Source organism: Paenibacillus sp. S02 (assembly GCF_019454065.1).
Lineage (GTDB): Bacteria > Bacillota > Bacilli > Paenibacillales > Paenibacillaceae > Paenibacillus > Paenibacillus polymyxa_B.
Genome location: NZ_CP073682.1, coordinates 5,272,501 through 5,387,843 on the forward strand (window position 1 = coordinate 5,272,501; position 115,343 = coordinate 5,387,843).

Here is a 115,343-nt window from a genome sequence, read left to right on the forward strand (position 1 = left end):
AAAGTGACCAAGTCCACCTTTTTTCTTTCGGCCCCTTGGAGTAAAACGCATCCAGAGCTTGTGAATCAGATTAAAGAAAGCGGATTTGAGATCGGCAGTCATGGCCATAAACACGAAAATTACAGTAGCTTAAGTGATGAAGATATTCGTAAGCAGATTTCAACTGCTCATACCACATTGACCGAACTGACTGGGCAGTCTCCAAAGTTGATCCGTATGCCTAATGGCGACTTTGATAAAAGGGTTCTTCAGGTTGCCAGCACTTTAGGCTACAAAACCATTCAATGGGACACAGATTCCCTGGACTGGAAAAACCCTGGTACTCAGGTCATAATCGACCGTGTTGTAAATAAAGCGCATCCTGGTGATATCGTCCTTCTGCATGCCAGTGATTCCTGTAAACAAACTCATGAAGCTCTGCCCGTCATTATCGACAAGTTGCGCGCACAAGGCTATGAATTCGTGACTGTATCTGAACTGCTTCAACAGGGTACAGTAAAAGGCAAAGAGGTACGCGATCATGCACTGGGTCTTTAAGGAGTTATTTTACATCGTTCTCAGCTAAAAACCAAAAGCAACTCGACATATTTCTCCCCATTCATCCGCATACTATCCACATTCATGATGAAGGAGGAATACGGCCATGAATTGGACTCGTTTGCGATTTGTTAGCATGGTATGCGTACTGGGCGTTGCACTAAGCGGCTGCGGCTCGGATCAGGGTTCTGCGCCCCCCCAGAACAGTTATAAAGAGATGAAAACGATGGTTGTCGATATCTTGAAAAGCGATGACGGAAAAAAAGCGGTAGAGGAGGCGTTAACCGGGGAAAGCACTTCAAAAGAAGGACAATCCGGTCAAAGCAGTGAGGACGGTGGGTCTGGTGGTGGGTCTGGTGGCAGCATGGGAATGAAAATGCTTATGCCTATGCAATCGGCTGAACAGATGAAAATCGCAGTCAAAGATACTTTGGTATCACCTGAATATAAAAAAGAAATCGAAAAAATTATGACTGATCCGCGTTTTGCCGGAGAATTTGCCAAAGCCATCAACAGCCAAAGCAAACAGCTTCATATGCAACTTATAAAAGACCCTTCTTATCAAAAATCTATTGAAGCGATGCTCAAGTCGCCAGAACTGACCAAGATGTACATGGACTTAACTAAAACCCCTGAATACCGCAAACAATCTATGACAGTCATGCATGATGCCATGCAGAATCCGATTTTTCGGCTTGAGGTCATGAATTTACTCAAAACTGTTGTACAAGAGGAACTCCAACCTAAGGTTGAGAAAAAAAGCGGTGGGCAAGGTGGCTCTGGGGATCAGAAGCAAGATGGTGGTGGTGGTGGTGGTGAAGGAGAACAAGGAGGAAGCCAATAATAAAAAGGCTGGTTCAACAACCAGCCTTTTTTCTTATTCAGAATCCGCATGTAACATCGTAATTTGGGCGGCAATATCATTGTAAATAGCCCCTGTCGCCGACTCGGATTTATATACGGATGGAGAAAAGTCGGCTTCTGAAGGGTGATTATCTGGAATACCCAGCGGAATTTGCGCCAGCAGTTTCGTATGAAGGGTATCTGCCAGCATAGCCCCGCCTCCACGTCCAAAAACATAGTCTTTTTCTCCAGTGGAGGATACATAATAAGACATATTCTCGACAACGCCAATGACCTTATGATCCGTTTGGAGCGCCATAGCCCCTGCACGTGCAGCTACAAAAGCTGCTGTTGCATGTGGGGTAGTGACAATGATTTCTTCACTCTGCGGAATCATTTGATGTACGTCAAGCGCTACATCGCCAGTACCTGGTGGTAGATCGAGTATCATATAATCCAGCTTTCCCCATTCAACATCACTAAAAAACTGTCTGAGCATTCTCCCCAGCATGGGACCTCTCCAAATCACCGGATTGTTCTCTCTGACAAAAAAGCCCATAGACATGATTTTGATACCAAATCGCTCCACCGGCTGAATTATACCATCTTGGACAGAAGGAACATCCTCCGCTCCAATCATATCCGGCACGCTAAATCCGTAAATATCAGCATCAATTAAACCCACACGCTTCCCCTGTCTAGCTAAAGCAGCCGCCAAATTTACAGCTACTGTCGATTTTCCGACACCACCTTTTCCGCTTGCAATGGCAATAAACCGGACGCCAGATGCTGGGTTAAGCAGCTCATGTTCTTCCATACCGACAGCATGTCCTTTGGTCAAAACCGGGTCAGCGGCTTCCTCGGTATTCTCCACAGCTTGAATAGCGGACTTTTCATGCTCAGATGCTTCACGAATACGAATATGGACGTGACTTAATCCCGCCTCTTCTAACGTCTGCCGGATTTCCCGCTCCAGTTCTGCACGCGTCTCTTCCTGGCTATTCAGACTAATAGCGGTCAAGGATACCCTATCCTCTTTAACAACCACATCCCGAATAAAATGAAGATCGACTAGACGGCGTCCCGTTTGAGGCTCCCGTACTTGTTGAAGTAGCTCTATAACTTGCTCTCTTGATTGCATGAATTATCAGCACCTCTGCTTTAATGAATTTACGGAGTGGTAAACACTTACAGTATACCACTATCTGACTTCGGGTGCTGACGAGATCCCTTTTTCCCCGGCACTGTACCGTAAAATCCCCTTATATATGGACGCTGCCACCTGCCTTTGATAGTTCTCGTCACTTAGTCGTCGGGCTTCCTCTGGATGGGACAAAAATCCGACTTCTACAAGGGCTGCTGGCATTTTAAGAGCCTTCAATAAATAAACTGTGTTCATGGTTTTTGCCACTCTGTCCGTATTTTCCAAGTTGCGTTTGATCTCTTCCTGAATTAAGGATGCCAAATTCCCATTATCTGCATGATTAGGTACGTAAAAGGTTTGGGCTCCACTCCAGCGGCTCGACGGGATACTGTTCATATGAATACTTAAAAAGAGGTCCGCTTTCTGCTCCTCAATCATACGCACACGCTGCTTCAAATCCTCCGTTTTTCTTCTGGCATAGTCTTTCGTTTCTTGCTGCGCCAGATCGCGGTCATCCTCACGTGTCATGACAACAACAGCACCTGCTTGCTGCAAATAATCCCGCAGATAAAAAGCGATCGCCAGATTAATATCCTTTTCAATGATACCCTCCTTGCTAACTGCCCCTCCATCAGGCCCTCCGTGTCCAGCATCTATAGCAATTACTTTACCAGTAAGCGGTAAACTCCAATGGATCCAAGCTCTCGAAGCAGGTATCTCATACAATGTCAGTGTAATAAAAAGAACGGCGAGACAACAGCCCAACAGCATTTTTTGCAACGTCCGATAGCGAATCCACAGTGTAACCTCGTGTTTACGATTATTTTTTTGCATAACAAAACGCCTCCGTCCTATACAGATACTAATAATCTATATGGGACGAGGCGTGTAGATAGTACAACTCAGGCATGAACAAATTCTTTCATACCTTCAATCAGCACTTGAGCGACTTCCGGTCGTGTAAATTCAGGTGGCGGGCAAACCCCAGAGCGCAACAATTCCCGTACCTTGGTGCCCGAGAGCGTCAAATGATGCTCCTTGGGATGTGGGCATGTTTTACTTGAGGCCATATTTCCACATCGGGTGCAATAAAAGCTGTGTTCAAAGAACAATGGAGTAATCCCCAGCTCTTCAGCTGTAAAGTGCCTGAAAATTTCCTGTGCTTCGTAGGTACCATAATAGTCTCCTACCCCGGCATGATCCCTTCCAACAATAAAATGGGTGCAGCCATAGTTTTTTCGCACAATAGCATGGAAAATGGCCTCTCTAGGACCCGCGTATCGCATGGCAGCAGGAAATACCCCTAGAAAAGTCCGATCAGCCGGATAATAATTGTCCAGCAGCACCAGATAGCTCTTCATACGCACATCTGCCGGAACGTCATCTGACTTGGTTTCACCAACGAGTGGGTTTAGAAACAAAGCATCCACAATCTCCATCGCGCTTTTTTGGATGTACTCATGTGCCCGGTGTACCGGATTTCGTGTTTGAAAACCGACCACTGTTTTCCAGCCTTTTTCTACAAAATAGTCGCGTGTCTGTGATGGTGTATAGTAAAACTCACTAAATTGTGTGGGCTCCGGCCGATTCAGCACTTGCACAGATCCACCAACATACGTAGCAGGTCGATCTAACAGTTTGTTTACGCCAGGATGAGCCGGGTCATCGGTCTTGAATACTCGTCTGGCTTCCTCAGCCTGATCTACCTGATAAATACTTTCAATATCAAGTACAGCATAGATAGTACCGTCTGTTTCACCCACCAAAGCCACCTGCTGACCTAATTTCAGTTCACTGGCTACACTTTCTACAACTGCAAGAGTAATGGGAATACTCCAGACTGTACCATCGGCAAGACGCATATCTGTTACCACCGACCGATAATCAGATTCATTCATAAACCCCGTCAAAGGAGAGAAAGCTCCCACTCCAATCAAATCCAGATCAGAAATGGTCCATGAGTTTACACGGATAGGAAACAATTCTCCTGCGGCCTGCAAAAGTGCTTTTTGCTCCGGTCCTGTAATGATTTTATCAACAAGTGTTCCGCCATGCGGAAGAATTGCAGTCATAATGCACTTCCCTTCTCTTCATAAATACGACTCATAGTTACCTGAATACCATTTTATTGATGGAGCCCACACTCTGTTTTCTCATTGCCTGACCAGCGGCCTGCACGAGGGTCTTCACCTGGTAGAACTTCACGGGTACATTGCTCACAACCGATACTGGGATAATTGCGGTCATGCAATGGATTATACAGCACTTCATGAGTACGGATATAGTTCCATACATCCACGGATGTCCAGCTTGCCAAGGGATTAAATTTAACGAGTCCAAACTTTTCATCATACTCTACCTTTTTTGAATTCGCACGGGTAGGGGCCTGATCCCGACGAATACCGGTAATCCATGCATCGTATTGTGACAAAATGCGTGTCAGCGGCTCAACTTTGCGTATACCACAACATGTGTTAGGATCTGTTTTCCACAGTTCCTCTCCATGCTCAGCCGCTTGCTCTTCAGGAGTAATTAAGGGAGAGACCCTGACAAAATCCAAATTATATCTGGCTTTCATCTGATCTCGCGTATCATAAGTTTCTTGAAAATGAAAGTCGGTGTCCAAGTAAAAAATGTCGGTGGAAGGGCTAATTTTTTGAAGCATATCTACTAGTACTACATCTTCTGCTCCGAAGCTACAAGCAAAGGTAAGATTGGGAAATGTAAGAACAGCATACTGGATAACTTCCTCTGGGGTAGCCTCTTCCAGTTCAATTGCCTTGACTCTAATCAACGCTTCTTTCTCCAATAAATTCATTATCAATGCGCCTCCATATGAAGATTCATAAATAAGTGTCATTTCAATACCGACTAAACTAATAAGATTAAATACAGTATAAAACTTTCACAATCATTGTCAATCCAAGGCAAAATGGCCTGATGTAAGCATTTATCCACCCAAATTTGCAGGAATGTTGTTCTGTCAGCATTCTTTTATGCTTTCTTACGTATCCAACCAAGTTCATTGGCTTTATATAAAATATTCTTATACCAAACACTTGAAAATGGTCCACAGGCTCTTTGGTTACTAAAAGTAACTATTGTAGCTGAAGGTATGCTTGAATGTAGGCTTTTTACGTCAACATCGGCGGCTTCTTCTCTACTCTGCCGAAGACAAAGAAGTACCACCAGTACGCTTTTAAACAAAGGCCTTTCTTATATTACAACAATATGGAAATAGTTTGGTCCTTGAAGGAATATGCCCTATGGTTTTGACTTTGGAAGAGCAACTCGAACGTGCGGATAAGCATTTTTTTGACAACCTACCATCCTACGCAAAATTACTTAGTTGAATGATTTGTATAGCTAAAATGTATTATTGTACTATACGTCTGCTTGTGGATCTTCTGAGTAAAATGCTTTAGAGGCATCTAGGAGCGGCGTATCCTAATCTTGGCCCAGTGCGCGGCAGCCATCGGTATGCTGAACAGCTTTGGGTTACTTAATCAAGCAAGAACCATCTGTAGAAGAAAGCAAGCATCGTTTCTGAATCTAAGATTATCGAAGGGTGCTAACCGAGGGAATTGAAAATAACTTTAGGTTTCTGAGCTCTTATTTTGCATTCCAAAGATGAAGTCCGTATGTGGACGAGTTCAGATGAAGGCAAAATAGCCTTTAATCGAATTTTTTAGCTAGATGAAATCCACTATACTTTTCTGGAGCTCTGGCGTCAGCGATGCTTTCATTGTGGAAATTATAAAAGAAATGACTGCGCGCTGAACTTTTATTATGCCTCTATTCAATCCTAAAGCGCTTGTAGAGGCAATTCCCGAGGAATTAGTCCACTGGATACAAGCAAGACTCTTATCGCTACTGGAGCCTATTTAAAGCCTGTCATCAAGGGGGGTCAATTTTATGAGGGTAGACACAGTCGGACAATACATGGTGCTCCCGGTTATAGTTTGGAGCGATTGCTGTGTAGACTATTTCCATTACTGGTAACCTGTATATCGCCGTTGCAATTGCAGTAGCCTAGGAAGCAGACATTGCTAGGCTAAGGAGCGTCCTTCTCTCAGTGCACACAAATAAAAAGAGGTATTCCTTGCCGTATCCCTAGCTACGCCCAAAACAGCTGCACAAGAGGCCTAGACAGTACCAGCCAGAACATATCAAGAGACTTTACATAAACAAGTGAAAGCAAAGTATCTCGTGAAACAGCACTTAGCAGAGAATATTAAGATGAGGCTAAATGGAATAGTCGAACATTATATTTTAGTCACAGGTTATAAACATTACAGAATAAACTCCGTTGAAATAGCAAACTGTATTTGTGTATAACAATATCGTCTTCAATTACATCGTGGATAACTTTTCGTGTTCCATGCATTTGCATGCGGTTATTTATGTATTCGCAGAAACATGCTGAAGCCCATGAAATTTTAGAGTAGGTCTACTTATCCACATGTGGATAAGGATCAGGAAATGACTAAATAAAAAAGAACCCTTTCCATAAGGAAAAGGTTCTTCTGTATTCGAAATATTAACGTTTCGAGAACTGTGGTGCACGACGAGCGGCTTTGAGACCGTATTTTTTACGTTCTTTCATACGTGGGTCACGAGTCAAGAAGCCTGCTTTTTTCAAAGCTGGACGGAATTCCGGATCTGCTTTCAACAGAGCACGGGAAATACCGTGGCGAATTGCGCCGGCTTGACCAGAGATACCACCACCATGAGCGATAACGAGTACGTCATAGCTGCCAACTGTTTCTGTCAGGTTCAGTGGTTGTTTTACGATCAGTTTGAGAGTTTCCAAACCGAAATATTCATTAATATCACGCTTATTGATGACAATGCGTCCTTCACCCGGTACGAGACGAACACGAGCTACCGAATGTTTACGACGACCTGTCCCATAGTATTGTACTTGTGCCATGAAACTGTCCTCCCTTTTAATTATCCGCGAAGTTCGTAAACTTCAGGTTTTTGTGCTGCATGTGGATGCTCAGTGCCTCTGTAAGCTTTAAGTCTCAGCTTCATTTTCTCGCCTTGACGAGTTTTAGGAAGCATACCGTGAACAGCCAATTCCAACATACGCTCAGGCTTGTTCTTAACCATTTCTTGTGCAACCGTTACTTTCAGACCACCCGGATGCAGGGAGTGACGGTAGTATTTCTTGTTCTCCATTTTTTTACCGGTCAATACGATTTTTTCCGCATTGATTACAACAACAAAATCACCTGTGTCCACATGTGGTGTAAATTGTGGCTTGTGTTTGCCGCGAATCAACGCAGCCGCTTCGCTTGCCAGACGGCCGAGCGTTTTGCCTTCGGCATCAATGATGTGCCAGTTGCGCTCAACTTCATTTGGCTTCGCCATATACGTAGTACGCATGAAAAGTATCCTCCTTAAGTTCGTTAACAGAAATCATCATTTATCTTCGTTCGTTAAGTTGCTGCATTATTGATGGATTAGATGTTAATTTAAAGTGATTATCTTAATTGGGGCTGTGGGAAAGCCATTAAGAAAACACAACTTTTATATTACAGGATAACCATCAATTCCGCAAGGGTAAAATCAATGTTTTTTGATGTTTTCGTCGTACTCTACATTCCAGAGCGTTAAAGCATGTCCAACGGCCGTAGGTCCGGCCTTTGAACGATTTTTCGCCTCCAAAATGGAAGGAATATCATCCGACGATTTTTTGCCTTCTCCCACTTCCAGTAAAGTACCCATAATAATCCGAACCATGTGCTGCAAAAATCCGCTACCTGTAATATAAGTATGGATAATTCCCTGATCATCCGAGTCCGGACGTGAAAAGGAATGGTCTACTGTCATATAGGCTTCGTAAATAGTGCGAACATGATTCGTCTTTTGGGAACGTCGAGATGCGAACGAAGTATAGTCAAAGGTGCCAACTAAATGAGCCAACCCTTCCTCCATCGCTCTTACATCCAGACTCGTTGGATGATGGGCCTGTGTACGACGGTGAAAGATGTCCGGAAACCGGTTCGCATTAATACTGTACCGATATGTCTTCCGCTTCGCCATGCGGCGTGCATGAAAGGACAGTGGCACCTCTCTCGCATCCGTAACGATGATATCACGAGGCAACCAGGCATTAAGTGCCAGACACCAGCGCTGTAACGGAATCGGCGATTCAGTGTGAAAATTGAATACCTGCCCATATGCATGTACACCTGCATCTGTACGGCCTGAGCCTGTAATTTTAAGACGCTCGCCCGTCAATGAGTAAATAGCATGTTCAAGGCAGTCCTGAATGGTGTTACCGTTAGGTTGCGTCTGAAAGCCGTCATAGTGGGTTCCGTCATAGTTCACCTTCATGCACAAGTTCCGCATGCTTCTCACACCTTTGTAGGGGTAGTCTCTGGCCTTACAAGGAATAACCGAACATAACAAAGGAGAAGCCCCTCAAGGACTCCTCCAAGAGAAAAAAAGGGTTGTTCAGAATCAAGCCGATTCTGTCCACCCTTCCCTCATCTTCGCCTGTTTACGCGCGGTCAACCAATTCCAGATATACCATTGGAGCGGCGTCGCCACGACGAGGTCCCAATTTCAGGATACGAGTGTATCCACCTGGACGCTCAGTGTAACGTGTAGCCAATTCGCTAAACAGCTTTTGGATTGCATCCTGCTCACCATCCAAAGTTTCACGGCGAACGAACGCAGCCACTTGACGACGTGCGTGCAGATCTCCTTTTTTCGCTTTGGTGATCAGTTTTTCAGCAATAGAACGAACTTCTTTCGCTTTAGCCTCAGTAGTTTGGATACGCTCATACAAGAACAGATCGGTTACCAAATCACGAAACAAAGCTTTACGGGCACTGGAGTTACGGCCCAATTTTTGGTATGCCATGTAATTTCCCCTCCTTCACAAAAACGTTGCTGTACTATTCTTCCGTACGAAGTCCTAAACCAAGTTCCTCGAGCTTCTCTTGTACTTCTTCCAAAGATTTGCGACCCAAGTTACGGACCTTCATCATATCTTCTTCAGATTTAGTCGTGAGTTCTTGTACCGTATTGATACCAGCGCGCTTAAGGCAGTTATAGGAACGGACGGAGAGATCCAGCTCTTCGATCGTCATTTCAAGAACTTTTTCTTTCTTGTCTTCTTCTTTTTCAACCATAATTTCAGCATCTTTTGCCTCGTCCGTGAGACCCACGAACAACATCACATGCTCGGTCAAAATTTTGGCTCCAAGGCTCACTGCTTCCTCGGGACGAATACTTCCGTCAGTCCAAACCTCAAGTGTCAGCTTGTCATAATTCGTAACCTGGCCGACACGCGTATTTTCTACGCCGTAGTTCACGCGTGCAATCGGAGTGTAGATGGAGTCGACGGGAATGACGCCGATCGGCTGGTCATCACGTTTGTTCCGATCCTGCTTAACGTAACCGCGACCGCGATTGGCAAAAATACGCATGTGAAGTCTCGAACCCGGCCCGAGCGTAGCAATGTGAAGATCCGGATTAAGAATTTCCACATCACTATCCGCACGGATATCTCCTGCCGTTACAACTCCTTCGCCTTCCGCATCGATTTCGAGTACTTTCTCTTCATCCGAGTGGATTTTAAGCGATAAAGCTTTCAAGTTCAGAATGATCTCCGTTACGTCTTCCTTCACACCGGGAACCGTTGCAAACTCGTGCAGAACCCCATCGATCTGAACCGATGTGACTGCTGCCCCCGGTAACGAGGATAACAGAATACGGCGAAGCGAGTTTCCCAGCGTCGTACCGTATCCGCGTTCCAGCGGTTCTACTACGAATTTTCCATAGGTGCCATCATCATTGACGTCAACCGTCTCAATTTTCGGCTTTTCGATTTCTATCACTGCAATATCCCTCCTTCAAAACGTCGCTCCTATATGAAACATTCACCTTATCCATAGTCTATCATGCAGTATACCTAAACATCCATTCTTGGCAGTTTGTGCCGGATCTATACTACACGCAGAGGAGAAATCTCATTAGACGCGACGACGTTTTGGAGGACGGCATCCGTTATGAGGTACCGGAGTTACGTCTTTGATCAGGTTAACTTCCAAACCAGCAGCTTGCAAAGAGCGGATTGCTGCTTCGCGACCTGCACCAGGTCCTTTAACCATGACTTCGACAGTTTTCATGCCGTGTTCCATAGCAGCTTTAGCAGCAGTTTCTGCGGCCATTTGCGCTGCGAATGGAGTAGATTTACGGGAACCACGGAATCCCATGCCGCCTGAGCTGGCCCAAGAGATTGCGTTACCGTGTGGATCTGTGATCGTAACGATCGTGTTGTTGAACGTGGAACGGATGTGTGCCACGCCAGTCTCGATATTTTTACGGTCACGGCGTTTTGTACGTACAACTTTTTTCGGTTTAGCCATTGAATGTTATCCTCCCTTCTTATTTCTTTTTGTTCGCTACAGTCCGACGAGGACCTTTACGGGTACGAGCATTAGTTTTAGTACGTTGTCCGCGAACAGGCAACCCACGACGGTGACGAACACCACGGTAGCAGCCAATCTCAGTCAGACGTTTAATATTCAAGGAAATTTCACGACGCAGATCGCCTTCTACTTTAACTTCTTTGTCGATCGTTTCACGTAATTTGCTCACTTCATCTTCAGTCAAATCACGAACACGCGTGTTTGCACTGATGCCTGTTTCCTTCAAGATTTTCTGAGAAGTCGTTTTACCGATTCCGAAAATGTAAGTCAAGGCGATCTCAACGCGTTTGTCACGTGGCAAATCCACACCAGCTATACGAGCCATTTTACGCTACACCCCCTTCTATTAACCTTGTTTTTGTTTGTGTTTCGGATTTTCGCAAATAACCATTACGTTCCCTTTGCGGCGAATGACTTTGCATTTTTCGCAAATAGGTTTTACAGAAGGTCTTACCTTCATGTTGATTACCTCCTCCAAGCTTTACCCTGGTAAAACTCGCTTCGTGAACATTCACATCGTTTTGCCGAGCAAAACAAGTTTTTTAAATGACATACGTTTAATAAAAACCTGCATGAATTACTTGCGGTACGTTATACGGCCTTTGGTTAAATCGTAAGGCGATAACTGTACAACCACCTTGTCGCCTGTCAAAATACGGATAAAGTGCATCCGCAGCTTTCCGGAAACATGAGCAAGAATTTGATGACCGTTCTCCAGCTCTACCTTGAACGTAGCGTTCGGCAGTGGCTCGATTACCGTACCTTCAACCTCAATGACATCTTCTTTGGCCAAAGTCAGTCTCCTTTCTCTTCAGCTTGGTATTCGGACGAGTCCAGGAAAGTTTTCACTGCATGGCGCAGCTTTCCATTCGTCACCCGACCGCTTTCGTTTAAACTGTTTACAATCTCGCTACTAATCTTTGTCTGAGGCACCAAATGAAGAACATTTTTCTTCTTCGCTTGATCAAACTTTCGTTTATCCCCATCCGCAATATATACAAACCTGCTATCTGCTACTGAAACGACAACCGCAATCTGTCCGGCACCTCTGCCTTTCAGAATCTTCACCAGCTGACCGATTTGCAGGTTTCCTTGCTGAATCATTCCAATCACCTACGCACTCAGTTTCGTGAAAATGTCCATGCCGCCCGTTTCGCACGTCACCGCTTGCTCGTTATGAGCACATGAGGTTACGTTCATCGTAACGACCGTCCAGTTGTCTTCCAGCGTCCCTACATGGTGAGAACCTATCTGAATCATTGATTCAATAGCCAGCCCAATGCCGGTTTTCAGCCTCGGCCCCTGCTCAGGAATACCACGGTTTGGATTCTCAATATATTGCCGAATGGCATGCGACATTGTAAACTGGCGAGTTTTCGCGATGATATCGCCTTTGTTTAACTTGCGTTTGCCGGGAAATCCGTGCACCAGTTGTTCGTTGACTGAAGCGCAAATGCTAGCAGGAAAACCGTTATAACCTTTAAAAGACGGCACAGCTCCTTGACTGCGAATATACCGATCAGCTAAATGATCAAGTTCACCGGTCGTAATACCGGGCTCGATGTGTCCTGCCAAGAGATGATCCGTTTCCGTATCTATTCTCTTAGCTTTCCTCATAAAGCTTGATTCCGTCCCCGACTTGCAAATGATCATTACAGCTAACCCCGCAACAAGGACACGATATTTTGGGAAACCACATCAATATCCTGTTCTCCGTCAATATGACGCAGAAGATTCTGGTTCTCATAAAACGTGAGGAGTGGTGCTGTTTTATTACTATATTCGTCAAGTCGTGTTCTTACGCTATCTTCATTATCGTCAGGACGCTGATAGAGTTCCCCACCGTCTTTATCGCAAATGCCTTCAACCTTAGGAGGATTAAAGACAATATGATAGCTAGTTCCGCAGCTTTTACAAACCCGCCGTCCAGTGATTCGTGCCAACAAGTTGTCACTATCCACTTTCAGGTTGATGACGTCATCTAGCTTCGTATTCAAACGACCCAAAATTTGATCCAAGGCTTCAGCTTGAGCCAAAGTTCTTGGAAAACCGTCCAGCAAGAACCCTTTCTTGCAATCTGGCTGTTGTAGCCGTTCTTCAACGATACCGATTGTTACGTCATCCGGAACAAGTTCACCCTTGTCGATATATTCTTTAGCTTTAATGCCAATAGGTGTTCCCTGTTTCATCGCTAGGCGAAAAGCATCACCTGTCGAGATATGAGGAATGCCGAATTCCTTCACAATGACATCTGCTTGTGTACCTTTACCAGCCCCCGGAGGGCCCATGATCAAAATATTCACAATCTGTCACTCCTCAAGACGACCCCTACACAAGAAACAGCACAAAAGGTGCCGGTAAGCATGCGAACATCCTAAGCCGGTACCTATTGCCTATTTGTTGATGAAGCCTTTGTAATGGCGTTTGATCAGTTGGCTTTCGATTTGCTTCATTGTATCCAATGCTACACCAATGATGATGAGCAATGAAGTACCGCCAATTTGCACGGAACGAGGCAAGCCCGAAAGCGAACCGAAGAATACCGGCAAAACGGATATGACTGCCAGAAACAAAGCTCCTGTCATTGTCAAACGTGACATTACTCGTGTCAAGTATTTCTCCGTGGCTTTACCCGGGCGAATTCCCGGAATATAACCGCCGTTTTTCTTCATGTTGTCGGCCATTTGCTGCGGATTCATCTGTACAAAGGTATAGAAGAATGTGAAACCGATAATCATTACGACATACAAAACCATGCCCAGCGGCTTGTCATAATACAAGTAAGTGGTAATCCACTTAGCCCAAGCATGATCTGCCCAGAAACTCGCAATAATTGTCGGGAATTGCAGCAATGATACCGCAAAGATTACCGGAATAACGCCTGCCGCATTAATTTTCATCGGAATATGCGTATTCTGGCCACCGTACATTTTGTTGCCAACTACACGTTTCGCGTATTGTACCGGGATTTTCCGAATACCTTGCTGGATGTAGATAACACCAACAATAATCAGAACAATCACCAGGGCAATTATAATTGCCTTCAGAATATTCATAAACAGCTGATCTGCCTGAATAAACTGAGATTCTACAACCGTCCGAATATGTCTTGGAATACCCGCCGCAATCCCTGCGAAGATAACAATAGAGATACCGTTGCCGATTCCCTTTTCGGTAATTTGCTCACCGAGCCACATAAGGAACGTAGTTCCTGCTGTAAGCACAATGGCAATGACCAGATAATCTGCAAAAGTGGCTCCTGGAATCATCGCTGCACCGTACAGTCGATTAAAGCCAATCGACGTTCCGAATGCTTGAATCAGGCCAAGTATTACCGTACCATAACGCGTAATTTGAGCCAACTTCTTTTTACCATGCTCTCCTTGTTTAGCCCATTCCGCAAGTTTCGGAATCACGTCCATTGACAGCAACTGTACAATGATGGACGCTGTAATATATGGCATAATCCCGAGGGCGAAGATCGAAAACTGATACAATGCGCCCCCTGAGAAGGTGTTAAGGAGTCCAAACAACTCGCTTCCTGCCTGATCCTGAGAAGTAAAGACTTGCTTGTTCACGCCGGGAACCGGCACGAAGGAGCCAATACGATATACAAAGAGTATAAACAGGGTGAACAGGATTCGGGTTCTAAGATCCTCAACCCGCCATATATTTTTCAGGGTCTTGAACATTAGATCACCTCGGTTTTACCGCCGGCAGCTTCAATTTTCTCTACCGCAGATTGAGAGAACTTGTTCGCTTTAACTGTCAATTTCACAGTGATTTCACCGTTACCCAGAATTTTAATTCCGGATTTGGCGTTTTTCACAATGCCATTGTTCAGCAAAAACTCAGGGCTTACTTCTGTACCCGCTGCAAAACTGTTCAAATCTTCGATATTCAAAACCGCATACTCTTTACGAGTAGGATTTACGAAACCGCGTTTAGGCAAGCGACGATACAGTGGGTTTTGACCACCCTCGAAGCCCGGACGTACACCACCGCCGGAACGAGCGTTTTGACCTTTATGACCACGACCAGAAGTTTTACCCGTACCGCTACTAGGACCACGACCCAAACGTTTACGTTCTTTGCGGGAGCCTGGAGCTGGGGAAAGCTCATGTAACTTCATCGTTCGTTGCACCTCCTTGATTATTGTTAAAATACGTTATTTCTTAAGCCTCAATTTCTTTAACAGAAACCAAATGGCTAACTTGATTAATCATCCCGCGAATAGCTGCATTGTCGGGTTGAACTACTTTATGGTTGATTTTACGCAAGCCGAGCGTTTTAACAGTCGTTCTCTGATTACCAGGACGGCCGATCAACGAACGAACGAGGGTAATTTCTAATTTCGCCATGATATTCCCTCCTTAGCCCAGCAGCTCTTCGATGGATTTGCCGCGCAATTTTGCAACTTCTTCAGCGCGTTTCAAGCGGGACAAACCTTCCAAAGTCGCATTGACCATATTCATGGAATTCGAAGAACCCAAAGATTTTGTCAAGATATCACCTACACCAGCAAGTTCCAGTACAGCACGAACCGGACCACCAGCGATAACTCCAGTACCTTCCGATGCCGGTTTCAACAGAACCCGGCCAGCACCGAACTTACCTGTAACAAGGTGAGGAATTGTTGTTCCTACGAGTGGAACGTGAACCAGGTTTTTCTTAGCATCTTCAATACCTTTGCGAATTGCATCAGGTACTTCGCCAGCTTTACCGATTCCAGCGCCTACCCAGCCGTTGCCGTCGCCCACTACTACCAGAGCACTGAAGCTGAAACGGCGTCCGCCTTTGACAACTTTAGCTACACGATTAATATTTACTACTCTTTCAGTCAGTTCCAAAGTATTCGGATCTACACGCAAGTCGTTAACCTCCTTTTGAGAAATGTCTTAGAATTCAAGGCCTGCTTCGCGAGCTGCATCAGCCAAAGCTTGAATCCGTCCATGATACAAGTATCCACCACGGTCAAATACGATGTTAGCATGACCTTTTTCTTTCGCACGTTTAGCAACGAGTTCGCCAACTTTACGAGCTGCTTCTACACTACCGCCGTTTTTGATTTCGCTGCTCAGTTCTTTATCCATAGTGGATGCAGATACCAATGTTACACCAGCTACATCATCAATCAGTTGTGCGTAGATATGCTTGGAAGAGCGGAATACGTTCAAACGAGGACGTACAGCCGTACCTTCGATTTTCTTACGTACACGCAGATGTCTTCTGACACGTGCTTTATTTTTATCTTGTTTTGTAATCATCTCAAGTTTTCACTCCCTTCAGTTTGCCTTTTAAAACTTTATACTAAGACGCACTGGGTAAAAAAGAAGTACGAAGTCTTTCCTGCAGAAAGACCGCACAAAGTCGGTAAGAAACTTATTTCTTCTTACCGGCTTTACCTTCTTTACGAATGATGCGCTCGCCTTCGTATTTAATCCCTTTACCTTTGTACGGTTCAGGTTCACGAACGGAACGAATTTTAGCAGCGTAGGCACCTACACGCTCTTTATCAATTCCGCGAACGATAATTTTAGTGTTCGAAGGAACTTCGAATTCGATGCCCGCTTCCGGTGTGATTTCAACCGGGTGAGAGTATCCAACGTTCAGAACGATTTTATCTCCGGATTTGCTTGCACGATATCCGACCCCAACCAGCTCCAGAGATTTTGAAAATCCTTCAGTTACACCACTTACCATGTTGTTGACAACGCTGCGGGTTGTTCCATGCAAAGAGCGGTGAAGTTTGTTGTCCGAAGGACGAACTACATTAATTTCATTGTTTTCCACAGTAACGGACATGTCTTTATGAAGCTCACGAGTCAATGTTCCTTTAGGACCTTTAACTGTGATCGCTGTGTTGTTCAAAGTCACGTCAACACCACTTGGTACTGTGATTGGTTTACGACCAATACGGGACATATCTGTTGCACCTCCTATCTTTTAAACGTTATCTTACCAAACGTAGCAAACAACTTCTCCGCCGGCTTTGGACTGACGTGCTTCTTTGTCGGTCATGATACCTTTGGATGTTGAAATGATTGCGATCCCGAGTCCACCCAGTACGCGTGGAATCTCATTGCTCTTCGTGTAAACGCGAAGACCTGGTTTACTGATTCTTTTCAAACCTGTAATAACACGCTCGTTGTTCGCACCGTATTTCAAGAAAATACGGATGATCCCTTGTTTGCTATCTTCAACAAATTCCGCATCACGAATGAATCCTTCACGTTTCAGGATGTCGGCGATTTGTTTTTTCATTGTAGATGCAGGCATTTCTACTGTTTCGTGACGAACTGTGTTCGCGTTACGAATACGAGTAAGCATATCTGCAATTGGATCAGACATAGTCATTGTGTATAAACCTCCTTCCCAAACAGGACTTTTTACCAGCTTGCTTTTTTCACGCCAGGAATCTGGCCTTTATAAGCTAATTCACGGAAGCAAATTCTGCAGATCTTAAACTTTTGCAGTACCGAATGTGGACGACCACAACGCTCGCAACGAGTGTAAGCACGAACTTTAAACTTTGGTGCGCGTTGTTGTTTGACTTTCATTGAAGTTTTTGCCACTTAGCCTGACACCTCCTAAATAGTTTCGGAGAACAGGGTGTCTTTAAAATCAGACGCCCGAAACGTTATGCCAACATTATTTTGCGAAAGGCATGCCCAGCTGAGTCAGAAGCTCACGGGACTCTTCGTCAGTTTTGGCAGTCGTTACGATAACGATGTCCATACCACGAACTTTATCAACTTGATCATACTCGATTTCCGGGAAGATCAACTGTTCTTTCAGACCAAGCGTGTAGTTACCACGTCCGTCGAAAGCTTTTGTCGATACACCATGGAAATCACGTACGCGAGGAAGAGTAATGTTGAACAATTTGTCCAAGAAATAATACATACGCTCGCCACGAAGTGTTACCTTTACACCGATCGGCATGTTTTCACGCAATTTAAAACCTGCAATAGATTTTTTTGCGCGAGTGATTACTGGTTTTTGACCAGCAATTAGCTGCATGTCGTTGAGAGCTGAATCAAGTACTTTGGAGTTTTGGACTGCGTCGCCAACACCCATGTTGATTACAACTTTCTCGATTTTAGGCACTTGCATCACTGTTGTATAGTTGAACTTCTGCATCAAAGCAGGAGTGATTTCTTTCAAGAAACGTTCTTTCATTCTTGTTGTAGCCATGAATCATATACCTCCTTTCTTCAAAAAATAATTAGTCGATCACTTCTCCAGAACGTTTTGCAATGCGCACTTTTTTTCCGTTGTCCAAAACTTTGTAACCAACACGGGTTACTTTTCCGCTCTTCGGATCAATGTGCATAACGTTGGAAACGTGAATCGGAGCTTCTTTCTCGATGATGCCGCCTTGTGGATTCAGCTGATTAGGCTTTTGGTGTTTTTTAATCATGTTAACACCTTCCACAAGCACACGGTTTTGACGAGGGTAAGCAGCGATAACGCGACCTTTTTTACCTTTATCTTTACCTGTAATCACCAGAACAGTGTCGTCTTTTTTGACGTGCAGCTTGTTGTTATGGGATTCCAGAACTTTTTTCACTTTTGGCATTTCGTACACCTCCTACGGGCACATTTTAAGGTGAGTTTAGATCACTTCCGGAGCCAAGGAAACGATTTTCATGAAGTCCTTGTCACGAAGTTCGCGAGCAACTGGTCCGAAAATACGAGTACCACGTGGGCTCTTGTCTTCTTTAACGACCACTGCTGCGTTCTCGTCAAATCCGATGTAGGAACCGTCTTTACGGCGGATAGAACGTTTAGTACGAACAACAACCGCTCTTACTACATCACCCTTTTTGACAACGCCGCCTGGTGTTGCTTGTTTTACGGAACAAACGATCAGGTCACCAATTTGAGCTGTACGACGTCCCGTACCACCGAGCACACGGATACACATCAGTTCCTTCGCGCCGGAATTGTCAGCTACAGTCAAACGTGTAAATGGTTGAATCATTTATTTATCCTCCTTTCGGAAAAACTACACTACATTAGATTATAACAGCTTTTTCAACGATTTCGACCAGTCTCCAGTTTTTGTCTTTGGACAAAGGGCGAGTTTCCATGATTTTAACAGTATCACCGATTTGTGCAGTGTTGTTTTCATCATGAGCTTTGAATTTCTTAGTTACTTTAATGCGTTTATGGTAGAGATCATGTTTTTTGTAAGTTTCTACAGCAATCACAATCGTTTTATCCATTTTGTCGCTGACTACTTTACCGACTAATACTTTACGGGCATTACGTTCGCTCATTGTTGGCCTCCTTCCTAATTACAGGCGGATTTTCCACCCGGTCTGATATCTTAGCTAATCCCAAGTTCTCTTTCACGGATCACAGTTTTAGCACGAGCAATTTCCTTACGCACAGCGCCGATCCGAGTCGGGTTATCAAGCTGACCGGTAGCGAGTTGAAAACGAAGGTTGAAAAGTTCTTCTTTAAAACCGGAGATCTTTTGTTCGATTTCAGCAGTGGTTAGGTTGCGGAATTCACTAGCCTTCATTTGCTTCACCACCCAATTCTTCACGTTTCACAAACTTAGTTTTGATTGGCAGTTTGTGAGCGGCAAGACGCATTGCTTCACGAGCAATCTCTTCCGGAACACCAGCAAGTTCAAACATAATCTTGCCTGGTTTCACTACTGCAACCCATTTTTCTACGTTACCTTTACCACTACCCATACGAACCTCAAGAGGCTTCTGAGTAATTGGTTTGTCAGGGAAAATTTTAATCCAAACCTTACCACCACGTTTGATGTAACGAGTCATCGCAATACGAGCAGCTTCGATTTGACGGTTAGTAATCCATGCAGGTTCAGTAGCTTGCAAACCGTACTCACCAAAGTTCAGTGTAGTACCGCCTTTTGCACGACCCTTCATATGACCACGTTGTTGTTTACGATGTTTTACGCGTTTTGGTACCAACATGATTAGTTGCCTCCTTCCTGAGGAGCTTGTTTCTTAGCTGGAGGAAGAACCTCTCCACGATAGATCCATACTTTTACGCCAAGACGACCGTAAGTAGTATGAGCTTCCGCTGTACCATAGTCAATGTCGGCACGAAGCGTATGCAGTGGAACAGTTCCTTCGCTGTACCCTTCGGAACGAGCGATTTCGGCACCGCCAAGACGTCCGCCTACTTGAGTTTTAATTCCTTTTGCTCCGGAGCGCATAGTTCTTTGAATCGCTTGTTTCAAAGCACGACGGAAAGAAACACGACGTTCCAATTGTTGTGCAATGCTTTCAGCAACCAGAATTGCGTCCAGTTCAGGATTTTTAATTTCAGAAATATTGATGTGTACCTTTTTACCGCCTGCGATTTTAGTAATTTCATTACGCAGATTTTCAACTTCGGAACCACCCTTGCCGATAACCATACCTGGTTTCGCAGTGTGAATCGTTACGTTGACACGGTTAGCTGCTCTCTCGATTTCAACACGGGATACAGCGGAGTCTTTCAATCTTTTTTTCAGATGTTCACGAATTCTAACGTCTTCCAGCAAAAGATCACCGAAATCTTTGCCTGCATACCATTTGGATTCCCAATCACGGATAATACCGATTCGGAGTCCGACGGGATTTACCTTTTGGCCCACACGTTTTCCCTCCTTATTTTTCAGATACCACCAGAGTAATATGACTGGTGCGTTTGTTGATGCGACTTGCACGACCCATTGCACGCGGGCGGAATCGTTTCATTGTAGGACCTTGGTTTACAAAAACCTGAGATACTACCAATTTATTTACGTCCAAAGAGTAGTTGTGATCTGCATTTGCAATCGCAGAATTCAACAATTTCTCAACGACTGGAGAAGCGGACTTTGGAGTGTGACGAAGAATTGCGATCGCCTCACCAACCTGCTTACCGCGAATCAAATCGATAACAAGTTTCACTTTGCGAGCAGAAATCCGTACGGACTTAGCATGTGCTTTTGCTTCCATTGAGTTTACCTCCTCTCAAACACTACGCTGTGTTGATTATCTTCTTGTTTTCTTATCGTCATCCGTATGGCCTTTGTACGTACGTGTTGGAGCAAATTCGCCCAACTTGTGTCCGACCATATCTTCCGTTACGTATACTGGCACGTGTTTACGACCATCGTATACACCAAACGTATGTCCGATAAATTGCGGGAAAATCGTAGAGCGACGGGACCAAGTTTTGATTACCACTTTTTTGTCCGACTCGTTCAAAACCTCTACTTTTTTCAACAGGTAACCATCAATGAATGGTCCTTTTTTGAGACTGCGACCCATTTATGAATCCTCCCTTCGTTAAAACGTAGTCGTTCCTTAATATGTTAACGTGCGACTTATGCGCACGTTTTATTACTTAGTACGACGACGAACGATGTACTTATCAGATGCTTTACCTTTTTTACGTGTCTTATAACCAAGGGTTGGTTTACCCCATGGAGACATTGGAGATTTACGTCCGATTGGAGCGCGACCTTCACCACCACCGTGTGGGTGATCGTTAGGGTTCATTACAACACCGCGAACTTCAGGACGTTGTCCCAACCAGCGACTACGACCGGCTTTACCGATTTTCACCAGTTCGTGGTCTTCGTTACCTACAGAACCGATTGTAGCGCGGCAAACTTTCAGAATGCGGCGAACTTCACCAGAAGTCAAACGAATTGTAACATACTTTTCTTCTTTACCAAGAAGTTGGGCTTCCGTACCAGCAGCGCGAACGAGTTGGCCACCTTTACCCGGTTTCAATTCGATGTTGTGGATAACCGTACCTACTGGAATGTTTTCCAAAGGCAAGGAGTTACCGATTTTGATATCGGAACCTGCACCGGATACCACTTCGTCTCCTACTTTCAGACCTTTAGGAGCGATGATGTAACGTTTTTCACCATCCACATAGTGGATAAGTGCGATGTTGGACGTACGGTTTGGATCATATTCGATCGTAGCAACGCGGCCCGGTATTCCATCTTTGTTACGTTTGAAGTCAATAATACGGTATTTACGTTTGTGTCCGCCGCCTTGATGACGAACTGTAATTTTACCTTGGTTATTGCGTCCAGCTTGCTTGCTCAGAGGTGCCAGCAACGATTTCTCGGGCTGATTAGTTGTAATCTCCTCGAAAGTAGATACAGACATAGCACGTCTGGCCGGGGACGTTGGTTTATACTTTTTAATTGGCACTGAGTTTCCCTCCTTACTTTACAGTTTCAATTATACCGTTTCAAAAAACTCAAGCGGCTTACTGTCTTTGCTCAGCGTTACGAACGCTTTCTTCCACTCGCTCGTATAGCCGGAATGACGTCCGTAGCGTTTTGGTTTTGCAGGAACACGAAGCGTATTTACGTTACTTACTTTCACGTTAAAAATGGCTTCGATTGCTTTTTTAACTTCGACTTTGTTAGAACGAATGTCAACCTCGAAAACGTATTTCAAGTCATTCATCATACCAGCCGTACGTTCGGTGATAACCGGACGTTTGATAATATCACGAGGATCCTTCATTACGCGAGCACCTCCTCTACCTTCTGAACTGCTTCCTTCGTAATGATCAGTTTGTCGTGTCCGAGCACATCAAGAACATTAATGCCGTCTGCGGCTACAAACTTCACACCAGGAATATTACGAGCGGACAGTGCTACATTATCATCATAGCTAGGAGCTACGATCAATGCTTTACGATCAGCTTTAAGGTTATTCAAAATGGCTGCGAATTCTTTCGTTTTAGGTCCGTTCAGTGTAAGAGCGTCCAATACGATAATTTCATTCTCAATCACTTTGGATGACAACGCCGATTTGATCGCCAGACGACGAACCTTTTTAGGCAATTTGTAAGCATAGCTGCGTGGAGTGGGACCGAATACAGTACCGCCACCAACCCATTGCGGTGCACGGATCGAACCTTGACGAGCGCGGCCAGTACCTTTTTGTTTCCAAGGTTTACGTCCGCCACCACGTACTTCAGAACGTCCTTTTACTTTGTGAGTACCTTGACGCAGGGAAGCCAATTGCATAACAACAGCGTCATGAAGAACGTGCTTATTCGGCTCGATACCGAACACTGCGTCGTTCAATTCAATTTCACCAACTTGGCTGCCGCTAATATTAAATAGTGCTACTTTTGGCATTTCGTGTTCCTCCTTTCTTCAGTTGTTTATTTTTTCACCGTTTCTAATACTTTAACGAAGCTATTTTTAGGTCCTGGAATGGAACCTTTCACGAGCAACACATTACGTTCTGTATCGATCTTAACAACTTCAAGACGTTGGATCGTTACCGTTTCATGCCCCATGTGTCCTGGAAGGTGTTTACCTTTAGGAACGCGGTTAGCTTGAATGGAACCCATAGAACCTGGACCTCTGTGGTAACGCGAGCCGTGTGCCATTGGTCCGCGGCTTTGTCCCCAACGTTTGATAACGCCGGCAAAACCTTTACCTTTAGAAATACCTGTTACGTCAACGAACTCGCCTTCTGTGAAGACATCAGCCTTCAGTTCTTGGCCAACCTCGTAAGCAGCAAGGTCGATGCCACGAAGTTCACGAACGTAGCGCTTAGGTGCAGTATTTGCTTTTTTCGCATGTCCTGCTTCAGGTTTGTTGGATCTTTTTTCTTTCTTATCAGAGAAACCGAGTTGGATAGCTTCGTATCCATCGTTTTCCAGATCTTTCTTTTGCAGAACAACACAAGGACCTGCTTCGATAACCGTAACAGCAAGTACGTTACCTTCAGGGGTAAACACTTGAGTCATTCCGAGTTTTTTTCCTAAGATACCTTTCATGTTGACACCTCATTTCTTTTCCTAATTACATATTACAATTTAATTTCGATATCTACACCGGACGGCAGGTCCAAGCGCATCAAGGCATCCACAGTTTGTGGAGTCGGGTTAACAATGTCGATCAAACGCTTGTGTGTGCGCATTTCGAACTGCTCCCGGGAATCCTTGTACTTGTGTACCGCACGGAGAATAGTAATGATTTGTTTTTCAGTTGGCAGCGGAATTGGCCCAGATACACCTGCGCCCGAACGTTTAGCTGTTTCAACAATTTTCTCAGCGGATTGATCAAGAATTCTATGATCGTAAGCTTTCAAACGAATACGAATTTTTTGCTTTGCCATTTTAGTCCCTCCTTCTATCGCCCAATTTGGTATCGGACATACTCCGTGAAAATTTTCCGACAGCCCTCCCATGGCAAAGGGGCCGGGTGTGTCAGTAACCTCTCACATCATCGCACAGTCACAAACAACATTAGTTATTATATCGAATAGTTCTGCCTATTGCAAGCAAAAACGAAAAAACAATGCATCTTATTTTCAAAAGATACAATTGCGATCGCAGCTCGCGATTTTCTCAAGAGAAAAGCCCCCGCACCAGGGCAGGGGCTCGTTTAGCTTCGTTCCAATACAATGTTACTCGTTCCAGTACACTGTTGCTCTATTTAAAGGCTAAAGCCTTCTTATTTGGAGATTGTTGCTACGGCACCAGCGCCAACTGTACGTCCGCCTTCACGAATAGAGAACTTAGTTCCTTCTTCGATAGCGATCGGGTTGATCAGTTGAACAGTAACCGTGATGTTGTCACCAGGCATTACCATTTCGGAACCTTCTGGCAAAGTAATGATACCAGTTACGTCAGTTGTACGGAAGTAGAACTGTGGACGGTAACCAGTGAAGAAAGGTTTGTGACGTCCACCCTCTTCTTTAGTCAAAACGTAGATTTGAGCAGAGAATTCTGTATGAGGTTTAACAGAACCTGGTTTAGCTAATACTTGGCCACGCTCGATTTGTGCACGATCTACACCACGAAGCAATGCGCCGATGTTATCGCCAGCTTGAGCAGAGTCAAGCAATTTACGGAACATTTCTACGCCTGTTACTACGGATTTACGGGATTCTTCTTGAATACCGATGATTTCGATTTCGTCGCCCACTTTAACTGTACCACGCTCTACACGGCCTGTAGCAACTGTACCACGACCAGTGATGGAGAATACGTCCTCGACAGGCATCAAGAAAGGCTTGTCAGTATCGCGTTCTGGAGTCGGGATGTAAGTGTCGATTGTTTCGAACATTTCAACAATTTTCTTAGCATAGTCGCCCTCTGGGTTTTGCAGAGCTTCACGAGCTGAACCGCGAATAATTGGAGTGTCGTCACCTGGGAAGTCATATTCGCTCAGCAAGTCACGAACTTCCATTTCAACCAATTCCAGCAACTCTTCGTCTTCAACCATGTCGCATTTGTTCAGGAATACAACGATGTAAGGAACACCAACTTGGCGGGACAACAGGATGTGCTCGCGAGTTTGCGGCATTGGGCCGTCAGCTGCGGAAACAACCAGAATCGCTCCGTCCATTTGTGCAGCGCCAGTGATCATGTTTTTAACATAGTCGGCGTGACCTGGGCAGTCAACGTGTGCATAGTGACGGTTAGGTGTTTCATATTCCACGTGTGCAGTGGAGATTGTGATACCGCGTTCGCGCTCTTCTGGAGCTTTATCGATTTGATCGAATGCTACAGCAGCACCACCGTAAGTTTTGGACAATACAGTTGTGATTGCAGCAGTCAAAGTAGTTTTACCATGATCGACGTGACCAATAGTACCGATATTAACGTGCGGTTTGTTACGTTCAAACTTAGCCTTTGCCATTTGAACAATTCCTCCTCAATAACTTGTTTTATTTTAGGCTGCCGGATGCCCTTTTGGTAAAACCTTAAGTATACCGGTCAGCTGATACATTGTATTACTCGCCGCCTTTGGTTTTGGCAACGATCTCTTCAGCAATGCTCTTCGGCACTTCTTCATAATGAGAAAGTTCCATAGAGAACACGCCGCGTCCTTGTGTACCGGAGCGAAGTGTAGTCGAGTATCCGAACATTTCGGACAAAGGCACCTTCGCACGAATGATTTGAGCTCCACTACGGGAATCCATACCTTCAATCCGACCACGACGGGAGTTCAACATACCCATTACGTCACCCATGTATTCCTCAGGAACCGTTACTTCAACTTTCATAATCGGCTCAAGCAATACTGGTTTACATTTGTCTTTCGCTGCTTTCAGCGCCATTGATCCGGCAATTTTAAATGCCATTTCATTGGAATCGACATCATGGTATGATCCGTCCACGATTGTAGCTTTAACGTCCACAAGCGGGAAGCCTGCGATAACGCCGTTTTTCATTTGTTCCTCAATACCAGCAAGAGCAGGTGCGATGTACTCTCTAGGAACAGAGCCGCCGACTACCTTACTTTCGAATTGACTACCAGTACCTGGTTCGAGTGGTTCGAACTCAACCCATACGTGACCATATTGACCACGACCACCGGACTGACGAACGAATTTACCTTCGACACGTGCTGGAGCACGGAACGTTTCACGGTAAGCAACCTGTGGTTTACCCACATTCGTTTCTACCTTGAACTCACGACGCATACGGTCAATGATGATGTCCAAGTGAAGCTCACCCATACCCGCCAAGATGGTTTGACCTGTTTCTTCGTTAGTATGAGCGCGAAGAGTTGGATCCTCTTCAGTCAACTTACCGAGAGCTACAGACATTTTATCTTGGTCAGCTTTGGTTTTAGGCTCAACCGCGATTTCGATAACCGGATCAGGGAAGTTCATGGACTCGAGAATAACAGGACTCTTCTCATCACACAGTGTATCACCTGTACCTGTATCTTTCAAACCTACGGCAGCCGCAATATCACCAGAGTAAACTACAGTGATTTCTTGACGACTGTTCGCATGCATTTGAAGAATACGTCCGATACGTTCGCGTTTACCTTTTGTTGCATTCAATACGTAAGAACCGGATTGAAGAACACCGGAGTATACACGGAAGAATGTCAACTTACCAACGTAAGGGTCCGTCATGATTTTGAAGGCCAAAGCGGAGAATGGCTCTTCATCGGAAGAGTGACGTTCAACTTCCGTACCGTCTTCCAAATGCCCTTGAATACTTGGCACGTCAGTAGGAGCCGGCAAATAGTCGAGAACAGCATCCAACATCAGCTGAACACCTTTATTGCGGTAAGAAGATCCACAGATAACTGGGAAGATTTTAACTTCTACAACACCTTTACGGAGAGCGGCTTTAATTTCGGCAACCGAAATTTCTTCGCCTTCCAGGTATTTCATTGTCAATTCTTCGTCCAGTTCAGCAACCTTCTCGATCAATTCATTACGGAGTTCTTCAACCTGATCTTTGAATTCCGCAGGAATTTCTACTTCTTCGATATCTTGACCAAGATCATCCTTGTACATATGAGCTTTTTGTTCAACGATATCGATAATACCAGTAAAATCATTTTCTGCGCCGATTGGCAATTGAATCGCAACTGCGTTCGCTTGAAGGCGATCACGCATGTCGGAGACAACATTCAGGAAGTCGGCACCAATGATATCCATTTTGTTTACATATGCGATCCGTGGAACGCCGTAGCGATCAGCCTGTCTCCATACGGTTTCGGACTGAGGCTCAACGCCTTCTTTCGCACTGAAAACACCAACTGCTCCGTCCAATACACGAAGGGAACGTTCAACTTCAACAGTGAAGTCAACGTGCCCCGGGGTGTCGATGATATTGACGCGGTGACCTTTCCAGGCAGCGGTCGTCGCAGCGGAAGTAATCGTGATTCCGCGCTCTTGTTCTTGTTCCATCCAGTCCATTGTCGCAGCGCCTTCGTGAACTTCACCGATTTTGTGCGTACGGCCTGTGTAGAACAAGATCCGCTCTGTTGTAGTGGTTTTACCCGCGTCAATATGAGCCATGATCCCGATATTACGTGTATTTTTCAAGGAGAACTCTCTTGCCATGAAATGGGTCTCCCTTCAAAATTGAAGTTATTTTTTTGAGCTGAATCCTACCAACGATAGTGAGCAAACGCTTTGTTCGCTTCAGCCATTTTGTGCGTGTCTTCACGTTTTTTCACGGAAGCGCCTGTGTTGTTGGAAGCATCGATAATCTCAGCCGCCAAACGCTCTTCCATGGTTTTCTCACCGCGGTTGCGGGAGTAGTTTACGAGCCAACGTAATCCCAGGGACGTACGTCTTTCTGGTTTTACCTCGATTGGTACTTGGTAGTTGGCACCGCCGACACGGCGTGCTTTAACTTCCAGGACTGGCATGATATTCTTGATAGCTGCTTCAAAAACTTCCATCGGGTCATTCCCCGTACGTTCTTGGATAAGCTTGAACGCATTGTACAGAATGCTTTGAGCAACGCCTCGTTTTCCGTCGAGCATGATGCGGTTGATCAAGCGGGTAACCAACTTGCTGTTGTATACCGGATCTGGCAACACGTCTCTTTTGGTAACTGGACCTTTGCGTGGCATGGATATCCCCCTTTCTTACATGTTAAACCGACATACGCGGTTTATATCTCATTAGGATTTTTTAGCTTTAGGGCGTTTTGCGCCGTATTTGGAACGAGCTTGCATGCGGTTGTTTACGCCTGCAGTATCCAAAGCACCGCGAACGATATGGTAACGCACACCCGGAAGGTCTTTTACACGACCGCCGCGAATCAGCACTACGCTGTGTTCTTGAAGGTTATGTCCAATACCTGGAATGTAAGCAGTCACCTCTACACGGTTCGTCAAGCGAACACGAGCATATTTACGAAGTGCGGAGTTTGGTTTTTTCGGAGTCATAGTACCTACACGAGTGCACACTCCGCGTTTTTGCGGGGCACTGATGTCGGTAGCTTCACGTTTCAAGGCATTAAAACCTTTTTGCAAAGCCGGTGATTTCGATTTCTCGATTTTGGCTTGACGTCCTTTACGAACCAGTTGGTTAATAGTTGGCATGTTGGTTGCCACCCCCTTCCTCAATTTTTGCTGTTACTTTACAAACCTTATCTAAGCCCACAGACCCAGGCGGTTCATAAAAGAACAAATGAAAAGTCTTTGCCGCCAAGAATAACAATTCCTTAGACAAAAACGTTCCTTACCCTATTGTTTTACGATAGCAGCCATTGCGGCTCCCACTTCAATCCCACATGCAGCCCCGAGATTTTTCATTGTGTCTACGAGAGTCACTTTGACTCCTTGCTTGTTGCACAAAGCAATGATGTTGGAAGTGAGACGCTGATCTGCGTCTTCTGCCACATATACTTCTGAGGCAAAGCCCAATTCTACCATGCGAATGGTTTGTTTGGTACCGATTTTGACATGAGCATCTTGCAGTCCCTGTTCTTTAGACATATCTCATTCCTCCGAAAAGACCAATAGCATATAGGCTGCTCACGCACCTTTGCTATATTAGCATTGACTATAAGTAATGTCAAGACAATTATAAACTATAATTCATTTAAACAGAATAGTACGATTCATTTTTGAAAAAACACCGGAGCACCGTCTGCTGTAGCTTTTATGCAAGCTTATGTCTACGGTGTTCCGGCAATCATACTATTTTTATATTACTCGGCCGAAATTGGTTCGAGCTCCTCAGATGGAGACTGCCCCTCTTCCGGTTGGGCAAATTTCACGCTACGGTAACGGTTCATACCTGTTCCCGCAGGAATCAACTTACCAATAATTACGTTCTCTTTCAGTCCAAGCAACTGATCAACCTTGCCTTTAATAGCTGCATCAGTCAGGACACGAGTAGTTTCCTGGAAGGATGCTGCTGACAAGAAGGAGTCAGTTTCCAGAGATGCCTTGGTAATACCGAGCAGTACCGGCTTGGCTACCGCTGGTTCTTGGCCGCTGAGAATCGCTATCTTGTTTGCATTTTCATACTCATGGACATCAACAAAGGAGCCTGGAAGTAAGATTGTGTCGCCCGCATCAATGATACGGATTTTACGCAACATTTGACGAATCATAACTTCTACGTGCTTGTCGTTGATTTCTACGCCCTGGTTCCGGTATACGCGTTGAACTTCCTGAAGGATATAGTTCTGCACCCCGCGAATACCTTTAATACGCAACATTTCTTTAGGATCAATTGAACCATCCGTCAGTTCGTCCCCAGCTTCAACAGTCATACCTTCGCTTACGCGCAGGCGGGAACCATACGTTACTGAATATGTTTTCGTTTCAGCTTCACCCTGAATGTCGATCTCACGACGGTCTTTACCTTCACGAACTTCTTTAACTGTACCGTCAATTTCACTAATAGTTGCCTGACCTTTAGGATTACGTGCTTCAAAAAGCTCTTGGATACGAGGCAAACCTTGTGTAATATCGTCACCCGCTACGCCGCCTGTGTGGAACGTACGCATAGTAAGCTGTGTTCCTGGCTCACCAATGGATTGTGCAGCGATAATACCAACTGCTTCACCAATCTCAACGTGTTTACCAGTAGCCAGATTGCGACCGTAGCATTTCTTGCAGACGCCATGTTTAGCACGGCAACTTAGTACAGAACGAATCTGAACTTTGTGTACGCCGGCTTTAACAATCGCTTCAGCTTTGTCGGAGTCAATCAGTTCATTACGTCTAGCCAAAATCTCGCCAGTCTCAGGATGACGTACCGTTTCAAAGCAATAGCGACCTTCCAGACGGTCATAGAGATCCTCAATCACTTCTTTACCGTCCTGGATACGACTTACTGTGAAGCCTTTATCCGTTCCGCAGTCTTCTTCGCGCACGATAACATCCTGTGCCACATCTACGAGACGACGAGTCAGGTAACCGGAGTCAGCCGTACGAAGGGCTGTATCCGCCAAACCTTTACGCGCTCCGTGAGTGGAGATGAAGTACTCGAGTACTGTCAGACCTTCACGGAAATTTGACTTGATTGGGAGTTCGATAATACGTCCGGATGGATTGGCCATCAGACCACGCATACCGCCGAGCTGAGTAATCTGTGACTTGTTACCCCGCGCTTTGGAGTCCACCATCATCATGATAGAGTTGTAGCGATCCATGGACTTCATCAATACTTCGGTAATATCATCTTTCGCTTTAGACCAAATGTCGATAATCCGGTCATAGCGTTCTTCATTCGTAATCAGACCACGACGATACTGATTCGTCACAACTTGCGCTTTGTCCTCAGATCCCTTAAGAATCTCTTGTTTTTCCACCGGCACGATTACGTCCGATACAGCAACGGTTACCCCTGCACGAGTGGAATACGTAAAGCCAAGCTGCTTGATTTTATCCAGAATTACAGCTGTTTCTGTTGTATGGTAAGTCTCAAAACAACGGGCAATGATATTACCAAGGTAATCCTTGCCTACCCCGTTAGCTTGCGGAGCGTTTTGAATGGCTTCTGTAAGATTTACACCCTTCTCGTAAACAAAGAACTCCTCCGCAGTACCATAAAGCAGGTTCGCACGGGTCGCATCATTGATGTACGGGAAGCTTGCCGGGAAAATTTCATTAAAGATAATTTTACCAACCGTTGTGATCAACATCGCTTCCTGTTGTTTTTCCGTAAAGCTCGTTTTATTCAAAGCTTTAACCGGAATAGCTACACGAGCATGAAGGCCAGCTGTACCGCGTTGGTAGGCCGATATAGCTTCATTCATGTTGCGAAGGATCATATTGCTTCCTTCTTCTTCTTTGTTATCCATAGTCAGATAGAAAGAACCAAGAACCATATCCTGGGAAGGTGTAACAACTGGCTTGCCGTCTTTCGGATTCAAAATGTTGCCGGATGCTAGCATAAGCAAACGAGCTTCAGCTTGAGCTTCCGCAGACAACGGAACGTGAACAGCCATTTGGTCACCGTCAAAGTCGGCATTATATGCAGTACATACGAGCGGATGCAGACGAATCGCACGACCTTCAACCAAAATTGGTTCGAACGCCTGGATACCGAGTCTATGCAACGTAGGGGCACGGTTCAGAAGAACTGGATGCTCCTTGATTACTTCTTCCAGCACATCCCATACTTCTGCACTCACACGTTCTACTTTACGTTTCGCGCTCTTGATATTGTGCGCCAAACCTTTGTTCACCAGTTCTTTCATAACAAAAGGTTTGAACAGTTCCAGTGCCATTTCTTTTGGCAAACCGCATTGATACATTTTCAAGTACGGACCTACAACGATAACGGAACGACCAGAGTAGTCAACACGTTTTCCGAGCAAGTTCTGACGGAAACGTCCTTGTTTACCTTTCAGCATGTGGCTGAGGGATTTCAGAGGACGGTTACCTGGACCTGTAACAGGACGACCACGACGACCATTATCAATCAAGGCGTCAACAGCTTCCTGCAACATCCGTTTTTCATTTTGTACGATAATATCTGGCGCACCTAAATCTAACAGACGTTTCAGACGGTTATTACGGTTAATAACACGACGATACAAGTCGTTAAGGTCAGAGGTAGCGAAACGACCACCATCCAACTGTACCATTGGACGAAGCTCAGGAGGAATAACAGGAAGTACGTCCATGATCATCCAATCCGGTTGGTTGCCGGAGTTACGGAATGCCTCAATAACTTCAAGGCGTTTGATTGCACGGTTACGACGTTGTCCTTGAGCTGTACGCAGCTCTTCTTTCAAGAATTCCAACTCTTTGTCTATGTCCAAATCTTGAAGAAGCTTTTTAACCGCTTCAGCACCCATACCTGCCTGGAAGCCATAGCCATATTTCTCACGATAGCTACGGTATTCTTTCTCGGACAGGAGTTGCTTTTTCTCCAAAGGCGTATCTCCTGGATCGGTTACAACATAAGATGCGAAGTAAATGATCTCTTCCAGAGATCTTGGAGACATATCAAGAGCAAGACCCATACGACTTGGAATGCCTTTAAAGTACCAAATGTGCGATACAGGAGCAGCCAACTCAATATGGCCCATACGCTCACGGCGAACCTTAGCGCGAGTAACTTCTACTCCACAACGGTCACAGACAACACCTTTATAGCGTACACGTTTGTACTTACCGCAATGACATTCCCAGTCTTTCGTAGGTCCGAAAATTTTCTCGCAAAATAGTCCTTCTTTTTCCGGTTTAAGCGTACGATAGTTAATCGTCTCCGGTTTTTTGACTTCTCCGCGGGACCAAGAACGAATCTTTTCGGGGGAAGCAAGCCCGATTTTCATATATTCGAAATTGTTAACGTCCAACAAGGAGCAACCCTCCTTAACCAAATCCTGAGTTTTTAGGTTTGATACCGCCCAGCAGCACCGGGCGGTATCAAGAAACCTGACCCATCCTAGAATGGATCAAGGTATATAACAAAGCTGATATGAGTCAGTCAGCAGTCAAACTACTCTACGCCAACCTCAGAGCCTTCCAGATTCAAACTCAGCTTATCGCTGGTTGTGTCATCCTCATCATCAAGCTCTCTCATTTCGATCTCTTGTTCGTCTTCAGACAGAATCTTCACGTCCATACCCAAGCTTTGCAGCTCTTTGATCAAGACCTTAAATGATTCTGGAACACCCGGTTCAGGTACATTTTCACCTTTGACAATGGATTCGTAAGTTTTAACACGTCCAACCACATCATCGGATTTCACAGTCAAAATTTCCTGAAGCGTGTACGCCGCGCCGTAGGCTTCCAATGCCCATACTTCCATCTCCCCGAAGCGCTGTCCACCGAATTGAGCTTTACCACCCAATGGTTGTTGCGTAACGAGAGAGTAAGGACCTGTAGAACGAGCATGGATTTTATCATCGACCATGTGCGCCAGTTTGATCATGTGCATGACACCGACAGTAACTTCACGTTCAAAACGATCACCCGTGCGTCCGTCATACAACACAGTCTTACCATTACGCTGCATGCCTGCTTCTTCCATAGTATCGAATACGTCATACTCCTTGGCACCATCGAATACTGGAGTTGCCACATGAATACCAAGACGCATTGCAGCCATACCCAGATGGACTTCAAGCACCTGTCCGATGTTCATCCGTGAAGGTACGCCCAGCGGGTTCAGAACGACCTGTACTGGTGTGCCATCCGGCAGGAACGGCATATCTTCTTCAGGCAAAATACGAGCAACGACACCCTTGTTACCGTGACGTCCAGCCATTTTATCGCCTTCGGAGATTTTACGTTTTTGAGCAATATATACACGAACCAACTGATTTACACCTGGTGGCAATTCATCACCATTTTCACGTGTAAACACCTTTACATCTACAACAATCCCGTCTGTTCCGTGAGGAACTCTCAAAGAAGTATCGCGAACCTCGCGTGCCTTCTCACCAAAGATTGCGTGTAAGAGACGTTCTTCAGCTGTCAATTCAGTCACACCTTTAGGTGTTACTTTACCAACGAGAATGTCACCTGCGCCGATTTCGGCACCAATACGAATGATTCCACGCTCATCCAAGTTGCGAAGCGCTTCTTCACCGACATTTGGAATGTCGCGAGTGATTTCTTCAGGTCCAAGCTTCGTGTCACGAGCCTCGGATTCGTATTCCTCAATATGGATCGAGGTGTATACATCTTCCTTAACCAGTTTCTCGCTCAGTAGGATCGCATCCTCGTAGTTGTAACCTTCCCAAGTCATGAAGGCAACGACAACGTTACGTCCCAACGCCAACTCACCCATCTCTGTAGATGGACCATCCGCAAGAATATCGCCAACTTTGACAATATCTCCTCTGTTCACAATCGGACGTTGGTTGATGCAAGTTCCTTGGTTAGATCGCATAAATTTGTGTAATTTATACTTAACAATGTCGCCCTTCACTTCAGCGCCATCTACAGTTTCAATACGACGCAACCAAATTTCGTTGGCCGAAGAACGTTCGATAACTCCGTTGTATTTGGATACAACGCAAACACCAGAATCTTTCGCAGACTTGTGCTCCATTCCTGTTCCGACCAATGGAGACTTCGGAATCAGAAGTGGGACAGCCTGACGCTGCATGTTGGAACCCATCAATGCGCGGTTAGAGTCATCATTCTCCAGAAACGGAATCAATGCAGTCGCGACCGATACGACCTGTTTAGGCGATACGTCCATGTAATCGACACGGCTACTAGCCATCGGAATAATGTTATCAGACTGTTTGTTATAACGGACAATGACGACCTCATCCTTAAAGGTGTTTTCCTCCGTCAATTCCGCATTCGCCTGAGCTACGATGTAGTTATCTTCTTCATCAGCAGTCAGGTAATCAATCTGCTCTGTAACTTTTCCGGTTTTTGGATCTACCCAACGATAAGGTGCTTCGATAAATCCGTACTCGTTGATGCGTGCAAAAGTGGACAAAGAGTTGATCAAACCAATGTTTGGTCCCTCTGGTGTCTCGATAGGACACATGCGGCCGTAGTGACTCGGATGGACGTCACGTACTTCCATACCCGCGCGTTCGCGCGTCAAACCGCCGGGTCCGAGTGCAGACAGACGACGTTTGTGCGTTAATTCAGCAAGCGGGTTCGTCTGATCCATAAACTGAGACAGCTGCGAGCTACCAAAGAACTCTTTAATCGAAGCAATTACCGGACGTATGTTAATCAACGCTTGTGGCGTAATTACATTAGCATCCTGAATCGACATTCTTTCACGCACCACGCGTTCCATACGGGACAAACCTATACGGAACTGGTTTTGGAGCAACTCACCTACAGAACGCAAACGACGGTTACCCAAATGGTCAATATCGTCCGTACTTCCGATTCCGTGAAGCAAGTTAATAAAATAACTGATGGAGGAAATAATATCGGCAGGCGTAATATTCTTAACCGATTTATCAATATTTCCGTTAGCAATCAGTTTTACTACTTTACCATCCTCAATTGGTGAGAATACATCGATCGTTTGAAGTGGAATATCATTGCTTTCTAGCACACCACTCGCAACATGATACGTACGATGTCCTACTGATTCCTCCAGTTGGGCCAAAATCTCGTCCAACAGGCGGCGATCTACCATTTGTCCGGCTTCAGCGATGATTTCACCAGTTGTTGTATCAATCAAAGTCTCAGCAAGTCGTTGATTGAACAGACGATTTTTGATGTGAAGCTTTTTATTGATTTTGTAACGGCCTACGTTGGCCAGATCATAACGTTTTGGATCAAAGAAGCGCGCAACCAGCAAACTCTTTGCGTTATCCAGTGTAGGCGGCTCACCCGGACGAAGACGCTCATAAATTTCAATCAGCGCTTTCTCGGTGGAATCCGTGTTGTCTTTATCAAGTGTGTTGCGGATATATTCGTCATTGCCGAGCAAATCCAGAATCTCAGCATCAGTGCCAAAGCCTAGCGCACGCAGCAACACCGTAACCGGAATTTTACGGGTACGGTCAATCCGGACATAGATAATATCCTTCGCATCCATCTCCAGTTCGAGCCAAGCCCCCCGGTTAGGAATTACCGTTGCGGTGTATGTTGTTTTCGCATTCTTGTCGACTTTTGTGCTGAAATAGACGCTGGGAGAGCGAACCAACTGGCTGACAATAACCCGTTCCGCACCGTTAATAATAAACGTACCCGTTTCAGTCATCAGCGGGAAGTCTCCCATGAATACTTCCTGCTCTTTCACTTCCCCGGTTTCTTTATTAATAAGCCGGACTTTTACCCGAAGCGGTGCTGCATACGTAACGTCGCGTTCCTTTGCGTCGTCAACGGTATATTTGGGTTCTCCGAGAGAATAGTCGATAAACTCCAGAATCAGATTTCCAGTGAAATCCTGAATTGGCGAAATATCCCGAAACATTTCCCGTAATCCTTCCTCCAAAAACCAATCATAGGATTTTTGTTGGATCTCAATCAGGTTCGGAACCTCGAGTACCTCATTAATACGTGCATAACTGCGCCGAGTGCGTCGACCATATTGAACAAGATGTCCTGCCAACTTAAACTCACCCCTCATGTCTACTCACTTTAAAAATACATTGCGAACCTCTGTTTGTGACCTTATAATAAGACACATACAGAAGATTCAATCTTACAAATACAGAAAAGCCCTTACTCGAATGCATTCGAAAAAAGAGCAACGTATCTGCAGAATCCTCTTACCGGAAGATCTTCATCACTTGTAGATTTGCCCAAAATGGTTGTATTATACGTAATAGAGATAAATACTATACCTACTACGCATAAATCTATTGACATTTCAACAAACTAAAGCCATGGAGGGCATCCTAATACTGACATTTTATAATAATATCACAGACCAGGATTCAAGTCAATGGTCCTATTGCATTTTCTTAAAAACTTTTTTCAGCCTTCAAAATTCGATAACCTTTATCCTTTGTAACTTCCTCTACATGACCGAAAAGGCTCTCTATCTTAGCACTCGCCGAAGGGGCCCCCTGCTTTTTCTGAATGACTACCCACAAAGCTCCACCCTCGTTTAAATGTTCATAAGCAAGCTCAAAAATGGTATGCACTGTTTCTTTTCCTGCACGTATAGGAGGATTCGTCAAGATCACGTCAAAACGTTCATTCTTCACTTCCGCAAACAAATCGCTTTGCTTAATAGTGACATTCTTAACCCCATTACGTTCCGCATTCTCTATCGCTAGTTGAACGGCTCGCTCATTAATATCAACCATTGTGACGTGTCCCTCGGGGACAAGCGCGGCTGCCACCAAACCAATCGGCCCATAACCGCATCCTACATCCAATACCGAGGCTTGTGCAGGAAGCTGCATCGCTTCAATCAGCACACGACTCCCGTAATCAATTCCCTGCTTCGAAAAAACGCCTGAATCGCTGGCTAAACGGTATGACCGCCCCCGAAGCACTGTTTCCAGGCTCCGTCGTTCATGCGCCGTCTCTGGCCGCTTGGAGTAATAATGATCAGCCATTCATGCCCACCTCTTTCGGTTGTACTACCATCATAGCCTTTACAATAACCTTTCAGACATGCTGGTACTACCGTTTTACAGCAACAAACCCCTTGAAGATCACCTCAAGGGGTTTGTTTTAGTTCATTGTCTGCTAGAAAGCAGTCAATTATTTTACTTCTACAGAAGCGCCTGCTTCTTCCAATTTTGCTTTAATGGATTCAGCTTCTTCTTTAGCGATTTTTTCTTTCAGTGGTTTTGGAGCATTGTCAACCAGTTCTTTTGCTTCTTTCAGGCCAAGACCTGTGATTTCGCGAACTGCTTTGATAACGTTGATTTTGGAAGCGCCAGCGCTTGTCAAGATTACGTCGAACTCGGATTGCTCAGCTTCTGCTGCGCCACCTGCTGCGCCACCTGCTACAGCTACTGGAGCTGCTGCAGTTACGCCGAATTCTTCTTCGATTGCTTTCACGAGATCGTTCAGTTCCAATACGGACATACCTTTAATTGCTTCCAAGATTTGCTCTTTACTCATGGTTGAACCTCCATTTAAATTCGTATTTTTTTGTTCTCAACTGCTATACAGCAGGTTTAATCCCTAACTTATGCGCTTTGCTCTTCTTTTTCTGCAACAGCTTTAACTGCAAGCGCGAAGTTGCGCACAGGAGCTTGAAGCACGCTGAGGAGCATGGAAAGGAGACCTTCGCGGGATGGCAGTTCTGCCAGTGCTTTGATTTCCTCAACACCGATAACGCGACCTTCTACAACTGCACCTTTCAGTTCCAGTGCATTGTTCTTCTTAGCGAAATCGTTCAAGATTTTAGCTGCAGACACTGCATCATCTTTGCCGAACGCGATTGCAGTAGGACCTGTCAATACTGCGTCCAGTTCAGTCAATTCTGCTGCCGCAGTTGCACGGCGGAGCAGTGTGTTTTTCAGCACTTGAAATTCGATTCCGGCTTCGCGAAGCTGCTTACGCAGCTCAGTTACTTGGGCAACATTCAGACCGCGATAGTCTGCAACCACAGTTGTTACGCTCTCGCGCAATTTTGCAGCTACAACTTCAACAGCTTCTTGTTTTGCTTGAATCACCTTTGCATTTGCCAAACTGTACACCTCCTGATCAATTTATCCGCTTTGTTCGAAGCACCCGATCTGGTGATCTTACAAAGCTTGCTTTCATAAGCATGAAAAAAGCCTCCGTAGAGTACGAAGGCTTGATAAATCTACATGGACGGGACAAGCCCGTCACATGAAACGTTCTATCATAACACCTCGGTAGGAAATTAAGCCCGAAGGCACCTACTGTCTACGGTAAGCATATTCAACTTTAATGGTCAGTCACAAGGACTCACAACTTTTATAGAATAACAAATTTGATTGAGTGTGTCAATCAAATTATTATCTGTAAACAGATGCGTTCACGCGTGCACTTGGTCCCATAGTCGAAGAAATAGCGATGTTTTTCAGGTATACACCTTTAGCAGCCGCTGGCTTCGCACGGTTCAAGGCTTCAACCAAGGCTTTAAGGTTCTCGTTCAGCTGTTCAGCACTGAAGGAAGCTTTGCCGATTGGCGCATGAATTTGACCGGCTTTGTCGAGACGGTATTCGATTTTACCGGCTTTAATTTCTTGAACAGCCTTGGCAACGTCGAAAGTAACTGTGCCTGCTTTAGGGTTAGGCATCAAACCTTTACCACCGAGCAAACGACCCAGTTTACCAACCTCACTCATCATATCAGGTGTCGCAACGCAGACGTCGAATTCGAACCAGCCTTGTTGGATTTTGTTGATCATATCTTGATCACCAACAAAATCAGCGCCAGCCGCTTCCGCTTCTTTCACTTTGTCACCTTTTGCAAATACCAGAACGCGTTGTGTTTTACCCGTACCATGCGGCAGGACAACAACACCACGAACAGCCTGGTCTTGTTTACGGGAATCTACGCCCAGACGAACTGCTGCTTCAACGGTTTCGTCGAATTTAGCAGTCGCTGCCTTTTTCACCAGTTCAACGGCTTCTAAAGGCTCGTAAGTTGCTTCGCTGTCAATCAGCTTAGCAGCTTCCAGGTACTTCTTACCATGTTTAGCCATAATGTTTTCCTCCTTATGTGGTATTAGCGGATATTCCTCCCACACTTGCCGGACAGTCAAACTGCCGGCACACGTAGATTAATAAAATTAATCTACGATGGTGATACCCATGCTGCGAGCAGTACCTTCAACCATACGCATTGCCGATTCTACGGAAGCTGCGTTAAGGTCAGGCATTTTTTGCTCTGCAATTTGACGAACAGCAGCGCGATTTACAGTTGCAACTTTCGTTTTATTCGGTTCACCGGAACCTTTTTCGATTTTAGCAGCAACTTTCAACAGAACAGCAGCCGGTGGAGTTTTGGTGATGAACGTAAAAGAACGATCCTCAAATACCGAAATTTCAACCGGAATAATCAGGCCTGCTTGATCAGCAGTACGAGCATTGAACTCTTTACAGAATGCCATGATGTTGACACCTGCTTGACCCAAAGCTGGACCTACTGGAGGCGCTGGATTAGCTTTCCCTGCAGGAATCTGCAGTTTTACCATTTTAATTACCTTTTTTGCCATGGATGACACCTCCTTGACTCAATAGTGGTAGACGGACCTATCGATCCTCCCACAAGAAACCTGTAAGAAAAATCTATATTTTCTCCACTTGAGTATAATCCAACTCAAGCGGGGTTTCCCGTCCAAACATGTTGACGTGAACCTTAAGCTTGCTCTTCTCAACCAAAATTTCTTCCACGGAGCCCACAAAATTCGCAAAAGGACCAACTTTAATTCGCACGGATTCCTTAACATCGAATTCAATCTTCGGTTTCGGCTCTACCATGCCCATATGCTTCAGAATCTGTTCAACTTCTTCTGGAAGCAATGGCGTCGGTTTGGAACCCGAGCCTGTCGACCCTACAAATCCCGTAACACCTGGTGTGTTGCGTACAACATACCAAGAGTCGTCGGTTTGGACCATTTCGACTAAGACATAACCAGGGTAGACTTTACGCATAACGGTTTTTTTCTTACCGTCCTTGGTTACCAGTTCTTCTTCCATAGGAACAAGAACACGGAATATCTTGTCTTCCATGCCCATGGACTCAACGCGTTTTTCCAAATTGGCTTTGACTTTGTTCTCATACCCTGAATAGGTATGAACGACGTACCATCTTTTTTCCATATCAAGCCACCTGGAACCCTTCCTAGATAATCGCTTCGATCACAGCGGAAATGCCGATATCGAGAACCCAAAAATAAATCGTGACGAACGCAATTGTCCCTATGACAATCAGCGTATAGTTGGTCAGTTCTTTACGATTGGGCCAGCGAACCTTCTTGAGTTCAGCCCAGCTTTCAGAGAAAAAGGAAAACAGAGACTTGAAACTGCGTTTCACGCCGACTACACCTCCAAAAACTATCTGGTTTCCCGATGAGAAGTCTGTTCGTTACAGGACTTACAGAATTTCTTCATCTCCATGCGGTCGGGGTGATTACGCTTGTTTTTCGTCGTTGTGTAATTTCTTTGTTTGCATGTTGTACAAGCCAAAGTAATAATTACCCGCATGATGTGCACCTCCCGAAGACATCCAACACCGGAAGTCTCATAATTGATCCTAAAAAAAACCGCGAATTTAGGCCTACCTAAAACACTTTATCACACGGGGTTTTCCATGTCAACGAATGTTTGCATACAATTCGCAGTCCCGGCTGTGGTGCATTTTAACATCTGTGCATCCTTTAAAACTGTTCTCTGAAAAGCTGCTTCAAAAATCAAGGCGATATCTATTATTCATCTTTTTTAGTATAAATCATTTGTAACACTTATAAACCTGCATAATCTACCTATAACGAATAAAAAAAGACTCGGACTCGAGCCTTTTCCCTGTCAGCCTCTACTTTCAACTATCTCTTACTTCCAGATACTTTTCAAGTTTACGCTTGACCCGTTGCAGCGCGTTATCAATGGATTTCACATGGCGGTCAAGATCCTCTGCAATCTCCTGATACGAACGTCCGTCTAGATACAACATAAGTACCTTGCGTTCCAGCTCGCTCAGAATTTCGGACATCTTGTCCTCAAGGCCCACAAACTCTTCCTGATTGATTATCAGCTCTTCAGGGTCACTTACTTGTGTTCCGCAAATCACATCGAGCAACGTCCGGTCTGACTCTTCATCATAGATGGGCTTGTCCAGAGACACGTAAGAGTTCAGAGGAATGTGCTTTTGTCGTGTAGCCGTCTTAATTGCCGTAATAATCTGTCGTGTAATGCACAACTCGGCGAAAGCCTTGAACGAAGCAAGCTTGTCTCCCTTAAAATCACGAATGGATTTGTAGAGACCAATCATGCCCTCCTGAATAATATCCTCGCGATCAGCACCAATCAGGAAGTAGGATCTGGCCTTGGCCCGCACAAAGTTCCGGTATTTGTTAATCAGAAACTCCAGCGCTTCCCCATCACCTTCATGGACTGCTCCGACAATGTCTTCATCATTTTTGTAATCAAACTTTGACAACATGATATCCTTGAGGTCCACACTCACTAACAATCCCTCCGGCTGCAACGCAAGGTACCCGTTACTCTCTCAAATATACGACAAGTATACGCGATGTAACCTGATACCGTCAACCACAACAACCTAAAAAAGAAGAGCGCTAACAAAATTGTCAATGGTTTCAAAATGGAGAGAGGTCCAATTATTGGATTATTCTCTTCTCCATCGTTCAAACAACTTTCGAAGCTCCGGACTCAGTTTGGCATCTAGCGAGTTACGGGACAATTTGGCACTATCCTGCTGGATTCGCTTCTGCACTTCCCTTTCGGACTCCTCAATCTCGATCAGTAATTCCCGCGCCGACACCCTGAGTGCACCTTGTCCAAATGCGACATGTTGCTCTACCTGATCGCTTGTGGCTACGTAAACACTTCTTCTTTTACTGCTCAGCTCCCGAACCAATCGCTCGATGCACTCATCAGCAGTTTCTTTTTCTCTGGTAAAATAAATCTGGACTTTACTCTGGGCAAAAGTTTTACCTAATCCTGGCACCCTGTAAGCATCAAATACGACGATGACTCTTCTGCCGGAATACGCCTGATGATCCGCCAGCCGTTCAAGAAGTCTGTCCCTCGCTTCCTGCATACCAGATTGTACCAGTGCGGAAAGTTCGGGCCAGGCTCCAATCATGTTGTAACCGTCCACAAGCAGAACATCCCGCATGTCAGCCATATCGTTAGCCCCGTGCCTGTCGTCCGCGCAATACTTCGTACATGACAACACCTGCAGCTACAGAAGCATTAAGGGAATTAATTTGCCCCGCCATTGGAAGCTTGACGAGTACATCGCATTTCTCACGGATCAAGCGGCCCATCCCTTTATTTTCGTTACCAATGACAATGGCTACCGGTCCCGTGAATACTCCATTCCCAAAGACAGGGTCTTTCGCTGTAACATCCGTACCAACTACCCATACACCCTCTTCTTTAAGACGGTCAATGGTTTGTCCCAGATTGTTTACACGCGCCACCGGGACGTACTCCACAGCACCTGCCGATGTTTTGGACACCGTTACAGTTACAGCTGCAGAACGCCTTTTCGGCACAATAACACCATGCGCTCCAGTACAGTCCGCTGTACGAAGGATGGAGCCCAAATTATGAGGGTCTTCAATCTCATCCAGCAAAATTAAAAACGGCTCTTCTCCCTTATCACGAGCAGTGGCGAGCAATTCTTCCACTTCAACATAGGCAAAAGGCGCAGCTTGCGCGACCACTCCCTGATGCTGAATGCCCGGAACCATTTGATCCAGCTTACGCTTGTCCACCTGCAAGACAATGATTCCTGCTTTTTTCGCCTCAGCTGTAATCGGCAGCGTCAAATGTTTTTGTGCATTATCCGCAATCCATATTTTATTTATCGTTCTGCCTGAACGCAATGCCTCCGTTACCGAATGCTTACCGGCAATCCATTCTTCTTCCATCTCTAGCTTCCTCCCGGGAAACGGACGATGCTTGTTCCATCCAGTCCGTTCCCATTTATGATTTTTCTGTATTTTCCATTTGTGCAATTCCGAACGTAATCAACTCTCTTAATCTGTCCAAATGTCCATCACAATAAAGAGATCCAATCAACCCTTCCAGTGCAGTGGCATGCCGATACTCAAGCACATCAGCATTTTTGGGCAAACTTCCTGATTTAGCATTTCTTCCTTGTCGGACAATATCGCGTTCTTCTTCCGTCAGTACCTTTTCCAATAGCCCCAACATGCGACTCTGCGCCTTGGCGGAGACTAGCCCTGTGGCTCGCCGATGCAGATGATTTGGACGCAGGTTTGGCTGAGCCAACAAATATTGCCGGACAGCTACCTCGTACACTGCATCACCAATGTAAGCTAGTGCAATGGGGGGCATCAAACGGGCTGGCTTGGATGCAGGGTACGGGAACCAGTTCCCCGTACCTTCCGATGCTCCTGAGTTCAGTGGCTTATCACTCATTTTCGCCGCCACCGCATACCCTGCGCCGTATCTTCAAGCACAATGCCTTTTGCAGCCAACAGATCGCGAATTTCGTCAGCTCTACCCCAGTTTTTGGTCTTACGAGCTTCGACACGTTCTGCAATTAAATCCTCAATTTCGTCATCCAGCAACTCTTCACTCGGTTCCGAATAAATACGAAGTACGCTATTCATCGAATGAAAGGTATGCAATACAGCTTGTAGTTCCACCTGATGTACGACATCTCGCTGCAACAAATGGTTTGCTTCGCTAACCCAATCAAATACAGCAGTAATCGCATCAGGTGTATTGAAATCATCATTCATTTTTTCGCCAAACTGCTGCAAAATTCCGTCGAGCTTCGTTTGCAGTTCCGTCGATAGTCCCCCATTACCTTCCAGCGCATTAGCTAAACGATGCTTCACATTGGCAACTGCAATGGCGATCCGCTCGACACTGTTCTCCGCCTGACTCATAGTCTCTTGGTTATAGTTCAACGGATTCCGGTAATGTGTCGACAACATAAAATAACGTAAAGCCTCCGGCTTGTGGTGAGCGCGCAAATCTTTAACCAAAATACCATTACCGAGTGATTTCGACATTTTTTCATTATCTATGCGAATATATCCGTTATGCATCCAATAGCGAGATAAGGGCTTACCCGTAATCGCTTCAGATTGTGCGCATTCACATTCATGATGCGGAAATTGCAGATCCTGTCCGCCCCCATGAATATCCAGTGTATCCCCCAAATAATGGCGAGCCATAGCAGAGCATTCGATATGCCAGCCTGGTCGTCCATCTCCCCAAGGGCTCGACCAATGAATTTCACCCGGCTTCGCTGCCTTCCAGAGTACAAAGTCCTCGGCATTTTCCTTGCGTTCATCCACATTGATGCGAATTCCGAACTGAAGCTCTTCCAGATTTTGACCTGATAGTTGTCCGTAATCTTTGAACTTTTTGGTCCGATAGAATACATCGCCATCATTTTCATAAGCATAGCCTTTGTCTACCAATTCCTTAATAAAATCAATAATCAGGTCCATACTCTCTGTTACACGAGGGTTCATGCTGGCAGCAGGAACATTCAATCCTGCCAGATCCTCATGGTAGGCAGCAATAAATTTTTCAGCAACTGCCGAAACATCCATATCAAGTTCCCGAGCTTTGCGGATTAGTTTATCATCGACATCCGTAAAATTCACCACATAGTTTACATCATAGCCCAAGTACTCCAGGTAGCTGCGCACCACGTCAAATACAATTACAGGTCGTGCATTGCCAATATGAATGTAATCATACACGGTAGGTCCGCATACATACATTTTAACCTTTCCAGGCTCCAGTGGCACAAAAGGCTCTCGGCTCCTCGTCATTGTATTATAAATTTGAAGCGGCATTGTTATGTTCCTCCCTCATGAAAATCATTTTTCTAATTTATTCTCTTGGGTCACCTGATGTTTCTGAGCGGATGGCCCATCCTTCAAATCAGATATTTCTGCATGCAAACGTTCAATTTCCCGTTGAAGTTCTCTCATAGAGTCCACAACCGGATCAGGCAATTGATGACTAAGTCGGTCTGGCCGCCTACCATCCTGTCTGACAACTCGCCCCGGGATGCCCACCACCGTACTGTTTGGTGGGACTTCTTTGAGCACAACCGAGTTGGAGCCAATGTTGGACTGTGCCCCAATCGTAAAAGAGCCCAATATCTTTGCACCGGAGCCGATAACAACATTATTCCCAATGGTCGGATGGCGCTTCCCTTTCTCTTTCCCAGTCCCGCCGAGTGTGACCCCCTGATACAATACGACATCGTCGCCAATCTCACAGGTTTCACCGATGACAACTCCCATGCCATGGTCAATGAACAGCCGATCTCCGATACGAGCGCCAGGATGAATTTCAATGCCTGTCATAAACCTCGATACCTGGGATATAACACGGGCTAGAGTACACCAGTTTCGCAAATAAAACCAATGTGCGATTCGGTGTGCCCAAAGAGCATGAACGCCGGAATACGTAAAAATGACCTCAAGCTTACTCCGGGCGGCCGGATCATTATCCAAAACAGTCTGAATGTCGGATTTGAAATGTCTGAACATGTCGCCCTCCTATTCCCTTCATATCCTTGCCGCATCTTCACAACACTTCACGTTTCGCCAATTTTCGCATCAACCAGCACTCTTCGACATTTTTCAATCTATAATGAGTCTGAGTCTGATAAAAAAAGAAAAAGCGCCTCCGCAGCCTAAGCTGCAGAGACGCATGAACGTGGTCCCACTCTGCTTCGAACATACCTGCTGCATAAAAAGCAAAGCAGTCCGTCTTTGGCGTCCTGTAACGGGAACGACTCGGCACGCCCTTGTCACATCAGCATTTGACGCTAATGAGAGTTCGGGCGCACGGCTCCCAGGCGCATTTCCTCCGCAGGTCATCTGGACGGCTCTCAGCCTGGGGTTTCCCCTCGACCGTCCTCTCTGGCAGATGCCCTTATGCAGTGTACTTCTCCTGTTCGCAGCCTTTACACGTAAATATCAATCCGTATCAATGGAGTCATTATAGCGAAAAGACAACAAATTGACAAGAAATATCAGCCTTTAATTTGTGCCTTAAGACGATCCAGTACCTTGTCACGTCCGAGCAAAAAGATGGTTTCATTCAGATCCCGTCCATGCGTTTGCCCTGTAAGAGCCACACGAATCGGCATGAATAGTTGTTTTCCCTTAAAGCCAGTTTCCTTTTGAACTTCCTTGATCAGCTTAGCCATTTGTGGAGCTGTAAATTCCTCGCTCGTTTCAACTTTAGCTGCAAAAGCTCTAAGTACCCCAGGAACCTGCTCTTCGGCCAATACAGCTGCTGCTTCAGCATCCAGTTCCAGATGTGAACGGAAAAACAACTCAGACAACGCTACAATATCGGATGCAGAAGTCATCTGTTCCTGGTATAAGCGAACCAGAGCCTTAGCCCAATCCAGTTGTTCCGCAGACAGTTCAGTCGGCAACAGCCCCGCTGCCTGGAGATGTGGAATCGCCATGCTGGCAATTCGCTCAGGATCAGCCTTTTTAATATAGTGATTGTTCAGGTAAGCAAGCTTATTTGTATCAAACACAGCTGGACTTTTGGACAAACGATTAGGATCGAAAATCGAAATCAGTTGTTCTCGATCATAGATCTCTTCTTCGCCTTCCGGGGACCAGCCCAGCAGTGCAATGAAGTTGAATATAGCTTCTGGCAGATAGCCCAACTTGTCATACTGCTCCATGAACTGAATAATGGATTCGTTACGCTTACTGAGCTTTTTGTGATCCTCGCCTACAATCAGCGTCATATGACCGAAGCGTGGCGGTTCCCAGCCAAGTGCTTCAAAGATCATCAACTGCCGCGGTGTATTGGAAACATGGTCTTCGCCCCGCAGTACATGCGATATTTTCATCAAATAATCGTCAACCGCTACAGCGAAGTTATATGTCGGAATACCATCCTTTTTGACGATAACAAAATCGCCGCTTTCCTTGGAATTGAATGTAATTTGACCTTTTACGATATCGTCAAACGTATATTCACGATCTTCCGGTACGCGAAAACGAATACTTGGTACACGGCCTTCTGCTTCAAATGCCTGGCACTGTTCTTCTGTTAGATCACGATGTTTTCCAGAATAGCGTGGTGTCTCCCCACGTGCCGTCTGCTCTTCACGCTCGCGCTCCAGCTCTTCTTCAGTGCAGTAACAACGGTAAGCCAAACCACGATCCAGCAAATCCTGCCAGTACGTTTTATATATGTCCAAGCGTTCAGTCTGACGATAAGGTCCAAACTTACCTCCCACGTCTACGCTCTCATCCCAGTCCATACCCAACCATTTCAAATATTTAAGTTGGCTTTCTTCTCCGCCCTCAATATTGCGCTTCACATCTGTGTCTTCGATACGAATAATAAATTTCCCACCTTGATTGCGGGCAAACAAATAATTAAATAATGCCGTTCTGGCATTTCCAATGTGCAGATGCCCTGTAGGGCTTGGTGCATAACGTACACGAACTTCCGTGCTCATATAATCTCCTCCAAATTGAATTACTCAAGATGATAGCATTTACTTGATAAGACAGACAACCGATTGAGCCGCGATTCCTTCACCCCGTCCGGGAAACCCGAGTTGCTCTGTCGTGGTCGCCTTGACGTTCACCTGGGATAGCTCCTCTGCTTCCAGCGCCCGAGCGATGACTTCATTCATCTGCGGAATATACGATGCCATTTTGGGCTTTTGTGCGATAATCGTAGAATCAATATTCCCCAAGCGATATCCTCGCTCTTTAGCTAGCCCCCACACATGCTCCAGTAGCTTAAGACTGTCGGCATCCTTAAATTCTGGGTCGTTATCCGGGAAATGCTTCCCGATGTCTCCCAAGCCAAGCGCGCCCAAGATGGCATCGCTAATGGCATGCAGCAGCACGTCTGCATCGGAATGGCCCAACAAACCTTTTTCATACGGAATATTCACACCTCCGATGATGCATGGCCTTCCTTCCACCAGCTGGTGGACGTCAAATCCTTGTCCCACTCTGATCACTTGATATCCTCTCCCTCTGTTTTTACCCATAACGCCGCCATATCCAAATCCTCAGGCGTAGTAATTTTGATGTTCTTGTAGCTGCCTTGAACGACAGTAACCGGAATTCCTAACCGCTCTATCAGCATAGAATCATCTGTTCCCAAGAATCCCGACTGCTCCGCTTCCTCATAGGCTCGCAGCAGATCGGAAAGACGAAAAGTCTGTGGCGTTTGAATACTCCACAGACTTCGGCGATCCGGCGTTGCTGTAATGATACCATCCCCGTTCACTTGCTTGACTGTATCCTTTACAGGTACTGCCGCTACAGAAGCACCAGTACGCTGGGCTGCCTCAAGGCATGAACGTACAAGCTCAGGTTGAATTAGTGGACGCACACCATCATGCACCATCACCCAATCCGCTTGTAAGTGGCGCAGACCGCGATAAACCGAATGCTGGCGTTCACTGCCACCAGCCACCACCCGTACATTTTTACCGATTTTGTATTGATGAATCCAATCTCGGCAGCGTTCCACATCTTCTGTCCCAGTCACCATCACCATTTCATCCACTTCGGGCATAGCTGCGAATATTTCAAGTGTATGTATGAAGATGGGCTTGTCCCGCAAAAGCAGAAATTGCTTGCTCTCCTGCGTCCCCATACGGGAGCCGTGCCCTGCTGCCACAATGACAACTCCTACCCGATTGTTCATTCAAATAACCCCTGCCCTGATCGCACTTGGACGATCCGTATGATAACACATCTACTTCATCATACCGCGTTTATTGAGCTTTTTCCAATAATTTCGGTTTGGCAAAGATCATACGGCCGGCTGAGGTCTGAAGTACACTCGTGACCAGCACCTCCATCAGAGAGCCAATATAGTCACGTCCGCCTTCTACAACAATCATCGTGCCATCATCCAGATAGGCTACACCCTGCCCATGCTCCTTGCCGTCTTTAATAATCTGCACCATAATTTCCTCACCGGGCAGTACGACAGGCTTCACTGCATTCGCCAAATCGTTAATATTCAGCACTGATACACCTTGAAGTTCGCATACTTTATTCAGGTTAAAATCATTAGTTACAACTTTACCCTGTAACACCTTTGCCAGCTTGACCAACTTACTGTCGACCTCTGAAATCTCCTCAAAATCACCTTCGTAAATGAGCACATTCACATCCAGTTCTTTTTGGATTTTATTCAAAATATCCAAACCCCGCCGTCCACGATTACGCTTAAGCAAATCTGATGAATCTGCAATATGTTGAAGCTCCTCCAGCACAAATTCAGGAATTACAATCGTTCCTTCAATAAAACCTGTCTTGCAAATATCTGCAATACGCCCATCTATAATGACGCTGGTATCCAGTATTTTATGCTCCTCCAGCTTGCGTTCTTCTACACCCGTTCCCCGACCAAAAAAACCAGAACTCCAAAAGGATGACAGCTCGTCCCGCTTCTCTAGCCCAACCATCAATCCCACATATCCACATATCACGGTAACAGCCGTCTGGATAAGTTGACCCGGGGCCCCCAACCATGAAAAAAGCGGATAAACTGCTAAGGAAAGTATCAATCCCACCGCTAAACCAATCACACCTGCCATCATCTCGTTCATCGGAATTCGTACCAAGCCTTCAATGCCCTGCTGCAATCGATTCGCCACGGATGCCCCTGCGAATGAGCATCCAGCCATAAATAGCACTGCTCCCGCCATCATCCAAACAACGATTCCCGGTAAAGACCCATCACTCAACCATTGTGGCATCCACGATACAATGCCTCCTACCCGCTGGTATAACGTATAGCCAAACCATGCTCCGCACAATCCTGTAAAAGTTAAAATAGCCTTTCTCCACATTGAGTCTCTATACCTCCTTTATTTTCTTTTCATATAGTCTGCTATTTATTGGATACATAGCATTTCTCTTACCAGTATGATCCATTTCCAACATAACTAACCCTGTGTTTTCACTTTTTATGCATAAAAAAAAGCATTTATCTCCCTGAAATGCTTCAAGGAAATAAATGCTTATTCTTGTTCTTGCTTGATACTAACGCTGTGAATGACGATATTGATCGTCCTGTTCTTCCTGACTGGAACGCTCCCGATCACGTCCACGTCTGCGTGACAGCTTACGAATGTTCAGCTTCATACCATACAATGCATACAGCACCAGCGGTACAAAAATCAGCTTCGACAGCTGGTCAGGGAATTTAACAGCCAACACCACCGCTGCAATTACGACCCATGGAGCAACCCAGATCGCTTTTTTGGGGAGGCCGACCTTTTTAAAATTAGGATATCTCATGGAACTGACCATCAAATAAGAAACTAGCAACATGGCAATCGACATGTATAACAATGAAATATCGTTATGGAATAAGGACAAAGTGGCTAATACGCCACCTGCTGCCGGAATTGGCAAACCCGTAAAATAACCTGGTACACCAGGACGTACGTTAAATCGAGCCAAACGCAACGCTCCGCACATCGGGAAAATGGCAGTAACCGTCCAAGCAAGAGCCGAATTCGCATCATGAAAAGCAACCATGTACATAATAACTGCGGGAGCAACACCAAAAGATATCATATCTGATAAGGAGTCCAGTTCTTTACCGAATTCGCTTTGGGCATTCAGGACCCGGGCCATCCTTCCATCCAGTCCGTCCAACAACATGGCGACAATAACCATAATAGCGGCAAGACTGTATTTTCCGTCTACAGCCAATAAAATGGCGATCATTCCGAGAAACAAGTTACCTAAGGTACACATGTTCGGAATTGATTTGGTAATCATCTCTTCACCTCAATGTATGAATTGTTCCATTATAATCCTTTCACTGTATTACATTTACATTTGCCTGTCAATGAAAACTTGTTCCTGCAAACGTTTAAGACCTTCTTTAATCGTACGCGCACGAACCTCTCCAATACCATCCACTTCATCCAGTTCTTCTATCGTTGCTGTTATGACATGTGGAAAACGTCCAAACCGCTCCACCAGATTATGAATAATCACATTCGGTAAACGCGGTATCTTGTTCAGTACCCGATAGCCGCGTGCAGCAATATATTCCTCTGATGTCGCAGCTGAAGAAGGGTAGCCTAGTAAACGTACAATATGATTCACATCCAACAATTCGTCGTCCGTAGAACGTTTGAGTCCCAATATAATTTCACGAATCTTCTCGTCGCTATCGTCTTTGGCATAATCCTTATACAGCAACCATGCTTCTTCCTCAATGTTGCTGACAAGCTCTTCCATCTGCATACTAATCAGACGGCCCTCATTTCCGAGCTCGTTAATAAATCGTTTGATCTCCATTTTGATGCGCAGCACCATTTCGATCCGCTGGATGACATTAACGACCTCCGGCATGGTAACCAGCTCTTCAAATTCAGATGCTGTCAAATTCGTAGAGGCTTGCCCCAACACGGATCTATATTTCTCTAACGTCTGAATAGCCTGATTGGCTTTCGTCAAAATAACCCCGATTTCCTTGAGCGCATACCGTAATGTCCCCTGATACAAGGTAATAATATTACGCCGCTGGGAAATAGAAACCACTAGTTTGCCAGTCTGCTTTGCAACTCGTTCTGCTGTCCGGTGCCGAATTCCTGTTTCAATTGAAGAAATGGAGGAGTCCGGAATCAGTTGCGTATTGGCATATAAAATTCGTTTTAAATCCTCGCTCAATATGATTGCGCCGTCCATTTTAGCCAACTCATACAAATAGTTCGGCGAAAAATCACAATTAATGGAGAAACCGCCATCCACGACTTCCATAACTTCTGGGCTATAGCCAACGACCAGAAGAGCACCCGTTTTGGCACGCAAAACGTTTTCCAACCCGTCGCGAAAGGGAGTTCCCGGTGCCACAAGCCGCAGCAAATCGTTCATTTTATCCAGTTGGCTCGCTTCTTTCATTCTCAATGCCCCCTAATCTAATGCGGCTGCCAGTGCATCTGCCACCGTTCCTACTCCTATAATTTGAATCCCTTTCGGATGTGTCCAGCCCTTCAAGCTTTTCTCCGGCATGATCACCCGTTTGAAACCTAGTTTCTCCGCTTCCCGTACTCGCTGTTCTGCTCGGGATACCGCACGTACCTCACCTGTCAGTCCCACCTCGCCAAAAATCACATCATACGGCTTAGTAGGAGCATCCCTAAAGCTGGAAGCAATGCTCACAGCTATAGCCAAATCCACCGCCGGTTCATCCAACTTCACGCCTCCGGCTACGTTGAGATAAGCATCCTGGTTTTGCAAAAACATGCCCATCCGCTTTTCTAGCACGGCTATGATTAATCCCATTCGATGATGGTCGACTCCTGTGCCCATTCGGCGCGGAGATGGGAAATGCGTAGCTGCAATCAATGCTTGCAGTTCAACCAATACAGGTCGGGTTCCTTCCATACTGGCTACAACAGTAGAACCCGCCACCCCCAGTGGTCGTTCAGACAGGAATAGTTCAGAAGGATTTGACACCTCACGCAAACCGCTTTCAGCCATTTCAAAAATACCAATTTCATTTGTAGAACCGAAACGGTTTTTAACTGCACGCAAAAGCCGATACGTATGATGACGCTCTCCTTCAAAATAAAGCACACAATCAACCATATGTTCCAACAAACGTGGACCTGCAATGGCCCCTTCCTTGGTCACATGTCCTACCAATACCGTAGCAATACCTAGCCCCTTGGCAATTCGCATAAAGCGTGAAGTACACTCCCGCACCTGAGCCACACTACCTGGTGCACTCGTCACCTCAGGCAAATATACGGTCTGTATCGAGTCGATGACCAAAAACTCCGGCTTCAAGCTGTCCACCGCTTCTTCAATCGTCTCCAAATTCGTCTCACATAATACGTATAGGCTGGGGGACAAGGCACCGAGCCGATCTGCACGTAGTTTCGTTTGACGGACAGATTCCTCACCAGACACGTACAGCACCTTTAAACCAGTTAAAGCCAGCTCATTAGATGTTTGCAGCATAAGCGTAGATTTACCGATTCCCGGATCACCGCCCACCAAAACGAGTGAACCCGGTACCACACCTCCACCGAGTACTCGATTCAATTCGCCAATTCCCGTCAAAATTCGTGTTTCTTTGCCACTCTCCACCTCTATAATAGGGAGTGGCTTGTCTTTTGTGCTATGAGTAAGAAGGGAAGACCCCATTCCTTGAGTTTTTACAACGCTTTCCGTTTCTTCGACCATGGAATTCCACGCCTGGCATCCAGGACATTTTCCGTACCATTTGGGCGATTCATAACCACATTCCGTACAGGAAAATTTAGTTTTCACTTTAGCCATACTTTATTCCTTGGCTCCTTATTGACGACGATGATGTCAAATTTATGTTCATACAGCCCAGAAAGAGCTGTAACAATAAAAGTTTACCATTGAAGCTTGGCGGACGTAAAGCAATATCACAAACTTTCCCAAAGCATTTACCCGACCATTTCACCGTGTTTTATACACAAAAAGGGTGTCTTCGCAATAGCTTTCCAGCCTGCGAGACACCCTTTTCTACTATTTATTTAGTAAACTGCTTTAGGACTTGGCAGATACATTATCCTTTTTCGTTACAGTCAATGCGCCATTCTCCTCATCAATGAAGAGAGAGTCACCTTTAGTAATGTTGCCAGTCAACAGTTCCTCGGACAGGCGATCTTCAATATGCTTCTGGATTGCACGACGCAATGGACGCGCACCATACGCTGGATCAAAGCCTTCCTTGGCAAGGAATTTTTTAGCGTTGTCTGTCAACTCGAAGTCCACCTCATACTCATTCAGGCGCTTACGCAGCTCCTCAGACATGAGTGACACAATTTCGGCAATATGTTTTTCTTCGAGAGAATGGAAAACGATAATTTCATCAATCCGGTTCAAGAACTCAGGACGGAAACTTTTCTTCAGTTCATCCATCACTTTGCCCTTCATATTATCGTAATCCGCTCCAGCGTCCACTACAGCTGTAAAGCCAAGCGTGGAGTTACGTTTAATCGCCTGTGCACCAACATTAGATGTTAGGATGATGAGTGTGTTACGGAAATCGACGACACGACCTTTGGAATCTGTTAGACGACCATCTTCCAGCACTTGCAGAAGAATATTGAATACTTCTGGGTGTGCTTTTTCAATTTCATCCAGCAACACAACAGAGTATGGCTTACGACGTACCTTCTCAGTCAATTGACCGCCTTCTTCATATCCAACGTACCCTGGAGGTGCTCCTACCAGACGGGACGTGGAGTGTTTCTCCATATATTCGGACATATCAATACGGATAACCGCATTTTCATCTCCAAACATGGATTCAGCCAAGGCGCGTGCCAACTCTGTTTTACCAACCCCAGTTGGGCCGAGGAAAATAAAGGAACCGATTGGACGCTTCGGATCTTTCAGTCCGGCACGTGCCCGGCGAATCGCCCGGCTTACTGCCTTAACTGCTTCATCCTGTCCAATTACCCGCTCATGCAGCAACTCTTCCATATTCAACAAGCGGTGTGTTTCTTCCTCTTTCAGCTTGCTGACTGGAACACCTGTCCAGATTGCAACGACCTGAGCGATATCCTCTGGTGTAACTTCAGAATCTGTACGACCCTGTTGTTCTTTCCATTGGTTTTTCGTCACGTCTAGCTCTTCACGGATTTTTTGCTCTGTATCACGCAGCGCTGCCGCTTTTTCAAACTCCTGACTTTGTACCGCTGAATCCTTTTCCTTACGGATATCTTCCAGACGGTTTTCCAGCTGTTTCAGGTTTGGCGGTACAGTGTAAGAATTCAGCCTTACTTTGGAGCCCGCTTCATCAATAAGGTCAATAGCCTTATCTGGCAGGAAGCGGTCGGTGATATAACGATCTGACAATTTTACGGCCGCTTCAATAGCCTCATCTGTGATCTTTACACGGTGATGCGCTTCGTAACGGTCACGCAGACCATACAAGATTTGAATCGCCTCTTCTGGAGAAGGTTGATCCACTGTAATTGGTTGAAAACGACGTTCCAAAGCAGCATCTTTCTCAATATATTTGCGGTATTCATCCAGCGTGGTCGCACCGATGCATTGCAGCTCGCCACGTGCCAGAGCAGGTTTCAGGATGTTGGACGCATCAATTGCGCCTTCCGCTCCACCAGCACCAATCAGCGTATGCAGCTCATCAATGAACAACACGATATTACCCGCTTGACGAATCTCGTCCATAATTTTTTTCAAACGATCCTCGAATTCACCACGATACTTGGTGCCTGCTACCACAGAACCCATATCCAGCGTCATTACGCGCTTGTCGCGCAACGTTTCGGGAATCTCATTCGCTATGATTTTTTGGGCCAATCCTTCGGCAATCGCCGTTTTACCTACCCCAGGCTCACCGATTAGAACCGGATTGTTCTTTGTACGGCGGCTGAGCACCTGAATTACGCGTTCAATTTCCTTGCTACGCCCAATAACAGGGTCCAGGTTGTTTTCCTTCGCAGATGCCGTCAGATCGCGTGCCAGACTGTCCAGAGTTGGCGTGCTGACATTAGCTGGAGCACCGTGATGGCTGGAAACAGCCTCGCTGCTGCCGAGCAATTGAAGCACTTGCTGACGCGCTTTGTTCAGACTGATGCCCAGGTTGTTCAGTACACGTGCTGCTACGCCTTCACCTTCACGAATAAGACCAAGCAAAATATGTTCTGTACCTACATAGGTATGGCCCAGTTTGCGGGCTTCATCCATAGACAGTTCGATGACTTTTTTGGCGCGTGGAGTATAGGCAATGTTCGTCGGTTGCTCTTGACCGCGTCCAATCAGCGTTTCCACTTCATCCTGGATTTTTTCCAGTCCCAGCCCTAAACCGATTAAGGCTTTTGCGGCTATTCCTTCACCTTCACGAATGAGGCCTAGCAAAATGTGCTCTGTGCCAATGTTGTTGTGTCCCAATCGAACAGCTTCTTCCTGAGCCAAAGCAAGCACTTTCTGTGCACGTTCCGTAAATCTTCCAAACATCATATATCCTGCACCTCCACAGTGTGTATTTCAGATCATTCTATATATTAAAGGGTTGTGCCTAATTTTTGCCGGATCAGCTTCGCCCGGTACATATCGCGCTCTTCGGTATTCATTTTATCCCCAAAGCTTTTTTGCAGGAACCCGGGTTGTGTCATCACATTCAGCTCATTCATCGCTGCGGTGGAAGGACGCTCCAAAATTCCTAAATCTACGCCAAGACGTACATCGGATAGCCGCTGTGCAGCCTCCTTGGAATCCAATACTGCTGCATATGACAAAATACCGAATGAACGCATCACCCGATCTGTAATTCGCAGCATAGATTCATTCATTAGCCTTTCTCTGGCAGAACGCTCATGCTCAATAATTTGTAGCACCACGCCATGTAGATTCTCAATAATCTCCGCTTCGGTTTGTCCCAGTGTAATCTGATTAGATACCTGAAACAAATTTCCGACCGCTTCGCTACCTTCACCGTAAATGCCACGAACTGTAAGACCTACCTGTGAAACAGCAGACAATATACGATTGATTTGATGAGTCATGACTAATGCGGGCAAATGCATCATCACCGAAGCTCTCATACCTGTGCCGACATTCGTCGGACAACTGGTCAGAAAACCTCTCCGATCATCAAATGCATAATCAACATGCGCCTCAAATGCATCATCAATAATCATAGCGCGTTCCCAAGCTTCCCTAACCTGACATCCCGGATATAAGCACTGGATACGCAGATGATCCTCTTCGTTTATCATAACACTAACCGATTCATCATCGCTTATTAAAACAGCACCGTTACGAGATTCGTTCGCCAAATTAGGACTAATCAAATGCTTCTCAACCAGCACCCGCTTGTCGATCTCATCCAACTCGGATATTTTCAACGTATGAAAAGTACCAAAACCACCCAAATCATCATACTGAAGGATATCCGTTAAGCGTTGAAGTGCTTCTTCCGATTGCTGATTGGTAGCAAGCATGGGAAAAGGCAGATGCTGCAAGTTACGCGCAATTCTCACCCGGCTGCTAATGACAATCTCCGAATCCGCAGCATCACCACGCATCCAGTCACTTAGCGGCTTCTCCGTAAACCGAATATTGGGCATTACGCATCCCTCCTACTCTTCACAAACTTTACTCTTTAGTCATTTCTTTTTCAAGCTCTCTGATTTGATCCCTAAGCTCAGCAGCTGATTCAAATTCTTCCTGTACAATATGCTGTTGCATCTCTTTTTTCAAATCGTCAATTTGCCGTTTAACCTTCAGTCGGCCTCCAGTGCGAACCGGAACTTTACCAACATGATTCGTACTGCCATGCACACGCTTGAACAGAGGGTCCAGACGACTATCAAAATATTGATAGCACGATGGGCATCCGAAACGTCCTAACTTACTAAACTGTGCATAGGTCATGCCACAATCCTTGCATTGCAGGTTCTGCGGACCACTGTGGCCTGGAGACTGGCTCTTTGTACTGGAGTCAAAATCCAACATCCCCGACAACAAGCTATGAATCGAAAAGCCGTTAGGTGTTCCAGGGATCATCTCCCCTTTTTCCTTGGCACACGTCTCACAAATATGAAACTCTGTCTTTTCGCCATTCACAATTTTGGTGAAATGCAAAGTTGCCGGCCGCATATTACATTCTTGGCACAGCATAAAAGCACCTCCTTCAATGTCAGGATTTATACCAATCCCTACATCCAAACGTTAGTCTCTATTCACACACTATTTGGTCGCCAGCAACGAGATCAGCATAGCCTTAAGCAATCTTGCTCGCAGTTGATCACGATAGGGAAGCTTCAGTAATAATGTATCCCTTGATAAAGCAGCCTTCATTAGATTTGCTTCCCTTTTGCTTAAAAAATGGGCTTCCTCTAACTGATAAATCAGTCCTTCGGCTGCCGATTGGCTTATTTCCTCCCCGATGCTCTGATGAAGATGTGTATGGATGGCATGCTGTGCAGGCAGCTGAATTCGCTGAATACGAATGTAGCCCCCGCCACCGCGTTTACTTTCCACCACATAGCCTTTTTCCAGCGTAAACCGGGTGCTAATTACATAATTAATTTGCGACGGCACGCAGGAAAAGCGGTCAGCCAGATCATTGCGCTGAATCTCCACTAAACCTTGGGGACTTTCCAGCAATATACTCTTCAAATATTGTTCAATAATATCGGAAACATTGCGCATTTCATCATCCTCCACTAACGGAAACGCAAGTATTCAAGTACATTTCACGCTCCACAGAGTCCGCCGTATATTGAACTTAACCAAACGGTAAAGTCACGAATCTAAGCTGTATTCAGGCTATTGCCTGATCTACATCCATTGGAATTGTACCGTTTTGTCTCTAGTGTGGCCTTTATTTGCGATTAATCATACACTTCTCTTATGTTCATAAGAGTCAGCTCCTAACTATACGCAAATCATTTCGATCCTCATTTACTTCTTTGCTATCAAAATTACCTTATACAGCTAATCCATCAGCATAGTACTTCTACAGAATCACACTAGGCTTGATTGACTTTGACTTTCTTTGACTATATTCATATTATAGCACATTATTCATTTTTGCCAAGGGGTCAATACCATTTTTCGCAATCTAATTATGTTTTATACAATACCATAAAAAAACTCTTCCCATTACAGAAAGAGTTTTGAAAATTATGATAACCACACAAGTCATGTTCCCTGAAAGATGGAGCCTAAGAAGAACTAAATGGCCTTTATCAGAAAAAATCCAATAAGAACGTTTGTTTTACTGGTATTACACGTTTAAGTGCAGACACAGACTCACTGCCCCCTTCAATACGACCCCATTTATACAGATCATCAGCCTGCTGGTAGCCAAGCATCAGAGTGGTCAGTGACTGAATCCCAAGTTTCAAGTCAGCTACTATGGCGTTTTCAGATGAATTGCTTATATCCACTCTCTCCAGATGTCCTTGCCCCTTCGTAGTAATCGTTAATCTCCATAATCCATCATTCCATGGAGCATACCGATCAGTCAGATTTAAGGTTAAACTTGTTTCTTCTCCAATCTGTTCAAAAGGGTATCTTTCTATAAAAGCAGCTGCATCCACAATACGACCCATAAAATAAGGCACAGTTTCCTGTTGAATTCGTGGATCATCGAGTAAAAATGGCAGATTGTCATCTGCTGGAACGTAATTAAATTTACCTTGGGCTATCATTGAGTCATGATTTGCAAAATAAGTCCATAAAGCCCGACGAGCCGTCTCATTTTCATAAATCAACTCATCACAATTCAACTGTTTATCTTCAATTTTGTATAGTGCATATCCCTGAGGATCGCCTGTTTCTGAGTAATATACCGCAGTTCGATAGTTCTCATTTAAAATCCGCTCTTGCCACCATTCCTTATCTCGTACCAGCGTGCCATTATAACGAGATGCATACGCTTGATACACTTGGTCCAATTCTAAAATATCTTTGACATCGCGTTTGACTGTACCTTCTGTTTTAAGTTTTGCAGGGAATTTATCAATGGGAATGACGTACTTTTTATATTCAATATACGTTTCCCAACCAAATTTACGATAGAAGGCAAAGGAGAATGGATGCAGAAAAGAAAGGCTTTGTCCCGCAGACTTCATTTCTTCAAGCGCATGCGTCAGCAAACGTGACACCATGCCTCCGCGACGCTTTTCTGGCCACGTTGCCACACCAGCAATGCCCCCCATATCAAAAACCTGACCGTTTATGTATACCTGTAGCGGTAACAAAGTCAGTTTAGCATTCAAGTCATGTCCGTCGAATATTCCCCATGTTTGCTCTGGTTTGAATTTCTTCTTGGATTTTTCCAGATCCTCCAGGGACATTGTAAACTGAAAAGCATATTGAGATAATTCAATAGCCGCTTCAAATTCCTCACGTTGTAATTGTCTGATCTCCATAACTTCGTCACCTCGCTTGTATACTTGGGCATCCATAAAAAGATTACACACTTAGAGTGTGGCAAACCCCATTCTCTCTGTCAACCTTAGAAGCAGATGTTCATCTAAAAACGCATAAAAAAGGATGATAATCTCAATGAGATTATCATCCTTTTCACTTTTGCTTGGCGACGTCCTACTCTCCCAGGACCCTGCGGTCCAAGTACCATCGGCGCTGGAGGGCTTAACGGTCGTGTTCGGGATGGGTACGTGTGGAACCCCTCCGCTATCGCCACCAAACATGAATTTGCTGTGCAAATTCTACCGTATGGTTATTCGGTTCATCACTATCGTGTGAATGAATAGCCATGCGCTTGTCGTATGTCACTTGTACATACCTTCAAGGTTACACCCTGAAAACTGGATCCGAAACTCATTTGCGTTTTATTTAGGATAAGCCCTCGACCGATTAGTATTGGTCAGCTCCATGCATTACTGCACTTCCACCCCCAACCTATCTACCTCGTCGTCTTCAAGGGGTCTTACATACTGGGAAATCTCATCTTGAGGGGGGCTTCACGCTTAGATGCTTTCAGCGCTTATCCCTTCCGTACATAGCTACCCAGCGGTGCTCCTGGCGGAACAACTGGTACACCAGCGGTACGTCCATCCCGGTCCTCTCGTACTAAGGACAGCTCCTCTCAAATTTCCTACGCCCACGACAGATAGGGACCGAACTGTCTCACGACGTTCTGAACCCAGCTCGCGTACCGCTTTAATGGGCGAACAGCCCAACCCTTGGGACCTACTTCAGCCCCAGGATGCGATGAGCCGACATCGAGGTGCCAAACCTCCCCGTCGATGTGGACTCTTGGGGGAGATAAGCCTGTTATCCCCAGGGTAGCTTTTATCCGTTGAGCGATGGCCCTTCCATGCGGTACCACCGGATCACTAAGCCCGACTTTCGTCCCTGCTCGACTTGTAGGTCTCGCAGTCAAGCTCCCTTCTGCCTTTGCACTCTTCGAATGATTTCCAACCATTCTGAGGGAACCTTGGGGCGCCTCCGTTACTCTTTAGGAGGCGACCGCCCCAGTCAAACTGCCCACCTGACACTGTCCTCGCACCGGATTACGGTACCAAGTTAGAACCTAGATACGATCAGGGTGGTATCCCAAGGATGCCTCCCTTCAAGCTGGCGCTCAAAGTTCAACGGCTCCCACCTATCCTGTACAGATCGTACCCAAATTCAATATCAAGCTGCAGTAAAGCTCCATGGGGTCTTTCCGTCTTGTCGCGGGTAACCTGCATCTTCACAGGTATTAAAATTTCACCGGATCTCTCGTTGAGACAGCGCCCAAGTCGTTACGCCATTCGTGCGGGTCAGAATTTACCTGACAAGGAATTTCGCTACCTTAGGACCGTTATAGTTACGGCCGCCGTTTACTGGGGCTTCGGTTCATAGCTTCGCCCCGAAGGGCTTACCACTCCCCTTAACCTTCCAGCACCGGGCAGGCGTCAGCCCGTATACTTCGCCTTGCGGCTTCGCACAGACCTGTGTTTTTGCTAAACAGTCGCTTGGGCCTTTTCACTGCGGCCCCCTCGGGCTATTCACCCTACCGAGGCACCCCTTCTCCCGAAGTTACGGGGTCATTTTGCCGAGTTCCTTAACGAGAGTTCTTCCGCGCGCCTTAGAATTCTCTTCTCGCCTACCTGTGTCGGTTTGCGGTACGGGCACCTTCTCCTGGCTAGAGGCTTTTCTTGGCAGTCTGAGATCATGACCTTCGCTACTACAATTTTCGCTCCCCATCACAGCCCAGCCTTACGATGTGCGGATTTGCCTACACACCAGCCTCACTGCTTAGACGGACATCCATCAGTCCGCGTCACTACCCTACTGCGTCACCCCATCGCTCATAACGGATTACGGTGGTACAGGAATTTCGACCTGTTGTCCTTCGACTACGCCTATCGGCCTCGCCTTAGGTCCCGACTTACCCTGAGCGGACGAACCTTCCTCAGGAACCCTTAGGCTTTCGGCGGATCTGATTCTCACAGATCTTTTCGTTACTCATACCGGCATTCTCACTTGAATGCAGTCCAGCGCTCCTTACGGTACACCTTCAACCCGCATTCAACGCTCCCCTACCCCTGATGCAAGCATCAAGCCATAGCTTCGGTGGTGTGTTTAGCCCCGTTACATTTTCGGCGCAGAGTCACTCGACCAGTGAGCTATTACGCACTCTTTCAATGGTGGCTGCTTCTAAGCCAACATCCTGGTTGTCTGTGCAACTCCACATCCTTTCCCACTTAACACACACTTGGGGACCTTAGCTGATGGTCTGGGCTGTTTCCCTTTCGACAATGGATCTTAGCACTCACTGTCTGACTCCCGGAACTAAATCTATGGCATTCGGAGTTTGACTGAGCTTGGTAACCCTTGCGGGCCCCGCACCCAATCAGTGCTCTACCTCCACGATTCTTTTTTCCGAGGCTAGCCCTAAAGCTATTTCGGGGAGAACCAGCTATCTCCGGGTTCGATTGGAATTTCTCCGCTACCCCCACCTCATCCCCGCATTTTTCAACATGCGTGGGTTCGGGCCTCCAGTGCGTGTTACCGCACCTTCACCCTGGACAGGGGTAGATCACCCGGTTTCGGGTCTACGTCCACGTACTCATTCGCCCTATTCAGACTCGCTTTCGCTGCGGCTTCAGCTCTTCACCTTAACCTTGCACGGGAACGTAACTCGCCGGTTCATTCTACAAAAGGCACGCCATCACCCATAGATCGGGCTCTGACTTCTTGTAAGCACACGGTTTCAGGATCTATTTCACTCCCCTTCCGGGGTGCTTTTCACCTTTCCCTCACGGTACTGCTTCACTATCGGTCGCCAGGGAGTATTTAGCCTTGGCAGATGGTCCTGCCGGATTCATACGGGGTTTCACGTGCCCCGCACTACTCGGGATCCGTCTCGGAGAGAACAAGTTTTGAACTACAGGGCTTTTACCTTCTCTGGCGGGCCTTTCCAGACCTCTTCATCTAACCGGTTCCTTTGTAACTCCATGTGAGACGTCCCACAACCCCAAGGAGCAAGCTCCTTGGTTTGGGCTAATCCGCGTTCGCTCGCCGCTACTGACGGAATCACTATTGTTTTCTCTTCCTCAGGGTACTTAGATGTTTCAGTTCCCCTGGTCTGCCTCTATTCTGCCTATGTATTCAGCAGAAAGTGACTGTCGATGAAGACAGCCGGGTTTCCCCATTCGGACATCCCCGGATCAAAGCTTGCTTACAGCTCCCCGAGGCCTTATCGTTGTTCGCCACGTCCTTCGTCGGCTCCTGGCGCCTAGGCATCCTCCGTGTGCTCTTTGTAGCTTAACCTAGTATTTACATCGTAAATACGATTTGCTTTGAATTTCGGTTCAACACAAATGTGTGAATGAAATTCAAGGCAGCTACCTTTATTTCACTTGTTTACACAAGATCAGCTTAAAGGAATATTCTAAAACGCAATTTCGTTTCGGTATCCAGTTTTCAAGGTGCAAAGCTGTTTGATTATCAGTCAATCTCCAAAGAGTTAACGATTCTCATACAGTTTAAGATGAAATTGTAATTGGTGGAGCCAAGCGGGATCGAACCGCTGACCTCCTGCGTGCAAGGCAGGCGCTCTCCCAGCTGAGCTATGGCCCCTCACAAGTTCCATCAAAACTGAACAAATGGAATGATGATTTTTTTTGAAGCTTACGCTTCATATTTGAATGTTTCCGTTGCAGGAAACGATTCTCCATAGAAAGGAGGTGATCCAGCCGCACCTTCCGATACGGCTACCTTGTTACGACTTCACCCCAATCATCTACCCCACCTTCGGCGGCTGGCTCCCTTACGGGTTACCCCACCGACTTCGGGTGTTGTAAACTCTCGTGGTGTGACGGGCGGTGTGTACAAGACCCGGGAACGTATTCACCGCGGCATGCTGATCCGCGATTACTAGCAATTCCGACTTCATGTAGGCGAGTTGCAGCCTACAATCCGAACTGAGACCGGCTTTTCTAGGATTGGCTCCACCTCGCGATTTCGCTTCCCGTTGTACCGGCCATTGTAGTACGTGTGTAGCCCAGGTCATAAGGGGCATGATGATTTGACGTCATCCCCACCTTCCTCCGGTTTGTCACCGGCAGTCTGCTTAGAGTGCCCAGCTTGACCTGCTGGCAACTAAGCATAAGGGTTGCGCTCGTTGCGGGACTTAACCCAACATCTCACGACACGAGCTGACGACAACCATGCACCACCTGTCTCCTCTGTCCCGAAGGAAAGATCTATCTCTAGACCGATCAGAGGGATGTCAAGACCTGGTAAGGTTCTTCGCGTTGCTTCGAATTAAACCACATACTCCACTGCTTGTGCGGGTCCCCGTCAATTCCTTTGAGTTTCAGTCTTGCGACCGTACTCCCCAGGCGGAATGCTTAATGTGTTAACTTCGGCACCAAGGGTATCGAAACCCCTAACACCTAGCATTCATCGTTTACGGCGTGGACTACCAGGGTATCTAATCCTGTTTGCTCCCCACGCTTTCGCGCCTCAGCGTCAGTTACAGCCCAGAGAGTCGCCTTCGCCACTGGTGTTCCTCCACATATCTACGCATTTCACCGCTACACGTGGAATTCCACTCTCCTCTTCTGCACTCAAGCTCCCCAGTTTCCAGTGCGACCCGAAGTTGAGCCTCGGGATTAAACACCAGACTTAAAGAGCCGCCTGCGCGCGCTTTACGCCCAATAATTCCGGACAACGCTTGCCCCCTACGTATTACCGCGGCTGCTGGCACGTAGTTAGCCGGGGCTTTCTTCTCAGGTACCGTCACTCTTGTAGCAGTTACTCTACAAGACGTTCTTCCCTGGCAACAGAGCTTTACGATCCGAAAACCTTCATCACTCACGCGGCGTTGCTCCGTCAGGCTTTCGCCCATTGCGGAAGATTCCCTACTGCTGCCTCCCGTAGGAGTCTGGGCCGTGTCTCAGTCCCAGTGTGGCCGATCACCCTCTCAGGTCGGCTACGCATCGTCGCCTTGGTAGGCCTTTACCCCACCAACTAGCTAATGCGCCGCAGGCCCATCCACAAGTGACAGATTGCTCCGTCTTTCCTCCTTCTCCCATGCAGGAAAAGGATATATCGGGTATTAGCTACCGTTTCCGGTAGTTATCCCTGTCTTGTGGGCAGGTTGCCTACGTGTTACTCACCCGTCCGCCGCTAGGTTGATTAGAAGCAAGCTTCTAATCAACCCCGCTCGACTTGCATGTATTAGGCACGCCGCCAGCGTTCGTCCTGAGCCAGGATCAAACTCTCCATTAAAGACCAACCGAAGTTGGTTTATAGAAAGAGCGATAAGCTCATTTTAATGCTAGCGATTCTTCTTTATAAAAGAAGAAATCTTTATTTCATCATCCATTTGTTCAGTTTTCAAAGAACTTGTCTGTTCTCGTTCGTTCAACGAGCCAGGAATTAGATCATATCATGTTAGTTGCTTTCTTGTCAAATCTTTTTTTGATTATCTTTTCAGCAACCTCGCTTCAAGAAATGTTATTCTCAAAGCAACGTCTAATAATATATCATGCCTAAAGTTATTTAGCAAGCATTTATTTATATCTATTTTATTTCCTACTATACAACAGATAATAAGGCAGCCACCCCGCCCCAGAGCGGAATGACTGCACTCATTGCAAAACTATTTATTCTTGTTCCAGCAGTCTGATAAATTCATCCTCATCTTCTATGGTGTCAATTCCGAGCTGTTGGGCCTTAGCTAGCTTACTCCCAGCCTTTTCACCAGCTATGACTAGATCCGTCTTTTTCGATACAGACCCCGCAACTTTGGCTCCCAGCGCCTCCAGCTTGGATACAGCTTCGTCACGCGTAAGCTGATGCAAGGTACCTGTAAGCACGACCGTTTTGCCACTGAAAAAGCTGTCTGTCTTCTTCTCCTGTGGAGCTTCAGGGGCCTGAGCTTTCACCCCTAGAGACAGCATCTTTTCAATTCCCGCCTGAGTAAATGGATCGGCAAAGAAAGCCACAATGCTTTCGGCTACAATCCCGCCTACATCCGGTAGTTCTATCAGTTCTTCCACCGTAGCGGACATCGTCTTGTGCAAATCACGGTAATGTTCAGCCAACATACGTGTTGTCGCTTTACCGGTATTCGGTATACCCAGAGCATAAAGGAAAGAAGCCAAATCTCTCTCTTTACTCTTTTCTAGTGCCGCCAAGAGGTTACTGGCCTTTTTCTCACCAAACCGCTCCAGCTTCACAAGATCATCATATTGGAGTGTATACAGATCCGCAGGCTCGCGCACTTCCAGTTCGTCATGTAGCTGTATGGCCGTTTTGTCACTAAATGTCTCAATATCCATAGCATCACGTGAAGCAAAATGGGAAATACGAGCCACAATTTGTGGTTTACACCCCAGCTTATTGTCACAAAACAAATGGGCACCTCGCTGCTGCAACGGAAACCCGCAGGCTGGACAATGATCTGGTACGACAATTTCCTCCCCGTCGTTCTCAGACGTTACCTTTCCTAATATCTCCGGAATGACATCGTTTGAGCGACGGATAAACACACGTGCACCCAAAGCAAACTTCAGGTTTTTGCGTTCAATGTCACCAGCATTGTTCAGTGTACAATTTTGTACAGTGACTCCCGCCAGCTCTACTGGCTCTACCCTTGCGAGTGGGGTGATTTTACCAGTTCGTCCTACATTCCACTCAACCGAGTTAAGCACCGTTGTCGTTTCCTCGGCTTCGAACTTATATGCCACCGCCCAGCGTGGGAATTTATCGGTATACCCGAGAGCCTCACGTGTGCGCATATCTGTAATTTTCAATACTGCCCCATCAATGAGGTAATCCAATCCGGCACGAGATTCTTCAATCTCAATCAGTTGCTCCATTACATCTTCAAAATTATCAAAGTAAGTCAGGTAAGGGTTTACCTTAAAATGATTTTCACGCAGGAAAGTCATCATTTCCTGGTGGCTGTTAAACTGGATACGGTCTGCATACCCCACATTGTAGAAAAATGCATTCAATCGCCGTTCTGCTGTCACTTTGGGATTCAAGTTACGCAAAGCGCCAGCTGCGGCGTTGCGTGCGTTTTTAAGAGGGTCTGCGGCAGTCTCATTATATTTGGACAGTACAGAGAGATTCATTATCCCTTCTCCCTGAACTTCAATAGTTCCATTTCGAAAAGGAATTGTAAGTGGCACGGATTTAATCGTTTTTACCTGCGCCAATATCCCCTCACCCACAACACCATTACCGCGGGTAGAAGCCTGTACCAGCTGTCCATCAGTATACGTCAGGTTCAGCGTTAGACCATCAAATTTAAGTTCTATCGCATAACCTGGAGATGGCAAAGGTTGCTCCGGGTTCTTGGTATTGTAATCATTGACCAGCTTCACGACACGCGCGTTCCATGCACGCAGCTGTTCCATATTCTGAGCTTTATCAAGGCTCCATAATGGGGCAAGGTGGCGATGCGGTGTGAACCCTTTGAGTAACTCCCCGCCCACACGCTGTGTCGGCGAATCCGGCAGCACAAGACCGCTCGTCTGTTCAAGCGCTACCAGCTCGTCATAAAGCACATCATATTCTTTGTCGCTGATCTTGGGTTCATCCAGTGTGTAGTAATGATAGTTATATGTGTTCAGTTCAGCAACAAGCTGCTCCATCCTGTGCATTGGGTTCATGCAGGCGTATCCCTCCGGGAACTTCATCAGGGCAGAGGCCCTAAGCCAAGCTGCCACTCATGAGGTTCGAGATTTAATGATGTTTGAGATTTATTCTACTTTTGTAATCGGTGCAAAGCCAGCTAACAGTCGTTTAACCCCTACTGGAGCCGGGAAAGCAATTTGAAGCTCCATATCATTACCCGTCCCTTTTACAGCGACAATGGTTCCAATCCCCCATTTGCCATGCTGTACCTTGTCTCCAGCAGCAAAAATGGAGGGGCCTCCTGCCGAAGCAGCCGGAGTTGCTTTCGCAGATGAGGAGGTCGTTACTGTTACGCGGGGTGACGCGGAAGCGGACGAACCACTACGGCTCATCGTATCAAACGAGCGTTCTCCACCAAAGTTGCTGCCACTACCTTTATTCAGTCCGCGCCCACCATAAGATCCGCCTACATTGCCTGAATGGCGGTAGCGGTCACGTTTAATGATCGTATCCTCTTTTAACTCGTCCGGAATCTCTTCGAGAAAGCGGGAAGGCGGGTTAGCTGTGGTGCGGCCAAACAAAGTGCGCATCTGCGCGCATGTAAGGAACAGTTGCTCCTCTGCACGGGTAATCCCGACATACGCCAATCTGCGCTCCTCCTCCAGCTCTTCGTTATCTAAAAAGGCACGACTATGAGGGAACACTCCCTCCTCCATACCGACAATAAATACGATAGGAAACTCCAGTCCTTTGGCGCTATGCATAGTCATCAATACAACCGCATCGCTTTGCTCTTCTTCATCGTCATTCATGGAATCAATATCGGCAATCAGAGCAAGGTCGGTCAGGAAGGAGACGAGTGACTTGTCTTCCGCTCCTTTTTCAAATTCCATGGTTACCGACAGGAACTCATCAATATTCTCCAAACGCGAGCGTGACTCAAGTGTATTCTCGTTTTGCAGCTCCAATCGATATTGGGTGGTTTCCAGCATTTTTTCTGTTAACTCGGTAACCGACAGGTAGTCTACCATCCGACTTAAACCTTCGATCATATCGTAAAACTCTACCAACGCATTGCGCGTACGTCCTGCAAAGCCCAAATCGTCTACAACTTGAAGGACACGGAAAATCGAAACTCCACGTTCCGCTGCAGCTGCCTGCAATTTGCCGACGGTTGTGTCTCCGATGCTTCGTTTTGGCACATTAATGATTCGGATCAAGCTGATGTCGTCGTCAGGATTGGAGAGCAGGCGAAGATACGCCAGCAAATCCTTAATTTCCTTCCGATCATAGAACTTGATACCTCCCACGATCTGGTAAGGAATATCCGATTTAATCAAAATTTCCTCGACAACCCGAGACTGAGCATTCGTACGGTACAAAATGGCATGATGGCTATAGGTTTTGCCTGCATTAATATTCTTATGAATTTCGGAGGCGATAAAGTAGCCCTCATCATGCTCAGAGTCAGCACGATAAACTTTAATTTTGGCGCCGCCTTCTTTGTCAGTCCATAGTTTCTTCGGCTTGCGGCCTGTATTTAGACCAATTACTTCGTTGGCAGCATTGAGAATATTCGAGGTGGACCGGTAGTTCTGCTCCAGCAAAATGGTGCGCGCTTCCGGGTAGTCCTCTTCAAAATTCAAAATGTTGCTAATATCCGCCCCCCGCCACCGATAGATGGATTGGTCACTGTCACCTACTACGCAAATCCGGTGATGCTTGTCGGCCAGCATTTTGCACAGCATGTACTGCGCACGGTTCGTATCCTGATATTCATCAACATGAATGTATTGAAATTTCTTCTGGTAGAAATCCAGTACCTCAGGTACTTCTTTAAAAAGCTGAATCGTTGCCATGATCAAATCATCAAAATCAAGAGAGTTGTTGTTTTTGAGCCGTTGTTGGTACTTGGTATATACCTTCGCCACAATCCCCTCAAAATAGTCGCCAATCTTGCGCTCATACATTTCGGGAGTGACCAGTTCATTTTTAGCCGTACTCATCATAGACTGAACCGCTTTGGGTTCAAACTTTTTGGTGTCTATATTCAGATCCTTCATGCAGCTCCGAATGACAGACAATTGATCCGTAGAATCCAAAATGCTGAAATTGGAGGTGAAGCCAATCCGCTCGATATCCCGACGTAAAATACGCACACACATCGAGTGGAAGGTGGATACCCACACATCTCTCCCCTGCGGGCCAATCAGCTTGGATACGCGATCCTGCATTTCACGCGCAGCCTTGTTCGTAAAGGTAATCGCCAAAATGCCCCATGGAGCCGTCTTGCGGGTCGCGATGAGGTAAGCTATTCGGTGCGTGAGCACCCGTGTTTTACCACTGCCTGCGCCAGCCATAATCAGCAGCGGACCATCTACCGCCTCCACAGCCTGACGCTGAGGCGGATTAAGGCGAGCTACCGCCTCGTGTATATCTATTGATTGCATGCGTGCATGCTCCTTTCCCTGAGCTTCCATAAATTCACGTTCTATACTTCCAATTTCACAGCTATCGTCTCCAGCGCCTTCGCCAAGTCACGATAAATGATGTTTCCTACTACAATGGTGTCACAAACAGCAGCCGCTTGTAACGCGGTAGATTTATCCACGATTCCTCCCCCGTATAGGACACGAGAGCGCTCCGTACTGCGATGTATTTTTTGCACCAGCTCCATATCCCCAAAAGCACCGCTATATTCCACATATACAATCGGCAGATGCATGAGCTTGTCAGCAATCTGTGCATATGAGGCGGCAGATGAAGCATCCAGCGAAGTATCTGCTCCGGTAAGCTTAGCGACCGTAGAATCACCGTTCAAAACAATATATCCTTCCGCCACAAGCAAATCCCACGGGATCATATAACCAAGCTGTTCAATTGCACGTTGGTGCTGCCCTAGAATCCAATTACTGTCAGTGGTATTCAGTACCATGGGAATCATATATAGATCAAACCCTGGCACTACAGCCTCCAGATCGGACACCTCAAGCACACACGGCACCTCATAACGCCGAACCCGTGACAGCAAATCCACCGTATTCTCATAGGTTACGCCCGATGAACCTCCTACCATAATGGCGTCCGTACCAGACATACACACGGCGTCAAGTGCCTCATCATCCAGTTCCTTGTCAGGATCAAGCTTAAACACATGCTTCCATGATTGAATTGAATCTGCCAACACACATTCCTCCAGCATCCATTGCTTTTGTTATGATCCAGTCGAGCCGAATTCCAATATCCAAAAGCGTTCTATGCTAAGTCTATGACAGTGCTTAAAAGGTGTCAATGTTCGTATCAAATGGGAACACCCCGTTCAGACAGCTCATGGTCGTAGCGCATACAACCAACTGCGTTTACTAAGTTCTTTTTCCGTTAAAATATCTGTATAGAAACCTCGCACACCCATCTGTTCATACTCAGCCGCATCCTTCAACTCATTAATGGTATTTACGTAGCACACTGCCCCTACCTGACGCAAACTTTCCACTAAAGCACCACTCACCCGATTCTCTGGTAAAGTTACTGCCGTTATATCATTTTGTTGTACAAATCGAATGATCTGGTCATCTTTATCCTCTGTGGCATAGAGCGTATAAATAACAGATGGATAGGGATAAATACTCCGCAACGTTTGCAGCATTTCTTCATTGTAAATTTGAGGAACAATACGGGACAAAAGCTTGGGGTTTTTCTCCTGTGCCTGACGGGTCAGTTGTGCAAACAACTGTTTGATTTGGGCAGGGTCCTGTTCTTTCGTATCGGTCACAATATAAGCATCCGGGTATGTTTCCAATAAATCCAATACATCCTTCCAATCTACTGGGGTATAGGAACCGTGTATAGGTGTGTTCTTAAATTGATGATAGCTCCAAGGTTTTCCGCCCTGTTCTGTAGCAACTGCGTGTTCCTGTTGCATTTGCTCTGTAAAAGATTCTGTCCATTCATGGCGCGCCACCAATTGTCCATCCGAAGTAAACATCAGGTCGACCTCGAATACGCGGCTGCCTTTTTTATAATTTTCCACAAACGCTTCACGCGCATTAGTATAGGCCAAACCATCAACGGCTCCCATGGCATGCGAAATCACGCGGTGCGTGGTAAAGCCAGTATGTTCTTCTGTAGATTGTCCTTTGTAAGCCAGTAAAAATGTGCCGATTAACATTAAAAGAATGACCGTAGCAATCAATCGTTTCATAGGGTGTCACATCCTTTTCGTACAGGTCAATACCCTACATACGCATGTTCAAAACAACTGCCAGACGCAAAAACACCCTCCGGCTAAACCGAAGGGTGACTCTGGATTAATACGCGTTCTTGAAACCATTGCGAATCGTACGGAAAATAATTTTAATATCGAATAAGAGCGACCAGTTCTCAATATAGAAGATGTCATGCTTAATCCGTTCCTCAATAGATGTATCTCCACGCAGCCCGTTGCTCTGTGCCCAGCCTGTGATTCCGGGACGAACATGATGCTTCACCATGTATTTCGGAATTTCCTCACGGAACTGATCCACATAATAGGGTCGTTCTGGGCGTGGACCAACGACACTCATATCACCAAGCAGAACGTTGAAAAATTGCGGCAGCTCGTCGAGACTCGTTTTACGAATAAAAGTACCAAAGCGTGTGCGTCGTGGATCATTCGCAGTCGTCCAGCCCGTATCTTCAGTCCCAGAAGGCAGCACCTTCATCGAACGGAATTTGTACATTCGGAAGGTACGACGATTCAAGCCTACTCGCTCCTGCTTAAAAATGATTGGACCTCTGGACGTGACCATCACACCAATCGCCACTGCCAGCATGATCGGAGAGGTCAGGAGAATCGCGAATAAAGAGAATAAAATATCGAATAGACGCTTAAATAATCGGTTCCCCGCCACATCTAGTGGAATATCCCGTACATTGATCATCGGCATGCCTGCAAAGTTATCAAAGTACGGTCGAGCCGGCAAATAATCGAAAAAGTCGGGGATTATAAGCGTGCGCACTCCAGCCTTTTCACACATGTTGATAATCTTGGGGTACTTATCATGAGCATCCAGCGGCAGCGCTAGAATGACCTCGTCAATCATCAGATGCGACAGCGTAGCCTCCAATTGATCTAAGCCTCCAAGAATCGGGCGCAAATGCGCCTCTTCCTCTTCACTCCAATGCCGCTTATCATCCAGAAAACCCACTACCTCGTATCCCAGATCAGGATACTGTCCAAGATTATGATAAAATCGTTGGCCTAGAGTACCTGCACCGAGAATAAGCATGAACTGCTTGTTGTATCCTTTTTGACGGAGAGCTTTAAGAACTTGCTTCAAAAAAAATCGGTAAAACAAAATAAGCAGCACGTTTCCAACCATATAGATTGCCAGATAAGAACGCGAAATGTCGATTTGCTTCACAAAGAACATCACACTCAACAGCACGAACAGGCCAACGATATGAATCTGGGTGACGCGGAATACGTCATCTGCAAACCGTTTTTTGCGTTTGGGCGAATAGAGCGAGAATAACATCCCCAACACTACAGCAATCAGGCCGTAGATTAAGCTCCAGCCTCCATATACTTGAATAGGAAGCGGTTCTTTATAGGTGATCCATTCACTTTCAAATTTGAAAAACCAAGCGATCAGAAAGGACAACTGAATGACCGCGAAATCCGCCACAATATATAATTGGGTTAAAAAACGCTGATTTCTGCGTATCATGCTTTCACCTCAGTACGAGATTGTTCCCCGCCGTCAGGCTTGACCGGTGCGGACAACTTATTTTTTAGAAAGGCCATTCCAAATTTCACGGTAATTCCCGCATATACAGCCATATTGGTGATCCAACTGTATTGCTGTTTATAATGCTTACGATGAAATACCCACATTGCTCTATGAAACTCATAAATAATTTTCAAAGGACGACGGCGAGCGCTGCCCCCTTTGATATGAATAATATATGTGCGCGGGTAGTAGTAAATGCCCCACCCGGCTTGCTTAATCCGGTAACACCAGTCAATATCTTCACCATACATAAAAAAGGTTTCGTCCAAACCCCCGACCTGGTCAATCGTCTCCCGGCGCACCAGCATAAAAGCACCTACCAGTACATCTACAGGATACTCATCGTCCGGGCTTAGATGCCCAAGCTGGTATTGATTGTACTTCGGGTTTTCCGGGTAACGCTTCGACCAGCCGAAAGCGTAGTAAAAAGAAGCTGACGGCGTTGGAAATCCTCGCTTACAAGCCTTGTCTAATGATCCATCCGGCAAGACGACCTTGCAGCCCGATGCCCCCATCTCCGGATGCGTATCCATAAACTGAACCATTGTATCCAGCGTGTCCGGTTGCACCAACGTATCGGAATTCAACAACAATACATAACGCCCGCTGGCTACTTCCATCCCCTGGTTGTTTGCCTTGGCAAAACCTGTATTATCCTTATTGGCTATCAACGTAATCTCCGGGTATGCAGCACGAATAGCCTCAACAGATCCGTCACTGGAGTGATTATCAATAACAATCACTTCATATCGGTACTGCGACTTTGACGCATACACCGACTGCAAACAATCCAGCGTCAATTGACACGTATTATAGTTGACGACCAGTATGCTTACATCCATATTTAAAACGCTCCTGACAAATTCAGTAATCTATTCTACTATCGCCTATTATAGCATACCGCACAGACCACGGGGCGCAAAAAAGCACATAACTTGTAACCTTACATAGTTAGTAGAATTTCACAAAATTCGATTCCTGTCGCTCCAAAGTGCAAATATAGACAAACGAAACCATTTCGATCTATATATTGTTCATTGGAAGCCGTTTATTAGATTTTTGTAAAATCCTCGGTTGAGGTCTAAAATTCATCGTGGTAAGATATACATGGAAAAAGGGCTGGTGCCAGCCAGCCCCTGCGCAACCAACGCTCCAAGAGCGGACGGTTTTGGAACAATCAGGCCGAAAATAGACCCTTCCTTGCGGGGGCGGTCTATTTTCGTTTGTTAAACTCTAACAGTGTGACGATTAACGCCCCGAACGTCAGCATTAAACTGAGCGCCTCAAACACTGTCACAGGCTTCACCCCCCTCCTCGGGAGAGTTAGCCGACCGCCCTTGCCAGCTCTATCGGTTGCACGTTTCAATTATACTATATTTTTCCATAAAGGAACACGCATTCGATGGTATTTTATCTAGTATTCATTTGCACCTTTGACTATTTGACGCTCATATATGGAAAAAAGTTTCAATATTTTTTCTTTCCATACCTCTATAACTTCCTCATTATGAAAACCAACTTATAAATCCAGTTGTCCAACCGTGACTGCCTATAAAATGGGGACTGCCAAATATATTTCATACGAGAAATTACGCCCTTTTGGTAGCTGTCCAGGAATTGATCCATATCTTTATACATTTGAGGAGACATGTCTTGTCCATAAAGTTGAATAAATTGCTGGGCTTGTTTGCTTAAAATATAGCGATTTTTTCCTTTTATAAATCTACTTAGTCTTTTCCTCCACTTGCTAACCCAGCCATCGGTAGAACCTCCCAGCACATTGTTTTGATGCTGCCGATACCAAATGGACGGCTCGGGGTCAAAAACAACCTTACCAAAAGAGGAGGTGCATAAATAAATCCACCAGTCATGCATAATAATGTTATCCAAAGAAGTCGGAGTTCTCTTTTTCACGAGCTGGAGGGTTTCTGTATTGATCACCATGGTACAACCTACACACACATTCTCAATGAGAGCATTATAGAAGGATACAGGTCGGGGGATGTCAGCTGGCCATACTTTAAGTGGTTCCAATGTTTGAGAGACCATTTGTGTAGCAGAACAGTACATCAACGGCCGACTCCCATCCTGATCCCTGAGATGAGACACAGCCTGAGCAAGTTTATTCGGCATCCACACATCATCCTGATCACAAAAAGCGTAATAGTCGAATGTCTCAGACGATCTTTGAATCAAATCAAAAAAGCTTTTAATAACCCCTACATTGCTCTCGAGGCATAAAATAATCTGTTGAGGATAACGTTGCTTCAGCGCTCTCAACTTGGCAACCGTATCATCTGTCGAGCCATCATCACGAATTAGAATCTGAACTTCTACGTCTTTTTGATTTATGAGACTTTCTATTTGCTCATCTAAATAAGCTGCTCCATTATATGTAGACAATAAAATTTGTATGTTAGGTCTGTTCAGAGTAATGACCTCCTTCTTTTAAAATGTGTAATAAAGGGACAATAGGTTCCACCTGCTTATACATTATAATGCTCAGCGTCCTTAATCAACATAGGCTTTAATATAATAAAATCTCCCAATCATGAACTGATGGGAGATTGCTGATATTTATAATAAGGTTTTAATTACTCGGATTTACTAAGACACTCCTGCAAAAAATCACGTAATCCCTCACGCCAGTCGCGCAAATCATTCAATCCATTGGTTCGGATCGCTATATGCTCCATAACAGAATTACGTGGCCGCGCTGCCGGTCTGGGGAATTGCTCTGTGCTGCACGGCTCCAATTTCGCTGTGATCTTGGCATCTAATATTTCCGCCGCATCCTGTAAAATAGCTTGCGTAAATTCATACCAGGTACAGGAGCCACTATTGGATGCATGGTATACGCCATACTTCTCCGTTTGAATCAATTCCGCCAAAAAACGTGCCAAATCCACTGTATAGGTAGGTGAACCCTTCTGATCATTCACCACCTGCAGGAGCGGCTTCTCCTGACCAAGCTTCAGCATCGTTTTGACAAAATTGTTCCCGTGCAATCCATATACCCAAGATGTACGAACAATAAAATACCTAGAGGAAAGTGTTTGGGTCAATACCTCCCCCGCCCGTTTGGACTTTCCGTAGATACTCTGCGGATTGGTATTATCGTACTCATGATATGGCTGCTTTGCCGTTCCATCGAACACATAATCTGTACTGATATAAACCAGCTTGGCTCCAACCTTTTCCGCAGCCAGCGCCATATTACGTGTACCTGCCGCGTTGACTTGATAAGCCCCGTCTACATCGGTCTCCGCTGCATCCACAGCCGTATACGCTGCACAGTGGATTACGGCGTCAGGTTGATATTGTCCTACAATCTTCACGGTCTGCTGCAAATCCCTGATATCCAATTGTTCCCGATCGTAACCAAGGACATCATGTCCTTGCTCCTGAAAAACCTTTACTACGTCTTTACCAAGTTGGCCGGATGCTCCAGTAACCAATACCTTCATTCTACGCATCCCCCAAGCGGGAACCGTACTGCTTTGCATAGTATTGTTGATATTCGCCAGATTGAATGCGAGTCCACCATTCTTCGTTGTCTAAATACCAGCGAATCGTTTCTTTAATGCCGGTTTCAAAAGAGTGCTTTGGCTTCCAGCCCAACTCATTCATCGTCTTCGTTGGATCAATACCATAACGGCGGTCATGACCTGGACGATCCTGCACATACGAAATCAGAGCTTCTGGCTTGCCCAGCTCCTCCAATACCGTTTTGACGATATGCACATTTGTCCGCTCGTTATTTCCCCCGATATTGTATACTTCACCCAGTTTACCCTGATGAATGACCAGATCAATTGCGCTGCAATGATCCTCTACATACAACCAGTCGCGAATGTTCAAGCCATCCCCGTATATTGGTAGCTGTTGATCACTCAGTGCACGGGAGATCATTAGCGGGATCAATTTTTCAGGAAACTGGTATGGACCATAGTTGTTAGAACAACGCGTGATATTCACTGGTAAACCGAAGGTTTCATGATATGCACGAACTAGCAGATCGCCACCTGCCTTGGATGCAGAATAAGGACTATTAGGCTGCAACGGAGTTTCCTCCGTAAACAATCCTGTTTCTCCCAGAGAACCGTACACCTCATCTGTTGATACCTGTACAAACTTGGTCACGTTATATTTCTTGGCTGCGTCCAGTAGCACTTGCGTACCCAATACGTTTGTTTTTACAAACACTTCCGGTTCCAAAATACTCCGATCCACATGTGACTCCGCTGCAAAATTAACTACCACATCGATTCCCTGCTGCATCAACTGATCAATCGCTTGTGCGTCGGTAATATCTACTTTGATGAAGCTATGTTTGGGGTTATTTTCAATGGATTTCAAATTTTCCAGGTTACCTGCATAGGTAAGAGCATCTATATTTACAATTTCGTAATCTGGATGGTGTTTTAACATGTACAAGACAAAGTTACTGCCTATAAATCCGGCCCCGCCGGTGACAAGAAGTTTCATACAGACCTCCTAAATCTTATTATTCGTCTAATCAAAATTAATGTCTGCGTCGGCCAGTGCTGGATGCTTCTGATCCTTCTCTGAAAGAATAGCATGAGAAGTTGGCCAATCAATCCCTAGTACAGGATCATTCCACAGAATTCCACGATCATTTTCAGGTGAATAATACTCGTCTACCTTATACAGCACTTGCGTATTAGGAACAAGCGTACAGAACCCATGAGCAAAACCCTTAGGCACCAGTAGCTGACGTCTATTATGCTCGCTTAAAATGACTCCGACCCATTGACCGAATGTTGGAGAACTTTTACGAATATCCAAAATCACATCGTAGATAGCTCCAGAAAGCACACGAATGAGTTTGGTCTGTGCTTTAGGATTAAGTTGGTAATGCAAGCCACGAATCACACCGGCTTCTGCAGATAATGACTCATTATCCTGAATGAAAGCATAATTAATACCGTTTTCTTTCATAATCTGCTCATTGTAGCTTTCCATAAAATAACCACGATGATCACCATGGACCACGGGTTCAATCATTTTTGCACCTTCCAGTTTCAAAGGGATTACCTTCATAAGTCCGCATCCTCCCTTTATTTTAAAGCTTTAGCTTTCCAAACTCTTCACCAAACACGATATCCTTGGCTAATTCATTAGCACGCGCAAGAGATGGGTGAGTTCCAGCATCCGTCCACCATCCTTGAAGAATATCATATGTCAATGTTCCATTAGCAATATATGCATTGTTAACGTCAGTTATCTCAAGTTCTCCACGAGTTGAAGGTTCAAGCGTTTTTACAATTTCAAACACACTATGGTCGAACATATAAATACCTGTTACAGCATAATCACTTTTTGGTTCTTTAGGTTTTTCTTCAATAGACACAATCCGTTCCCCCTGAAGCTCGGCCACTCCAAAACGGTATGGATCTTGTACCTGCTGAAGAAGGATTTTCGCACCCGTGATTTGATTGCGGAAATTATCCACAAAAGGCGCAATGTCATCTTCAAATACATTATCACCCAAAATAACAACCATTTGATCATCACCTACAAATTGTTCAGCCAAATCAAGGGCTTGTGCAATCCCACCTGCCTCATCTTGAACTTTATAAGTGAATGTTACGCCCATCTCACGACCACTGCCAAGAAGGTTAACAACATCACCCATATGATCTTTACCTGTAACAATAAGGATATCTCGAATGTCTGCTTGCTTAAGCTTATATACAGAATGAAAAATCATCGGATATTTACCAACGGGTAATAAATGCTTATTTGTCACTTTGGTTAAGGGGTATAGACGTGAGCCTGTACCTCCTGCAAGAATTATCCCTTTCATAATAAAACCTCCATTAATTCGCTCTAATAATTAATCTCGATAAAACAAAAGTAATTGGAATGGTCACAATAGTAACTATTAACGGAACAATAATTTCTGGTATGTGAAAAATTCTTACCAAGGTAAATAGCATTAGCAAGCTAATCAAATATTGTACAATATATACAATTGGATATTTGATAAAGCTCATTAAAGAAACCTTTTGCTTAAAAACAAACAAAGCATTTAATAAGAAAGATAGAACTATTCCGCACACATATGAAATGCTATAAGAAATCTTATAATCTACGAAACCAATAAGAGCTAAATAAATAGCATAGGTTGCCAGTGTATTTAATCCCCCGCTAATTAGAAATTTAAGAAACTCTTTATTTGTAAGTCTCGTCCACAATATATGCAGGGCGCTCTCTGCTCTCATCAAGAATCCTCCATAGGTACTCTCCAATTATGCCGAGCATAATCATAATGACACCTAATAAAAATGTAATCAGTGCAATAATTGTAGTCCAACCTTGAAGTTCGATCAATCCCACAAGCGCGTTGATAATTATAAAAACACCATACAAAAAACTTAAAACAGCAGTAACAAAACCTATTGCTGACATAAAACGAATAGGCGCATATGAAAAGCTAACAAATGAATCAACAAATAACTTGATTTTTTTAGATAACGTCCATTTAGATGTTCCTAATTTTCTTTCCTGTCTCACATAAGAGATCATTTCTCTCTCATGGCCAAGCCAGTAGATCAGACTCATAACATTAGTATTTTTCTCTTTAATGTGTAAAACTTCATGTACCACTTGTTTATCAACTAGTAGAAAGTCAAACCCACCCTTAGGGTAGTCTTTTAGAGCGAATTTTTCCAAAAGATAATAATACGTATTAGAAAAAAACTTTTGTGAGAACGATTCCTCTCTATCTTCTCTTGTTGCCAAAACTACTTTTTTACCAGACTTCCAATGCTCAATCATTTCTTTAAATAACTCTGGCGGATCCTGCAAATCTGCTGCAATAATACCAACGCAATCACCAGTAGCATAATTCAAACCAGCTTGTATTGCAGACATTGAACCAAAATTTCTACTTAGTTTAATAACTTTTATTCTGGAATCTTGTTTTCTGGCCTCTAACAATAACTTTAAAGAATCATCTTTGGAACCATCATCAACAAAGACAAATTCTAAATCGCATCCTACCAAGCGCTTTTGTAGCCCAGTAAGTCTATGAATCGTATGAGGTATATTTAACTCATTAAAGTACACAGGAACTACAATAGAAAATTTAATTTGGTTGGTAGTCATTAATAGCCTCCACAACACACTTGGCATCATCCATAGTCATAACTGGACTTAACGGAATGCTTATAATTTCAGAGTGTATTTGCTCTGAGATAGGAAAACTTTTATTTGACCATTCACTATAAGCTTGTTGTCGATGCGGAGGAATAGGGTAATGAATCATGGTTTGAATTTCTTTGCTGCGTAGAAATTCAGCAAAGCCTTCTCTATTCTTAACTCTAACAACAAAAACATGCCAAACATGAGACAACTCTTTCTCTTCGATTTGAGGTAGAGTAATGTGTGGATTATCAATATTACTCAAATAGTACAATGCTATCTCTCTTCTCAACTGATTGTCGCGATCTAGGTACTTTAATTTTTCCCGAAGTATAGGAGCCTGAAATTCATCCAAGCGACTATTATACCCTTTTACGATATTTTCATATTTTTTCTCAGATCCATAATTACGAAGTGCATATAATTTTTTATAAACTGCTTTATCATTTGTTGTTATTGCACCCGCATCGCCTAAAGCACCTAAATTTTTCCCTGGGTAAAAACTGAATGCAGCTGCATCACCTAAATTTCCAGCACGAATGTCGTCATAAATTGCACCGTGTGATTGAGCGCAATCTTCAATAATTCTCAAATTGTACTTTTCTGCTAAGACACGAATAGGTTTCATATTACATATCTGCCCATATAAATGAACCACTAATATTGCTTTCGTTCTATTAGTAATTGATCCCTCGATTTTGTCGGGGTCGATATTATATGTCTTAAGATTAGGTTCAACTAGAACTGGAATAGCCCCATTAGCAGAAATCGAAAGAATTGATGCAATGTAGGTATTTGAAGGTACAATAACTTCATCTTCTGGACCAATATCATAAGCACGCATAATTAATTCTAATGCATCAAGTCCATTAGCTACCCCAACGCAATATTCGGTCCCACAATAGTCCCTGAAATCACGTTCAAATGCTTTAACTTCTTCTCCAAGAATATACCATCCGGAATGCAGAACTTTCTTCATGCTTTCCAGAATAGCTTCCTCGTGTTGCAAATTTATTTTTTTCAGATCAAGGAAAGGTATCATGATATTCACTCACTTTGTATGTTTATTGAAATTTCTCCATTATATAAGTAATACTGAGAATCACATTTAGAACAAAAATAAACTTCATTCAAATTTTCTCCGCAATTACAAATATACCCACGAAATCTTGCCGGGTTTCCATACCACAAGGTATTATTTGGGATATTGGAAGTTACGACTGAACCTGCCCCCACCATGGCATATTTCCCAATTCTATTACCAGCTATAATTGTAGAGTTGGCTCCGATAGAGCAGCCATCTTCCAGATATGTGTTTAGAAATTTATCTGGGTACTGTTTGGAGCGCGGCTTCATATCATTCGTAAATGTTACATTAGGGCCAACAAACACATTATCTTTTATTCGAACACCGTCCCATATATACACCCCTGATTTAATTGTAACATTGTTACCTATAGTCACATCATTCTCAATAAATGTATGATCATTTATATTACAATTATCCCCTACTACAGCACCAGGTAAAACATGAGTAAAAGCCCAGATTCGTGTATTTTCACCTATTTTATTGGTCTCTACTATTGCCATTTCATGAGCAAAATAATGTTTCATGAACCATACACCTCTAAAAACACAGAATAGTCTCTAATATAGTCCTCTGCATCATATAGATGGGATGCAAGCACCAATAGTACACAGTCAGAAGAAAAATCATACATTTCATGCCAGTCATTAGGTTCTAATATTAGTACCTTAGCAGGATTATCTAATAATACATCTGTGTTTCTTTTAGCATTATCAAGATATACTTTACAACTGCCTGCTACAGCTACTAAAGCCTGCCGTGTTTTATAATGAGCATGAAAACCACGTCTAATATCTTGTCTTGTTCCATAAATATAAAAGACTCTTTTAATCTCAAAAGGCAAATCCTCATGTTCTTCAATAACAGCAAGCATGCCTCTTTCATCGCCTAATTCGCTAATTTCTATTAATTGACTTGTGTACTCATAAGATGAACTACTCATTTGCCCCTCCATTAACATATTTATAAACTAAACCAGTTAATCCTACCTGTTTGATAGTCCAACAAGAACGACAACACAAAAAATAAAAAAATGATTATTAAAAATGAAACACTGTACAAGCAAATAATTATACGCCTCCTTTTTAGTTCAATGCCCTTGTTGTTAACTAACTTCACCATCTTATAAGCACCAATACCACAAAAAGGGAGTAATATTAAGAACACTGGATATCCGAATCTTGATTCAACTACGGTTGTTCCAATAAAAAGTAGATACACAAGACAGGAAACAAATAAAGAAACGGCAATAAACTTAGCTTTCTTTGTCTTTTTTCTGTATATAAGAAAGCCAAATATGCCATATGCTGCTAGAATCCAAAAAATATAAAGAAATATAGAACCAAGAATCCTACTCATGGGGTAAAAATCTCTGATATAGGTATCTACATATCCCCAATCTAATACTCCAAATATATGTGAACTATATGCAACTAAAAATGCCGGAAAATTGTAAACCACTAAATCAAATATGTTTACCTCAGGACTTACTGAAAATGGTGTTTTAAAAATCAACTGAGGGTTTTCATTAGGAATAATTAAAGTCCCATATTTTAAGTATGTTGCTGCAAGTTTACTTTGAAATTCATAAAGATTCTGATGCACCAGAACAGTCCAATGGTTATAATGATTCACATTATTGTAAAGTTGCGGTATAAAAATTATACTAGAAATAACGGCTGCTAGTATAAGCTTCGGTAAATTTAAATCATTAAGCACTTTTTTTCTGTAAAGGAATAAAATAAAAATAATTGGAATTAGAATTGCTGAGGCTGGTCTAACCATGACCGCCGCATAACCTAACAAAAAAACTATAAAATAAGAACTAATTTTCCGGTAATCATTAAAAATCACATGTAGTACTGAGAGAACAATGAAACATGATGCGAGTGAATCCGTTAAAAATAACGTTGTCGACTGAATTAAATAAGGATTTAGAAATCCAAAAGTCAGTATAACATAATAGATCAAATTATTTTTAGTTGTTCTATAGAAATAAGAGCTCACAGTAAAAATGGTGTAAATATATAGAATAAATTGAAATATACTGATTGTTATCTTGGTATTATCAATGTTTCCATTTGTGAATATTCTAGCCAAAGCTATGAATAGAGGATATAGATAGGTCCTTAAAGGTTCATCTATACTGAGGAGTCCTTTATCTAAAATCATTTGACTAACATTAATGTATCCCGTTTCATCATAATAATTAACATTATAATTTTGAAGTAAGTAATAAATGAAAATCGATGTAGATATTAATATCAGAACAACTAACGGTACAATCTTATGTCTATTCCAAGAGAACAAAAATTCCAACTCCTCTAATACTTAATAGTACCAATTCTTACACTGTATATTACTTTTTTAAAGCTAATAATAACCTCAAGTTTGTTCCTAACATTGGATCATTTGTAGTGTGAAATAGAAATTAAGTATATTATTCGATATAAGAGATCTGTCGATAATAATCTCATTACCGACAGGCCTCTCGTTCAAGGCAAAATTAAAATACACAAAAAGCATAATCCGCATCTACCAATCTATAAATAATTGAGGTATAATTCCCCTTCTATTAACAATCATTTTATAAAATCGATACTTTTTAGCACGATAGATGAATTATTAGGAGGATCAATTCTAATAGCTCCAACATTTTGCATTGCAATCGGTTTTTTACAGAATATTGTATTAAGTCCCTTTTTCACGGAAATATAATTACTATACTTTTCTTCGCTATAATCTTCATTTTTCTGGGACAAAAAAAACTGCATATCTCCTTCCGTATCAGACTCAAAATTTAGTTTAATATAATCAAATGTACTATTATCGATTGCTTTGAATAGAGGAAAAGATATATGTGGGTCAATATGGCCCGCTTTTAACATGGTTGTATTATTTCCAGTTTTAGAAATCGATAAATCAAAATAACCTGGGATATCCTTATCAGCATTAATTTTATAAATTGATTTTCCAGTAACTTTGACATTCTGTTCATTATCAGTCAAATCTAATTTATACTTTTCTTTATCATCAGAAAGATTAACTATTATTAGGTTGCCAGATAATGCAACAGAGCCTTTATAAGGCCAAATTGGCATGTTAGTTGAAAGTTTAAGCGCTTTTTGTATTTCACTAGCATTTGGTCTGAAATAATCATATCCTAATGATTTCATGAAAGCCCATTTTCTCCCCTGTCTTCCACCATCCCATTCAAAAAATGAGTATCCTAATACCTCTTGTTTTATAATATTTTGTCTTGGTTGCTGAGTATGACTTCCTACAAATACAACCGGCTGGGATGGCTTTTCTCCCTGATTCAAATTTAAAATTGTATATCCAATTTGATTGGCCAACTTTACATCATCTTGATATCTATTATAATCACTGTAAAATAACTGTGCTAGTGAAAGCGACTGGTTTAGAGAGACTATTACAATTAATATCAAGACAATATTCTTTAAAAGGGGTTTATTAATAATCAGGTATAGTAGTAGCCATACTGAAGAAATAAATAACCCAAGCACTAAATTTGCTCTTATCGGCATGGGAGAGCCTAGCATAATAGACATTAAAAAGGGCATACTGAGTAAACATAATAATGTTAAAAACAAATAGAATGCCATATAGTTACCTTTTTTAAAAATGAAATTCACTAAAAACCATAGTGAAACGGATATACATGCTATTAATGTAGGTAGTATAATCTCGCTTCCGAATACAATATTTCCCAAAGCAAGATTTTTGAAATACACCAATAGTGTTACTATCGTATAACTTGGGTCCTGTTTTCCCCAAACAAAAAAATTATCGATATAACCTGAGGGCGGAATAAAAAGCCCCACCAATTTACCTATCAGATAATAAAAAATATATCCAGTTACTAAAGCAAGGATATACTTAAGTGGTATTACAATAAACTCCCTAAAACTTAAACATGTATCTGATTTTTGAATAGATAAAAAATATAAACATGTGGTTACCAGAGCGCCACAAACAAAAACTGGCAAGAAGGACTGATATATAGAGATAGAGAACGTAATTAATAATATTCCCAAAAATAAATATACTCTATTTTTTCTTAAAAGAGTCCATTTTACAACTAATAATGTTGCTAAAGATATCGCTATCCACCCTATCCCTAATTCGAAGCTCATCATTGAAAATCCTATATTTTCCGAGTACGCAGGAAATGTTAGAAAGAGTATTACAAAAATAAAGCCTGCTACATCATTTTGCTGATTTTGTGTTTTAATAACAAAACAATTGAAGATATATGCCCAAACTAGACTACTGAGAGTAAGAGAAGTTACTGCAAGAAAGGTGCTAGTTACTGAATTAGCCTGCCAATATTGGAATAGTTCTTTGATAAAAACGATTCCAATACGCCCTTGGGAACCCCATGCCCTTACTATAGATTCAGGTTGTGAAAACAGTGCATTTTCTTCATCTATTGAAAGAGTAAAATTCGTTAAGGGGAAGCCGTATGCGAAAAAAATCATCAAAGCAATTACAATGCAAAGCAATTTATTCTTTTTTATATATTCTTTGAATTCTTGAAACTCCCCACTTAGATCAGCAAAAGCTTTTCTTAGTTCTTCCATGATGATGCTCCCAACAATTATTATTCTATCGATTATTAATTTAAATATACACGTTATGCTCGTTCAAAATTATTGCTTTTTAATGATATTGAACTTAAGAATAAAATAAATAAGCTTCTTGCCCATTTTTAAAGAACCTTTATTATTGTTTCTAAGCTTAGTCAAAACTTTCCACCCAATTGTGTTTCTCATGTTCATTAATTCCGTTTCCAATTGGTTAAGTTGGTTATGGTACTCATGTGACGTTATATTACTATCATGAGGGAAATAATATTTTAAGGACACAAGAAGATCAGCATTTTCAAATACAGTTATTGTTTTAGTCGGCTCTTTGGAACTCTCGAACCTATCGTACAATTCCTTATATTGAGCTACCATCTCTAATTTTGTTTTAAAGTTATACTCACTAATATTAATTTTAATTTTAACCAGTTCATTTTGCCCATGATCAATAATCTCATCCAGTTTCTTCATAACATCGCTTAGTTCAAGAGATTGGGATACCCATCCACCGCCTACCTTATTAACTCTTTCCTTAAGGGCTCCCATAGGAGTAACCAGAACAGGTATATCATGCAACCACGCTTCAGTTAACGTATAAGAAAAAGTCTCTGGCCATGGAGATAACAAACAAATTAAATCCAGATCCAGTTTTTTTATAATATGGCTCAGTTCTTCTCTTTTGTACTCCCCATGCTTATGGAGATTATTTTGATTCAATAAATTTAATTTTTGGTCTCCCAGACCACCAACTAAATGCCAATTAATATGATTCCTAGGGTACTTTGTGATCAATTTATAAATCAAATCACTACCTTTATTAGGTGCAAGCCCGCCTAAAAATCCAATATTCCATTCCTTAATTTCTTTTTTCTCTGATTTCACATATGGAATTTCAGAGCCTGTGAAATTATTCTCAATAGTAACTCCATGTTCAATAGTAGAAATCTTGCTTTCTAATGAGGGAAAGTGCTTTATAAATAAATCTTTTGCAAAATCACAAGGTGTAATAAATTGGTCTACTTTACTACTCATATCTTCAACTTTTTCTCTCCATTTCTTTATAAATGGAGTATGAAATCCATAAGCAGCTCTCAAGGAGGAATTGAATTTTTCTTCTTCATTTCCACTTTCTAAAATGTACTTATTATTCTCATCCAACAAATTTACCTTAGGACTGAATAAATAGTAATCATGTAAAGTGAAAATTACTGGTATATTAAGTTTATGAGCAATATGAGGGATATCAAAAGAATGCCTGATCAAATGATGTATATGCACAAGGCTAATCTCAAACGTCCCCAAGATTTTTTCTACAATTTCACTATATTCTTGATGATGAAAATGTTGTATAGAGATAGAATCACGTAAAGGAAAATGATACTTTGCAATAAAATCACCCTTAAGATACTGCTTTAGCACCAACTCATTTCCATTCGTCACTAATACAAAAGCGTAATAATCTTCTAACTCCGATACAATATCCTTAACATGATACTCTGTCCCACCAATTGGCTGAGTATAGCTCTCGTCAAAGAAATTGTGAAGAACATAAAGTATATTGCCGCGGGTTTTGTAAGAATCAACATAATGTGGTAATCTAATGTTTATATTCTCATGTATACGTTTCAATGGATTTTTAACAATGAAATCATGAACACTTTTATCGTAATAGGGATATCTGGCATTTAAAGTTTTTAAATTTTTGTTTAATAAGGCCAGTTTGTCGCCTTTAAAAGACATAGAGCCTTTATGGTATATAAATGTGTGATCATCAAGAACATTTTTATAACCATGCTCAATTACTCTGCAACAAAAATCGTTTTCTTCTGCGTATCCTTTTCCAAATGTTTCCTGATCAAACAATCCGACTTCATCTATGATCACTCTTTTGATATACATGCAAAAACCAACTGCTGTAGGTATTTCAGGATATTCTTTTAGAGAGATGTTCTCAATAAAATGTGCCAAACTTTCAACTGTATAACCATCTGGAATTGAGTTATCCTCTAAAAACTTTGGAACAGAGCAAATACTTCCATTGTTTGTTAGCGGTGTAACTGTTGCAATAGATTTATCTGAATATGCTACCTCTTTTATCTTTTCCAACCATCCGGCGGTAACGACCGTATCACTATTCAGCAAAACCACATCCTCCTGTGAGAAGGACATACCTCTGTTAACTGTACCTACAAAACCCAGATTTTCTTCATTTTGCAGGATAATTAAACCTTCTTGCTTATCTAAGGTATCAAGATATTCATTCACCTTAGGATCTGGACTACAGTCATTAATAATCACAACTCTATTTTCTTTTAAATTAGTATAACGAAATAATGACTGCACACATTCTTCCAGTTCTTCTGGTGCGTTATACACGGGAATGATAATATCACAGGATCGCACTTTCATTTTTATTTCTCACCTTTTTCTGAATTCTTGTAAAGCTCTAACTATAGGATTCTGATTTAGTTTTTCTTGTAAGCTCGCAATAAGCTGTTCATTCTGCAGCAACTGCGCTTTCAAGTCTGCAAGTGTTTGTTCTTTTTGTGAGATATCCTCTTGTAAAACTGCTGCATGCTCATCTTTTTCTTTTATTGAATCATGGCATAAGGAGATATAGCGATTATTCTCCTCTAATTGTCCATCTTTCTCAGTAATTGTAGCATGGCACTGTTCAATATATTCAGTGTTTTTCAACAGTTCCTTGTCTTTCTCGGCTACCACCTTATGACAATGCTCTATATATTCGAGGTTTTGTGCCAGTTGTTGATCTTTTTCCTGAATTGCGGCTTCGTAATTTGCAATTACATTTTGGCACTTACCATACTCAATTCTAACCTCTTCATTAGTCATTTCAACTACTTTACTCTCATAAACAGCCAAATTAACTTCATTATTTTGCAAAACATCCAGCGAGATAGTCAACAGATTATTGGTTTGCATAACAAAGTCATCATTAATAAAGTCAGTTTCATCTATTTGAAGTTGTAAATTACTCAACAAAAATAATGACATATAATAAAAAAATGATTCTTGCTTATAATCCTCAATCGTGCCCTCTAAAAACTTTTGAACTATTCTCTGTGTGATTTCATTTTCCACAAAAAAATGATAGAAGCTCGCCTCACATGAAAGGCCACGGAACAAATTCAATTCATAAAGTAAATAAAAATAATAAAAACTAAATCTTAATGGATCTAGAAAATAGCTTTTAGAAGGGATACTGAATTCAAAATCAATAAGGCTGAGTTCCCCTTTATCTACCAATATATTGGATGGGGTTAAATCAAAATGCACCATTTTTGTCGGCTGGTCGGTTTCCTTATCAACCTCAACCAGCTTATTTAATATTTTACGATTATTATCAGACAAACTTAATAAAGAAGTTAACTCACTATAGTTTTCTAATGCTTTGTGTGCGTAGTTACTATTATCATCTATTTCTAGAATCGGTATCTCTATATTTGCAAAGCGATTCAGTAAGACTCCAGTATTTAGAAAGTCTGAACGAACATGATCAATAACATCTTCTAAATTATTTAAAGAAAGCTTGTTGACTGTCCGCTGCAATCTGGACTTAAGGGAAATGCCTGACTTAAATTCTTCAAATGAAACATAACGATTGTTGATTCTTAACAAATCAAAAGGTTGAGGAGCTTGACCCCAACCACTTATTTTATCAAGAATTTTATATTCACTAACGATCTTCTCATGGCGTCCCTTACGATCCCTTAAAAATTTAGCAACTAGGGTAGGCTTGGCTTCGTGGTTTTTAAAAATAAGCACTGTGCATTTTCCATGCGTAATCTTTTTCCCCTGAGGATTAGATAATAAAAGAAATTGAAGTGTCGAAGGCTTAATTTCGAAAAATCGGTTCCAGTTTGTTTCTACATAATTTTTAATCTGAGGTATCATTAGTTCTCCTCCTTACGAGCAAAGATACTATAAGAAGCAGGAAATGGACTTAACTGTTCATATTCGATTAGAAACTTCTCCAAATCATTTACACGTTCACTAATTGAAGAGCTGGATTTTGTGTAACGTAAAAATTCGACTAAATAGCTTGATACGTTTTTTTCGGACAGACTGTACAGAAACTCAATCCTTTTGTAATCTGGATGCGGATAAAAAAAGTCAATGTTACTGAATCCTGAAATCTCCAACAGTTGCTGATAACCCTGCTTTGTGTACGTATAAGTACTATATTCATTTTTATTCCACTTTAAACTTATTTCATTGGCTTCTTCTCTACTCAAATAACTAATATATTTGATACCCGTATGATCGTCAGGTTCGCCAAGCAAATATTTTAGCCCCAGAGCGTTTTCAATCCCAATGTATAGATAGCCTCCAGGTTTGAGTAAACTGTAAGCTATTCTTAAAGCCTCATTCTGTCTTTCTTGTGGATTCTGGCCCAGATCATTAAGTCCCACCCACTCTAATACCCCATTAAAGGAAACTAAGTCAAAACTCGCTTCTTTAAAAGGATGCTTAAATATGTCCGCGTGAATAACCGTAGTATTTTCTATATTCTCTTGCTTTGCTCTGGTAGACAGAAATTGAAGACGGTCTAAGGTTCCATCCAATGCAACAACATGTTTAATATTACGTGCAAGCGGAATGGAAATAGTCCCCCAGCCAGCCCCAATATCCAGTGCTACTGAATCTTCAGTTAACGGCAATAGATACTGCCAATCTGCTCTGGATTCATCTGTAATGATATTGAATAAAAAAGGATTATCGTAAAAATTTTCCTTAACAGCCGTTCTCCATCCTTTAGAGATACATTCAGCAACTAGTTTACTCATCCGCTTATTATCTAAGTCAGAATAATAATGTCCACTTTCAGAACATAAATAAATTCCTTCATGTATAGGATAAATTTGTTTGAATAAATCATTCATAAGATCACTCCGAGTTCTCTAAAGTTAAGTTATTCATTACTTTGCTTACGTTTATTTCAACTTTAGGATCTACAAGGCCAGCTGCTTTTTTAGTTTCTGCAACTTTAAAAGTTAAAACATCATATCTTCTATCCATAACTACGATATTATCATCAACTAATTCAATAAATCCCAAAGACACTACATAATCTCCTGCATTTAATATTGTGTTTTGAGTAAAGACGACATTTAAAATATCATCCTTCTTATAATCTTTTAAATCCAAACCCTCGAAGCTAGTATTTGTTCCGGTTATTTCGACCCCCGAAACAGTTTTAATTGTATAGGCAGCAAGTGAAGAATAAGTATCCTTATAATATTGAAGTTTAAGAGAAATTGTTATTTTTTCTCCATGTCTGTAAATTCTTGATTTATTCCCATTCTCGCCATCTAACTTAAAGGATATAATCTTCCCTTCTCCATTGCCATATCTATACTCTGAAGGAGCTTGTTCGCTATCCAACAATTTTGATTCACCCAAAATAGGTATATCTTTACCTTTTTCTGCTGGCTTAGTGCCTCTCACTCCATTTTCCATCTCAGCAATTAGTTTAGTATATACATTTATGACATGATTCGGATGTCCCTGCTCAATAAGTTCCCCTTTATAAATTAGAACCGCTTCATCACAAAATTGTTTAACTAGTCCCAAACTGTGAGTTACGAATAATATAGTGACACCCTTTTCTTTTAGTTCCTCAAACTTTCTAAAACATTTCCTTTGAAAACTCTCATCTCCTACTGCGAGTGCCTCATCAACAATGAGAATGTCAGGGTCCACATTGATGGCAACCGCAAATGCCAACCTCACATACATACCACTGCTGTATGTTTTAACAGATCTATCAATAAAATCGCCAATTTGAGCAAATTCAATTATTTCATCTATCTTCGTTTCAATCTCCTTTTTCTCTACTCCTAGTATTGAAGCATATAAAAATATATTCTCCCTCCCAGTATAATCTGGGTTAAAACCCGCACCAAGTTCTAACAGTGCAGATATCCTACCTTTCACGTTAAAATATCCAGATGTAGGTTGCAAAATCCCTGTGAGGATTTGAAGAAGTGTGCTTTTCCCAGAACCATTAGGACCAACTATACCGCATGTTTTCCCTTTTTCCACTTTAAAAGAAATTCCTTTCAAAGCGTTTATTTCAGTATTTTTTTTCCCTAAATTAAAGATCTCAAGCAATTTATGATAAGGCTTATTGTATACTTTATATGTCTTCGTTATATTTCCAATTTCTATTGCCAATTCATTTTTTATCATAGTACATCAACAAATCCTTTTTTCGATTTTTGGAATATATATTGCCCCAAACAAAACACTATAATTGAAAAAGTATAAAGATAAATAAGTTCCCTGTCCTCAATGAACTGTAATTTAAACAAAGCATCTCTTATTCCTTGTACCACATGTATTAACGGATTCCAGAAAAACCAACCTTGGAATTTTTGTGGTACAACATGTATAGGATATATAATTGCACTAGCATAAAAAACAATATTTAAAACTACACTTACAATCTGTCCCAAATCTCTAAAGAAAACATTTAAACTGGCACATAACCAGCAGAATCCAAGAGTAAACAACACCAAAGGGAATATATATACCAATACATACAGTAACGAAAGGCCCGAGACATGTTGACCTAAGAAAAACATTCCGCCAATTAATATTAGAAAACCGATCAGAAAATTCACCGCGTTAGAAAGCAACAAAGAAATCGGCAAAATTTCAGAAGGAAATACTGTTTTCTTAATTAAGTTACTATTATCAAGCACAACTGAGGTAGCGCGGCTAAGAGTTTCCGAAAAGAAAATCCATGGGAGCAACCCTGCGAACATCCACAGTGTAAAATTATTGGTTCCCAGTTCCACACCTACTCTCATTTTTAGCATCCATGAGAAAACAAGTGAGTAGACTGCAAGAGTTGTCAACGGGTGGATGATTGACCACAAGAAACCCATCATGGAACCTTGATAGCGATTTTTCAGATCCTTGACCATAAAATTTTTAATAAGATATTTATGGTTAAAAATACTTTTTAATGTTGTTCTTAAATACATTCTCAATATCTCTTCTTCCTATAATTAAGTTTTTAATTTAAATGAGTTAGCATGTCCTTGATATACTGCTAGTTGGTTCCAAAGCGTCATTATGCTAAAATGTTGACGTATCTACAAGAAAAGGAGATTGTAAACCTTGTCGAATCCAGTATACGGGAAACAGGCCAAAACGTCGACCCGTGACGATAAAAGGCCGGCTATGTTTTGGGTGTTAATTGTTGGCATGATTCTGTTTTTAGCTTGGGCTCCCTTCCAGGCTGCACTTTTTAATGGGCAAATGCTCGATTTTGAAAAGCCTCTCTATTGGGCTGTTATCATCGCCTCGATTCTGTTGATCCTGGCAATCGTATCTTATTATAAGAAATTCAAGCTGGAAGAGCAAAGGGATTGGCTGGCTGTATTAGTACTGCTGCTTCCCCTGTCTTATGTGCTTTCACTGACTTCAGCAGCTTCGCATTACCTGGCCATGAATATGGTGGTGGTACAGTGCATATATGCCGCTCTGTTTATCATCTCAATCTATCTACTCCAGGATCGCTTAGGCAATAAGATTATTCACAATCTGATTATGACTGTTGCTTATGTCATTGTAGGCTTTGGCTTTATTAACTGGTTTGGACAGTGGGTACTTGCCGGCAAGATGGTAGGCTGGTTTACCCAATATGTATATCAGTATCGTTATACCAATGCAGTTATGACAGATACAAATGGTCTCCGGCTGACATCAGTGTTTCAATATGCGAATACATATGCGGCCTTTCTAATGGCTTTCCTATTCGCTGCCGTTTTCTGTCTGATGAAATCAAAGCTATGGTATGGCAAGGCTATTCACGGCTTCATGTTGGTACCTATTCTGGTCTCGCTGTTCCTGACCTTGTCACGGGGCGGTCTGGTTATGTTGCCAGTCGTTTTCGTACTGCTCTTGCTCTTCTTTAAACCAGCACGTCAGATTATATGGATTTTGCATTGTGCCATTGCTGGTGTAGCGTCAATATCTATCTTGGCGCCAATTACAAATATGGGCTTACAACTCAACAAGACCTACAACGGCGGAGAGGCTGCGAAGGCTTGGGGGTTACTTATTGGTGTCTCCCTGGCTGTAGCTGTCGTACTGTGGCTTGTTGAACGTTATCTGGCACCAAAGTTGGAAAGTGCCCTCAAAGGATGGGCCTCCCGCAAGTTATCCAACCTGTGGCTACCTGTCGGATCAGTTGTGGTGATTGGCATGCTGGCTTTTCTGTTTATTGGAACTGGCCTGCGCAGCGTACTACCAGAAAACGTCCAGGTCCGGTTTGAAAATATCAATTTCCGGCAGCATAGTGTACTGGAACGACTTGTATTCTATCAGGATGCTGCCAAATTGATTAAAGATCATCCTGTTATTGGCACCGGCGGCGGCGGTTGGGCTACTTTATACGAGAAATACCAAGATTATCCTTACACAAGCCGTCAGGCCCATAACTTCTTCATGCAGTATCTGGTTGAAGTTGGTATTCTCGGTTTTGTAATTTTCATGTCATTCATCTTATATATTTTCTACAAATATATCCGTAACTATATTAGACAAAATGATGAAGATCGGGATTCTCACTTTCTGTATCTCATTTTGGCGCTTTCGATCTTACTTCATAGCTTGCTAGACTTTAATCTGAGTTACGTGTTCATGGGCATACTAGTATTTATGAGTCTTGGTGGTATGGCTGCTGCTATGGACAGTAAACTTCTTAGACGCTTGTCCATGAGTACTTCCGGTTTCCGAATCATGTATAGTGCAGTCATCGGCATTCTAAGCATTGTGGTGCTTTTTGCAGGTCTCCGCTTCGTGCAATCGGCCAATGCTGCCACATCTGCCAAACAGATCATGGCGGTCAGCACATCTTTTGAGGAAATCCAAAATGCCATTAATAAGGATCTTGAACTTCGTCCTACGCACCCAGATTCGGTTATAAGATTGGCTGCACTGTACAAGAATGTGTATGATCAAACGAAAAAAGAGGAATTTTATAACGCTGCAATAGAGGTACTTAATACGGGCCTGAAGGCAGAACCGTATAATAAAATCATGTATAACTCCAAAGTTAACCTTTTAAAAGCAAAAGGTGAGCATGAGCAAGCCTTCAGTATTTTGGAAAATAACATTTCCAACTTTGTCTGGGACAATGACTGGTACAATATGTTGATTACCCAAGCTTACACTATTGGTAATAAGGCACATGAGCAGAAAGACACAGCCAAGGAACAGAAATATTTCCAAGCAGGTCTCGCTGCTTATCAGAAGGTTCTGGATGGGGTAGCTCATATTAAGACGGTTCCACCTGAAATTGAGTTGACACGTACTTTTGAAGTAACTCCGGGTATTGCGCTCAGTACTGGAAAAATTGAGTTCATGTCAGGTAAGCCTGCTGAGGCTGCAAGCATCCTCAAAAACGGCTTGAAAGACGACCTGAGCGACGCTACAAATCGTGAGATTGCTCGATATTATATCGTCGCTCTGCAAAAGCAAGGGCAGGATGACAAAGCATTGTACGATAAACTAATAAAAGCTGATCCGACGGAAAAAGAGCAAATTGCTCAGTTGAAATCGGAGAAATAGTAAAAAAAAAGAGACTATCAGATGATGTTATATCATCCGGTAGTCTCTTTCTTATATTAATAAAGTGAGGTTGGGTGAGATGTCTATTTTTGTTGATCAATCTTTTCAATAACCTGTCTCATATAAGCCAGTACTTCATCCTTGATTTCGTTATGCTGCAGAGCATAATGAATAGTAGTTTCAATGAATCCCAATTTCTCGCCAACATCATGGCGATTGCCGTCAAATTCATAGGCCAGGATCGGATTCTTTTCTCCCAGTTTGGACAATGCGTCTGTCAACTGAATCTCGCCGCCTACTCCCGCAGATTGCTGACCCAGGATATCAAAAATATCAGGCGTCAAGATATAACGTCCCATAATCGCCAAGTTGGAGGTTGCTTCTTCCTTCTTTGGCTTTTCTACCAATCGTTCCGCCTCAGAGATTTTGGAAGTCAGTGCATGACCTTCAACTATGCCGTAACGATGTACCTCGTTCCAATCCACTTGTTTTACACCTACAACAGAACGCTGATACTCATCGAACACGTCAATCATCTGTTTGAGGCATGGGTTCTCAGACTCAACGATGTCATCCCCTAAAAGGACGGCAAAAGGTTCATCACCGATAAACTTACGTGCACACCAAATTGCGTGTCCCAACCCTTTAGGTTCCTTTTGACGTATATAGTGAATATCTGCCATCTCTGATGGTTTACGCACTTCATTGAGCAGGTTCCATTTTTCCTTCGCAGTCAAATTATGTTCCAGCTCAAAGGAGTAGTCAAAATGATCCTCAATCGCCCTTTTGCCTTTACCAGTAACGATAATGATATCCTCTATACCAGATGCAACAGCCTCTTCAATAATATATTGAATCGTTGGTTTGTCTACGATTGGAAGCATCTCTTTCGGCATCGCTTTTGTAGCAGGAAGGAACCGGGTTCCTAATCCCGCAGCAGGGATAATCGCTTTACGGATTTTCATAGGTTAAAACTCCTTTGTCTTCAATATAACGGATAGATATACTGTCTATGATTATAACAGGAAGATAGATGAATTTGATAGGTTAAAGAAGAAGACATCTTCCCTCAAAGAGAACATGTCTTCTAATCACTTGCTTTCTATATGAATATATTATGCTGCCGGAATCTTTCTGGCTCCCGAACAAATATACAGTTATTTACTTCACCAGCTGCCCACGTGTAACACCCAACTGATTCGTTGCTTTAAGCGTCTTCCATACTTGTGTTCCGCTGATTTCTCCGCGCAGGGCACGGTTATAGAGATCAATAACCTCATGCACTTGCTCCGGTGTCTCCTCCAAAAATTCCACGCGGTAACGGGACACGCCCAGCTCCAGGAAGTTGGACAGGTATTCCGCGCCGGATTGCTCAATCGCGTTGTATACCGTGTTGCGGCAGCCTTCGTCCACACGGACCGGATGAGACATACCAATTCGATCACGCAGGGATGCGCGATGGTCCTCACACGGACGTCCACAGTTGGTGTAGTCGGTGCCTTCACTCATAAAGGTACAGTATACGCAATGTTCAGTATGGAACATTGGCATATGCTGCTGGATCACAATCTCCAGCTTATCGGTACGCGTACGTCTGAGCATATCGACCATTTGCTGAATGTTCAGATCATACGAAGGCGTAACCAAGTCGCAGCCGGAATCCAGGAACAGATCAGCCGCTTTATGATTGGCTATATTCAGCGAGAAGTCACCAATCAATTGCGGGTGATGTGCGTCCGGGTTCTCCAACCGATGTCGCAAGTAGAAATAGAGTGCCCCTGGATTGCGTACCAACACAGCATCCGGCTTCAGGCGCAGGATGTTGTTGTGGTAGCCATTTTCACCCGGCATGTGAATACGCGGGGTCGCTAGCGCAATTCGGCGGCCTACAGCATGCACAGCCTCTACAGCTGCCGGGAATTGCTTGATGAATTCGAAGTCGGCGTAAATGAATTCCACGCCGGCCTCAAGCGCAGCCTCCACCTGAGGGAGGCTGCGGCACAGCGCGGTCAGCTCTGCCTGACCGCGTGCTACAGACGATGCCGGAGTCGATGCATCGTCATACACCTCGACCGTCCGCTTCGTGTACACGGGCGGTTTGGGGCGCTCGCCCGCGAGCAGTTCCACCGCCTGACGGCGGATACCGTTCAGCTCGCGCATCGGCACGATGACGTCCCCATGCAGATGGACGTCCAGCTCTTCCAGCTGGAACACCGTTCCGCCCAGTCGTCCGAACTGCTCTTCGAGCAGTTCGTGCGTCATCGGACGCTTCTGGGCAATCTCCAGCTCCAGCTCGGAATCCACGCGGACCGTTGTGCCCTTCTGCACGTCAGTCCACCATGTCGACAGCGGTTGCCCTGGGGATCCGCTGACCCGCACATGTACCGGGAAGACCCGATACGGCTTGTCCGTGTCATATGACTGGCGCAGACGCTTGTCCAGCGCCGGGTCGTTGGTCTTCCAAATGCGGTCGCCCACGTGTACACGGCGCAGATCCACATCGTTGCGTCCCGCTACGATGTCAATGATCCAGCCTTCTCCGGCTTCGCCTTCAATCTTCACGCCCTTGCGACGGATATCGTATACGCGTCCGCCTTCTTCTTTTTGCGTGGGATCTCCCGCATCGAATACAATACCATCGCCACGCTTGAGCGGTGCATCAATACGGCACACTACGCCATCACGAAGAATTTGTTCCACTCGGCCCAGATACACACCCCGGCTTTTCGGGAACGTACCGTCAACCAGCTTCTTGTTATTGGTTCCTTCGAGAAAACCGTGCGTAAAGCCGCGTGAAAAGCTCTGCTGCAGCTCGCGGATATCTTCTTTGCTGGTCTTGGACGTATCGCCATCAAAATACTTATCAATGGCCTTGCGGTACTTGCTGACCACATTCGCCACATATTCAGGTGTTTTCAGTCGCCCTTCAATTTTAAAAGAAACAACACCCGCGTCGATCAGTTCAGGCATCAAGTCGATCGCTGCTAGATCCTTAGGTGACAGCAGATACGTCACATCCGCCATTGGTTTCTGCTCTCCATCCACCATCAGATCGTAAGGCAAACGACATGCCTGTGCACACTCACCACGGTTAGCAGAGCGTCCGCCCCACATTTCTGAAGTCAGGCATTGGCCAGAATAAGATACGCATAACGCTCCATGTACGAATACCTCCATTGGAAGTCTCGCCTGATCGCCTATTTTTTGGATCTGTTTCAAGTTGTTTTCGCGTCCAAGCACGACCCGTTCCATATTGTACGGCTTTGTAAACTCTACCGCTTCCGGCGAGGTAATCGTCATTTGGGTAGAACCATGAATCGGAAAATCCGGTGAAATGTCGCGGATCATTTTCACCAAGCCCATATCCTGGACAATTAAGGCATCGACTCCAGCATCAATACAGGCATCGACCAGCTCCTTAGCGTCCTCTAACTCGTTTTCAAATACCAATATATTGAATGTTAAAAAACCTTTAACCCCATAGCTATGCAAAAACGCCATAATTTCAGGCAGTTCCTCCATACGGAAATTATTCGCCCGTGCCCGTGCGTTGAACTTTTCCACCCCGAAAAAGATCGCATCAGCCCCGTTTGCCACCGCCGCACGCATACAATCCCAGTCACCGGCTGGTGCCAGAAGCTCAACATCTTCTCTTCGTACTACTGATTTCATCTTTGTCCTCCCTATATGGAGAAATAACTGATTAACCTTGAGCTAAACGTTATTTTCCAGAGCAGCGATGCTGCTTATTTTATAGCCTATGAATTATCATCCTATCCGATCATCCCCACTCTGAACCACTGGCTCGAGGGATAAATGGCATCCAACTCAAAAAATCCGCATCACGAACATTTGCGGCATAATCATTCTTATCTTGTAACTAATCTAGTGTACCAGACTGCGCCCCAAGCTTCTACACTTTCCAAGCGATTCCTCGTAAAAATCTCTTACTAAAACATAAAAAACACCCCCATTCCCGTCAAACGGTACTTTGGAGGTGAAGAATCATATAAAACAAGAGGAACAACGAAGTAAACAGTGCTATCCAGCAAGAAGCCAAATGGAGATGGAGACTAGGCAACTTAGACGCGCTAGTAGGCCTAAGCCTTTTAGAAAAAGGCATCCTTGTGGTGATACCAGCGTACTAGACATGAATCCGAGAAAAGGCGTTCGCAGGTCTAGGTACCGTAAATAGCTGCCTTCGCTCTTCCCTGCTTACCTCACTCTTTAAAAAGATTGGAAATCTTATGGCGGGCGCCAGCGAAGCGGGTCATTTGAATCCGAAGAAGCGTCAGCGTTCGCCTTTGACCTGGGATTCTTACATATTAAACCCTTATACAATCCAAGAATCCCGGGTCAACAGCGATCGTAGGATCAAATGGCACGCGTAGCCTCTTCCCGCCATACCTCCCGAATCTTTTATCCACACCCTCTACTTCACAAAATTAAACGAATTTAACGTTGAATCCAGTGCATTAGACTGTACAGCCGTGTTGTTCGCATCATTCAATGTCGTTGTCACAGTATACGTTTTTCCATCACGTTCCAAAACCAATTGGTGGCCTGTGTAGCCAATGCCTTCCTCTATACGATGGAATGTAAAGGACACTGCCGGAACACCAGCAAACGTTACGTCCTTAACCTCCTCAACTTTGAGGTTTTTGTAATTCTTTGCTTGCTTATCGTAGAAGTCCTTGAGCTGGGATACCGTTAGTTCAAATGACTGGTCGTTGTCGATTTTGACGGAAAAACGTCCTCCAGTAAACTGGTACTCTACATCGCCCAATTCAAATTGATCGCTAATCGCGGTCCAATATCGTGGGATATTCACCGTATATTCATAGGCTTTTGACGTCTTTTTGACCGTTTTCGTTTTATCTGTCAAATAGTCGTCTTCTTCCAACTGTCCAAAGTTACTCGCTACGGTTTGAAAATCGATTTGAAGCGAGGAAATGAGCGCGTTGAACTGATCATTTCCTTTGCTTACTTTTTCAGGAACTGCGTATTCAGCCAAATAGCGGTATCCATTTTGCTGAATCAGCACATTGTACTCCTTGACCCAACCATCGCCAAAATTATAACGGTACTCCTGTACTAACCCTTGAACGCCTGCAACCTCCAACGGATACGTCTTCTGTGCCTCATAAGCCGTGGACACAAAGGAATCGCCCAGCCATTTTTGCAGCTGCTGGCCCCAGTTCTCCAACTTTCCATCCGCTGGAGCCGAGGTTATTTTCATGCGGAAGCTCGATCCATCATTACTTTCATATTGCATTCGTTGATCGTCCATTTTCCAGCCTGCGGGTATGCTGAGTGACACACCGTAGTCTGGATTCCCGGCCTCGCGTGTGCCTCCTACGACAGTGGACAAGTCTTTAATACTTTTATCCTGCGCATTAAAAGAGGTCTTGAAGGAATTTAAGAGTCCTGCATACTGGGCCAGATCTTTATAATTCGTTGCTTTAGCATCAGAAAAATAAACTACATACAATCGTCCGTTGTCATAGTACTGACGATTTTCCCACAATACGCCGTCCCCATCCTTCGTAATGACACGAGCATAAGGTACCTTCGCTTTCGGGAAGGATTTTCGATCGATCACAGTTTCTCCCGTTTCCTTGGCTGCCTGCACTAATTGTTGCAACAGATCGTCCGCATTCAGTGGAACCGGCTGTGACGCTGTGTGCACCTCCATATAGTAGGCACTGTTCTCATCCATAAAAGTGGAGATACTCTCATCTCCACCTCCCTGACCGATGACGAGACCTGTTGGATAGTTCATAGACCAGCCATAGTAACTGTTCCCGATCTGCGTCTTGCCCTCATCATTATCAATGTTCGGTGTCTCTTCAGCTACCGTGCCCGCCTCTTCTTGTGCTTCCATCCGAATAATGATTCCGGCGCCGCTCTTCTCCAACTTACCGCCAAGCCCTTCTGCTACTTGACGCAGAGGCACCATGAGAATACCTGATGACATTTCCGGTGGAGCTGGAAGTGTCACCTTGTGACCTCTCACCCAAGCAGTACGGCTACCAATGGTCAGCGATACAACATGAGTTCCGCTAGTGATTTTAACCACATTATCTTCAGCCAATCGAATTTTGCTGTTAAATGCCTTTTTAAAAATACCAGCTGGAACCATCAGTGCACCACTTTTGGAATAGGGCTTCGTGATATTTGCATTTTGGCCGTTTACGACGGCTGTATTGCTGCCGCTTTGCAGACGCAATTCCAACATATTTTTATCTTGATCTGCTGCAACTGCTGGCAAAGCGGAAAGCAGAAGGGACAATGCGACAGCGCCGACCCCCAGCTTACGCATCATTTTTCTTTGAATATGCTTCACAGTAAATCTCCCTTTAGCTTTATTTTATAGATTCAAGAGCCGTTATTGTTCACTTTCCAGTAGTTGCCCCTTGAGCTGGCTCCGATGTTTCCTTAGAAGGCGCTATGCCACCATCTTCAGCGGCTTCCGAACCGTTCGAATCTTCACCATCTTCTCCAGACTGAATGGACTCATAGATTTCACCATTATCCTGTGTCAGTACCAGCTTGCGCTTCACAATATCACCGTCCGACTGCATAAGCACATTCACCGTTTGACCCGGTTGATAGTTTTTAAGTAGCTCATTGACGTCAATGGCCGAAGCTACACGCTTACCGTTAATACTATACAGCTCATCGCCTTCCTTGATTTTGGCCTGAACGGCATTGGCTGAAGTAATTTTCGTTACTTTCAAAGGATCCTCGGTAGGCAATCCGACGATAGCTGACCAGCTCTCTTCCAGCCCTAGACCAAGACTGGCGCGCCGAACCTCTCCGTATTTGAAAAATTGGCCGATGACATATTTCACCGTATCCGACGGAATCGAAAAGCCCATATTTTCAATACCGACCGCCGAGAATTTCATCGTATTGATCCCGATAACCTCACCCTTGAGATTGACCAGTGGACCGCCGCTGTTACCAGGATTGATCGCGGTATCGCTTTGGATCAAACGATAAGCAGCATTGACACCACGATTCAGCCCGCTAACAACACCCGAGGTTGCCGAATTGCGAAGTGAAAAGGATATAGGCGTACCAATAGCCACTACCTGCTCACCTACCTGTAGACTGTTCGTTGAAGCTGCCAAGGTAGCGGGTTTGAGGCCGCTTGCCTTGATTTTGACTAATGCCAAATCACTGATCGGATCGCTGTAGCTGTCGGTGATTCCGTAAGATTTTCCGTCCGAGGTTACGACCACGGCATCACCTAATCCTTCGATAACATGCGCATTCGTCACAATCCATCCATCTGTACGAATGATGACACCCGTCCCGTGAGCCAGATTGTAGCGATCTCCTCCCGCTACGGTCTCTCCCGTGGCTGAACGGCCAATGATACCGACCACAGAAGGAGATACATTTTTAACAACCTGCGGCACACGGTCGGCCGATAACGTATATGTACCATTTGCGCTGTTATATGCGCCGCTGGTTCCTAATGCTTTATTCATATCGCTTACGTTAACATAGACCCCACCATTAATGACTTTGGCCTTTAACGCAGTTCCACTGCTAGCTGCACCTGCCGTTCCAGAAACACATAGAGCGCTGCCCAAAGCCAGAACAACTGCCCTTTTCCCCATCTTACGCATATACCCTCACCATTTCCTCTCTTACATGACCCTGTTCTATCAGTTAGTCCAAATCTACCATAGAGGGGACACGCATACAATCGCTTTAAGCCCTATCTTTTTCTAAAAAAGCGTCGTTTGCCACATCCCTGTCCTCTCATGCTATTTATATTATAAATTTTCCAAATCCTTATATCAAAAAAATAAGCAAAAACGATAAATAATCGTTATACCAATTAGGTCATTCCTTCGTTTACGGGCATAACCAACTATGATACCATCACATTATATCTTAGTTTTATTGTCGGAAATAAAGAATGAAATCGTGAGTCCTCTATCCAAAACACTAAAGTATAAATAAGCACTTAAAGGAGGTTAAAAGAATGGCCTACGAACCAATCTGGAACGCTCATCCCGATAAGCTTAACAAATTCGAGTTGGTCAAGCTGGAAAAGGACGGTCTCGACGTTATCCGTACCATTATCGAAAACTATGCCAACGATGGCTATGATTCGATCTCTGCGGACGATATGGACCGTTTCAAATGGGCTGGGGTATATCAGCAAAAGCCTAAGGATGGTCATTTCATGATGCGGGTCCGCATCAATACAGGGATCATGACTTCAGCACAGGCACATGCATTGGCAGACATCTCCGCGCTATACGGACGCGGTCTTGTGGATGTCACCACTCGCCAGGCTATTCAATTTCACTGGCTGACGGTCGAAAGCTTGCCCGATATTTTTGAAAGACTGGAAAAAGTCAATTTGTATTCCTTTGAAGCCTGTGGAGACTGCCCGCGTACCATTGTCGGTAATCCGCTGGCTGGCATCGATCCCAATGAATTGGTGGATACCCAGGAGATTGTAGATGAAGTAAATCGTTTTTTCTTATTAAATCGAGACTTCTCCAATCTGCCGCGTAAGTACAAAATGTCTATCTCCGGTAATACGTACAACAATGCACAGGCTGAAATTAACGACCTGTCCTTCACTCCGGCCACCAAGATCCTCGACGGAAAAGAAGTGGTCGGCTTCCATGTGATGGTTGGTGGAGGTTTGTCCGCCAAGCCGCATATGGCACAGTCTCTGGATTTGTTTGTTCGTCCTGAGGAAGTACTGAAGGTTGCTATTGCTGTCACCACCATTTTCCGTGATTACGGCTATCGGGAAAAGCGGCACCATGCCCGCTTGAAATTCCTCGTTGCCGATTGGGGCCCGGACAAATTTCTGGCTAAGCTCACCGAGTACATCGGTGAAATGCCCGGACGAGGTGAGGACAAAACAATTGGCTGGCAAGCCGCCTATTTTGACGGTGTGCATCCTCAAGCCCAAAAAGGCCTGAACTATGTCGGTCTGAACGTGCCTGTGGGTCGCCTTAGTGCTGACGAGTTGCATGAACTGGCCGACCTGGCTGACCGCTATGGCGATGGTCAGATTCGTACCACGATGTCGCAAAATATTTTACTGAGCGGCGTGCCGAATGAGCAAGTGGATGAACTACTGGAAGCCCCCGTGCTGCAACGCCTGACACCACAGCCCAAGCATTTTATGAGCCGTACGGTATCGTGCACAGGAAATGAGTTTTGCAATCTGGCGATTGTGGAAACCAAAAAACGGGCGGTTGACGTTGCCGAGTATTTGGATCAGCACGTACAATTGGATGAAAAGGTGCGCATTCATTTTATCGGTTGCCCGAATTCCTGCGGTCAAAAGCATATTGCGGACATTGGTCTGCAAGGCTCGCTCATAAAGACACCAGAAGGATTGGTCGATGCGTTCGACATCGCTGTCGGCGGAGCGCTTGGAGCAGGCGCCCAGTTTAACAAAGCGCTCAAAGGTCGCGTACGCGGGGATCAGGTTGGACCTGTACTGGCAGAGCTCATTCTGTTCTACAAAGAAAACAGGAGCGCTGGCGAAAGCTTTTACGCATATGTACAGCGTGTAGGGATTCCGACTTTTCAGGAAAAGCTGTCTGCTATTTTACAGTCCAGCCACGTTGCATCCTAAATATAGAGTCTATTAACAGCCTGCTTGTATGACATATACAAGCAGGCTGTTTCTTATCCTCATGAAGCCCCACAATATCGTTTTTCTCACTTTCAAAAAAAAAAGACACCGGATTACTCCGGTATCAATATTTTCGCAAAATCGAGTACTGTTGGCTTATGAGCGCCTGTTGTAGATGTCACCACTGCGTAGCCTGAAGGTATCTTATATATCAATCCCGTATCATACCGGATGCCGAAGGAATTATCCTCCTTATAATGAGTCCTCGTTTCCCACACCTTTGTACCGTTTCCTTTCAAGCCTGTAATGGTGATGCCATGCATCTTCGTGGTTTTACCCAGTGGATCATATTGATCACTGAACTGGACATACAACTGCTCCTCAGGCAGATACACCCGGTCAGCCGCATAGTCCTCTGTATTACTAAATAATTGCAGACCATTACTTAGCACCTGTGTACGCTTGCTGTTTCCTTTAAGCCCTGTTACAGCAATATGACCGCTCGGCAACTCACGTACTGCGGCAATTTCTTTACCTGATCCTAAGTCCAGATGGATGTCACGGATATCGCGACCATATACATCTGTTTGTACCCCAACGGGACCATCTGAGCTGTTCAAAAGCGCATAATATCCATTGTGACTGCCGACCAGCCAACCCGAGGTCACTCCGGCCGTCGTTCGATTCCATTGTAGATCGCCAGCTTCAGTGTATTTGAGTACAGTGAAGGACTGTTCCGCAAGGTTTAGATAGGAGACCAGGAAACTGCCATCCTCCAGTGGCTCCAAACCAACCTGAGAATCCTGTCCATGAGATATCAAGCCATCTGTGGGTAATGTTTTGGACCACAAGGTGTTTCCATCCTCGTCCAATCGTGAAGCCTGCACATCTCGTGTTCCGTTCGGTTTTGTATAATCAATCAGAAACAGCAAGCCCCCATCCGACGTCTCCCGCTGGACTCCACTGCTGCTTGTTCCGGGTTGTACGTTCAGATCCTGCTGATGTTTCCATACAGCCTCCACAGAACTATCCAGCTTGCCATATGTGACGTGTACTACACTTGCTTCTGTATCGTCCTCGACATTCAGCATAAAGAACCCACCATTCGCTGCGGGTTGAATGTAATTGTGAGCGTTTCCTAAATCTTTAATACTGCCAATTGCCACACTTGTTTCGATTTCGGCTTGTTTGGGCGCAAACGCCTCGGACACCTCGGAGGCATAGGACGGTGCAGCACTATATCCCATCAAACATGCCGCCAAAGCAGCTCCAGCTGCCCATGAATATACACGTGTACGTAAAACTCTACTTTGCTTAATCTTCAAGCGTTCCAGCTCCCTTCATGACTTCCTCAGAGATGTGGTATGAACCTTAGATGTGATAAAACTTCAGACGGTTTCGCTTCAACTTGTAATGGTTGTCACGCGGGCACGGAACTTCGTATGATGCTATATAATCATGAGTTATATATTTACCTCTTCAAGCCCGAGCCTAAACACCCAAAACTCCAGAGACTACTCAGAGACTTTCTGTCGATGAATATACGTATATACTTATTATTCCAGCGCTTGGTAAACTATGTGTCACATGCTTTAACGCAGGAATTTGATAAAAGTTTTCTTTTTTTACAAAAAAAATAAAACCCTACCAAGACGAAGGCATCAATACACTAGTTCGTATTCTGCCTTCCTGCCTGTGCAGGGTTTTAAATCGTACGTTAAACGGTATCTATAGATCGACTGTCTGAAGCGCTTGACTACGCTGGGTATCCCGTTCAAGGATCGGCTTTAAGTATCGACCTGTATAGGATTCTTCGACTTTCACGAGCTGCTCCGGTGTCCCGGTAGCCAAGATCGTTCCACCGCCACTTCCGCCTTCCGGTCCTAAATCAATCAGATAATCGGCTGTTTTAATCACATCCAGATTATGCTCAATGACCAGCACCGTCTCTCCTGAATCAACCAAACGATGCAGCACCGTCAATAATCGGTCAATATCGTGAACATGCAGGCCGGTTGTCGGCTCGTCCAAAATATAAATGGTTTTGCCCGTACTGCGACGATACAATTCGGAGGCCAGCTTCACACGCTGTGCTTCACCACCAGACAAGGTAGTCGCAGGCTGACCCAGCTTGATATACCCCAAACCTACATCCATCAGTGTCTGGATCTTGCGATGAATCTTCGGAATATTTACAAAAAACTCCGTTGCATCCTCTACCGTCATCTCCAGCACATCGGCAATACTTTTCCCTTTGTATTTAACCTCTAGGGTCTCCCGGTTATAACGCTTGCCTTTGCATACTTCGCATGGAACATACACATCCGGCAAAAAATGCATCTCAATCTTGATGATGCCGTCGCCTCTACAAGCTTCACAACGACCTCCCTTAACGTTAAAGCTAAAGCGGCCTTTCTTGTAGCCTCGTACTTTGGCCTCGTTCGTCTGCGAGAATAAGTCACGGATATCATCAAATACACCAGTATATGTTGCAGGATTGGAACGCGGTGTACGGCCAATTGGCGATTGATCGATCTCAACAACCTTTTCGATATGTTCTAGTCCGCGAATTTCTTTATGCTGCCCTGGACGTACTCTCGCCCGGTTCAGATCACGCGCTAACGTTTTGTACAAAATTTCATTGACCAGCGTCGATTTTCCAGAGCCAGATACACCAGTAACAGCTGAGAAAACACCCAACGGAATTTTGACATTCACATTTTTGAGATTGTTCTCCTTGGCTCCGCGAATCTCCAGCCATTTATCAGCAGGCTTGCGCCGCTCGGTATTGACCGGAATGAACTTGCGTCCGCTCAAATACTGCCCGGTTAAGGAATTCGGGTCTTCCATAACTTCCTGCGGGGTCCCCTGCGACATGATCATCCCACCATGGATTCCAGCTCCTGGCCCGATATCAATGATATAGTCCGCCGCCATCATCGTATCTTCGTCATGCTCCACCACGATCAACGTATTGCCAAGATTCCGCATATGCTCCAAAGCACTTATCAAACGGTCATTATCTCGCTGATGCAGTCCGATACTAGGCTCGTCCAAAATATAAAGCACGCCCATCAGACTGGACCCGATCTGTGTCGCCAGTCGGATACGCTGTGCCTCACCGCCTGACAACGTCCCTGCCGCACGGCTTAAAGTCAGGTATTCCAGACCAACGTTAACGAGGAATCCCAGGCGGCTGTTAATTTCTTTTAAAATGAGATTGGCAATCGACTTCTCCTTCTCACTCAGCTCCAGTGTATGGAAAAAGTTTGAGGCTTCACCGATAGACAAAGCTGTCACAAAAGCTATATTACGCTCTTGAATGGTTACCGACAGACTTTCTTTTTTCAGTCGGTGTCCCTTACAAGTGTTACATGGCTTCGCACTCATAAAGCCTTCAATAAATTCACGTATACCCTCAGAAGCCGTATCACGATAACGACGCTCCAGATTGGGGATAATCCCCTCAAAGGTCACATAGGCTTCCTTACGTTGACCAAAATCATTCTCATAGCGGAAACGGATCTTCTGCTCACCCGTTCCATGTAAAATGAGGTTCATTTGCTCTGTTGTCAATTGACTAACAGGAATGTCCTGCGGAATACCATAGTGCTCGCATACTGACTGTAAAAATTGAGGATAATAAGTGGAAGTTCCGCCACTCCAAGCCTGAAAAGCCCCATCCTCGACACTTTTTTCAGGATCGGGAATGAGCAAATCAGGGTCAACTACCATTTTAACTCCTAACCCGTCACAATCTGGACAAGCGCCAAACGGACTATTAAAGGAAAACATTCTTGGAGACAGTTCATCTATGCTGAATCCACAAATAGGGCATGCAAAGTTGGAGCTGAACCGCAACTCCTCTTGCCCCATAATGTCTACAAGCAACTGCCCACCTGAAAGATTCAGTGCCGTCTCAATAGAGTCAGACAGACGCGCACGCACATCTTCCTTGACTACGATGCGGTCTACGACCACTTCAATCGAGTGCTTCTTGTTCTTTTCCAGCTCAATCTTCTCAGACAATTCACGTAGTTCTCCATTCACACGTACCCGTACAAAGCCCTGCTTGGCTATATCCGTGAACAGTGTTTTATGCTCACCTTTGCGGCCGGATACCAATGGAGCCAGAATCTGCAGTCTTGTCTTTTCAGGATATTGCAAAATGCGGTCTACCATCTGTTCAACGGTCTGTGAAGTGATTTCAATGCCATGTTCAGGACAATGAGGATGACCCACCCGGGCAAACAACAACCGCAGGTAGTCATAGATTTCGGTAACCGTTCCGACGGTAGAACGCGGATTCCGACTTGTCGTTTTTTGGTCAATGGAAATGGCAGGAGACAGACCGTCAATCGAATCAACGTCTGGTTTCTCCATTTGCCCGAGGAATTGACGGGCATACGCAGATAAAGATTCCACATACCGACGTTGCCCTTCCGCATAGATCGTATCGAAAGCCAGTGACGATTTACCTGAGCCGCTAAGCCCTGTCAGGACGACGAACTTGTCCCGTGGAATCGTCACGTCAATATTTTTGAGATTATGCGCGCGTGCGCCTTTGATGATGATGCTTTCATTCGCCAAATGTTTCATCTCCTTAGCCGTAGTTCACGTCATGCTATATCGCATTGGATTATCCCATGGAAGTGATATATCGCAAAGAGAACGACCACATAGGCCGCCCTCACTATTTTTAAAAGCAAAGCAATCAAACATTTTATTTTCATATGTTTTGCTTCTAGCTTATTCTCAATGTTTAATCAGCTCGCAACTCCAGCAAAGCATCACGTAGCTCGGCTGCCCGCTCGAACTGTAGGTTCTTGGCGGCGTCTTTCATCTCTGCTTCCAGACGCTGAATGAGTGATTGACGCTCCTTCTTGGAAAGTTTACCCGTCTCATTAGGAAGGTAATCATTCTTTGACTCTGCCACCTTAGTTGCTTCAATAACATCACGAATCTTTTTACGGATGGTTTGCGGGGTAATCCCATGTTCTTCATTATACTGAATTTGAATCGCACGACGACGTTCCGTTTCCTTTAGCGCCTTATCCATAGAATCGGTAATCTTATCGCCGTACATAATAACACGACCGTCACTGTTCCGTGCTGCCCGTCCGATCGTCTGAATCAGAGAGCGCTCAGAACGCAGGAAGCCTTCTTTGTCCGCATCCAAAATCGCCACCAGCGATACTTCCGGCAAATCAAGACCTTCCCGCAACAGATTGATCCCGATTAGCACGTCGAAGGTCCCCAGACGAAGATCACGCAAAATAGCCATCCGCTCCAACGTCTTAATCTCGGAGTGCATATACCGAACCTTGATGCCTACTTCTTTTAAATAGTCAGTCAAATCTTCAGACATCTTCTTCGTAAGTGTGGTCACCAGTACCCGTTCCTCACGTTCCATGCGAAGCCGTATTTCATTAATGAGATCGTCAATCTGTCCCTTGCTCGGACGCACCTCAATAATCGGATCAAGGAGTCCGGTAGGACGAATAATCTGCTGTACCATCGTTTCGCATTTCTCCATCTCATAGGGTCCTGGAGTAGCCGATACATAGACGATTTGACTTACCTTGTCCTCGAACTCTTCAAACTTCAACGGACGATTATCCAATGCAGATGGCAAACGAAATCCATGTTCTACCAGTACATTCTTACGTGCTTGGTCACCGTTATACATGGCACGAATCTGCGGCAACGTAACATGGGACTCGTCAATGACGATCAGCATATCATCCGGGAAATAATCCATCAGCGTATATGGTGTTGCTCCTCGCTCGCGGAATGTCAGTGGACCTGAATAATTCTCAACACCGGAACAAAAGCCAACCTCTTTCATCATCTCGATATCATAGCGGGTACGTTGCTCCAAACGTTGCGCCTCTAACAGCTTCCCTTGCTCCTTCAACTCCGCTAACCGTTCTTCAAGCTCACGTTCAATGTTGACCAATGCTACCTTCATCGTATCCTCATGAGTAACGAAGTGAGATGCCGGGAAAATGGCAATATGATCACGTTCACCGATCAATTCACCCGTAAGCACATTAATCTCGGTAATTCGTTCAATTTCATCCCCGAACAGTTCTACACGTATAGCGTGTTCCCCGTGGGAAGCCGGGAATATCTCGACAACATCCCCCCGTACACGGAAAGTACCCCGCACGAAGTTGATATCGTTCCGCTGATATTGAATATCGACCAAGCGGGACAAAATCTGATTGCGGGGTTTCTCCATGCCGACTCTAAGCGAAAGCAGCAAGCTTGAATATTCTTTCGGGGAACCCAAACCATAAATGCAGGAGACACTCGCTACAATAATAACGTCACGACGCTCAAACAGAGAGCTTGTCGCTGAGTGGCGAAGTTTATCAATCTCCTCATTGATGCTGGAATCCTTCTCAATATACGTATCGGAAGACGGGATGTATGCTTCCGGTTGATAGTAATCATAGTAGCTGACAAAATAATCGACTGAGTTATTCGGAAAAAACTCTTTAAACTCACTCGCCAGTTGAGCAGCCAAAGTCTTATTATGTGCAATAACCAGCGTAGGCCGATTCAACTTGGCAATGGTCTGTGCGATGGTAAACGTCTTACCTGTTCCCGTAGCACCCAATAGCGTTTGATGCTTCTTTCCTTCTGCAATTCCCTCTACCAATTCAAAAATGGCCTGAGGCTGATCGCCTTGAGGTTGGAATTCCGACTGAATTTCAAAAGTCTTATCGCTAACAACGATATCACTCATTGCCCTGCATCACCCTTATCGTCTAAAATGGAAACATCATGATTTTACACCAGTCGAGCTTTAACGTCTTTACCTGTAACTCTATGTCGATATTTCCCGAGCAATGATACTTGGGAAATATGGTTGGATAAGAATGTTTGTTCCCGTATTATACCTCTTTCTTACCGTGGATGCAAACGATAAGTCTTGAATAGGAGTGAATTAAATTTTGGATATCACCATCGTATTGGGCATCATCGCAGGAATCATTGCATTAATCGGTGGCTTCTTATGGGAAGGCGGCGAATTTACAGGGCTGCTTCAAGGTACATCGGCTCTAATTGTATTTGGGGGAACTTTTGCCGCAGTTGTGATCAGCTACCCAGCTTCCAAGCTGAAGACGATCCCCACCGCTCTACGGATGGCATTTAGCCGTGAGGACAATCCTACGAAGCAATATATAGAAGATTTGGTTTCCATGGCGGCCACCTCACGCCGATCCGGTGTGCTTGCGCTAGAGCGTACTTCATCAGAGCATCCGAATGCATTTTTGCGTGAAGGTCTTCAGTTGGTCATCGACGGCACCGAGCAGGAGCAGATCAAACAGATTTTAGAGCTTGAGTTAGATGCCATTGAACACAAACATGAAGGGTACGCCAAAATATTTGAATCCGCAGGCGGTTATGCCCCTACGATGGGAATTATCGGTACTGTCATGGGCCTGATCCATGTACTGGGCAGCCTGACCGAGCCTACTGCGCTTGGTCCGTCCATTGCTGTTGCTTTTATCGCAACACTATACGGCGTCGCTAGTGCCAATCTGATCTTCCTGCCCATCGCGTCCAAAATAAGAGCAGCCAGTGAGAGTGAAATTATCACAATGGATTTGCTGCTGCAAGGAATTCTGGCTATCCAAAACGGAGAGAATCCAAAGCTTGTACGCAAAAAGTTGGAGTTCTTTATCCGCTCAGAGCAAAATATAGATCGCAAACCGCCTCGTCGCTCACGCACAGAGGACGCTTCTCCAAAGGAGGACTTCCATGAGAGCGCGCGGTAAGCGCCGTGGGGGTCAAGGAGGCGGCGGAGACCATCGTGACCGCTGGATGATTACCTATGCCGATCTGATCACCCTGCTGCTCATATTTTTCGTTGTGATGTATGCCATGAGTAGTCTGGATGCTAAAAAATACGATGTCGTTGTTCAATCCCTCCAGGATACGTTCCACAAAGGAGATTCTATTTTGGAGCAAGGCTCGGGCATTACAGGTACTGCCGATCGTTACACCAGCAAGAATCCACCCACGACCAAGCAACCGGCAGCCGATAAAAAGGAAGCTGGATCGACTAAGCTCACCGAACGTGAACAAGCATTTCGCACGCAGGAAAAAGAGCTGCAAAATTTAATGGGTGTCATTCAAGAATATATTACGGACAACAAACTGGAAAACCAGATTTTTGTGTCAGATCAGCCGCGTGGTATTGTCATTACGCTAAATGACCGCTTTTTATTCGATCAAGGTAGAGCTGCACTCAAGCAAGGCTCTGCCAACACGCTATCCAAGTTGGCCAGTCTGTTTCGAGATTTGAAAACACCGATTAGCATTGAGGGCCATACGGACAACATTCCGTTCACGCGCTCCTCGAACTCATCGACGTATAAGGACAACTGGGAGCTTTCCGGCGCACGGGCACTGTCCGTACTCCGATTCTTTCTCGACAGAGAGCAACTTTCACCCTCAGGATTTCAGTATGCGGGTTATGCAGATACCCGGCCGGTTGGTGACAATAGCACCGAAGCTGGACGACAAAAAAACCGCCGTGTCGAAATCACCGTACTACGCCAGCTTCAACAGTAAAACCCAAAAACCTCCTGAGTCACGCAATAACGTGAATCGGGAGGTTTTTTTGATACATATTCATCATTAATACATGGCTTCCGCTCTGATGTAGACGCAGAACAATAAACCGTACGAACAACGTGTATAAGAGCGGCGTACGAGATGCATAGAGCTTATTTTGTTTATTCTATATCCCACTATGTATTAGAAGCCCTGGTGAAGTTAGGTTTTATCTTGTCATGATACTTGAAGATTAATAAGATAGGACAAGCTCGTGTTGCTTCTCTTGTATTTGTGAACTTTGGGGTATGCTCTGTTGTCTATGATAGCTATATTTCCAGTCGCTGTATTTATTAAGGAGTCGATCCAACTCCATGGACTTGATTAACACCCGCCGATCCTTCAATCCCACCTCATTCGCCAAATCATTTAATTCCTTCCGCTTTTCTTCGATGCATTCCTCCAATTGTTTCCATTTCACATCAATAAACCTCCTGTTCGGTGTGGTATTTACATTAGTTTACAAGCTGATACCTTCCCTACAGGTTAAAAATATAATAAAACCCAATTCA

109 protein-coding genes, 1 tRNA gene, 3 rRNA genes and 1 other annotated feature (1 of these 114 running past the window's edge) are annotated in these 115,343 nt (G+C 44.4%); of the genes, 6 read left to right on the forward strand and 107 right to left on the reverse strand.

All coding sequences use genetic code 11. The annotated features are described in order from the left end of the window. Both pdaB and gerD read left to right on the forward strand, forming a co-directional pair. On the forward strand, positions 1–537 hold the 3' portion of the coding sequence (gene pdaB, locus KAI36_RS23470) for a polysaccharide deacetylase family sporulation protein PdaB (protein ID WP_025724248.1). It extends 243 nt beyond the left edge of the window; the window shows 537 of its 780 coding nt (coding positions 244–780); its start codon lies beyond the left edge, outside the window; its stop codon occupies positions 535–537. A 106-nt stretch (positions 538–643) separates the two neighbouring features. Further along, positions 644–1,381 carry a spore germination lipoprotein GerD gene (gene gerD, locus KAI36_RS23475; protein WP_220026160.1) on the forward strand — a complete coding sequence of 246 codons (738 nt, stop codon included), beginning with the start codon at positions 644–646 and terminating at the stop codon, positions 1,379–1,381. Positions 1,382–1,414: 33 nt separating this feature from the next. On the opposite strand, the gene KAI36_RS23480 is transcribed toward gerD, so the two are convergent. From KAI36_RS23480 to KAI36_RS23970, 99 genes are all read right to left on the reverse strand, one after another. Continuing rightward, a complete protein-coding gene (locus KAI36_RS23480) occupies positions 1,415–2,521 on the reverse strand; it encodes an Mrp/NBP35 family ATP-binding protein (RefSeq protein WP_220026161.1) in 1,107 nt (368 codons plus the stop codon). Between the two features lie 60 nt (positions 2,522–2,581). Further along, positions 2,582–3,358, reverse strand: a complete 777-nt coding sequence (cwlD, locus tag KAI36_RS23485) for an N-acetylmuramoyl-L-alanine amidase CwlD (protein WP_220026162.1) — start codon at positions 3,356–3,358, stop codon at positions 2,582–2,584. Positions 3,359–3,426: 68 nt separating this feature from the next. Beyond that, complete coding sequence (gene sat, locus KAI36_RS23490; RefSeq protein ID WP_025724252.1) at positions 3,427–4,596, reverse strand: sulfate adenylyltransferase; 1,170 nt, start codon at positions 4,594–4,596, stop codon at positions 3,427–3,429. A gap of 53 nt (positions 4,597–4,649) precedes the next feature. Continuing rightward, positions 4,650–5,342, reverse strand: a complete 693-nt coding sequence (locus tag KAI36_RS23495; protein ID WP_220026163.1) for a phosphoadenylyl-sulfate reductase — start codon at positions 5,340–5,342, stop codon at positions 4,650–4,652. 1,722 nt (positions 5,343–7,064) lie between these two features. Then, positions 7,065–7,457: a 30S ribosomal protein S9 gene (rpsI, locus tag KAI36_RS23500; RefSeq protein WP_013312140.1), complete on the reverse strand. Its 393-nt coding sequence runs from the start codon at positions 7,455–7,457 to the stop codon at positions 7,065–7,067. Between the two features lie 20 nt (positions 7,458–7,477). Next, positions 7,478–7,915 carry a 50S ribosomal protein L13 gene (rplM, locus tag KAI36_RS23505; RefSeq protein ID WP_013312141.1) on the reverse strand — a complete coding sequence of 146 codons (438 nt, stop codon included), beginning with the start codon at positions 7,913–7,915 and terminating at the stop codon, positions 7,478–7,480. 183 nt (positions 7,916–8,098) lie between these two features. Next, positions 8,099–8,884, reverse strand: a complete 786-nt coding sequence (gene truA, locus KAI36_RS23510) for a tRNA pseudouridine(38-40) synthase TruA (RefSeq protein ID WP_023990555.1) — start codon at positions 8,882–8,884, stop codon at positions 8,099–8,101. Positions 8,885–9,035: 151 nt separating this feature from the next. After that, positions 9,036–9,401 carry a 50S ribosomal protein L17 gene (gene rplQ / locus KAI36_RS23515; RefSeq protein ID WP_013312143.1) on the reverse strand — a complete coding sequence of 122 codons (366 nt, stop codon included), beginning with the start codon at positions 9,399–9,401 and terminating at the stop codon, positions 9,036–9,038. Positions 9,402–9,435: 34 nt separating this feature from the next. Beyond that, positions 9,436–10,380 carry a DNA-directed RNA polymerase subunit alpha gene (locus KAI36_RS23520; protein ID WP_007432558.1) on the reverse strand — a complete coding sequence of 315 codons (945 nt, stop codon included), beginning with the start codon at positions 10,378–10,380 and terminating at the stop codon, positions 9,436–9,438. 135 nt (positions 10,381–10,515) lie between these two features. Further along, entirely contained in the window at positions 10,516–10,911 is a 396-nt protein-coding gene (gene rpsK / locus KAI36_RS23525) for a 30S ribosomal protein S11 (protein WP_013312144.1), read from the reverse strand. 19 nt (positions 10,912–10,930) lie between these two features. Next, complete coding sequence (gene rpsM / locus KAI36_RS23530) at positions 10,931–11,299, reverse strand: 30S ribosomal protein S13 (protein WP_007432560.1); 369 nt, start codon at positions 11,297–11,299, stop codon at positions 10,931–10,933. Positions 11,300–11,320: 21 nt separating this feature from the next. Continuing rightward, positions 11,321–11,434, reverse strand: a complete 114-nt coding sequence (gene rpmJ, locus KAI36_RS23535; RefSeq protein ID WP_003333770.1) for a 50S ribosomal protein L36 — start codon at positions 11,432–11,434, stop codon at positions 11,321–11,323. Positions 11,435–11,551: 117 nt separating this feature from the next. Continuing rightward, on the reverse strand, positions 11,552–11,767 hold the full coding sequence (gene infA / locus KAI36_RS23540; protein ID WP_006212898.1) for a translation initiation factor IF-1: 216 nt from the start codon (positions 11,765–11,767) through the stop codon (positions 11,552–11,554). A gap of 2 nt (positions 11,768–11,769) precedes the next feature. After that, positions 11,770–12,078, reverse strand: coding sequence for a KOW domain-containing RNA-binding protein (locus KAI36_RS23545; RefSeq protein WP_220026164.1), 309 nt, complete (start codon positions 12,076–12,078; stop codon positions 11,770–11,772). Between the two features lie 9 nt (positions 12,079–12,087). Continuing rightward, on the reverse strand, positions 12,088–12,627 hold the full coding sequence (locus KAI36_RS23550) for a M24 family metallopeptidase (protein WP_049827765.1): 540 nt from the start codon (positions 12,625–12,627) through the stop codon (positions 12,088–12,090). 5 nt (positions 12,628–12,632) lie between these two features. Beyond that, on the reverse strand, positions 12,633–13,277 hold the full coding sequence (locus KAI36_RS23555) for an adenylate kinase (RefSeq protein ID WP_013312147.1): 645 nt from the start codon (positions 13,275–13,277) through the stop codon (positions 12,633–12,635). Positions 13,278–13,367: 90 nt separating this feature from the next. Continuing rightward, a complete protein-coding gene (secY, locus tag KAI36_RS23560; RefSeq protein WP_061831397.1) occupies positions 13,368–14,666 on the reverse strand; it encodes a preprotein translocase subunit SecY in 1,299 nt (432 codons plus the stop codon). Further along, complete coding sequence (gene rplO, locus KAI36_RS23565) at positions 14,666–15,106, reverse strand: 50S ribosomal protein L15 (protein WP_013312149.1); 441 nt, start codon at positions 15,104–15,106, stop codon at positions 14,666–14,668. The genes secY and rplO overlap by 1 nt, the downstream gene beginning before the upstream one ends. A gap of 43 nt (positions 15,107–15,149) precedes the next feature. Next, positions 15,150–15,335 (reverse strand): 50S ribosomal protein L30, encoded by a 186-nt coding sequence (gene rpmD, locus KAI36_RS23570; RefSeq protein ID WP_013312150.1) that lies wholly within the window; start codon positions 15,333–15,335, stop codon positions 15,150–15,152. Between the two features lie 12 nt (positions 15,336–15,347). After that, positions 15,348–15,845 carry a 30S ribosomal protein S5 gene (gene rpsE, locus KAI36_RS23575; RefSeq protein WP_013312151.1) on the reverse strand — a complete coding sequence of 166 codons (498 nt, stop codon included), beginning with the start codon at positions 15,843–15,845 and terminating at the stop codon, positions 15,348–15,350. Between the two features lie 27 nt (positions 15,846–15,872). Then, a complete protein-coding gene (rplR, locus tag KAI36_RS23580) occupies positions 15,873–16,241 on the reverse strand; it encodes a 50S ribosomal protein L18 (RefSeq protein ID WP_007432568.1) in 369 nt (122 codons plus the stop codon). Between the two features lie 115 nt (positions 16,242–16,356). Continuing rightward, complete coding sequence (gene rplF / locus KAI36_RS23585; protein WP_013312152.1) at positions 16,357–16,899, reverse strand: 50S ribosomal protein L6; 543 nt, start codon at positions 16,897–16,899, stop codon at positions 16,357–16,359. Between the two features lie 33 nt (positions 16,900–16,932). Beyond that, positions 16,933–17,331 (reverse strand): 30S ribosomal protein S8, encoded by a 399-nt coding sequence (gene rpsH, locus KAI36_RS23590; protein ID WP_007432570.1) that lies wholly within the window; start codon positions 17,329–17,331, stop codon positions 16,933–16,935. Between the two features lie 32 nt (positions 17,332–17,363). Further along, positions 17,364–17,549 (reverse strand): type Z 30S ribosomal protein S14, encoded by a 186-nt coding sequence (locus tag KAI36_RS23595; RefSeq protein WP_010348808.1) that lies wholly within the window; start codon positions 17,547–17,549, stop codon positions 17,364–17,366. A 76-nt stretch (positions 17,550–17,625) separates the two neighbouring features. Then, a complete protein-coding gene (gene rplE / locus KAI36_RS23600; RefSeq protein WP_007432571.1) occupies positions 17,626–18,171 on the reverse strand; it encodes a 50S ribosomal protein L5 in 546 nt (181 codons plus the stop codon). A gap of 31 nt (positions 18,172–18,202) precedes the next feature. After that, the gene (rplX, locus tag KAI36_RS23605) at positions 18,203–18,556 is read right to left on the reverse strand and encodes a 50S ribosomal protein L24 (RefSeq protein WP_013312155.1); all 354 of its coding nucleotides are present in this window, start codon (positions 18,554–18,556) and stop codon (positions 18,203–18,205) included. 36 nt (positions 18,557–18,592) lie between these two features. Next, positions 18,593–18,961, reverse strand: coding sequence for a 50S ribosomal protein L14 (rplN, locus tag KAI36_RS23610; protein WP_007432573.1), 369 nt, complete (start codon positions 18,959–18,961; stop codon positions 18,593–18,595). Between the two features lie 34 nt (positions 18,962–18,995). Then, positions 18,996–19,259 carry a 30S ribosomal protein S17 gene (rpsQ, locus tag KAI36_RS23615; protein ID WP_007432574.1) on the reverse strand — a complete coding sequence of 88 codons (264 nt, stop codon included), beginning with the start codon at positions 19,257–19,259 and terminating at the stop codon, positions 18,996–18,998. Between the two features lie 50 nt (positions 19,260–19,309). Beyond that, complete coding sequence (gene rpmC / locus KAI36_RS23620; RefSeq protein WP_007432575.1) at positions 19,310–19,507, reverse strand: 50S ribosomal protein L29; 198 nt, start codon at positions 19,505–19,507, stop codon at positions 19,310–19,312. Further along, on the reverse strand, positions 19,497–19,931 hold the full coding sequence (gene rplP / locus KAI36_RS23625; protein ID WP_007432576.1) for a 50S ribosomal protein L16: 435 nt from the start codon (positions 19,929–19,931) through the stop codon (positions 19,497–19,499). The genes rpmC and rplP overlap by 11 nt, the downstream gene beginning before the upstream one ends. A gap of 2 nt (positions 19,932–19,933) precedes the next feature. Continuing rightward, complete coding sequence (gene rpsC / locus KAI36_RS23630; RefSeq protein ID WP_013312156.1) at positions 19,934–20,599, reverse strand: 30S ribosomal protein S3; 666 nt, start codon at positions 20,597–20,599, stop codon at positions 19,934–19,936. A gap of 13 nt (positions 20,600–20,612) precedes the next feature. Continuing rightward, positions 20,613–20,945 carry a 50S ribosomal protein L22 gene (gene rplV, locus KAI36_RS23635; protein WP_013312157.1) on the reverse strand — a complete coding sequence of 111 codons (333 nt, stop codon included), beginning with the start codon at positions 20,943–20,945 and terminating at the stop codon, positions 20,613–20,615. A gap of 36 nt (positions 20,946–20,981) precedes the next feature. Further along, on the reverse strand, positions 20,982–21,260 hold the full coding sequence (rpsS, locus tag KAI36_RS23640) for a 30S ribosomal protein S19 (RefSeq protein WP_007432579.1): 279 nt from the start codon (positions 21,258–21,260) through the stop codon (positions 20,982–20,984). Between the two features lie 72 nt (positions 21,261–21,332). Further along, a complete protein-coding gene (rplB, locus tag KAI36_RS23645) occupies positions 21,333–22,163 on the reverse strand; it encodes a 50S ribosomal protein L2 (RefSeq protein ID WP_013312158.1) in 831 nt (276 codons plus the stop codon). A 30-nt stretch (positions 22,164–22,193) separates the two neighbouring features. After that, complete coding sequence (gene rplW / locus KAI36_RS23650) at positions 22,194–22,484, reverse strand: 50S ribosomal protein L23 (RefSeq protein WP_013312159.1); 291 nt, start codon at positions 22,482–22,484, stop codon at positions 22,194–22,196. Beyond that, complete coding sequence (gene rplD / locus KAI36_RS23655; RefSeq protein WP_013312160.1) at positions 22,484–23,107, reverse strand: 50S ribosomal protein L4; 624 nt, start codon at positions 23,105–23,107, stop codon at positions 22,484–22,486. Before rplD ends, rplW begins: the two co-directional genes overlap by 1 nt. 26 nt (positions 23,108–23,133) lie before the next feature. Further along, positions 23,134–23,757 carry a 50S ribosomal protein L3 gene (gene rplC, locus KAI36_RS23660; protein WP_013312161.1) on the reverse strand — a complete coding sequence of 208 codons (624 nt, stop codon included), beginning with the start codon at positions 23,755–23,757 and terminating at the stop codon, positions 23,134–23,136. Positions 23,758–23,789: 32 nt separating this feature from the next. Beyond that, a complete protein-coding gene (gene rpsJ / locus KAI36_RS23665; RefSeq protein WP_005544556.1) occupies positions 23,790–24,098 on the reverse strand; it encodes a 30S ribosomal protein S10 in 309 nt (102 codons plus the stop codon). Positions 24,099–24,436: 338 nt separating this feature from the next. Beyond that, on the reverse strand, positions 24,437–25,627 hold the full coding sequence (tuf, locus tag KAI36_RS23670; RefSeq protein ID WP_028542619.1) for an elongation factor Tu: 1,191 nt from the start codon (positions 25,625–25,627) through the stop codon (positions 24,437–24,439). Positions 25,628–25,721: 94 nt separating this feature from the next. Then, positions 25,722–27,800, reverse strand: a complete 2,079-nt coding sequence (gene fusA / locus KAI36_RS23675; protein WP_023990559.1) for an elongation factor G — start codon at positions 27,798–27,800, stop codon at positions 25,722–25,724. A gap of 47 nt (positions 27,801–27,847) precedes the next feature. Continuing rightward, positions 27,848–28,318, reverse strand: coding sequence for a 30S ribosomal protein S7 (gene rpsG, locus KAI36_RS23680; RefSeq protein ID WP_007432586.1), 471 nt, complete (start codon positions 28,316–28,318; stop codon positions 27,848–27,850). A gap of 51 nt (positions 28,319–28,369) precedes the next feature. Next, positions 28,370–28,792, reverse strand: a complete 423-nt coding sequence (rpsL, locus tag KAI36_RS23685) for a 30S ribosomal protein S12 (RefSeq protein WP_007432587.1) — start codon at positions 28,790–28,792, stop codon at positions 28,370–28,372. Between the two features lie 144 nt (positions 28,793–28,936). Beyond that, positions 28,937–29,188, reverse strand: coding sequence for a ribosomal L7Ae/L30e/S12e/Gadd45 family protein (locus KAI36_RS23690; protein ID WP_007432588.1), 252 nt, complete (start codon positions 29,186–29,188; stop codon positions 28,937–28,939). A gap of 215 nt (positions 29,189–29,403) precedes the next feature. Further along, positions 29,404–33,018, reverse strand: a complete 3,615-nt coding sequence (gene rpoC, locus KAI36_RS23695) for a DNA-directed RNA polymerase subunit beta' (protein WP_013312165.1) — start codon at positions 33,016–33,018, stop codon at positions 29,404–29,406. Positions 33,019–33,158: 140 nt separating this feature from the next. Then, positions 33,159–36,704 (reverse strand): DNA-directed RNA polymerase subunit beta, encoded by a 3,546-nt coding sequence (gene rpoB / locus KAI36_RS23700; RefSeq protein ID WP_053326185.1) that lies wholly within the window; start codon positions 36,702–36,704, stop codon positions 33,159–33,161. Positions 36,705–37,059: 355 nt separating this feature from the next. Further along, positions 37,060–37,662, reverse strand: coding sequence for a class I SAM-dependent methyltransferase (locus tag KAI36_RS23705; RefSeq protein WP_220026165.1), 603 nt, complete (start codon positions 37,660–37,662; stop codon positions 37,060–37,062). A gap of 148 nt (positions 37,663–37,810) precedes the next feature. Continuing rightward, a complete protein-coding gene (rplL, locus tag KAI36_RS23710) occupies positions 37,811–38,176 on the reverse strand; it encodes a 50S ribosomal protein L7/L12 (RefSeq protein WP_010348819.1) in 366 nt (121 codons plus the stop codon). Between the two features lie 68 nt (positions 38,177–38,244). Then, positions 38,245–38,748, reverse strand: coding sequence for a 50S ribosomal protein L10 (gene rplJ, locus KAI36_RS23715; RefSeq protein ID WP_013312168.1), 504 nt, complete (start codon positions 38,746–38,748; stop codon positions 38,245–38,247). 74 nt (positions 38,749–38,822) lie between these two features. After that, positions 38,823–38,974 (reverse strand) — a sequence feature (ribosomal protein L10 leader region). 68 nt (positions 38,975–39,042) lie between these two features. Then, a complete protein-coding gene (rplA, locus tag KAI36_RS23720) occupies positions 39,043–39,735 on the reverse strand; it encodes a 50S ribosomal protein L1 (protein WP_013312169.1) in 693 nt (230 codons plus the stop codon). An 87-nt stretch (positions 39,736–39,822) separates the two neighbouring features. Continuing rightward, positions 39,823–40,248, reverse strand: coding sequence for a 50S ribosomal protein L11 (rplK, locus tag KAI36_RS23725; RefSeq protein ID WP_007432595.1), 426 nt, complete (start codon positions 40,246–40,248; stop codon positions 39,823–39,825). A 73-nt stretch (positions 40,249–40,321) separates the two neighbouring features. Continuing rightward, positions 40,322–40,855, reverse strand: a complete 534-nt coding sequence (nusG, locus tag KAI36_RS23730; protein ID WP_007432596.1) for a transcription termination/antitermination protein NusG — start codon at positions 40,853–40,855, stop codon at positions 40,322–40,324. 22 nt (positions 40,856–40,877) lie between these two features. After that, positions 40,878–41,069 carry a preprotein translocase subunit SecE gene (gene secE, locus KAI36_RS23735; RefSeq protein ID WP_013312170.1) on the reverse strand — a complete coding sequence of 64 codons (192 nt, stop codon included), beginning with the start codon at positions 41,067–41,069 and terminating at the stop codon, positions 40,878–40,880. A gap of 20 nt (positions 41,070–41,089) precedes the next feature. After that, a complete protein-coding gene (gene rpmG / locus KAI36_RS23740; RefSeq protein WP_023990562.1) occupies positions 41,090–41,239 on the reverse strand; it encodes a 50S ribosomal protein L33 in 150 nt (49 codons plus the stop codon). A 334-nt stretch (positions 41,240–41,573) separates the two neighbouring features. Then, positions 41,574–42,218 carry an RNA polymerase sporulation sigma factor SigH gene (gene sigH / locus KAI36_RS23745; protein WP_016324748.1) on the reverse strand — a complete coding sequence of 215 codons (645 nt, stop codon included), beginning with the start codon at positions 42,216–42,218 and terminating at the stop codon, positions 41,574–41,576. A 162-nt stretch (positions 42,219–42,380) separates the two neighbouring features. Further along, positions 42,381–42,902: an NYN domain-containing protein gene (locus tag KAI36_RS23750; protein ID WP_025723810.1), complete on the reverse strand. Its 522-nt coding sequence runs from the start codon at positions 42,900–42,902 to the stop codon at positions 42,381–42,383. Positions 42,903–42,906: 4 nt separating this feature from the next. Further along, positions 42,907–43,653: a 23S rRNA (guanosine(2251)-2'-O)-methyltransferase RlmB gene (rlmB, locus tag KAI36_RS23755; RefSeq protein WP_023990564.1), complete on the reverse strand. Its 747-nt coding sequence runs from the start codon at positions 43,651–43,653 to the stop codon at positions 42,907–42,909. 55 nt (positions 43,654–43,708) lie between these two features. Continuing rightward, a complete protein-coding gene (locus KAI36_RS23760) occupies positions 43,709–44,167 on the reverse strand; it encodes a Mini-ribonuclease 3 (protein ID WP_071643182.1) in 459 nt (152 codons plus the stop codon). Continuing rightward, a complete protein-coding gene (cysS, locus tag KAI36_RS23765; protein ID WP_220026166.1) occupies positions 44,164–45,567 on the reverse strand; it encodes a cysteine--tRNA ligase in 1,404 nt (467 codons plus the stop codon). The genes KAI36_RS23760 and cysS overlap by 4 nt, the downstream gene beginning before the upstream one ends. Positions 45,568–45,591: 24 nt before the next feature. Next, positions 45,592–46,272 (reverse strand): serine O-acetyltransferase, encoded by a 681-nt coding sequence (gene cysE / locus KAI36_RS23770; protein ID WP_220026167.1) that lies wholly within the window; start codon positions 46,270–46,272, stop codon positions 45,592–45,594. 488 nt (positions 46,273–46,760) lie between these two features. Then, a complete protein-coding gene (gene gltX, locus KAI36_RS23775; RefSeq protein WP_220026168.1) occupies positions 46,761–48,221 on the reverse strand; it encodes a glutamate--tRNA ligase in 1,461 nt (486 codons plus the stop codon). Positions 48,222–48,260: 39 nt separating this feature from the next. Then, on the reverse strand, positions 48,261–48,737 hold the full coding sequence (gene ispF, locus KAI36_RS23780) for a 2-C-methyl-D-erythritol 2,4-cyclodiphosphate synthase (RefSeq protein ID WP_025723806.1): 477 nt from the start codon (positions 48,735–48,737) through the stop codon (positions 48,261–48,263). Further along, entirely contained in the window at positions 48,734–49,432 is a 699-nt protein-coding gene (gene ispD, locus KAI36_RS23785) for a 2-C-methyl-D-erythritol 4-phosphate cytidylyltransferase (RefSeq protein WP_220026169.1), read from the reverse strand. Before ispD ends, ispF begins: the two co-directional genes overlap by 4 nt. Positions 49,433–49,502: 70 nt before the next feature. After that, positions 49,503–50,588 (reverse strand): PIN/TRAM domain-containing protein, encoded by a 1,086-nt coding sequence (locus KAI36_RS23790; RefSeq protein ID WP_013312181.1) that lies wholly within the window; start codon positions 50,586–50,588, stop codon positions 49,503–49,505. 193 nt (positions 50,589–50,781) lie between these two features. Continuing rightward, a complete protein-coding gene (pssA, locus tag KAI36_RS23795; RefSeq protein ID WP_025723803.1) occupies positions 50,782–51,528 on the reverse strand; it encodes a CDP-diacylglycerol--serine O-phosphatidyltransferase in 747 nt (248 codons plus the stop codon). A gap of 54 nt (positions 51,529–51,582) precedes the next feature. After that, positions 51,583–52,659, reverse strand: coding sequence for a DNA integrity scanning diadenylate cyclase DisA (gene disA / locus KAI36_RS23800; RefSeq protein WP_013312183.1), 1,077 nt, complete (start codon positions 52,657–52,659; stop codon positions 51,583–51,585). A 12-nt stretch (positions 52,660–52,671) separates the two neighbouring features. Further along, complete coding sequence (radA, locus tag KAI36_RS23805) at positions 52,672–54,045, reverse strand: DNA repair protein RadA (protein ID WP_013312184.1); 1,374 nt, start codon at positions 54,043–54,045, stop codon at positions 52,672–52,674. A gap of 240 nt (positions 54,046–54,285) precedes the next feature. Next, the gene (gene clpC / locus KAI36_RS23810; RefSeq protein ID WP_023990572.1) at positions 54,286–56,730 is read right to left on the reverse strand and encodes an ATP-dependent protease ATP-binding subunit ClpC; all 2,445 of its coding nucleotides are present in this window, start codon (positions 56,728–56,730) and stop codon (positions 54,286–54,288) included. 44 nt (positions 56,731–56,774) lie between these two features. Beyond that, positions 56,775–57,839, reverse strand: a complete 1,065-nt coding sequence (mcsB, locus tag KAI36_RS23815; RefSeq protein WP_039274956.1) for a protein-arginine kinase McsB — start codon at positions 57,837–57,839, stop codon at positions 56,775–56,777. Between the two features lie 28 nt (positions 57,840–57,867). Next, positions 57,868–58,392 carry a protein-arginine kinase activator protein McsA gene (gene mcsA, locus KAI36_RS23820; RefSeq protein WP_220026170.1) on the reverse strand — a complete coding sequence of 175 codons (525 nt, stop codon included), beginning with the start codon at positions 58,390–58,392 and terminating at the stop codon, positions 57,868–57,870. 69 nt (positions 58,393–58,461) lie between these two features. Further along, positions 58,462–58,926, reverse strand: coding sequence for a CtsR family transcriptional regulator (locus KAI36_RS23825; protein WP_013312188.1), 465 nt, complete (start codon positions 58,924–58,926; stop codon positions 58,462–58,464). A 539-nt stretch (positions 58,927–59,465) separates the two neighbouring features. Further along, the gene (locus tag KAI36_RS23830; RefSeq protein ID WP_220026171.1) at positions 59,466–60,653 is read right to left on the reverse strand and encodes a GNAT family N-acetyltransferase; all 1,188 of its coding nucleotides are present in this window, start codon (positions 60,651–60,653) and stop codon (positions 59,466–59,468) included. A gap of 162 nt (positions 60,654–60,815) precedes the next feature. Beyond that, positions 60,816–60,932, reverse strand: a 5S ribosomal RNA gene (rrf, locus tag KAI36_RS23835). Between the two features lie 149 nt (positions 60,933–61,081). After that, positions 61,082–64,008: ribosomal RNA gene (locus tag KAI36_RS23840) — 23S ribosomal RNA — on the reverse strand. Between the two features lie 233 nt (positions 64,009–64,241). After that, positions 64,242–64,317: transfer RNA gene (locus KAI36_RS23845), tRNA-Ala, on the reverse strand. A gap of 100 nt (positions 64,318–64,417) precedes the next feature. Then, positions 64,418–65,973 (reverse strand): 16S ribosomal RNA (locus KAI36_RS23850). Together the 16S, 23S and 5S rRNA genes with 1 tRNA gene alongside form the textbook arrangement of a ribosomal RNA operon. Before the next feature lie 377 nt (positions 65,974–66,350). After that, positions 66,351–68,366 carry an NAD-dependent DNA ligase LigA gene (ligA, locus tag KAI36_RS23855; protein WP_220026172.1) on the reverse strand — a complete coding sequence of 672 codons (2,016 nt, stop codon included), beginning with the start codon at positions 68,364–68,366 and terminating at the stop codon, positions 66,351–66,353. Positions 68,367–68,456: 90 nt separating this feature from the next. Continuing rightward, the gene (pcrA, locus tag KAI36_RS23860) at positions 68,457–70,781 is read right to left on the reverse strand and encodes a DNA helicase PcrA (protein WP_220026173.1); all 2,325 of its coding nucleotides are present in this window, start codon (positions 70,779–70,781) and stop codon (positions 68,457–68,459) included. Positions 70,782–70,822: 41 nt separating this feature from the next. Beyond that, positions 70,823–71,515 (reverse strand): heptaprenylglyceryl phosphate synthase, encoded by a 693-nt coding sequence (gene pcrB, locus KAI36_RS23865; RefSeq protein WP_481856501.1) that lies wholly within the window; start codon positions 71,513–71,515, stop codon positions 70,823–70,825. 144 nt (positions 71,516–71,659) lie between these two features. Beyond that, positions 71,660–72,532 carry a phosphatidylinositol-specific phospholipase C/glycerophosphodiester phosphodiesterase family protein gene (locus KAI36_RS23870; protein ID WP_220026174.1) on the reverse strand — a complete coding sequence of 291 codons (873 nt, stop codon included), beginning with the start codon at positions 72,530–72,532 and terminating at the stop codon, positions 71,660–71,662. Positions 72,533–72,638: 106 nt separating this feature from the next. Beyond that, complete coding sequence (locus tag KAI36_RS23875) at positions 72,639–74,039, reverse strand: undecaprenyl-phosphate glucose phosphotransferase (RefSeq protein WP_103744788.1); 1,401 nt, start codon at positions 74,037–74,039, stop codon at positions 72,639–72,641. Beyond that, complete coding sequence (locus KAI36_RS23880) at positions 74,036–74,944, reverse strand: glycosyltransferase family 2 protein (RefSeq protein ID WP_220026175.1); 909 nt, start codon at positions 74,942–74,944, stop codon at positions 74,036–74,038. The genes KAI36_RS23875 and KAI36_RS23880 overlap by 4 nt, the downstream gene beginning before the upstream one ends. Positions 74,945–75,315: 371 nt before the next feature. After that, entirely contained in the window at positions 75,316–75,408 is a 93-nt protein-coding gene (locus KAI36_RS27755; protein ID WP_219727884.1) for a putative holin-like toxin, read from the reverse strand. Positions 75,409–75,593: 185 nt separating this feature from the next. Beyond that, positions 75,594–76,505, reverse strand: a complete 912-nt coding sequence (locus KAI36_RS23890; RefSeq protein ID WP_220026176.1) for a glycosyltransferase family 2 protein — start codon at positions 76,503–76,505, stop codon at positions 75,594–75,596. A gap of 191 nt (positions 76,506–76,696) precedes the next feature. Continuing rightward, positions 76,697–77,569, reverse strand: a complete 873-nt coding sequence (gene rfbD / locus KAI36_RS23895) for a dTDP-4-dehydrorhamnose reductase (RefSeq protein ID WP_220026177.1) — start codon at positions 77,567–77,569, stop codon at positions 76,697–76,699. Position 77,570: 1 nt separating this feature from the next. After that, positions 77,571–78,590 (reverse strand): dTDP-glucose 4,6-dehydratase, encoded by a 1,020-nt coding sequence (rfbB, locus tag KAI36_RS23900; RefSeq protein ID WP_220026178.1) that lies wholly within the window; start codon positions 78,588–78,590, stop codon positions 77,571–77,573. A gap of 27 nt (positions 78,591–78,617) precedes the next feature. Next, positions 78,618–79,166, reverse strand: coding sequence for a dTDP-4-dehydrorhamnose 3,5-epimerase (gene rfbC, locus KAI36_RS23905; RefSeq protein WP_220026179.1), 549 nt, complete (start codon positions 79,164–79,166; stop codon positions 78,618–78,620). A gap of 22 nt (positions 79,167–79,188) precedes the next feature. Further along, the gene (locus tag KAI36_RS23910; protein WP_220026180.1) at positions 79,189–79,932 is read right to left on the reverse strand and encodes a sugar phosphate nucleotidyltransferase; all 744 of its coding nucleotides are present in this window, start codon (positions 79,930–79,932) and stop codon (positions 79,189–79,191) included. Between the two features lie 13 nt (positions 79,933–79,945). Further along, positions 79,946–80,350 (reverse strand): GtrA family protein, encoded by a 405-nt coding sequence (locus KAI36_RS23915; protein ID WP_220026181.1) that lies wholly within the window; start codon positions 80,348–80,350, stop codon positions 79,946–79,948. Beyond that, the gene (locus KAI36_RS23920) at positions 80,301–81,236 is read right to left on the reverse strand and encodes a glycosyltransferase family 2 protein (RefSeq protein WP_220026182.1); all 936 of its coding nucleotides are present in this window, start codon (positions 81,234–81,236) and stop codon (positions 80,301–80,303) included. The genes KAI36_RS23915 and KAI36_RS23920 overlap by 50 nt, the downstream gene beginning before the upstream one ends. After that, positions 81,217–82,314: a DegT/DnrJ/EryC1/StrS family aminotransferase gene (locus tag KAI36_RS23925; protein WP_220028198.1), complete on the reverse strand. Its 1,098-nt coding sequence runs from the start codon at positions 82,312–82,314 to the stop codon at positions 81,217–81,219. The genes KAI36_RS23920 and KAI36_RS23925 overlap by 20 nt, the downstream gene beginning before the upstream one ends. Positions 82,315–82,319: 5 nt before the next feature. Next, a complete protein-coding gene (locus KAI36_RS23930; RefSeq protein ID WP_220026183.1) occupies positions 82,320–82,886 on the reverse strand; it encodes an acyltransferase in 567 nt (188 codons plus the stop codon). Beyond that, positions 82,883–83,302, reverse strand: coding sequence for a sugar 3,4-ketoisomerase (locus KAI36_RS23935; RefSeq protein WP_220026184.1), 420 nt, complete (start codon positions 83,300–83,302; stop codon positions 82,883–82,885). Before KAI36_RS23935 ends, KAI36_RS23930 begins: the two co-directional genes overlap by 4 nt. Positions 83,303–83,322: 20 nt before the next feature. Continuing rightward, the gene (locus tag KAI36_RS23940) at positions 83,323–84,144 is read right to left on the reverse strand and encodes a hypothetical protein (protein ID WP_220026185.1); all 822 of its coding nucleotides are present in this window, start codon (positions 84,142–84,144) and stop codon (positions 83,323–83,325) included. A gap of 797 nt (positions 84,145–84,941) precedes the next feature. Next, positions 84,942–86,963, reverse strand: a complete 2,022-nt coding sequence (locus KAI36_RS23945) for a glucosyltransferase domain-containing protein (protein ID WP_220026186.1) — start codon at positions 86,961–86,963, stop codon at positions 84,942–84,944. A 69-nt stretch (positions 86,964–87,032) separates the two neighbouring features. After that, positions 87,033–89,375 (reverse strand): glycosyltransferase, encoded by a 2,343-nt coding sequence (locus tag KAI36_RS23950; RefSeq protein ID WP_220026187.1) that lies wholly within the window; start codon positions 89,373–89,375, stop codon positions 87,033–87,035. Positions 89,376–89,384: 9 nt separating this feature from the next. Then, a complete protein-coding gene (locus tag KAI36_RS23955) occupies positions 89,385–90,881 on the reverse strand; it encodes a protein kinase family protein (RefSeq protein ID WP_220026188.1) in 1,497 nt (498 codons plus the stop codon). Continuing rightward, on the reverse strand, positions 90,881–91,870 hold the full coding sequence (locus KAI36_RS23960; RefSeq protein WP_220026189.1) for a class I SAM-dependent methyltransferase: 990 nt from the start codon (positions 91,868–91,870) through the stop codon (positions 90,881–90,883). The genes KAI36_RS23955 and KAI36_RS23960 overlap by 1 nt, the downstream gene beginning before the upstream one ends. Before the next feature lie 4 nt (positions 91,871–91,874). Continuing rightward, positions 91,875–93,179, reverse strand: coding sequence for an ABC transporter ATP-binding protein (locus KAI36_RS23965; RefSeq protein WP_220026190.1), 1,305 nt, complete (start codon positions 93,177–93,179; stop codon positions 91,875–91,877). Beyond that, on the reverse strand, positions 93,176–93,979 hold the full coding sequence (locus KAI36_RS23970) for an ABC transporter permease (protein WP_025723433.1): 804 nt from the start codon (positions 93,977–93,979) through the stop codon (positions 93,176–93,178). Before KAI36_RS23970 ends, KAI36_RS23965 begins: the two co-directional genes overlap by 4 nt. 136 nt (positions 93,980–94,115) lie before the next feature. On the opposite strand from KAI36_RS23970, the gene KAI36_RS23975 reads away from it, so the two are divergent. Continuing rightward, a complete protein-coding gene (locus KAI36_RS23975) occupies positions 94,116–96,572 on the forward strand; it encodes an O-antigen ligase family protein (RefSeq protein WP_220026191.1) in 2,457 nt (818 codons plus the stop codon). Positions 96,573–96,655: 83 nt separating this feature from the next. Here the strand turns inward: KAI36_RS23975 and galU are convergent, their stop codons facing one another. The 4 genes from galU to KAI36_RS23995 all read right to left on the reverse strand — a co-directional run bounded on the left by galU (position 96,656) and on the right by KAI36_RS23995 (position 104,212). Then, positions 96,656–97,537, reverse strand: a complete 882-nt coding sequence (galU, locus tag KAI36_RS23980) for a UTP--glucose-1-phosphate uridylyltransferase GalU (protein WP_025723431.1) — start codon at positions 97,535–97,537, stop codon at positions 96,656–96,658. A 196-nt stretch (positions 97,538–97,733) separates the two neighbouring features. Further along, positions 97,734–100,244 carry a U32 family peptidase gene (locus KAI36_RS23985; protein ID WP_076294074.1) on the reverse strand — a complete coding sequence of 837 codons (2,511 nt, stop codon included), beginning with the start codon at positions 100,242–100,244 and terminating at the stop codon, positions 97,734–97,736. A gap of 760 nt (positions 100,245–101,004) precedes the next feature. Next, complete coding sequence (locus tag KAI36_RS23990; protein ID WP_220026192.1) at positions 101,005–102,918, reverse strand: stalk domain-containing protein; 1,914 nt, start codon at positions 102,916–102,918, stop codon at positions 101,005–101,007. A gap of 49 nt (positions 102,919–102,967) precedes the next feature. Beyond that, positions 102,968–104,212 carry a S1C family serine protease gene (locus KAI36_RS23995; RefSeq protein WP_025723428.1) on the reverse strand — a complete coding sequence of 415 codons (1,245 nt, stop codon included), beginning with the start codon at positions 104,210–104,212 and terminating at the stop codon, positions 102,968–102,970. A 362-nt stretch (positions 104,213–104,574) separates the two neighbouring features. Here KAI36_RS23995 and KAI36_RS24000 point away from each other — a divergent pair, with 362 nt between their 5' ends. After that, entirely contained in the window at positions 104,575–106,200 is a 1,626-nt protein-coding gene (locus tag KAI36_RS24000) for a nitrite/sulfite reductase (protein WP_220026193.1), read from the forward strand. A gap of 113 nt (positions 106,201–106,313) precedes the next feature. Here the strand turns inward: KAI36_RS24000 and KAI36_RS24005 are convergent, their stop codons facing one another. From KAI36_RS24005 to uvrB, 3 genes are all read right to left on the reverse strand, one after another. Further along, on the reverse strand, positions 106,314–107,525 hold the full coding sequence (locus KAI36_RS24005) for a hypothetical protein (protein WP_220026194.1): 1,212 nt from the start codon (positions 107,523–107,525) through the stop codon (positions 106,314–106,316). A gap of 403 nt (positions 107,526–107,928) precedes the next feature. After that, a complete protein-coding gene (gene uvrA / locus KAI36_RS24010; protein ID WP_071643233.1) occupies positions 107,929–110,790 on the reverse strand; it encodes an excinuclease ABC subunit UvrA in 2,862 nt (953 codons plus the stop codon). Between the two features lie 172 nt (positions 110,791–110,962). Next, the gene (uvrB, locus tag KAI36_RS24015) at positions 110,963–112,954 is read right to left on the reverse strand and encodes an excinuclease ABC subunit UvrB (RefSeq protein WP_068938857.1); all 1,992 of its coding nucleotides are present in this window, start codon (positions 112,952–112,954) and stop codon (positions 110,963–110,965) included. Between the two features lie 208 nt (positions 112,955–113,162). Between uvrB and KAI36_RS24020 the strand changes: the two genes are divergently transcribed. Continuing rightward, positions 113,163–113,990 carry a flagellar motor protein gene (locus KAI36_RS24020; RefSeq protein ID WP_013312221.1) on the forward strand — a complete coding sequence of 276 codons (828 nt, stop codon included), beginning with the start codon at positions 113,163–113,165 and terminating at the stop codon, positions 113,988–113,990. After that, positions 113,974–114,789, forward strand: a complete 816-nt coding sequence (locus KAI36_RS24025) for a flagellar motor protein MotB (protein ID WP_013312222.1) — start codon at positions 113,974–113,976, stop codon at positions 114,787–114,789. The genes KAI36_RS24020 and KAI36_RS24025 overlap by 17 nt, the downstream gene beginning before the upstream one ends. A 235-nt stretch (positions 114,790–115,024) precedes the next feature. On the opposite strand, the gene KAI36_RS24030 is transcribed toward KAI36_RS24025, so the two are convergent. Beyond that, positions 115,025–115,252 carry an aspartyl-phosphate phosphatase Spo0E family protein gene (locus KAI36_RS24030; RefSeq protein WP_025718278.1) on the reverse strand — a complete coding sequence of 76 codons (228 nt, stop codon included), beginning with the start codon at positions 115,250–115,252 and terminating at the stop codon, positions 115,025–115,027. Positions 115,253–115,343: the final 91 nt, after the last annotated feature.

Excerpts from the sequence above, each read along its gene's own strand:
- gerD (WP_220026160.1), top strand. The coding sequence starts at position 644 with ATGAATTGGACTCGTTTGCGATTTGTTAGCATGGTATGCGTACTGGGC.
- KAI36_RS23480 (WP_220026161.1), bottom strand. The coding sequence starts at position 2,521 with ATGCAATCAAGAGAGCAAGTTATAGAGCTACTTCAACAAGTACGGGAG.
- cwlD (WP_220026162.1), bottom strand. The coding sequence starts at position 3,358 with ATGCAAAAAAATAATCGTAAACACGAGGTTACACTGTGGATTCGCTAT.
- sat (WP_025724252.1), bottom strand. The coding sequence starts at position 4,596 with ATGACTGCAATTCTTCCGCATGGCGGAACACTTGTTGATAAAATCATT.
- KAI36_RS23495 (WP_220026163.1), bottom strand. The coding sequence starts at position 5,342 with ATGAATTTATTGGAGAAAGAAGCGTTGATTAGAGTCAAGGCAATTGAA.
- rpsI (WP_013312140.1), bottom strand. The coding sequence starts at position 7,457 with ATGGCACAAGTACAATACTATGGGACAGGTCGTCGTAAACATTCGGTA.
- rplM (WP_013312141.1), bottom strand. The coding sequence starts at position 7,915 with ATGCGTACTACGTATATGGCGAAGCCAAATGAAGTTGAGCGCAACTGG.
- truA (WP_023990555.1), bottom strand. The coding sequence starts at position 8,884 with ATGCGGAACTTGTGCATGAAGGTGAACTATGACGGAACCCACTATGAC.
- rplQ (WP_013312143.1), bottom strand. The coding sequence starts at position 9,401 with ATGGCATACCAAAAATTGGGCCGTAACTCCAGTGCCCGTAAAGCTTTG.
- rpsK (WP_013312144.1), bottom strand. The coding sequence starts at position 10,911 with ATGGCTAAACCGAAAAAAGTTGTACGTACAAAACGCCGTGACCGTAAA.
- rpsM (WP_007432560.1), bottom strand. The coding sequence starts at position 11,299 with ATGGCTCGTATAGCTGGTGTGGATTTGCCACGTGACAAACGCGTTGAG.
- rpmJ (WP_003333770.1), bottom strand. The coding sequence starts at position 11,434 with ATGAAGGTAAGACCTTCTGTAAAACCTATTTGCGAAAAATGCAAAGTC.
- KAI36_RS23545 (WP_220026164.1), bottom strand. The coding sequence starts at position 12,078 with ATGATTCAGCAAGGAAACCTGCAAATCGGTCAGCTGGTGAAGATTCTG.
- KAI36_RS23550 (WP_049827765.1), bottom strand. The coding sequence starts at position 12,627 with ATGATCATTTGCAAGTCGGGGACGGAATCAAGCTTTATGAGGAAAGCT.
- secY (WP_061831397.1), bottom strand. The coding sequence starts at position 14,666 with ATGTTCAAGACCCTGAAAAATATATGGCGGGTTGAGGATCTTAGAACC.
- rplO (WP_013312149.1), bottom strand. The coding sequence starts at position 15,106 with ATGAAGTTACATGAGCTTTCCCCAGCTCCAGGCTCCCGCAAAGAACGT.
- rpmD (WP_013312150.1), bottom strand. The coding sequence starts at position 15,335 with ATGGCGAAATTAGAAATTACCCTCGTTCGTTCGTTGATCGGCCGTCCT.
- rplR (WP_007432568.1), bottom strand. The coding sequence starts at position 16,241 with ATGATTACAAAACAAGATAAAAATAAAGCACGTGTCAGAAGACATCTG.
- rplF (WP_013312152.1), bottom strand. The coding sequence starts at position 16,899 with ATGTCCCGTATTGGTCGTAAACCAATCACAGTACCAAGTGGTGTTGAC.
- rpsH (WP_007432570.1), bottom strand. The coding sequence starts at position 17,331 with ATGACTATGTCTGATCCAATTGCAGATATGCTTACTCGTATTCGTAAC.
- rplE (WP_007432571.1), bottom strand. The coding sequence starts at position 18,171 with ATGGCTACAACAAGAATGAAAGAACGTTTCTTGAAAGAAATCACTCCT.
- rplX (WP_013312155.1), bottom strand. The coding sequence starts at position 18,556 with ATGCCAAAAGTGAAAAAAGTTCTGGAATCCCATAACAACAAGCTGCAC.
- rplN (WP_007432573.1), bottom strand. The coding sequence starts at position 18,961 with ATGATTCAACCATTTACACGTTTGACTGTAGCTGACAATTCCGGCGCG.
- rpsQ (WP_007432574.1), bottom strand. The coding sequence starts at position 19,259 with ATGAGCGAACGTAATGCCCGTAAAGTATTAGTCGGTAAAGTAGTCAGC.
- rpmC (WP_007432575.1), bottom strand. The coding sequence starts at position 19,507 with ATGAAGGCTAGTGAATTCCGCAACCTAACCACTGCTGAAATCGAACAA.
- rplP (WP_007432576.1), bottom strand. The coding sequence starts at position 19,931 with ATGTTGGTACCAAAACGCGTAAAACATCGTAAACAACAACGTGGTCAT.
- rplV (WP_013312157.1), bottom strand. The coding sequence starts at position 20,945 with ATGGAAGCAAAAGCACATGCTAAGTCCGTACGGATTTCTGCTCGCAAA.
- rpsS (WP_007432579.1), bottom strand. The coding sequence starts at position 21,260 with ATGGGTCGCAGTCTCAAAAAAGGACCATTCATTGATGGTTACCTGTTG.
- rplW (WP_013312159.1), bottom strand. The coding sequence starts at position 22,484 with ATGAAGGATCCTCGTGATATTATCAAACGTCCGGTTATCACCGAACGT.
- rplD (WP_013312160.1), bottom strand. The coding sequence starts at position 23,107 with ATGCCAAAAGTAGCACTATTTAATATTAGCGGCAGCCAAGTTGGTGAA.
- rplC (WP_013312161.1), bottom strand. The coding sequence starts at position 23,757 with ATGAAAGGTATCTTAGGAAAAAAACTCGGAATGACTCAAGTGTTTACC.
- rpsJ (WP_005544556.1), bottom strand. The coding sequence starts at position 24,098 with ATGGCAAAGCAAAAAATTCGTATTCGTTTGAAAGCTTACGATCATAGA.
- tuf (WP_028542619.1), bottom strand. The coding sequence starts at position 25,627 with ATGGCAAAGGCTAAGTTTGAACGTAACAAACCGCACGTTAATATCGGT.
- fusA (WP_023990559.1), bottom strand. The coding sequence starts at position 27,800 with ATGGCAAGAGAGTTCTCCTTGAAAAATACACGTAATATCGGGATCATG.
- rpsG (WP_007432586.1), bottom strand. The coding sequence starts at position 28,318 with ATGCCACGCAAAGGTCCAGTTACCAAAAGAGACGTGTTGCCAGATCCG.
- rpsL (WP_007432587.1), bottom strand. The coding sequence starts at position 28,792 with ATGCCAACTATTAACCAACTGGTTCGTAAAGGACGTCAAGCCAAAATC.
- KAI36_RS23690 (WP_007432588.1), bottom strand. The coding sequence starts at position 29,188 with ATGTCTAAAGAACAGGGACTGCAAGATGCTCATGTCAAAATCGGTACC.
- KAI36_RS23705 (WP_220026165.1), bottom strand. The coding sequence starts at position 37,662 with ATGGCTGATCATTATTACTCCAAGCGGCCAGAGACGGCGCATGAACGA.
- rplL (WP_010348819.1), bottom strand. The coding sequence starts at position 38,176 with ATGAGTAAAGAGCAAATCTTGGAAGCAATTAAAGGTATGTCCGTATTG.
- rplA (WP_013312169.1), bottom strand. The coding sequence starts at position 39,735 with ATGGCTAAACATGGTAAGAAGTACCTGGAAGCTGCTAAGCTGATTGAC.
- rplK (WP_007432595.1), bottom strand. The coding sequence starts at position 40,248 with ATGGCAAAAAAGGTAATTAAAATGGTAAAACTGCAGATTCCTGCAGGG.
- nusG (WP_007432596.1), bottom strand. The coding sequence starts at position 40,855 with ATGGAAAAAAGATGGTACGTCGTTCATACCTATTCAGGGTATGAGAAC.
- rpmG (WP_023990562.1), bottom strand. The coding sequence starts at position 41,239 with ATGCGGGTAATTATTACTTTGGCTTGTACAACATGCAAACAAAGAAAT.
- KAI36_RS23750 (WP_025723810.1), bottom strand. The coding sequence starts at position 42,902 with ATGGCTGACATGCGGGATGTTCTGCTTGTGGACGGTTACAACATGATT.
- rlmB (WP_023990564.1), bottom strand. The coding sequence starts at position 43,653 with ATGGAAGAAGAATGGATTGCCGGTAAGCATTCGGTAACGGAGGCATTG.
- KAI36_RS23760 (WP_071643182.1), bottom strand. The coding sequence starts at position 44,167 with ATGAGTGATAAGCCACTGAACTCAGGAGCATCGGAAGGTACGGGGAAC.
- cysS (WP_220026166.1), bottom strand. The coding sequence starts at position 45,567 with ATGCCGCTTCAAATTTATAATACAATGACGAGGAGCCGAGAGCCTTTT.
- cysE (WP_220026167.1), bottom strand. The coding sequence starts at position 46,272 with ATGTTCAGACATTTCAAATCCGACATTCAGACTGTTTTGGATAATGAT.
- gltX (WP_220026168.1), bottom strand. The coding sequence starts at position 48,221 with ATGAGCACGGAAGTTCGTGTACGTTATGCACCAAGCCCTACAGGGCAT.
- ispD (WP_220026169.1), bottom strand. The coding sequence starts at position 49,432 with ATGAACAATCGGGTAGGAGTTGTCATTGTGGCAGCAGGGCACGGCTCC.
- KAI36_RS23790 (WP_013312181.1), bottom strand. The coding sequence starts at position 50,588 with ATGTGGAGAAAGGCTATTTTAACTTTTACAGGATTGTGCGGAGCATGG.
- pssA (WP_025723803.1), bottom strand. The coding sequence starts at position 51,528 with ATGATTACCAAATCAATTCCGAACATGTGTACCTTAGGTAACTTGTTT.
- disA (WP_013312183.1), bottom strand. The coding sequence starts at position 52,659 with ATGAAAGAAGCGAGCCAACTGGATAAAATGAACGATTTGCTGCGGCTT.
- radA (WP_013312184.1), bottom strand. The coding sequence starts at position 54,045 with ATGGCTAAAGTGAAAACTAAATTTTCCTGTACGGAATGTGGTTATGAA.
- clpC (WP_023990572.1), bottom strand. The coding sequence starts at position 56,730 with ATGATGTTTGGAAGATTTACGGAACGTGCACAGAAAGTGCTTGCTTTG.
- mcsB (WP_039274956.1), bottom strand. The coding sequence starts at position 57,839 with ATGCCCAATATTCGGTTTACGGAGAAGCCGCTAAGTGACTGGATGCGT.
- mcsA (WP_220026170.1), bottom strand. The coding sequence starts at position 58,392 with ATGCTGTGCCAAGAATGTAATATGCGGCCGGCAACTTTGCATTTCACC.
- KAI36_RS23825 (WP_013312188.1), bottom strand. The coding sequence starts at position 58,926 with ATGCGCAATGTTTCCGATATTATTGAACAATATTTGAAGAGTATATTG.
- KAI36_RS23830 (WP_220026171.1), bottom strand. The coding sequence starts at position 60,653 with ATGGAGATCAGACAATTACAACGTGAGGAATTTGAAGCGGCTATTGAA.
- ligA (WP_220026172.1), bottom strand. The coding sequence starts at position 68,366 with ATGAACCCAATGCACAGGATGGAGCAGCTTGTTGCTGAACTGAACACA.
- pcrA (WP_220026173.1), bottom strand. The coding sequence starts at position 70,781 with ATGCAATCAATAGATATACACGAGGCGGTAGCTCGCCTTAATCCGCCT.
- KAI36_RS23870 (WP_220026174.1), bottom strand. The coding sequence starts at position 72,532 with ATGAAACGATTGATTGCTACGGTCATTCTTTTAATGTTAATCGGCACA.
- KAI36_RS23875 (WP_103744788.1), bottom strand. The coding sequence starts at position 74,039 with ATGATACGCAGAAATCAGCGTTTTTTAACCCAATTATATATTGTGGCG.
- KAI36_RS23880 (WP_220026175.1), bottom strand. The coding sequence starts at position 74,944 with ATGGATGTAAGCATACTGGTCGTCAACTATAATACGTGTCAATTGACG.
- rfbD (WP_220026177.1), bottom strand. The coding sequence starts at position 77,569 with ATGAAGGTATTGGTTACTGGAGCATCCGGCCAACTTGGTAAAGACGTA.
- rfbB (WP_220026178.1), bottom strand. The coding sequence starts at position 78,590 with ATGAAACTTCTTGTCACCGGCGGGGCCGGATTTATAGGCAGTAACTTT.
- rfbC (WP_220026179.1), bottom strand. The coding sequence starts at position 79,166 with ATGAAGGTAATCCCTTTGAAACTGGAAGGTGCAAAAATGATTGAACCC.
- KAI36_RS23910 (WP_220026180.1), bottom strand. The coding sequence starts at position 79,932 with ATGAAAGGGATAATTCTTGCAGGAGGTACAGGCTCACGTCTATACCCC.
- KAI36_RS23915 (WP_220026181.1), bottom strand. The coding sequence starts at position 80,350 with ATGAGAGCAGAGAGCGCCCTGCATATATTGTGGACGAGACTTACAAAT.
- KAI36_RS23920 (WP_220026182.1), bottom strand. The coding sequence starts at position 81,236 with ATGACTACCAACCAAATTAAATTTTCTATTGTAGTTCCTGTGTACTTT.
- KAI36_RS23925 (WP_220028198.1), bottom strand. The coding sequence starts at position 82,314 with ATGATACCTTTCCTTGATCTGAAAAAAATAAATTTGCAACACGAGGAA.
- KAI36_RS23930 (WP_220026183.1), bottom strand. The coding sequence starts at position 82,886 with ATGAAACATTATTTTGCTCATGAAATGGCAATAGTAGAGACCAATAAA.
- KAI36_RS23935 (WP_220026184.1), bottom strand. The coding sequence starts at position 83,302 with ATGAGTAGTTCATCTTATGAGTACACAAGTCAATTAATAGAAATTAGC.
- KAI36_RS23940 (WP_220026185.1), bottom strand. The coding sequence starts at position 84,144 with ATGGTTAGACCAGCCTCAGCAATTCTAATTCCAATTATTTTTATTTTA.
- KAI36_RS23945 (WP_220026186.1), bottom strand. The coding sequence starts at position 86,963 with ATGGAAGAACTAAGAAAAGCTTTTGCTGATCTAAGTGGGGAGTTTCAA.
- KAI36_RS23950 (WP_220026187.1), bottom strand. The coding sequence starts at position 89,375 with ATGAAAGTGCGATCCTGTGATATTATCATTCCCGTGTATAACGCACCA.
- KAI36_RS23955 (WP_220026188.1), bottom strand. The coding sequence starts at position 90,881 with ATGATACCTCAGATTAAAAATTATGTAGAAACAAACTGGAACCGATTT.
- KAI36_RS23960 (WP_220026189.1), bottom strand. The coding sequence starts at position 91,870 with ATGAATGATTTATTCAAACAAATTTATCCTATACATGAAGGAATTTAT.
- KAI36_RS23965 (WP_220026190.1), bottom strand. The coding sequence starts at position 93,179 with ATGATAAAAAATGAATTGGCAATAGAAATTGGAAATATAACGAAGACA.
- KAI36_RS23970 (WP_025723433.1), bottom strand. The coding sequence starts at position 93,979 with ATGTATTTAAGAACAACATTAAAAAGTATTTTTAACCATAAATATCTT.
- galU (WP_025723431.1), bottom strand. The coding sequence starts at position 97,537 with ATGAAAATCCGTAAAGCGATTATCCCTGCTGCGGGATTAGGAACCCGG.
- KAI36_RS23985 (WP_076294074.1), bottom strand. The coding sequence starts at position 100,244 with ATGAAATCAGTAGTACGAAGAGAAGATGTTGAGCTTCTGGCACCAGCC.
- KAI36_RS23995 (WP_025723428.1), bottom strand. The coding sequence starts at position 104,212 with ATGCGTAAGATGGGGAAAAGGGCAGTTGTTCTGGCTTTGGGCAGCGCT.
- KAI36_RS24000 (WP_220026193.1), top strand. The coding sequence starts at position 104,575 with ATGGCCTACGAACCAATCTGGAACGCTCATCCCGATAAGCTTAACAAA.
- uvrB (WP_068938857.1), bottom strand. The coding sequence starts at position 112,954 with ATGAGTGATATCGTTGTTAGCGATAAGACTTTTGAAATTCAGTCGGAA.
- KAI36_RS24025 (WP_013312222.1), top strand. The coding sequence starts at position 113,974 with ATGAGAGCGCGCGGTAAGCGCCGTGGGGGTCAAGGAGGCGGCGGAGAC.